The following is a 115,343-nucleotide window of genomic DNA, read 5'->3' on the forward strand; positions in this document are numbered from 1 at the left end:
ATGGTTAAGCTGATCGTATCTGCGGCGGATTGTTCTTTTTCAACAATTTTCCCCAAAGCTTGTTGAACTGACCACAATGGATTAATTTTCTGTAGCCAAAAATTAGTCGTATGAGTACCTAACACCATATCAAATATAGCGTTTACGGGAGATTTTTGCTTTTCAATAGCGTGCATACTAGGCTCACCATCTGAGTGATTTTTAATTATTATACACATGTATATATATTTGTATATACGTGTGTATTGTATCTAGACATTTCATTTATGTAATGACAAAGGCTATAATGAAAAAAATATTTTAACTATTTGATACTTTATGAATCCAACGTCCGTATTACCTCAGAACCCAGCTACCCTTCAAGATCAAATTCATGAGCTTGAAAAAGTTTCTGTACGTACTGTTGGACGCAAAGCGACAATTACCAAAGAAGAATTATTCCAAGCCGCCTTAAATTTGATTGGACCGCAAAAAAGTATTTCCTCTTTAAGTTTAAGAGAAGTTGCTCGTGAAGCTGGGATTGCGCCAAATAGTTTTTATCGTCACTTTAAAGATATTGATGAGTTGGCGATTGAACTGATTGATCGTTCAGGTGTGGTGCTTCGTCAAATTTTGCATGAAGCTCGAATCAAGGCAATCAGACAAAGCAGTATTATTCGCAGTTCAGTTGAAGTATTTATTGAACAACTAGATGCCGATGAAGGTAACCTCAGTTTACTACTGCGTGAAGGTTATACAGGATCAAAGCAATATAAACTTGCTGTAGACAAACAACTTAATTATTTCCAACAAGAACTCCAAGAAGATTTGATTCGAATAGAACGCATCAATCACAGTAAATTAACCCATCCTGATTTAGTCGCCAAAGCCATTACTCAGCTGGTATTTAATATGGGTGCCAAGGTGATTGATTTGCCGATTGCTGAACGTAAAGAAGTCGCTGAACAAACCATGGTGATGATTCGTATGTTACTCGAAGGTTCGCGTCATTTAGACGAAGCGCAAATTAAATAATAGCTATTCTTTCATAGCCTATTAAATACAAGTATCAAGACCCTATGATCAGTCACAATCAACAAAATATTCGTGTAGGCATACTGGGTGTGACTGGCCGCATGGGACAAATGCTGGTTCAGGCCTGTCTCAATGCGGGACTAAACATCACTGTTGCTACAGCAAGGATTGCAAGTGCCGCGATTGGTCATGAACTAGGACAGTATCTCAATCTAGCACCATTAAATGTGCTCATTTCAGATTGTTTGGAAGACGTCATTCAGCATTGTGATGTGGTGATTGATTTCACTACAGCAGAAGCATTATCGCAACATTTAAAAATTTGTCAGCACGCTAAAAAACCGATGATTATTGGTATCACTGGTTTATCTGAGCAATTAAATCAATACATTGCTCAAGCCGCGCAAGATATTGCTATCGTGCATTCAGGCAATTATTCCATTGGCGTCAATCTTAGTGTTGATCTGGTTCGAGTTGCTGCCCAATTATTAGGTACAGAATTTGAAGCTGAAATCATCGAAGCGCACCATCGACAAAAAATAGATGCGCCATCAGGTACTGCATTGATGTATGCAGAAGCGATTACTCAAGTCAGAACACAATTGCTCAGTGATTTAGCGGTCTATCAACGCCATGCTGTGGTAGCTGAGCGAACACCCCAACAGATCGGTTTACAAGCTATACGTGGTGGTGACATTGTTGGTGAACATAACACAATATTTTATGGTCATGGGGAACAGGTCGAAATCAAACATATTGCAAGCAATCGGATGAACTTTGCGACTGGTGCAATTCGTGCCGCAATGTGGTGTATGTCTCAACCCGCTGGCTTATATAACATGCATGACGTGATTCATTTGAATCACTCGCTTTAATAGCGCTCTATGTACTGCTCAATGTATGCAGCAGTAAAATTTTTCTGATCAATCCCACGATAGTGATCTTTTATCTTTCTATAACGTTTTTTAAAGACTTTTCACCCAGTATTCAGGCCAAATATTTTCACATTGAATTAAGCTTTGTATTTAAAAATAGCTATCTCGCCGCGAGTTAGAGTGATATAAATCTAACTTGGTATTTTTATATTCCCCTATACATCAATTGTATAATTGAGCTCTATTCACATGAAACTGTTAAATGATCGTCAAAGTATTATTGCAAGTTACTTACTCATGCTGATCTTTTTGTCTTTACTGATTCCCTTGCATCTCTTAGCGTCATTTTTTGCAGGTTTTGTTGTTTTTGAAATCATCAATAGTTTAGGTAGCATTACAGAAAGATATATTGATGGTCAAAGAGCGCGCTTGACCATTAGCATTATTCTTGCCATTTTTATTATTTCTTTGATTGTGCTCAGCATCACAGGGTTAATTAGCTTTGTTCAACACGATTTGCAAGGTGCGGGAATCAATGCCATCAGTGACCAAGTCGATCAGACCTTACAAAAACTACAACTTGAAGTGGCACAATATATTCCCGGATTTATTCCTTATTCACTCACTGAATTAAAAGATCAAACCTTTGATTTAATCAAAGATAATTTATCCACCTTAAAAAGTACTGGAACAGGCTTTTTACATAATTTAGCCACCATGTTGATTGGTATGATTGTGGGGATCCTTGTCTCATTAAACCAACTGCGCCCACAGCCGGATCAGCCAGAATTTAAGCGTGCCATGATCACACGTATTGAAAACCTTTCTTCATCTTTTAAAAATGTGGTGTTTGCTCAGTTTAAAATTTCGTTAATCAATACCTTTTTATTTTTGATTTTCTCTCACCTGATCCTCCCTGTTTTTGATATACATTTACCTTTTGCCAATACCTTAGTGATCCTGACTTTTATTTTTGGATTAATTCCAATTGTCGGAAACTTACTCTCCAATACCATTATTGTTATGGCAGGTTTAACCATTTCAGTATCTACAGCAGGTATCGCATTACTTTATCTGATTTTTATCCATAAACTGGAATACTTTATTAATGCCAAAATTATTGGCACAAAAATCCATGCAGCGTCATGGGAAGTGTTATTGGCAATGTTAGTCTTTGAGTCGTTCTTTGGCTTAGCGGGTTTAATTGTTGCACCCATTTTCTATGCCTATCTCAAGTTAGAACTTAAACAAGCCGAAATGATTTAAAGCCGAAATGATTTAAAGCATAGTTCACTTGAGTCATCAAGAAACCCTTCTTTTAAAGATGTGAAGTATTACTTTGTAAAAGAAGATAATTAAAAAAGCCTGAGTTGATCAACATTACAATTCAGGCTTTTTTGCTAATAATACGAATGTAGTTAAAAACTTTTATTCCCAGACCACTTCTCGTTTCTGTTGTGCCCAAGCGTCTAAGAATGGCTCATAGCGACTTTCAATTTTATTACGTTTAATTTTCATTGTTGGGGTAAGTAAATCATTTTCCATGGTCCATGGTTCATTGACTACGACAAAGAAGCTGATTTTTGCATGGGGCTCCAGTTCTTCATTGATCTTCACTCTTAATGCTTTTAAGGCGTTTTCAATTTCATCTCGCTTCGGGTTCTGCTTCAGACTGTTACGAATATCTTCAGCCAACATAATAAAGGCAACTGGTTGTGGTTGGCTTGAACCACCAATACATACAGATTCAATTAAGGCCTGATTTCCGATTTTTTGCTCAGTCGGAACTGGCATGATGTATTTGCCTTTACTTGTTTTAAAAATATCTTTAATTCGACCCGTAATTTTTAACCGCCCTTCTGCATCGATCTCGCCCAAATCCCCCGTACGTAAAAATCCATCTTCGGTCATATCTTCTGCAGTTTTTTCAGGATTTTTATAATAGCCCAACATGGTTCCCGGGCTTTTTACCAGAATTTCACCATTTTCATCAATTTTACACTCCACTTTAGGTTGGGCATGCCCCACATAACCACTGGCAAACTTCCCCACACGTGTCACATGCGAATAACCACAATTTTCAGTCATGCCATAGACTTCAAGTAACTCTAAACCTAAATTTCGATACCATAAAATAATATCTGTAGGTAGCGGTGCCGCAGCAGTAAATGCATAACGGACATGATTTAGCCCGAGTTTAGTGAGTAATTTCTTTTTAACCAACTTACCCAACACAGGTATTTTAAATAAAACCTTTTGTATATGGAGCGGTATTTTTTCATTAACGCCCAAATAGAACTTGGTCCATAAGCGTGGCACTGAAAAGAATAATGTAGGTTTGGCACGATTCAAATCTTCGACAAAGGTTTCAATTGAATTTGCAAAATACACGGTAAAACCGCAAACCATCAATGAAGATTGAATAAAAATACGTTCTGCAACATGTGCAAGTGGTAGATAAGATAAGGCCCGATCAGATGTTGTCACTTGATAAGTTAATCTGAGCTCACGAGCAGCCGATAAAAGTGTCGCAAAACTTTGCATAACTCCTTTAGGTACACCCGTACTACCAGATGTATAAACGATGGTCGCTAAATCATTTTTATTGGGTAATACCGGGTTTTCTAGTGGCGCAACAGATTGCACAATATCATTCCATTGCGGTGCATCGAATTCAGGTGATAATGCCAAACGCACGCAAGCTAAATCTTGTGGAATGATTGTTTTTACCTCATTCCAGCTATCCGCTTTACCATCCAATTTTCCAATAAATAAGAGTTTGGCTTCACTGTGGTTGAGTACATAAGCTGCACCTTCCGCATTGAGTGTTGGGTAGAGCGGGACTGAGATATGACCTGACATCCAGATCGCTAAATCTGCCATAAGCCAATGCGCACTATTTTTACCATAAATGGCGATCGCACTCTTTTCAGGCAAATTTAAAGACTGTAAATAACTTGCCATACTGCGAACTTGTTGTGCAACTTCCGACCATGTGTAATGCACTGCATTGCCATTGGCCAATGGTTGTACAAACACATCTTTTTGCGGTAATTGCTTTTCCCAATGAAGTAGATAGTGCACATGGGTGTCATGAAACTCAACAAAATCCTTGTTTTCCATATCATTTCTTCCATTATTTTAAGTTTTTATCTTGGCTATAGACCGTTGCTTTCGAACTTGTCTATTTGGATACACAATACTGAATGATCAAATTACATGGGTGGGTAAACTTTATCTCTAAAAGAAAAAATCGAGATCAAAGTACACTATTTTAATAGCATAAAAACGGTTGCAATGTATACAACAAACTCCCTGTAAATCGTTCATTGATTATTGTTGTAAAGTAGATCTCATTCAATGATATATGGGGTTTCTATGGTGTGGTGAAATTGATGAATGGTCTATAGCCCCCACACAAGACATGGTCATATAAATGGTTCAATGATAGGAATTAATTTTTATAAATTGATATAATTTTTACATTTAAAATCAAATAAATAAAAATGACCCAATAATTGACTATTTAAATATGCATAACATATACATCAAAAAAGCTCCCGAAGGAGCTTTTAGAATCTAGATAAAATTGCGCTAAATTAAGGTTTAACCACGACCAATACCTGAATCGCCTCTGGCGTTACAGAAACACCTTCCAATAGGCTTAAACCTTCTTTCTGGAATTTCTGTAAACGTTCAATTTCATCTGCACGAATACTTGGATTAAATTGCTTTAAGTAACTTAAACGATCAATTTCATATTGCCATTTGCTACCATAAATTTCTTTAGCTTGTTCTTTTAACTGCGGTAAAACACCTTTAGCAATATCTAAAGCTTGTGCATAGCGTTCTTCAATCACTTCACGACGTGCTTTCACCACTTGACGACAGCTGTTGCTATCTAAATGGTGTAAATACGGCTTAATAATTTCCGGATCAAGCTTGGCAGTAATATCCTGACCCGTTTCAGTCAATAACACTCGAATCAATTGTGTCGGCAAACTTGAAGGTAAATTTAATGCCTTAGGTGCAACCACATCCACTTTAAACCAAACTTCCAACAAGATCGTGCCTTGTTTAAGTGCATTGGTTTTTAGAATCGCAACATTGGTACTACCAAAAGATTGAGTACGGATAATTTCCATCACACTTTCAGTAAACGGATGTTCAAGTGTTAAATATTGCGCGTCTTCACGGATCTGTGCCTGATCACGATAGAAGGTTGCAGTCATGCCCTCTTCGTCGATATCCAAGCCTTGCACTTGCATTTGATCGGTTGGTTTAATAATCACCGTACCATTGCTTTGCTCATCAAAGTCAATGTTAGTCGATGCCATAAACCGCTTCATAAACATTGGCAACAAAGTATTGTCATCATAGTCTTCAAGCGCAGTAACAATTTCTTGTGCCACGATCGGACGACATGAATTGTATTCCAATAAACGGTCACGACCATCTTGCAATTCAACTTCAAGCGCTTGACGCTGTACATTAACCGCTTCAAGAAGCTCTTCAAAGGCTTGGCCTTTATCATCCAATAAGCAATCTTTTAAATCGACAATAAAGTTTTCTTGTAAGGTTTGTGCTGTAGGCGAAATATTACTGAAAATATTTAGCGCTTCATTGTACCAACGGAACATACGCTCTTGCGCTGTACCGACAAGATAAGGCACATGAATCTGAATACGATTTTCCTGACCAATACGGTCTAAACGACCAATACGCTGTTCAAGTACATCTGGATTTGCTGGCAAATCAAACAACACAAGATCAGAAGCAAACTGGAAATTACGCCCTTCTGAACCAATTTCAGAACACAGTAAAATCTGTGCACCATAAGAATCTTCAGCAAAATAAGCCGCTGCTTGGTCACGTTCCAATAAGCTCATGCCTTCATGGAACATTGCGGTGCGAATACCCGCGTGGATGCGTAAAGCATTTTCAAGTGCTTCAACAACTGGACCACTACGTGCGATCAGCAGTACTTTTTTATGTTTTAAATCAGAACGTAATCGCTCCATCAACCACATAACACGTGGGTCTGTTTCCATCCATGCGCCATCAAGTTGCAGTTCTTCTGGCCACATTTGCTCACGTAATTTTCCATCTTTAGACCAGTTTTCTGGTGCTGGCAATGGTGCAGGTTGGCAATCACGTCCAGGGAAACCTTGAATTGCTTCACGGGTATTACGGAACAAGATACGACCAGTACCATGACGGTCTAAAAGTTCATGAATTGCACGGAAACGATGTTCAGGCTGATCTTCAATCGGATGACCTAATAATTTTTCAACCGCTGCCAAATGTTCCGCTTCAAGTGGCAAATCTGACATCAACACTTCAGCAATTTTAGCAGTGTGATGATATTGCTCTTCTTCATCAAGGAAACGATCAAGCGAACTAAAACGTTGTGGATCAAGTAAACGTAAACGGGCAAAATGACTTTCTACACCTAACTGTTCAGGTGTTGCCGTTAAAAGCAGCACACCTTCAGTTTTTTCAGCAAGCTCTTCAACCAGATCATAACGGTCATTACCGCCTTCTTCTTCACTCCACATCAAATGATGCGCTTCATCGACCACTAACAGATCAAAACCAGCTTCAATGGCTTGCTCACGCAAATCATCATGGTCAATCATCAAATCTACTGAAGCAATGATACATTGTTCAGTCAGGAATGGATTGAGTTCAGGATCATGCTCTTTGATTGAAGCTGTACGAGTAAGATCAAACAATGAGAAATTCAAATTGAAACGACGACGCATTTCAATCATCCATTGATATTGTAATGAATCTGGCACAAGAATCAGAATTCGCTCAGAACGACCCGTTTTGAGTTGTTGATGGATAATGAGTCCCGCCTCGATTGTTTTACCTAAACCGACTTCATCTGCAAGTAATACACGAGGTGCAAATCGTTTACCCACTTCATGGGCAATATACAGCTGGTGTGGAATCAAACCTACACGCGCGCCAACCAAACCACGTAATGGTGACGTTTGCATATTGGCTTGCATTTGCATCGCTTCAATACGTAAGTCATACCATTCTTTATAGTCAATTTGGCTTGCCAATAAACGCTCTAAAGGCTTTGACAATTGAATTTGTGCGCCAATACGCGTTTCGTTTAATGCTTTCTTCTCTTGTTCACCACTATCCAATGTACGAATAACATTGTAACGAATCACACCACTGCGATCGTCTAAAGACTCGACAATCCACTTGATGCCTTCTTGGTCTTGAACTTCATCATTGATATTAAAAACAATACGAGATAATGGGGCATTATTACGTGCATAGACACGAGTTTCGTCACTTTTTGGAAAAAGAATACTGATTGAACGTTCATCGACGTCAATCAATACACCTAAACCTAACTCAGTTTCTGTGTCCGATAACCAACGTTGACCTATAGCAAATTGTTGCAATTTTTCCACCTTTATCTCATGTTAGGGCTAAAACACGGTTGCTCAAATCAGGAGAATATTTGAACAAAGTTTATACCCATTACGCAATACTTTTTGACATAAAGCTCATTAAATTTTGAGCGACTTAATTTCAACTTAAAAATCTAAACTAAAACGGAACTGGACAATCAAATTGTACAAGCTCCTCTGTTTTAGGATGATGAAAACTCAGTTGTTGTGCATGTAGACAAAGTCGTGGCATAAGCTGCTGTTGTTCTACAGTTGCATATAAAGTATCACCAATAATAGGATGTCCTAAATATTGCATATGCACGCGTAACTGATGTGACCGTCCTGTAATTGGAGTTAACTCAACACGGGATACAGCCTGTCCTTGAATTTGAAAATGTTGGATTGCTTTCCAATGTGTTAATGCAGGCTTATTATGTTCTGGATCAGCAATATGTAAGGGTGGATGTTCTGGATCATAAATCACAGGAACATCAACTGTGCCTTCACCATGTAAAGTGCCAGCAACAACAGCTTGATAGGTTTTAGAGGTTTGACGTTCTTGAAACTGTCTAGAAATACTTTTTTGTCCCCATTTACTCAGTCCGAATACCAAAATCCCAGAGGTATCGCGGTCTAAACGATGAATGAGTAAAGTCTTAGGCTCGATTTTTAATAATCTGTTGATAACACAATCTTGTAAATCTGCTGTTTTTCCTGGAACTGTGAGTATACCTGCTGGCTTATGGATCACCATAAAATCATCATCACGATGGATCAGGTGTTCGGTTAGAAAATTACTCAAAGTTCAGTTCCAATGATCACGCAAACAAGCAGGCAATTCTAAGAATCTTGGAATGAAATTACAATCAAAATTATCTGATTTATTCGATTATTCTAAAGAAAGAATAATAAATCGTACAATTGCTTTAAATTCATTGGCAATTTACAAGACAATCAAAAACTTTAGATACATTTTGCCAATCAATTGTAGAGAAATTGGATTAATTCATTGAAAAAATAAATTATTGTCTATTTTTTGGTAGGCTAAAAACTTAACACCCTATTTTTTTAATGGTATAAACAATACCTTAAGATTAAATGAGCAAAATATGAATAAATTAAATTATAAATCTACATTGTCCATTTGTATTATTTCCGCATTTGCCATGACCGGCTGTGCAACTTCAACCCTTTTAAAGAAAGACAACGGTGTCCGTACCCGTAATGTTCAAACCGTATTGGTCAATGATACGGTTTTAGCATTTGGCAAACCATCACAAGCAATTTCTGCACTACCTTCTGACAGCATTGTCATTGCAGGACAAAAAAATAGTTATGTTATCACTAGTGGTGGTGCTCGATTTGTCAAAGTGATCACAGGACTTGATCCAAAATTTATTCAAATTGATAAAGCGCTGACCTTCAATTCAGAAAAAAATGATGGGCATTTTTCAGGAATCCTACCACTCAAATATGTCAAACTTTCGGAAGATGTCACTAAACAAGATCGTGCATTCTTTATTGAAAATGGTGCAGAAGAATGTACCACTTCAAGTGATCAACGTCTAAAAGCACAACGTTTCTGTTTTAACATTGCCTTATCTGGTCTGGTTTACCCTTCTGCTTCTAATATTTCATCCCTAAAAGCACTGAGTAAACCCTATCAAATCAGTATCTATACCACTCAAGAGGTAAAAGATTACTCAAAGGCTGGCAGTAAAACTGCAGATAAACTGGTGTTATTCCCTTTTGCTGTCGCTTTTGATGTAGTGACTTTACCGTTCCAAGCGCTTCATAAGATTTTTGATTGATTGAAAATAATTCAGGATATTGCATACAATATCCTGAATCTTAGCAAATATAAAAATACGATTCTCAATAGCATGATTCCACTTTCTTTTAACTATCTTTGGATTTTCTTTGTCGCCGGCTTTGGGAACATTATTTTTAGTCTATTTGCGATTGGATTAATATTTAGCTCGAAATTCAGAAATGCCCTTAGGCATGGCAATATTTTTATTCAGTCTTTATTTGTTTGTAGTGTACTCTGCGTTTTTTTGAGCTTGGCACTTTATTTTCTTGTTCTATATACAAAAAATGAGATTGAAAAAGAGCATCATTCCCTACATAAAACATTAAGTTCGTCTGAGAAAATTTTAGGCATCCAAATGCCGCAAGGGACTGAACTTGAATTATTTACACCCAATCAATTGTCCTCATTGAGACAAGCCAAATTTCCCCAACCCGTATTATTTGGAAAGCTACAAATTAACAGCATGAAAATTCCTCGTGGTATTGATTTGGAACTTTTTGATGATCGTTCCACCACCTTAATGGGGACAGGTAAGGATACGATCGAAGGTTGGAATTGTCAGCTGATAAGCTATATTCAAGTCTATTTAGATGATGCTGGCAACATCATTGGTTTAGAGCACTGTAATCTTGCTCAAGATATGCAGCTAGAAAATATTACACTTATGGCACAGGCAGGTATCGAGCGTTCTAAATATCAAAAATATCCAGACAACTTTGTTTCTACAGATTACTGGCGGATTCACAATCCCCTCACCCAATACAAAGCTGTTTCCCTACAATGGGCAAATGTCTATTTGGATCAAAATAAACAACTCATCGGGATTGAAAATGGCACATTGACAGAAAAATTAACCTTAGGCGGTATTCAATATCCAGCAAATACTGAATTCAATTTACTGGTTCATCCTTTTACACAAGATGAAACATGGTTATTTACCCCGCCCAATGATCAAAATGCGATTGCTCGTAATGGCAAAGTCTATACGCATGATCAAACGATTCTTCAGCACCCTAATGGCAAAATTGAACAAATCCTCAATAGCAATGATCCTAGAATTTTAGCCCGAAGAATGAATCACTAATGCTTAAATATTGATATTCCAAACAGCATAAGCACTTTTCATGGTCTTTGACTTTTTATCTCTAATATTTATTTACAATTATTCATTTCAATTTTCAAATTCTTGACCACATGCTTGGCATATAACAATTTACTGCCATTTAAAGATCAATAGAAGTCTGCTAGCCTAATCTACAAGGTCAAGAACTGGCTTTTAAACTCGTTCAGCACTCATAAAATTAAACGCAAAGTACCAAAAATTAGATATTTTTTTTAATATTTAAGCCGATTGATAAAAAAACAAACAAATTCACAAAGATTCTGTTGTAAAAAACAACAAAATCTTTATAATCCAACTAAACAGACAAGTCTGTATAATTTGCTGAAAAAAACGAATGACATGTGCATTCAGAGGGTATAAGAATAAATATAAGAAGATGCTTCAAGCATCTCTTTACCTGATGATTTATTGTTATGACAATAAATCATCAGGTAAATAAAAAACTTATCAGCAAAGCGCGATTCACTTCAAGTGATCGCGCTTTTTTATTTTCAAGTTTTAAGGAGTAAATTAGGGTCTGTTGACAATTCGTCTATGTTTGCGACTACGTGTGTTTTTTAGGGGATACTAGGCGCGAAATACGAAATTTAGTTATTCTAAATAAGTACTTCGTAACGACGTAGCAACAAAAAACACGCTAGTCCCGAAGGGTTGTGGCTAAAATTATCTCAGCCTACGTTATGAAACTTGAAAATAGTCTCGCTATTCTCTTCGTTTCATGCCTTGCCTGCTCAATTTTAACCTACAACGCAAGCCATTTATGAAATCTCAACAGACCCTAAACAGATCAACAAGCGCAAATATTGATTACGCTTGCAATCTGCGATTATTCAACAAACTTAAAGGTTAAACTGAACTCGGTTGGGCTAGAGCCAATTCCATCTGAATCAGGGTCTCTACCCGTCTCCAATAATCATCCAAACACACTTGCTGAGGATCTATTTGCGCTTGAATCGTCATTCCGTCAAGAAGACTCGACAAGAAAGAAGCAAGTTGAATATCTTGTTTAACACCTAAATGACGCAACGCATTACTCAAATGCCCTTTTAACCACTCTTTATAGTCAGTTGCAGGTTGGAGTGATGATGGATAAACTTTTGAAATTTCTTCTACAGCTTTTTGGAACATACAACCATTAAAATCTTCACTATGAAACCATGCGTTGTACCATGTGAAGATGGCTTTAATATGAGATAAATAATCTTGTGGATCACATTTAGCGATTGCAGCATCTAATGATTCTTGCAAATTGAGATTTCTCGTGACCAAACATTCTTCAATCAATTTGGCTTTAGATGGAAAATATTTATAAAAAGTCATTTTTGCAACGCCAGACTCACTAATAATTCGGTCTATACCGATAGAATTATAACTATATGTATTAAAGAGATTCAACGCTGTATTAATGATGTCCTCTTTTTTTGACATTTGTTTTTACCTGATGTACAAAAATTTAAGATTAAAATTAAAGCATTAGCTTATAAGAACAGCACATAAATACGAATTACTTCAAGTGTATGCTAAGAATTATATCTTAAATTCATATGAATACTGAGTTTTTATAAAAAAACATCAAGACTACAAAGGCAAGTATATGAAATATAAAATATTAAACCTGTATAAATACTAGCAAAACAATTTGTTTTTTACTATTATAAAAACGGCAAAATTAAAATTTTAATGCAGCATATGAGCATATTATCTTTCACGCAATCTGAACATACTCGTTTCGAGTTGCTGCATTTCATTCAAAATTCCTTGCAACCTGAATTATGGCAGCAAAATACTCAAGCTATCGCAAATTTAAAGCGACAAACACACTGTCATGTTTTATTTAAGCACCCAATATTAGTCCAGTTGAATCAAAGCCAGCTGACGCTTGAACAACTTAAATTTATTCATATTAATTATTTTACGGCGATTGTTAAAAATTTTACAGATGCACTTAGCATGGTAATTTATCAAGCCGTTAGCCTCGAAAAAAACCATAATATTCATCCAGAAAATAGGATTGCAGCGAAAATATATGCACGCTACTTACTGTCGCTAAACTTAATTGATGAACTGGGTTTCAATACACACCAACTCGAAAAAAGCGCTGCATCCAAATCACATCTGGTTTATTTTTTAAAATTGATGCAGCAGTTGGAATTAGATCCATTGGATCAGCAACAGACTGAAATAGAAGCTTTCGCATTGGCCCAATTTATTCACCAACATATCAATTCTTATACAGAATTATTGCTCATTTTGGCTTGTACAGAGCTGCAAGTTATAAAGTTTAGTGAAGCACTCCGTAACAACATGTCGATTTACAACAGTAAATTTATTGAAGGTTATTATGCTTGCCATGGTCTGGCTGATCAAAATGACGCGACCCTTGCCAATGATGACAACCATCAAGATGACATTTGGACCCTACTGATACAATGTTATGATCAAAACGACCAACAGTATTTGGACCAAGTCCAGTCTGAGTATTTAGCACTCTGGAATAATTTCTGGAGCAAAATGGCAATGCGTATAACTGAAATTTAAACGCTTACTTCATGATGGTTTTTTGATCCCATTGCTGAGATCAAAAATACTTTATTGTGGAGTCGTTGAGCGTCATTGTAAGACGTGTTGAGTTGGCATATTTTGTTTACGTTCTTGTAGTGCTCTCTTCATCACCTGATAACCGCCAGTTAAGCCTAAAGTCGCCATAATCACAGCCACGATAATATCTGGCAACATGCTTCCTGTACCAAAAACCCCAATAGCTGCAAAGATTACGGCGACATTTCCAATCGCATCATTACGACTACACAGCCAAACAGATTGCATATTGGAGTCGCCATCTCTAAAAGCATAAAGCACAAGGGCTGAAATCACATTGGCGATTAAAGCCAGTATACCAATCGCTCCCATGGTAATCGCTTCTGGCGGAATCCCTTTCGTATAGGCATAGATCGTTTTGCCGATCACGACAAAACCAAAAATTGCCATGATTGCCCCTTTAAACAAGGCAACAGTCGCTCGCCAATACAGCGTTGCGCCTAATACCGCTAAAGAAACGGCATAATTGATGGAATCACCAAAGAAATCCAGAGAATCGGCCCACAGTGCAGAAGAATGTGCATACGCCCCACCAATCAATTCAACAAAGAACATGGCAAGGTTAATAAACAGTGCAATCCACAAAGCCGTTCTAAACTTGCTATTCGGTTTCTGTGGTGCAGGTTCATGACTACATGTACACGCCATGACACTTCTCCTTGATTCAATATAAATGGGCTTCTCTGCTTATTTTTTTCAGTCAAGTTGGTGCTTTAAAGAAAATCAGCACATGCTTCAACAATGATGAAAAATTCAGCTATACTGCTATTTAAAACTATGGAGTTAGTCCAAGGTCAAGTTGATTCAGGAAAATAAACCATGCAGCAATACTTAATTAGTGATCTCGCTAAAAAAACTCAGCTGTCGACGGATACTGTGCGGTTTTATGAGAAAAAAAATCTGATCAGATCCAGTTATCGTGCAGATAATAATTATAAATATTATGATGATGAAACATTAAAGCGGCTTATTTTTATTAAACGTTGCCGCGCATTAGATATGACCTTACATGAAATTACTCAACTTTTAGAGCATCTACAACATCCTGAACAAGGCTGTAAAATCATTGACCAGTTGATTGAAGAACATATTCGACATGTAGAAACTCGAATATATGAATTACAACATTTTAAATCGCAACTGCATGAATTACGTCAATCCTGCTCCTCGAACACCACCATTGATCATTGTCAGATTGTCAAAAAACTTGAAGCATCGGAATAATTTATATTGTGTTAAATGAGTCTCTCGGCTATTCCCTCTGCTGGTTGAATCCATCTGCTGATTTAAAAACAGATCTGCGTAGCCATAGCGAAACACTAACCAACGCAATCAATACTGGAACTTCTACCAAAGGACCAATAATCGTGGTAAATGCGACAGGTGAAGCTAATCCAAATGTTGCAATCGCAACAGCAAGTGCCAATTCAAAGTTATTTCCCGCTGCGGTAAAAGAAATCGCTGTAGTTTTAGAATAATCATTGCCCATCCACTTGCTCATAAAAAAGCTCAGGAAAAACATCACCACAAAATACAGAGTTAATGGGATGGCAATTCGCAATACATCGAATGGTAGGCTAACTACATCCGCCCCTTTTAAACTAAACATCGCCACAATGGTAAATAACAATGCCAATAAACTCAGCGGGCTGACTTTAGCGATAAACGTTTGTTGATACCAGTCTAATCCTTTGCGTTTAACCAGAATGATCCGACTTAGAAAGCCCAATAAAAATGGGATACCTAAATAGATTAAAACCGCATGTGTAATCGTCCAAAAGCTAACATCAATAACTTTTCCTGCTACACCAAAATACGGTGGTAGAACTGTTAAAAACAACCAAGCATAAGTACTAAAAAAGACAATTTGGAAAATACTATTAAAAGCGACTAAAGCTGCGACATATTGATTGTCACCACCTGCTAAGTTATTCCATACCAAGACCATCGCGATACAACGCGCTAAACCAATAAGAATTAAACCCGTCATATATTCAGGATAAGCATGTAAAAACACGATCGCTAAAGCAAACATCAGGCACGGCGCGATTAACCAGTTTTGTAGCAAAGACAAAGTCAACGTTCGTTTGTCTTTGAAGACTACAGCTAAGGTCGCATAATCCACTTTGGCAAGTGGCGGATACATCATCAAAATTAAACCTATCGCAATGGGTATATTGACTGAATCTAGGCTTAAACGATTTAAAGCCACAGAAGCCTGCGGGAAATATACGCTGATGCAGATCCCCATTACCATCGCAATAAAGATCCATAAAGTTAAATTGCGATCTAAGAAAGAAAGCCGCGAAGTTGGCTGATTTGAGTTCATAACAGCTTACTCACAACAGCTGTTGATTTGGATCAAGTCTGAACGCCCCACAACTGAGTTCGCAGTTTGCGCTGCAATTATGTTTAATACTGCATTGGCCCATTCTGGTAATTCAGGATTTAAACGGTAATACACCCATTGGCCTTTGCGTTGATCAAGTAAAATGGACAAATTTCTCAACAAAGCCAAGTGTCTAGAAATCTTTGGCTGGCTTAAATTTAAGGCTTCAGTGATTTCACAAACACAAACGTTCCCCTGTGCCAACACAATTTTTAAAATATCCAAACGAGTTGGGTCAGATAAGCACTTAAAGAAATCGGGTTGATCCATCGCAATTACTCAATTTTATGGTTTAGCATATTCACTATTGCGAATATACGCATATCCATATATAAATGCAATATTGCTTTTTAACAGAGAGTCGATCGATGTCATCTCAAATTAAGATTTATCATAATCCTGCCTGTGGGACTTCACGCAATACCCTTGCACTCATTCGAAATACTGGTATCGAACCAGAAGTGATCGAATATTTACAGTATCCGCCAAGCAAAGCACAACTCATCGATTTGATTCAGCAATCTGCTTTGTCGGTACGAGATGCAATACGTAAAAATGTTGATGCTTATAAAACCTTAAAACTAGATCAAACAGAATGGACTGACGATCAGCTGCTTAATTTCATGTTGCAATACCCGATTTTAATCAACCGCCCCTTTGTCGTGACTGAATTGGGTGTTCGTTTATGTCGACCCTCTGAATTGGTTTTAGATCTCTTATCTGCGCCACAACGTGCAGCTTTTAGTAAAGAAGATGGTGAAATTATTATCGATCAGCAATTAAAAAGGCTTAAATAATTTTTTAGGGTTTTTCAAAAACCCGAATAATTAAACATAAGATATTGAATATTAAGTTTTTTAATAAAAATTCATCCAATTAATCCTGAGTGTTTTACTAGGTTGAATCTTATTTTCAAACCCTTACAATAAAACCATATTTTTAGTATGCCTTTTAAATTTATATGAGCATCTCACACATTACTGAACTCCTATCACCAGCTGGATCATTGAAGAATATGCATTATGCATTTGCTTACGGTGCCGATGCGGTATATGCAGGTCAACCTCGCTATAGCTTGCGAGTTCGTAATAATGAGTTTGATCATGATCATTTAAAAATAGGGATTGCTGAAGCGCATGCTTTAGGCAAAAAATTTTATGTGGTGGTGAATATTCAACCGCATAATGCTAAATTAAAAAATTTTATTCGTGATCTTGAACCTGTGGTCGCCATGCAACCTGATGCACTGATCATGTCAGATCCTGGCTTGATCATGCTGGTTCGAGAAAACTTCCCACAAATATCCATTCATCTGTCTGTACAGGCAAATGCGGTCAATTGGGCAACCGTGAAATTTTGGAAAAATATGGGACTCACCCGTGTCATTTTGTCACGTGAGTTATCTATCGAGGAAATTGAAGAAATTAAACAGAATGTACCCGATATGGAAATCGAAGTTTTCGTCCACGGTGCACTCTGTATGGCTTATTCCGGTCGTTGCTTACTTTCAGGCTATATGAATAAACGTGATGCTAATCAAGGCGCTTGCACCAATGCATGTCGCTGGGAATACAATATTCACGAAGCAGCAGAAGATGCATCTGGGGATGTCATTCCAGTCCAACAACTGGAGACAGCATCAGACTGTTGCAACAATAAAGATGCCGACGAGCAACACGCCATACAACAACATCAATTTGGCGAACCGGTTTTATTACAACGTCATAAAGAAGACATGTTTGCTGCTGAAGAAGACCAACATGGCACTTACTTTATGAACTCTAAAGACTTACGTGCAGTTCAGCACGTAGACCGTTTAACCAAGATGGGCATCCATTCCTTAAAAATCGAAGGACGCACCAAATCTTACTTTTATTGCGCCAGAACAGCACAAATTTATCGCAAAGCGATTGATGATGCGCTACAAGGAAAACCGTTTGATCGGGCGTTAATGTCACAACTCGAAGGTTTAGCCAATCGAGGTTATACCGAAGGTTTCTTACGCCGTCATGTCCATGCTGAATATCAAAACTATGCAACGGGATCTTCTCAGTTTGATCATCAGCAATTTGTTGGTGAAGTGCTTGAACGCAACGATGATTACATCAAGATTGAGGTAAAGAATCGTTTTGTTGTGGGTGACTCTATGGAACTCATGACCACATCTGGCAACATCACATTTATTCTTCATGAAATTTTAGATAAAAACAGACAACCGATCATAGATGCAAAAGGCTCAGGATATATTGTAGAAATTCCAATTCCTGCCGATATTGATATGCAATATGCCTTATTAATTAGAAACTTACCAAATTCGACTGCTGATATTTCAGCATCATCATTGGCTTACCAAGCAGTTTAGGATATCGAAATGGCTTTAATGATTACAGACCAGTGCATCAATTGTGATATGTGTGTACCAGAATGCCCCAATCAGGCAATTTTTGAGGGCGAAAAGTTCTATGAAATTGATACACAGCGTTGTACTGAATGTGTCGGATTTTATGAGCATCAAACCTGTGTGGATGTCTGTCCGATTGAATGTATTGTTCAAAATCCACAACATATAGAAAGCAAAGCACAATTATTAAATCGCTTTCATTATCTAAGTTTGTTTGGTTAAGACAAAATGCGACACCAATTCTAATCTTGGAACGTATTTTGCTTAGTTAATGCATAGGTTCAGATAATAATAACAATAAAGAAAATGGAGCTGAGCTGTATGGCAACACAGCTCATGAAAAGGGGAAAACAACAACATTAGGGAAAAGCCAAGGTGTATTTGGGGAACACTTTGGCTTTTTTCTTATTTAAAAAAATCACCTTTGATTTTAATTTCAAGATAGGCAATATAAGCAAAAAGCTAAGCGACGAAAAAAATTCATAGATCTTTATTCATGGGCAAAATTTTGCGAAAACTTCTCCTTACACCACTGTTTGACTTCATTTACAATAAAATCAGCATCTGGCAAAGTTAAAAAATAGTAATTCCATGCCGTTTCAACACATGGCGATACAATTTTCAGTCGCCCATGTTGTAAATCATTGGCAATCGAAATGCGGCTTAATAATGCAATACCCTGTCCAGACAATACAGCCTGAATTGCATGACTTTCTTGCGTATAAAATACCTGCGCTTGCCCTGCTTGAATATGTAAGCCTTGTTTTTCAAACCATTTCTGCCAATTGACTCGATTTGGACAGTATTCGTCTCCCCAGGTAAAGTGAATCAATGGCACAGTCGTCCAGTTCATAGTTGCAATATCCAAAGAGGGATGCCCGACAGCTACATATTCATCAACTGCAAATAATTCTGCATCAACATCTTGATAGCCCCCTGAACCATACCGAATCGCCAAATCATAGAGACCAGACGTCATATTGATGAGGTCATAACTCGCATGTACCCGAAACATAATATTGGGAAAGCGACTTTGTAACTCTGGCAAATAGGGAATAATCCACTCACTTGCAAAGGATGGTGTTGTCGTAATGGTAAATAATCTTTGTTTATTTTGCTCAAGTTGAAACAAAGCAGTTTGAATCTGTCCAAAACCTGACTGTACATGCTTAAGCAAATACTCTCCTTCTGGCGTTAGGCTAATCGAGCGTGTACGTCGTTCGAATAACTGTATATTCAATTGCTGTTCCAGCTTCTTGATACGATGGCTTAAGGCGGTAGGTGTTAAAAACAATTGGTCTGCTGCTTTTTTAAAGCTGAGTTGTTCAGCGACATGCTGAAAGGCCAACAATTGCTCCAAGGAATTATGCAAAACCACCGAAGATCACCGTGTAAAATATAAATGAATTAGATTCAGTTATAACATGTATTTTTATCGTTTGTTGTTTTTTTCATATTCTATAAAAATCAATTTGAACAAACAACAAATTGAGTAATGATCATGGCAAATATACTAAAAATAGATACTAGTTTAAGAACAGGTATTTCAGGTACGCACCCACATGGTTCTTTAAGCCGACGCTTAACCGAATTATTTATTGATCAATGGAATGAAATTGATTCATCTGTGCAAGTTAAACATCGTGATTTAGGTCGAAATCCACCCCCTTATATTGATGAAGAGTGGATCATTTCTGAATTTGGCTATGCAGAATCTGAAGAAAAGGCACAACAACGCCTACAACTGAGCAATGAGTTTATCGAAGAATTACATTGGGCAGATATTATTGTGCTTGGCGTACCGATGTATAACTTTGGCACACCTGCTCATCTAAAAGCCTATATTGATCACATCGTGAGAATGAATAAAACCTACTCATTTGATCTTAGCAAAGAGCAACCGTACTCAGGGCTTTTGGATCATCAAAAAACCATGATTATCCTTTCTGCCCGTGGTGGGCATGACTTTGATTCAGCTGATGCGCCATTTCCCAATCATGCTGAACCCGCAATAAAAACAGCATTCAATTTTATAGGTATCGAAAAATTTCATGAAATCGCAATTGAGTATCAGGAATTTGGTGGCGAGTTGTTAGCGCAATCGATCCAAGCCGCAGAACAAAAAACCATTGCGCTTGTTCAAGATTTGCAACATTAACAAAGCTTATTTTCGCAAGCTCTCTTCAATAGTATTCAATCTCCAACACAAAAAAAGGAATTGAGCTGTTAGCAACTCAATTCCTATTAAGGGTAAAACATGAGATAAATGTTAAGACAAGCCAAAGTTATCATTGCGACACTTTGGCTTGCTTTTCAACGTGCAATCATTGAAAGATTATTGACCTGAACGAATGATGTAATCGAATGCAGATAAAGAGGCTTTTGCACCCTCACCAGCTGCAATGATGATTTGTTTATAAGGCACTGTTGTACAGTCACCCGCAGCAAATACACCTTTTACATTGGTTTCATTACGATCATTCACCACAATTTCATTACGGTTTGAAAGTTCTACAGCAGTTGCTTTTAAGAAATCTGTGTTTGGTAATAAACCAATTTGTACAAAGATTCCCGCAAGTTCAATAGTATGCAATTCATCAGTTGCACGGTCTTTATATTTCAACCCTGTCACAATCGAACCATCACCAATCACTTCTGTAGAGAGTGCATTCAAAATCACCGTGGTATTGGGCAAACTATTCAATTTATCTTGAAGCACTTGGTCAGCACGAAGTTGAGTATCAAACTCGATCAATGTGACATGTTCAACAATACCTGCAAGATCAATTGCGGCCTCTACACCTGAGTTACCCCCACCAATCACGGCAACCTTTTTGCCTTTAAATAATGGACCATCACAGTGTGGGCAATACGCAACACCACGTGTTTTGTACTCTTTCTCACCTGGTACATTCATCTCTCTCCAACGTGCACCTGTAGATAAGATGACCGTTTTTGATTCAAGTTTTGCACCATTTTCCAGTTCAACTTCAACTAAACCATTAGTTGTTTGATCCGCACCAACAATGTTTTTCACTTTTTGTAAGTTCATAATGTCCACACCGTACTCACGTACATGCGCTTCCATATCTGAACCAAACTTAGGACCTTGTGTTTTTTGTACTGAGATAAAGTTTTCAATATCCATGGTGTCCATAACCTGACCACCGAAGCGCTCAGAAACAATACCTGTGCGAATCCCTTTACGTGCAGCATATACCGCAGATGTTGCACCAGCAGGTCCACCACCAATCACCAATACATCAAACGCTTCTTTAGCATTCAGCTTTTCAGCATCTTTAGCCGCAGCACCACTGTCCAATTTCGCAACGATTTCTTCCAAAGTCATACGACCTTGACCAATATGTTCGCCATTTTGGAAAACCATAGGTACAGCCAAGATTTTGCGCTCTTCAACTTCATCTTGGAAGAATGCACCATCGATCATGGTCGCTGTAGTGCCAGGATTATTAATTGCAATCAAGTTAAGTGCTTGAACAACATCTGGGCAGTTGTGACAGCTTAAAGAAACAAATACATCAAAATTTGCAGTCAGGTTTAAACCTTTAACTTGAGCCAAGATTTCATCAGAAACTTTTGGCGCATAACCTGATACTTGTAATAAAGCTAAAATTAACGAGGTAAACTCATGACCCATCGGTAAACCAGCAAAGAATACACGAGGTTGTTCACCTACTTTTGCAATACCAAAGCTCGGTTTACGATCATTCTGACCATCGAAACGTGCAGTCACTTGATCTGACAGCGCAGCAATTTCAGTCACCAATTCTTTAATTTTATCTGACTTATCAGAACCATTTAAAGAAGCAACAATTTCAATTGGGCTCTCAAGACGCTCTAACAATGTTTTTAATTGAGCAGAAGTATTTGTATCTAACATGCTAACAATCTCCAAGGGAGTAAATTTCTTTCGTTGAATGTATATTACGTCTATTTAAAAAATAGATAAAACAGTTTGTTTTTATTAAATCAATCGGTTTTTTAGTTTAACAAAAATCAGCCACGTTCTCATCAGCATATCCCCCTGTTCTCAAATTTAAATTCTTTAATGCTGGTATATATATGGGCATTAGCTAGAAAATCAATAGACATCCCCCGACTTCCTCGAAACTTAAAATTAGATTAATTTTCAACAAAAATAATATTTCTTCGACCATCTCTCTACAAAAAATCATGCGCAGCCAAGCCACAAAGTTTTAAGCTAAATTTATGTTGTGGTTTCTCCAATTAAGTACAACAAGGTGTACTTATTCACAATTCCTGTATAAATAAGTGAAGAGGTAAAACAATGAAAATAGAGTTCGTATTCGATATCGTCTATCCAATGAGTTATGTGGCGTTTGAAAAACTCAAACAACATTGGAATCAACCCATGGCGAAAAAAATCGAATTATTACCTGTGCAAGTTTTACCAGAAATTCCAGAACAAGGCTTAGATGTTTATCAATACCTGACTGAAAGATATGGAACCAAAGAAGCCAATCGCAAACTTGATATGGCAAAATTTGCTGCTTATAGTCAAGATTTAACCGTAGATATTGAGCATATGAAGCGTATGCCCAATAGCCGTTTAGCCCATCAAGCGATATTGGCTTTAGACAATATCTTTGACCAATTCGCGTTAACGCAGGCTTTATTCCACGCCATATTCGCCCATGGTAAAGACATTGCCAACCCTGAAGTACTGAAACAAATCATCGAAGGTATGGGCTTGGATGGCACGAAAGTTCTACGTTCTATTCAACATAAGGAAATCGCAGACAAACAAACTGAGATTACTCATTATGTACAAGGTTTCGGTAAACACCCAACGCCTTACTATATTGTAGATGGTGAAATTTGGGATAAAACCTTTGATACCTTAGAACTGAAAGACCTGATTACCAACCGAGCGAAAGATGTCGCTTAGGACAACGAGATTTAATTTTACAGCAATAAAAAAGCACTTTTGCTCATCACAAAAGTGCTTTTTTATCAGAATTTTTACAAAGTATAAGCTTTGTAGCGTTGCACTAACCGATACGATGACCAATTCGATGTAAACGTTTCGCAATTCGACTTGCTACCCAATAAATCATCAAGCTAAAAAATAAACTGAGTGCTGAAATTCCCCATAAAACCTTTTCAACAATGTTCGACCAAAAGCTTGCACGACTCACTTGCGCTTCAACACCTTGCGCAATCGGGGAAAGCGCTCGATTAAATACCTGATGTTGAATTGTCCATAATTGCTCAGGTTTAAAGCCGTATTCTAAAAAGCGCGAATCAGATTGCTCCGCTTTAATCAATTTTTCTGCGTAAATCGTAGCCACGACCTTATCAACTGGTTTATGCATCAACGCGGTTTGTGCCAATAAATAGCTTTGTACTGTTTCAGGCGCATCCGATCTTTGCAGATATTGATAAATAGCGCTTTGCTGAATGTTTTGATCATATTTTATAAATGATTTTAACTCTTTGTCTTCATCATCTTTCAGATCATATTGCACATAAGTCAAACCAGACCAGAGCACAATCAAGGATAAAAGCCATGCAACAAATTTAAGGATAAAAGACTGAAAGCGGACTTTAAAAAAGCGAATTTTTTTTAATACAGCAACAATAATAAATGCGCCAATAAAAGACACTATTAATTTTAAGATCAACCAGCCCAACCATGACAATGCATTCATCAGGTAGTCTGGTTGATGAATATATTCTCTTAACTGCTGATCTAGAATATATGGCAAGTGTAATTGATGAACCTGTTGTGCCACACCAAACAAGTTAAAAACCAATTCCTGTTGAAAAAAAACAGAAACTAAACTTGCGATACCCACAGAGGATAAAACCACAGCCGAAACCATCAAATTCCGTTTTCGATGCTGAAGTATTTTTAATCCATGCTCGATCTGTTGAATATCTACAGGATATTGAGTTTTTTCAGTCAACCTTTACACCTTTAGATGAGATTGTGCCAAGATTTAAGCTTTGGCTTAGGATTGATGTGTACTGGTTTCTAATACCAACTGTTGCAAATTCGATTGAAGCGCTTTAATCCGAGTCGAAGCCTCTTCACGTTTTTGTATGCCCTCTTTCTGAATTTGAATGACATCATTTACAGTTTTAATCAGGGTATTTTGAACATGTTCAAGCGTTTCAATATCAATCACTGAACGTTGATTGGCTTTGGCAGTATCCACAGAATTTTGATGAAGTAAATCTGCATTGCGTTTTAATAGCTCATTGGTTGCATCATCAATCGTGTTGGCAAGTTGTACACTATTACGTTGCTCATTTAGAGAAATCGCCAAGCTGATCTGGTTTTTCCATGCAGGTAACGTAATATTTTTAATCGCATAAAACTTATCAACCAACATCATATTATTGGATTGAATAATACGAATCATCGGTAAGGTTTGCATTGCAGATTGTTGCAAGACTTGTAAATCACTAACCCGCTTTTCTAGATTGTTGGCTAAATGGTTAAGGTCATAAACACGCTGATTGGTTTTAGGATCTTGCTCATGCTGAGATAAAGTGGCAATTTCTTGCTGTACTTCAACTTGCTTGATTCGACCTGCGGCAATATAAATACCCAACTGTCGATATTCTTCTTGTACCCCATTAAACATTCTATCTAATGTATCTACCCGCGCTTTTAAACCTGTTTGTGATGTTTCAATTTCTTTGACCAATGAATCTATTTGCTCTTTGGTGGTATTAAAATGTTGATCAAAACTTTGCTTAGCACCTTTAAATTTACTGAGTATGCTTCCAATAAATCCTGAGTTTTTTGATTGATTCAAAATGCTGGATGTATTCAATTGCTGAGCAACTTGCACAACTTCATTTAATTTTTGCCCAGTCACATCTAAGTCTTTATTTTTGACCAAGTTGAGTAATTCATCTGTATATGAGGATGTTTTGGTCGCAATATTTTTACCATATTCAGCAACGGATGCATGATTAATATTGGCTAGGTCTTTATGCGCATTAACAACCTCATTAAAATCTTCGGTGTTTAAACCTATTTCTTTCAAATTCAATTGTTCAAACTTTTGTAATTCCAACGACGTATTGGATTGTTCAGTTAATGCTTGATGATTCGAATCACTCATACTTCTATCCTATTTATTTTCTAATGATTTCTTTAATGATTGAATTAATTTATCACGACTTTTATCCAATTCTTCAGTCGTTGTAAAAGAATTCTGCGCACTACTCTGTTTGACATGATATTGCCATGCAGGAATCAGGACATGCTGAGCTTCATTAAAGCGATCAAGTAAGCTCAATGAAAGTTGTTGTGTTAACTGCATTTGTGCTAACGCAATATCATTACTGGCTTGTAGCGTTTGTAGCGTATTGACTTTCTTAGACAGCCGATCTGCAAAATTATCCAAGGGATGACGATGTTGTACAAAAGCAGGATATTCATGTAAAAATTCCTGCGCTGCACGAATATATTTCGCCATTTGCTCTCTTAAGCCATTGGCTTGTTGGAATCTTGCTTCCGACTTTTGAATTTCGATTTGTAATCTTTGACTCAAATGTTTGGCTTCATCAATTAAACTTTCTAAATCATTTAAATATTTGACTTGTCCAACACTAAACTCCAAATCCAAACCCAACCATTTTTGTATCGCATTGAATTTACGTTGATTTAGCTTTTTCTTGGATGCAGATAATTGCTGAATAATATGTGCAATAATTTGACTCAGCTTTTGCGTCAAACTTGGATCAATGGCTTTTAACAGTACCGATTGTGCTTGAATCAACTGATCAGCATACAAATTCAGTCGTGTTTGATTATCGAGTAGTGGAACCAAATCATTTCTTTTAATCGAAAGTAATTCATCAGAACTACATGGGATCTGTTCAAGCGGTGTAAGTACAGTAAATTGCTTCATATCAATTCAAAATGAATAACTTTTCAATGATTTAAGGGAAATCAATCAACAAACCCTTTCTATTTAAAACTTATAATACAAATTAGGAAGAAAGCCCATACAAATAGCAAAAAACATACAGATAGCAAAAAGCCAGTTTATAAAAACTGGCTTTTTGCTATAACACAATGCGCTAAAACGATTATTTTAGGTATATTGAGTTTCCTGTTATTGCTTTGACTGTCTATTCGCTTGATAACGACGATAACCTGTCAGCCCTAATAGCCCAAGAAGACTCAACCAACCCAATGAACCACCGCCACTAACCCGTGGGCTTCCTGGCGCAGTACCTGAGTTTTTCAAAGTAACGGTAGCCGCTTCAACACTACTATTTTCAGGAGTAGAAATTTTTCCATCCGCATCATACACATAATAGGTAAATTTATAACTAAATGGATCAAGTGTATTTCTAAGTTGGATATGGATTTTGCCACCATAGCAGGTATATTTATTATCGCTACCAGGACAAGGCCCACTACGATCCGCGGTAATGACCACAGGATCGATATTTGTTCCAATTCGGATTGGCAATTCAACCCCATCTGTATTGACATAAAATTTTGGTTTATTTGGCTTCTCTGTTAACGCAGCTGCATTACCATCACCATCATCATTTGCATATTGCAGTAGATCTACATCAATCGCTTTGGTTGAGCCTTGTTCAATATTAAATGTTGCATCTTTAGCAATAGGTGCAATATTGGTAAAGCTTCCAATGATATAGGCTGAAGAGCTAATGCTTTGATCTGTCTTTAACTCTAGTTTATAGCTACAGAATTCATTGTCACCTGATGGTGTAACATTGTCATCTATACGCCATAACATAATTCTCTTTAAGTCTTTATTCCATACACAATCGAATTTTGGCTCTTTTTTACCTACAAATTGTTTCTTATCATTTAATACTCCGACACCAAGTGGTTCTACAATCACATTATAATTGTCCGCACTTAAATGTTTTACCACCCGAACATCTTTACCAGTAGCATCTTTGGTTATAATTTCCGCAGGCAAGTTGGCTACAAAAGGATCGACAAAGATCGTGCGATATTTCTGGTCTGATTTGGTGTATTTGATTAAATTACTATACAACTCTGATTGGATTTTATAAAAAGGAATATATTCTTGTTTGGTCGCTGGATCTGCAATCAACTTATTATAATTATCCAATATGTTTTGATAAGAATTAAGTGCCACAACAACCGAAGTATTACTTGCACTCAGGTTATTGGCAGTGAGACGTAAAACCTCTGTCGAGCCAATATCACATGAGTTTGCCACATCATTGGGACCATTTGAGTTCTCCGCAATCACGCGTGTAACACCACGCTGATCAACGCCACTACAGCCCGTATAACCAACATCAACCAAGTCTTTGTCTGTGCCTAAGTTTATAGGGAAATACATCGGCATAAAGCCTGTAGATTCACTTGGTGGTTCTATCTTATTTAAAATAGTTGTGAATGCAATATTACTCACATCAAATGTATGATCTTTATCCTCTTTCCTTACTTCATCTGCAACCTCACATTGATCATTACCCGCAGTCAGCTTTAAGGCGTTATAAGTAAGCACAACACCCGAACCTTCAACTTTGCTTACATCACCATTTGCATAACGACAAGATTTTCCATCATTATTATAAGCCAATATATTATTGCTTAATACTTTTATCCCATTGTATCCATACAATAATGTTGCCCAAGCATTATTATTGACAATGGTATTACTGATCAGTGATAAAGAAGAAATATCACTAAAATTAACTTTTCCTTGTGGTGTCAATTGGCTAAATTGAATGATACGACCTTGACTTGCACTTGCGATATTGTCAGTAATCGTATTTGCAGTAAAGGTCACTGCAGGTTGCCCACAAAAATTAAGCATACTTAAACTATCTGCAGCACCATTGCCAATAAATGTTACCCCACTCACGGCGATATTACGTTTGGTAAACTCTAAATTATCAGCACAGGTCATTCCAAGTACACTGCCCAGTTCCGCTTTATTGGTCTGGAATACACCATAATTTATGGTCAGAGAACTTGAAACATCATTTAAATAAATTGCCCCACCTGCTTTCGCATTGGAATCTATAATATTTACATTATTTAAGGTGAGTGCACCGCCAGCATAAATTGCTCCACCCACATTATTATTGCTGTCATTTAAACTCGAGCCATTTTTTAAAATTACATCATTCAGCGTTAGACTCGGCTTATTTTCATAAATGGTATTGAAAATACGTGAATTTCCTTGACCTGAAATTGTAGTTTTTAATGGGGTTGCAGCAGGGAAATTATTGGTCAATACATCTGGGCGACTATAATCACCTGGTTCTTTACCAATGATAGAAACATCTGAGTTGGGTCTTAATTCTTTAGTCAGCTTATATTCACCTGCTTCCAACTGAATTACATTGGGTACTGTTGAATAAACCTGTCCTGCACTACAGCCACCATAAGCTTTATGTGTGGCAGCGGCGTGTAATGCTTCTCTTAATGAACACTTGTCAGGATTTGTCCCATCCTCATCATCAAAGGTGGTTACATAAATCGTTTTATCTTCTGCCGCCATCAAAGACATGGTCGACAATACAACAAGTGTCAGAAATCCTTTTTTATAATTTTTCATGTGCAATCCTTTACTTATACTTGATCCGTCGATAGCCAGCTAAACCAATCAGTCCAATGATTGAAAGAAATCCTAAACTTCCACCAGAGGTCTTTACTTTATAGTTTTTAAAATCATCTGGCTTTCTTTGTACAATTCGTGCAGGAATCGTAATATAAGGATTATCCGATTTATTAAAACTTGTGGTCGATGTCACCACATTAATTTTAAATTCATCAGAACCTTGCCATTGACCGTTCGGTGTATACACAATATCACCTGCCTGATTTATCGTCATGGTGCCTTTAGATGGTGTATTGGTTTGAATAATCTTTAAACAACCTATTTGCCAAGGCTTACCATTATCATCCAATTCGCGATTAAAAATTTGTTTACACTTTTCAGCACTAACAAGTTCACCATCTTGTAATTGATCAGAAATTGAAAATTTAGCTGTTTCACCATATAAAATATCTTGCCCTACGGTCGAAATGTTTCCAAGATCAATCACCAGTTCAATCGCACCACGATCACATAATTCTGAATTGGAATTTCTCTGTTTACTTCGCTGATCAAGAGTCGAACAAGCTGTTATTTTATCTTGAGGTTCTGGACCGTGATTAATAATCACAGAATCTTCAGCCGAGTTATAACTTGGTAAAATTCTTGGTAAAAAATAACCTAAGGCTACACTCGGTGACTCAGCAAATGGGCATAAAATCCCATTAGTACTAAAGTCACATTTTCCTTCTGTGGTACTTCCAGCAATCAGTTGCGCATTACCCAATGCTGTCGCTTTAAAACCATTGCATCCTGAAGAATAGAGGTTATTGCTGATCTGTTCTGCTTCACCACCAGACACAATCGTACAATCTTGTGTACCATTTTTGGCAATAATACTATTTGCGACAAAACCTTTCTTTTGAGGGGCGTCTACAATAAGGCCCATACTATTGAGGATCATGGTGATATTGTTGAGCTGCATAGCATCGTAGACTTTAACCACATAGCCTTTATTGTTAAAAATCGTACTATTTTCAATCCCATAGGGCGCAGTAGAGCCAAAGGCTTTTAATGCATCTTCAGAAAATTGATTTTTTGTTTCAAAATTTGAACTTGTAGCATCAGTAACCTCATTATCTCGAATCAATGATTGTGTGATAACAAATGCAGGTAATTCGGTATAAATTACACCACCTTTTTCTGCTTTATTGCCTTTGATTAAGGTCTTGTTAATACCAACGATACTTAATGAAGTATTCGCTGCATAAATACCTGCGTTATAGATTGCACCACCTTCTTCAGCATGACCATCTAAAAGCTGGCTATTACTTATCCCCAATGCTTCTTTGTTATAGATCAGACCGCCTTGCTTAGCACATACATCTTGGCCACAGCCTTTCAGGGTAATTTCATCAAATGAAACTTTCAGCATTGCAGGTGGTGTCTCTGCTTTCTCATCTATATCTTTTTCGATCTGAAATAAACGTTCTTTTCCAACCATTTTAATAATGGCATTGTTTTTACCTACAAGCGTTTGTGTATTATTTACGTTACTTTCATAGGTCGAACCAAATGCGACATCCTTTAATATTCGGATTTGCTTATTCAGTGAATACTCTTTATTGCCTTGTAATATAATTTTTGCAGTCACCTCTTTGCCGCCACCACAACCATTATAGCCAGCTTCAGGCATTCCCTGATTGACGTATTCAACTGCTTCTCTTAATGAACACTGATTATCAGCTTTTACAATATCGTCTGTGGTAGTCACAGTAATATTTGCACTAAATGCCTGACCAGTAATACATAATAATCCTAAGCCTATGCCCCGTTTGAGCATTATAGTCTCCTTGATTTCTTTTAATTATTTCTTATTAGCCAGCATTACGCTTTGCTATCAGTCCTTTTTGCGTACTTTGTCACACACAATAAAAATTCTCAAGAATTTTCATCGGCCGATCTATTGACTTCACTTCTTGTGTTACGCGCACTCAACAATAGTAAAAATCAACTATTGTCGATATTCATCAATCAATGCATAGAGCTGTCTTAAAGTTGCATGAGATAATTTCGTCTTCTCACCCTTTAATAACTTTTCTAGCTGTTCAACAGACTGAAGTAGTGTACTCGTTTGATGTGGCCCATGTAATAGCAAATATTCCGTTATTTGTGGGTCAAAATGTACACCCCGACGTTCCAACACAGAATGCAATAAAGCATGTCGATCTGCATAGGACTGTCCACTCGGTACTTTTACACTGACTGCCTGAGTAAGGCGAGATTGTAGGTCTGGTAATTCTAGCTTTAATTCTATCGGCGCAAATCGTGATGAAAACACCAACTGTCCGCCATCTTCGTTATTGTTATTAATCAGATGAAATACTGCTTTTTGCCAATGTGGTACACCACTAATGGCCTCGATATCATCCAAGGCAACCAAATCATAGCTTTCTAATGAGGTAATTGCCTCGATGGGCGCATCAAGTAATTCTAACAACGATACTTTAATCGCAGATTTGCCAATCTCTAAATAAGAATCGCAAATCGCCGTGAGTAAATGACTTTTTCCAGTTCCAGCACCACCATAGATGTAGAAACGATTCATCAGCCCTGCATGAAGCTGACGCACAGCATCAATTACAGGTCCCCAACCTGGCCCAGAAAAATCACTAATTCTGGCATCCAGTTGTGGTTCTATATCCAACTGTAATTGACGCATATATTCAAATCATTCCTAAAGTGGATTTTGATCATTTTTAATCGATTGATCAGTATCTTGCGTGTTTTTAACTTCAATATCAAGATCAACTTTGTCGCTTTCGACTGAAATTGTTTCAGTAGTGCCATTATTTTGTATGGTCACTAAAGTATCTTCTGCTTTAAAGAACTGACTTTCTTGATATAAATCTTTGAGATGCTTGAGTAAAACCACGATAACAGCTGCAACTGGCAGTGCGATCAACATCCCGACAAAGCCACCCAACTGAGCCCCCGCAAGTACTGCAAATACCACAGCTACAGGAGATAAACCAATTTTATCGCCCAATAAGAACGGTTGAAGAATATATCCTTCGATGAGCTGCCCTACACCAAATACAGCCAGAACCATTAATAAATGTTTTGGATCTAAGCCGAACTGGAAAAAACAGGCAATCACTGCCGCAATAATTCCGACACCAAAGCCAAGATATGGAATGATACTGCACAGCCCCGCAATCATACCAATAATTAATCCGACCTCTAAACCCACCAACTGCAAGCCTACGGCATAGACGATTCCCAATAAAATCATCACAAGGAACTGTCCTTTGACAAAAGCTCCCAAAACACTATGACATTCACCAACAATTTTAAGTACATTGCTTTCATATTGACGAGGAATAAAACTTTTTAAGTGTTCCAACATCCGCTTCCAATCAAGCAAGAAATAGAATGCAATAATTGGAATTAAAACAATTGTTCCGCCGATCGAAATAAAACTCAGTCCAGATTGGGCAATTTTTAAAGCCATCGCTTGGATACTGTCCGCACTATAGTTGGTCTGAACATACTCCATTACTACTTTAGAAATTTGGTCTGTATCCAATTCCATATGTTCAACATTGAAATTGTTGGATAACCACGGTAGGAAAGTAGAATTCACCCAATGGATTCCCGCAGGAATACTGTCACGGGCATAAATTAATTGTTTCCAAACCAAGGGCACAACAAACCATATTGCCCAAGTCAGTAACACGCCTATTCCAATAAAGACCACCGAAATAGAGAGCCACCTTGGTAAAACTTTTGACAGCTTATCCACCACTGGACTAAATAAATAGGCAACCAGAAAAGCCGCAACAAAAGGAATCACTACAGGTTTTAATAAATATAAAATCCATAAAACTAAAGCAATTCCAGCAAGGATAAAAATTCGTTTTAAAGTCCGATCGTGCATCGAATCACGCCTTTTTCAAATTTATTCGTTATGGAGGGGAAAATATTTTCATAAAGATAGCATTTTAGTGCAGAAATAACATAAGAGTTTCGTATATTCGGGTATAATCCCCGCGCGAATGCGGAGACTTCAATTATGAGCAACTCAACTTCTACCCCAAACACTGGTTTAAGCTATAAAGACGCTGGTGTCGATATTGAAGCGGGCGACGCACTTGTCGATCGAATCAAATCTGTCGCTAAACGTACAACACGCCCTGAAGTAATGGGTGGTTTAGGCGGCTTCGGCGCACTTTGCAGAATCCCTAAAGGTTATGAAGAACCTGTTCTTGTATCTGGTACAGATGGTGTCGGTACAAAATTACGTTTAGCATTGAACTTAAATCGTCATGACACGATTGGTCAAGACTTGGTTGCAATGTGTGTAAACGATCTTCTTGTATGTGGTGCTGAACCTCTATTCTTCCTCGATTATTACGCAACTGGACATTTAAATGTTGATGTTGCTGCAAATGTTGTGACGGGTATTGGTAAAGGTTGTGAGCTTGCAGGCTGCGCATTGGTCGGTGGTGAAACTGCTGAAATGCCTGGAATGTATGAAGGTGAAGACTATGACCTCGCAGGCTTCTCTGTGGGTGTGGTTGAAGCAAGCAAAATCATTGATGGTACCAAAGTAAAAGCAGGTGATGTTCTTATCGGCTTAGCCTCATCTGGTGCACACTCAAACGGTTACTCTTTACTTCGTAAAATCTTAGACGTGAAAAACGTCGATTTAACTCAAATTGTAGATGGTCGTCCGCTTGCAGATGTTGCAATGGAACCAACACGTATCTATGTAAAACCAGTACTTGAACTGTGCAAACAAGTTGATGTCCATGCAATGGCACACATCACAGGCGGCGGTTTACCTGGTAATTTACCTCGCGTACTTCCAAATGGTGCTCAAGCGGTGATTAATGAATCGTCTTGGCAATGGCCTGAATTGTTCAAACTTTTACAACGTGAAGGTGCTGTAGAACAATTTGAAATGTACCGTACATTTAACTGTGGTGTGGGTATGGTCATCGCAGTTGATGCTGCTGATGCTGACAAAACTATTGAAGTTTTGACTGCTCAAGGCGAAAAAGCATGGACAATTGGTCATATTCAAGAAAATGCGGCTTCTATTGAAGGCGCAGATGAAAAAATTCGTGTGATTTTTGCATAAGTCTCTCACATGATTAAAATTGCTGTACTTGTCTCAGGCAGTGGAAGTAACCTTCAAGCCTTGATTGATGCCAATCTTTCAGGGCAAATCGTGGGGGTCATTTCCAATAAACCTGAAGCGTTTGCCTTAGAACGCGCTGCAAAAGCAGGCATTGCAACCACGGTGATTGAGCATAAACACTATCCTGATCGTGAAACTTTTGATGCTGTCATGCATCAACAATTACTGGATTGGGATGTTGATTTAGTCATTCTCGCTGGTTTTATGCGTATTCTCAGTGCCAAATTTGTCCAAGCATGGGAAGGGAAAATGGTCAACATCCACCCTTCACTATTGCCCTATTACAAAGGCATGCATACACATCAACGTGTTTTAAATACCGGTGATGTTTTACACGGGTGTACTGTGCATTATGTCACTGCTGAGTTAGATGCTGGACAAGCGTTGACTCAGGGTGTTTTAACAGTCGATCTACATGATAATGTGCAATCCCTTGCAGCACGTGTACATGTACTTGAGCATTTAATTTATCCTCAAGCAGTTGAGTGGATCTGTAATGGCACCATTCAACACTTGGCAAATGGTCAGGTCTTATATAAGGGACAAGCACTTAAACAGCCAATTCAATTTTGCCAGCTTTAAGTATTGCTTGATTTAAAATACTGTCGAAAAAAATGCATCCTCGGATGCATTTTTTATGGCTAAACGAAATTTTTTTGTGCAGTAACCTTATATAACAATAGGTTTATAGCAGCACAGTCGCTTGAACTGCTACGTTTGACATAAAAAGATTTGAATCAATTTATGGGAAAAACAGCTGACTTTTTAGCGCTAGGCCGTAATAAAAAACCTTTATTTAGCGAGAGGTACAACCTGCCACTCATTCAACGACTGATTAATGGGTATTAGATAAATTTTGTTGAATCAGCTTTTTAATTAATTCAACAGTTTCAACTGGATGCTCCAAAGGAAACATATGTCCTCCAGCCGTCAGGGTAAAAGGAATATTAAATTTCTTTTTGGCTATTTGTGGAAATTTACGTTTTAAAAAAGGACTCTCTGAACCAATCACCAAATTTACAGGAACTTGCGGTTGTGGATGCGGTAACCACCAATAAGAAGGACCTGTTCTAAAAATTGCAACTTCAACATCTTTAGGAATAGTCAAAGTTACGCCTCCACGAACATGGTCTTCTGTTAGCGCATAATCGATATAAGCCTGAAAACAATCTGCATCAAAATGTTGATAAAACCCCTTTGGACGTAACAACTCTGCGGCTTGTTGACGTGATTCCCAATGATCTCGACGGCGTATGCTGAGATGCGCTGGTGTCATTGCATCGATTTTTTGAGGATAAAATTTCTTTGCAAGATTAAAAATAAAGGAGGCGGTCCCCATAATCAAAGGAGGATCCAATAAAATCGCTTGTTCAAATAAATCTGGACGCTTAAATGAGGCTAAAAAAGTTGCCACAGCGCCTAATGAATGACCTAAACCAATTACTTTACGTCCATTAGACTGTTGCACAATACTATCAATCACTTGATCTGCAAAATTCGACCAATTGTTATCAATAGGATACCGTTGATCTGTACCCAATAAAGAAACATAAATCACATCATATTGATCTTTCAGTAAATCAAACAGTTTGGTATAGACTTGAGATGGCACACCATTGGCATGGGCAAAATGAATAACAGGTTTCATGTGAGATAGGCTAACCATGTCTTGCTTTACACTCTAAATATGATGAATTGAAAATACTGTAGCTGATAAATAGGATTCAGTTAAACATTTTAAGTGAACTCCGTGCTCTTGTTTTGCACTTAGCGATGCCACTCAAATGAATTAAACAGGTTTAAAGCAGTTATAAAGGCTTAAGGTAACAAGAAAATAGAGCTTTAAGATTGTGTTTGGCTTAATTTTTCTTTTTTTCATACACTTTGTTTTACTTCATAGAGGTTGGATCAGTAAACAGCAATGCTACCGCTATATTACTGTTTACTGATCCATAAAACCTAGACTATTGCATTTTCACATCTTGGTTCATACCCAGTTTTTGGCTCACAGCTTCACCTAAGCCATTCCCCATTTCTGAACCTAAACGGCCTAGAACGGAGTCAAATGGGCTACGCTCAACTGTATAATTGACTGTCTTTTTCACTTTTAATTCGCGTTTCAATGTTTCGATATTTCCTGCTTTATCTGCGATACCCAATTTAATGGCTTGGTCACCTGTCCAGAATAAGCCAGAGAAGATCGCTGGATCTTTCGATTTCAGCTTTTCACCACGGCCTTTTTTCACAGCATCGATAAAGTGATCATGAACATTGTCCAATAAAGCTTGAATATGCGCACGTTGTTCTGGATTAATCGGCTTGGTCATACTGAGTATGTCTTTATTACTTCCCGAAGTCATGGTACGGTCTTCAACACCTAATTTTTGGGCTAAACCATTTACACCATAGTTCGGCATAATTACACCGATTGACCCCACCAAACTCGATGGATTTACCCAAATTTCATCTGCTGCTGATGCAATATAGTACGCACCTGAAGCACCCATATCACCAATCACAGCATAGACTTTTTTCTCTGGATTCTGTTTTTTAAGATACTGAATCTCTTGCCAAATATCATCAGACTGAACTGGTGATCCACCAGGTGAATTCACATTCAATACAACAGCTTTGGCAGACTTTGCTTCAAAGGCTTTCTTTAATGATTTAATCGTATCAGTACTATTTACGCCTTGACTGCTTGAATCAATCGTACCAACAATATTGACGACGCCTAAATGATTCTCTGAGGTTATTGTTGCATCGTCTGAACCAGATAATGAACAACTCTTACCCAGTGCAACTAAGACAAACAGAATATAAAGAAAAGTGAGTATTTTAAAGAAGATCCCCCAACGACGAGTACGACGTTGCTCTTCAACTGAAGCAAGAACAGCTTTCTCTAAGATCTTCCATTCCTGTCCTGTAGGCTGTTGACCCGCAGAGGAATTCAAATTTGTATTGTCATTTTGAGGTTTCGGCGGCCAATCTGACATTTATACCATCCAAATTAATTATTCATGCTTCATTATATACACGGAATCCGTATAATCTATTTAATCATTACGATTTAACTTATAATAATTTGCTAAATCTCACCATTACTTAACTTCTGCATTAATTTTAGATCCAGATGACTGATAAACATAAGACTACAACTTCGCGACTCCTCAATTTTTTCAGCCGACTGCCGATCCCAATCGCGCGTTTTATCGCGCGTATTTTGGCAGGACTGGTCAATTTATTACATATCACAAAAACATCTGAAACCATTCGTCTAAATATTGAAATTTGTTTTCCAGATCTTGATAAACCTAAACGCGAGAAAATTACAGAACAGGCGATTCGTAACGAACTCCAATCTTATATGGAGTTCTTTACGGTTTGGGGGAGTTCCAATCAAAAAAATATCGATTGTATTCATCATGTTGAAGGTGAACACTATTTTCATGAGGCCATTGCTGAAAAAAAAGGGCTGGTATTGATCGTGCCTCATTTCGGTACATGGGAAATTATGAATGCATGGTTTGCCCAATATACCCAAATGACCATTATGTATGAACCGATTAAGGATGAAAGTGCGGATCATTTTGTACGTGCAGCACGAAGTCGTGAAAATGCCACATTGGTTCCAACAGATGAGTCTGGGGTACGACAAATATTTAGGGCGTTAAAACAAGGTGGTACAACCGTGATTTTGCCTGACCATTCACCTCACCAAGGTGGAGAACTGATTAAATATTTTGGGATTCCACTCTCTTCGAGTAATTTAAGTGCCAAACTGATCCAAAAGACCAAATCCAAAGCACTTTTCTTATATGCGATCAGAAATGACCATCAGGGTTTTGATATGGTGGTTCAGCCGATTGATGAAAAGATCTATCAGGTCGATGCCAATCAAGGTACGCATATCATTTACACTGCGCTGGAAAAATTAATCTGCCAATATCCAGAACACTACCACTGGAGTTATAAACGCTTTAAAGCTCATCCAAAACTCAAACAAATTTATAATGTACCCAATAAAGAAGCGATGGAAATGGTCACTTCAGTCCGCAATGATGCGATCACTGAAAGTGAGCCACTTTAAAGTTTGGCGATAACCAGTCACCTCCATCTGCCCTTGCGGATTTAGCTTAAATTGAATAGAACCTTGTTCAATCGTGGTTTTGACTGGAATGTTCAACACGTCTAACCGTTTCAATACAATTGGATGTGGATGGCCATAACGGTTGGCATATCCAGCCGATACAATCGCAAGTTTAGGTTGTAACTGCTTTAAAAAGGCATAAGAAGAACTATTTTTACTGCCATGATGACCCAGTACTAAGACATCGACCTTTAAATCGGGATATTGTGTTAACAGATTAAATTCTGTTTCCCATCCTGCATCCCCCATCAATAAAAAGTTTTGATATGACTTTGACTGAGGGACTTGGATATAGATCACACAAGACAGTTCATTTCGATCATAGGCAGCTTTACTTAGGCTATTTTTATCAGGTGCCAAGACGGAAATTCGAACATCTTCATATTGCCAATATTGTCCTTGATGGCAATAGTCAAAGTCATGCAGGTTAAAACGTGCATCTGTTTCATTTGAATAGACTTTGTTCATTTTGATCACTTTCTCTATTTCTGCAAATGCACCACTATGGTCTTGATCTAAATGCGTCAAAACCACCTGATCCAATTGGGCAATCCCTTGTCGCATCAGATATGGAATGATGACATTTTTGCCGATACTAAATCTTGCTTCATCAAATGAACCGCCTGTATCAATCAGCATTTTATGTTGGGGTAGGTTTAAAAAAATGGCCTGCCCTTGCCCAACATCTATGATATCTAGTTGAAATATTGCAGAACTCTTATGCGAGATCACTAAGGGGATTAAACAGAGTATTGCCCAAAATTTTGGCAGCACACCTTTGGGCAAAAATAAAATAAACACAGCCAAAGCAATGCAAACAATTTCTAGAGAAGTAAACGCCCACCAATTCAATTTAAAATTGAGTAGCTGATCTAATCTTTCCAGTAGGTACAGCAACATAGACAATAAAAGATCAGAAATCGTGAAAAGCCATAATCCCAAAGGTTCAAACAGCATACTTATACATGCGGCTAAAACTTCAATGGGAACAATCAGTGCACCGATCATTGGAATTGCAAGCAAATTGCTCAAGGGTGTAATCCACGAAAATTGTTGAAAAATCCACAGCACCATTGGCAGTAATGCAATAAATATTTTCCATTGTGAATCAATCAATACCCGTATAAATAGCTTAGTCTTGGTCTTCCATGTCTCTACAGTTGGGAGAGCATGTTGTTGAACCGTTTGATAGACGCGAATCAAAATAAAACATGAACCAAAGGACAGCCAGAAAGCAGAAGATAAGATACTAAAAGGATCAAGCAGTAATAAAATACTGGCCGTCAATAATAAATGTTTAAGTGGTTGAATTTTTTGCTTGAATAAAATAATAACGCTTAGAATTGAGACTGTTAGCATGGTTCTTAATGCAGGAATTTCAAAACCAACAAAAGCACTATAAAACACCACACAGGCTAAAAATGGATAAACCAATAAATAAGGTTGTGGAATATTCAAAAAAATCTGTGGATAAACTTTTTTAATGCTTGAGTTAAATAAAAAGCAAAACAATATTGCAAAAATTAATACGTGCGGCCCAGAGATTGCAAGTAAATGGGAAATACCCATGGTCTTAAACAGGTCTTGAGTTTCATTTGCCAAGAGACTTTCATCCCCTGTCAATAATGCGAGGACTAAGCCCTTATTTTTTAATGAAGAAGCGGCAATTAAATCGCGAAACTTTAAACGTAATTTCTCGATACTAAGTTGAATTCTATATCGCACGCTATTTTGTTGCTCAACAAAGCTGCTATAGCCCAATTGCTTCACTTGATCTTCATCGATATGTTCAACTGACTGGGGCTTGAATACAGCCAGAATATTTTCTTGTAGAAACCATTTTTCTTTATCAAACACCCCTGCTACAGCATAACCATGAATCGGTTTGATGTGCCCTGTGACCCGATAATATTGCCCCAGCAGGATCATTTCAGACTGTGAGCCATCCAGATACATCAACATTTGTCTGACTTTGTTGGGTTCGAGTAGCAATACTTTTTGTTGGATACGCTGTTGAGCTTTTGACAATTGAGTATTGGAGGATGAGTCTGTTTGCTTAATGCTATTTATGTTAGAAATATAAATAATTTTTTCAATTTGATGAGGTGGTGTATCACGTAAACTTAATCTTTTTTCGAGTGCGGAATCTGCATAATAAAAACCAAAGAGACCACTTGATATCCCCACTACACTAAGAGAAACCAACTTAAATACAACAGAATTGATCAAGCTATAGTTTAAGCATCGACATACACATAACACTAGGCTTAATGCTAAGCTGATCCAAATCAAGAGATTTAAATAAGCGGGTGAATAATATCCCATAAACGAGATACCCAATATCCATCCGATTAAAGCAATGTACATATACATAGTTTTTCTATTTATTGTTTTCAGTGTTTATTTATTGATTAAGCCCAATCAGATTGGGCTTAAGTCTAAAAATTATACATCAATTCAGCATGATATCATCAAAATAAATGCTGAATTAACCATCGATCCAGATACCATCTTGCATATGTAGGATTCTATCTGCTGATTTTGCCAGTTGCTCATCATGCGTCACAATCAACATAGCCATATTAAATTCCTCACGCAAATCACGCAGTAATTCAAAAATAGATTTTGCTGTTTTGCGATCCAAATTCCCTGTCGGTTCATCGGCTAACATCAACTTCGGTTGTGTGACCAAGGCACGTGCTAAAGCCACACGTTGACGTTCCCCCCCCGATAGCTCACCAGGTTGATGCGTTAAACGATGTGATAATCCAACCCGTTCAAGCAAATATTCAGCACGTTCTTTAACCTTTTTATACTCGGCATCTTTTCTTAACATCAACGGCATCGCGACATTTTCAAGCGCAGTAAATTCAGGCAATAAATGATGAAACTGATAAACAAAACCTAAATGTTCATTGCGTAAAAAGCCGCGTTCAGCTTCACCTAAGTTATCAAAACGTCTGCCATTTAAATTGACAAGACCTTGGGTCGGACGATCAAGTCCCCCCAAAATATGTAAGAGTGTGCTTTTACCTGAACCACTTGAACCTACAATAGAGACAAACTCACCTTGCCCGACTTGTAAAGATAAACCTGTAATCACGTCTACATGCGATTTACCATCTGTAAACGATTTATAGATATTTTGTGCCTCTAAAACCAATGGACTTTGTGTAGCACTATTCATAACGAAGCGCCTCCGCAGGTTGAATTTTAGCTGCTCGCAATGCAGGATAAATGGTTGCAATAAAACTTAGCCCCAAGGACAAGCTTACAATCACCACCACATCTTGCCATCTTAAATAAGAAGGTAAGTAATTGATAAAATAAGCATCGAATAAATGTAATCCAAATGCAGTATTCAACCAGCCAATAAAGTTACTGATTCCTAATGCAGAGATAATCCCCAAAATTGCACCAGCAACCGTTCCAACCACACCAATCACAGTCCCTTGCACCATAAAAATGCGGGTAATTGTTGCTGGTGACGCGCCTAATGTTCTTAGAATCGCGATGTCTGATTTTTTATCCGTCACAACCATGACCAATGAAGAGACAATATTAAACGCAGCAACAAGCACGATGAGGAATAACAATAGACTGACCATTGCCTTTTCCATTTGGATTGCGCTGAATAAATTACCATGCGTATAGGTCCAATCTGAGGCATAGAAACCGCTCGGTAACTCACGAACAATTTCATTGGCAACCTGTGGCGCTTGGAAAATATCATCCAGTTTCATACGCACACCTTGCGCACCGTCAGGTAGACGTAATAGTGTAGATGCATCATTGAGTGCGATGTAACCTAAACTCGAATCAACTTCTGCGCCTATACTAAAAATACCAACAATTTTGAAACGTTTAAAACGTGGTACAACGCCTGCTGGCGAAGGGGTTGCTTCAGGTAAAACCAAGGTAACATTGTCATTTAGACCAAGGCCTAACGCATCAGTCATTTGTTTGCCTAGAACAATGCCATATTCACCTTTTTTTAGTTGATCTATGCTACCTTCCACCATATGATTTTGGATAATTGAAACCTTCTTTTCATATTGAGGTTCAATACCGGTCACCATGATCCCAGCGACTTGTCCTTGTGCGGTAAGCATACCTTGTAGTTGTGTAAATGGAGCAACACCAGTTACATGCTTATGTTGTTCAATTTTCTTTGCAAGCACAGGCCAGTCTGTTAGAATTTGTGTTGAAGAAACAGTGGCTTGAGGTATCATACCTAAAACACGGTTCTTTAACTCTCGGTCAAAACCATTCATAACAGATAAAACTGTAATCAGTACAGCAACCCCTAAGGTTAGACCGATCATGGAAACCAAAGCGATAAAAGAAATAAAGTGATTACTACGCCGTGCGCGAGTGTATCTCAACCCTATATACAGCGAGATTGGTTTAAACATACCATTCTAGTCCGAGGTGTTTTATGGAAGCGTTACAGCATCAAAATGAAGCAAATGAACGTCGTGTCATGTCACGAATCGATGCTGCGTTAAGGATCAACTATCAAATCATTTCTGAAGAAGTTGCGCTGAACGATCCATATGATGCTAATTTTGTATTACCGCGCTATTTTCTACTACTTGCAGAATTAGATCAATTTGATCATGCACTTCACTACGAATTAGAACAATTAAATGAAAAAGATCAACAAATTGCTCGAATCTTATCCTTATTCAACCAAAAGTTAAACCTTATTACTGGTTCTCTTTACGATTCTATTGTACAAACCATGTTACCAACACCACAAAAAGTCAATTTTTCTGAAAGTGGCTTCAGTTTTACCAGTCAACAATACATGAAACAAGGTAGCTTTATTCATGTCACCCTGAGTCATCCTGAAAATTTCTTCCATATCGCAGCAACGGCACAAATTGCGTACTCAGAACCTGCTGATAATGAGCAATATCGTGTAGGTGCTTACTTCATTACCTTACATCCACAAGATAAAGTCAAACTGGCTGAATGTATTCAACAAAACATCACCCTACAGAATAATTGATATTACACATATGGACTCTACTTTATTCGCTTTTGCCTTGATTGCCTTAGGTATGGCACTCACCCCTGGCCCAAATATGATTTACCTGATCTCAAGGTCCTTGTGTCAGGGCAAAACTGCGGGAATGGTTTCATTGGGCGGCACAGCGCTCGGTTTTGTATTTTATATGCTGTGTGCTGCTTTTGGGATCACCGCTTTATTAATGACGATTCCAGTTGCATACGATGTTTTAAAAATTGCTGGTGCGCTCTACTTGATTTATCTTGGCTGGAAAGCAATTCGCTCTCCTCACTCGCCTTTTGAGATTGCCAGTCAACAGTCTTATTCTAATTCAAAACTATTTTTGATGGGCTTTTTGACCAATCTACTCAATCCTAAAATTGCGATGATGTATTTAGCTTTGTTGCCACAATTTATCAAACCACACCAAGGCGATGTTTTAGTGCAAACGCTGAGTTTGGGTTTTGTGCAAATTGTGATTAGCCTACTCGTCAACATGCTGTTGATTTTTACTGCCAGTTCATTTACCCAATTTTTAAATCGTCACGCACTTTGGTTAAAAGTACAAAAATGGTTTATGGGTACGGTGTTTTTTGGCTTAGCAACACAAATCATGCTGAGCTCCAAAAGATAAAACCAAGCAACCTAATATAAATTTAAAATTTTTCAATAAGATGTAGCCGAACCAGCTATATAGTAATACGCATCAACGTATATCCAATGATATCCAATGATATCCATCTTAGCCACACCCATAAAAAACGACTCAAAGTGGAGTATTTACTTTGAGTCAAATGCACTAATTTAAAAAGTTTCTTTTTGATAAGCAATTATTCTGCCAACTTATGAATTCGCTTGGCATAACTTGAATGGGCAGAATGATCAAGCTTAGTCAAAATACCATCATCCCCCAAGATACGACGGGCACCTGTTTGCGCCCATTGCGGCAATAAAGCATAAGCACTATGTACTGTTTGCAAGTAATCAGGTACCGCAATAAATAACCGTGGTTTAATCAATGCACTCACAACTGCATCGGCAACCTGTTGTGGTGTCACCGCCGGAATCGTTTTTGCCGCATTTTCAGTTCCAGTGGTGAGCTCTGTTAGCACTTTACTGGGTAAAATTGCAGTGAACTGAATAGCAGAATCACGAAACTCACCTGCAACTGCTTCGGTGAGACCAATCACAGCAAATTTAGTCCCTGAATAAACCGCTGAACCCGGTAAGGCAAAGCGCCCTGCAAGTGATGCGATATTAACAATATGGCCTTGTTTATATTTAAGCAATTCAGGAAGTGCCAATTGCATTCCAATGATGACACCACGAAAGTTAATATCAATCTGTGCATCTGCTAAAGCGGGATCTTCATCCAGAAAAGCCCCCATCGGCATAATCCCAGCATTATTCACTAAAGCATAAAGACTGCCATAATGTTGAATGGTGTTTTGAATAAATTGGGCAAATGATTCACGATCACGCACATCCACTTTAAAAGCTTTGGCACCAATACGTTGTGCTTCTTTTTCAGCAAGTGCTAAATCGAGATCACCGATACTGACTTTTGCACCTTGTGCAATTAAAGCTTCCGCGGTAGCTAAACCAATACCACGTGCGGCACCAGTAATCGCAATCACTTTGTCTTTTAATTTTTGTTTTTTAAACATTGCGTTATCCTTTATTTAAAATCTTGTTAAATTTCATATCCATCCTCTTTATTTAGGTTTGAATATGATGAAAGTTAAAATCTCTTTTTCATACAACATCTTCTTGCTTTAAGCATGTGCTTGGTTCAGGTTGATGATCAATCAGATACTCAGCTAAATTAAAATGTTTCATCTTTTCTCGGAGTTTATAGGTTGACCATGGCCAAACTGTACTGTTACGTCCATTGCGATCAATAAAATAGCTTTGACATCCACCCTTATTCCATACTGTGGTTTGCAAAGCTGCTTGGACTTTTTCATTAAAAACTTTGGTGATTTTGGGATTTGGTTCAATGGTCTTGATGCCCAATTGAATTGCCTGTTTCAAAGCATCGATAATGTAATCGAGCTGAGCTTCAATGATAATAAATGCTGAGGAACTCACAGCGACATTTGGGCCAAACATCAGAAAGCCGTTTGGACAATTTTCTATCATTGTCCCCATATAGCCTTCAGGACTCCCCTGCCAAACATCTGACATACGCTGCCCAAAACGGTTATAGACACGATTGGCAATGGGTGGTTCTGCAATCTCAAACCCTGTACCCAGAATAATCACATCCGCTTCACAATGTTCACCATTACTTGCAATTAAGGTATTCCCTTTAATTTCAGATAAACCACTGGCAATCACCTCCACATTGTCTTGTGCTAAAGCGGGATACCAATTGTTGGATTGTAAAATACGTTTACAACCAATAATAAAATTGGGGGTTAATTTTTCTCGTAGACGCGGATTTTTAATATGGTAAGTTAAATGCCATTTGGCTAATTTTTGGAATTGCTTCATTGCCGCAGGACTTTGAATTCCACCATTTATCGTTTCAAAAATTCCATAGACTGAGCCTCGCATCAGCTGTTGAGTCAGCGGTAACAGCTTAAACATGGCACGAACAGGTGCAAGTAATGGCATGTCAGACTTTGGCAAAATCCATTGAGCAGTACGTTGAAAGATCATCAGTTGTTTAACTTGGGGTTGAATCTGCGGAACAAACTGGATGGCCGAAGCACCTGTACCAATCACCGCAACTCGTTGAGCTGTTAAGTCCAAATCATGCCGCCATTGTGAAGAATGGAAAATTTCTCCTTTAAAGCTTTCAATACCTTTAACATTAGGCAATACAGGTTCATGCATAGGACCACAAGCAAGAATTGCAAATTGAGAGCGCAACTCGCCCTGTTCGGTTTGGATAATCCAGCAATGTTCCACATCGGACCACTGTGCTTGTAAAACTTCACGATTCAAATGCACATGTGGCATGACCTTGTACTTATCGACCACATCAAATAAATATTGTTTAATTTCTTTTTGCTGTGCAAAGACCCGTGACCATGCAGGGTTTTGTTCAAAAGAGTATGAATAGAGCGCCGATGGTACATCACAGGCACAACCCGGATAGGTATTTTCACGCCAGACCCCGCCCATTTCAGCAGCCTTTTCCAGCAATATAAAATCTTCAATCCCTGCTTGTTTTAATTTGATTGCTGCACCAAGACCAGCAAAACCACCACCCACGATAATCACTTTATAAAAGTTTTTATCTTTGGTACTTTTTTTCATTTGTTCCATGTTGAAAATCGCTTAGAATATAAACAATAGGAATACAATGTCAAAAACGGAATGACTTGTCAATTTCCATTGTTTAACAATTTTGAATATTTATTTGGTATTCTTTGCCTATGAATGAACCAACTTTAACTCGTGCAGAACGCCAACGTATCCAATTACAAGCTGATATTTTAGAAGCTGCGTTTTTAGAATTTTCTGAGCGTGGATACCATCAAACAGCGATTTCAGATATAGCCAAACGCTTAGGCATTGGTCATGGTACTTTTTATCGCCACTTTGAAAATAAACGCGATATCTTGCAGCATGTTATTTCTGATACCATGCAAAAAATCATGGCATTGCTTACCGGTGAAAATGCACCTCAAGCAGTGAATAATATTGAAGAGTACCGTGAACAATGTCAGCGAATTTCTGAACGCTTCCGACTTTTTGCACAAGAGAATCCTCTAACTCTAAAATTATTATTACTTGAAGCAACCTCAATAGATGCTGAAATGACCCGATTTATTCAAAACTTGATGCAAATGGCGGGTATTTTTACTGCCAACTATTTAAAGCATGGGGTAGATTCTGGCTTTTTTCGTGAGAATTTAGATTGTGAAAATACGGGGCATAATATCATTGGGATGATTACCAATGGGGCTTTACGCTTTTTAGCCAACCCTGAAGATCTGAAAGGTTTAAAAAATTATGGCGATTCGATTATTGAATTAATCATAGGCGGAGTTGCTAAGCCATCAGCCTGATTTATAGCAATCAACAGAATATAAATTAAACTATTTTCTTTATCTCATTCAATCCTACGGGTTATGGTTATCTTGTGAAGACATGAATGTCACCCTTGGACGGAAATATAGCCTCAACAGAGTTTTTTACTTTTATCCTAAGATTGAAATAGTGCTTAAATTTACTCAAAAACTGTCCATAACATAGATTATGGGCAGTTTTTAATGAGATAAAATATTAGACTTTTTTCATAAGTCCTTTTTAAAACCATAAATCAATATAAAATCCCCCTCATCCTAGCCTTCTCCCAGAGGGAGAATGAACTTTCAATACCAATATGATTCACTCCACATGATCATTTTTTGATTTATGAAAGATCTTTATTGAAGATAAGTTTGCATTTTTAAATGCTATTTTTTATAACGAATACAATTACGCCCATCTTTTTTTGCCAGATATAAATATTCATCAGCAGCTTTAAACACCTTATGGATGTCGGTAGAAATTTCAGGCCAATGTGCTATTCCTATCGAAACGGTAATCGCAGGTATTTCTCCAATTGGTGTTACTTCTAATGCCTGCCGAATCCGTTCTGCAATATTAATGGTTAAATTTTGGCTATCGATAGGGCTTAGAATCACAAATTCCTCCCCACCAATCCGACAACAAACATCAATACTTCTCACACAATCTTTAATATTTTGTGCAGTCTTGGTCAGCACCAAGTCACCTTTTTCATGTCCATATTGATCATTAATTTTTTTAAAATAATCGATATCCACAGCAATAATTGCAAATGGTGCGTCATTTTTCATTAAGCGTTCAATATGTAACTCCATCCCTCTACGGTTATAAAATCCTGTTAATGGGTCTGTATTTACATAATGATTGAGCGTAGATATTTTTTTCTTAAAATTTGAAGAGCTCTGTAACAGTGAACGTTTAAAATTTCTTACCTCATAATATAAGGCATCTACATTTTTAATTTGAGTTGCGGTCTCAGGATTATTGAGATGGCTCGCCATGGTTGCTAAGCGGTTTAATGGTGCTGAGATATAATATGATATCTTCCAAATAATCAAAAAGATTAAAATATAAAAACCAAGCATATAAGCAATAATTTTATAAATCAGATATGGAACTTTTTCTAAAAGCTTATGGGTTGGTTGTTGCGAAACAATGATCCAGTTGGTATGACTTACTCGGGCAAAACCCGCTAAATTATCTACCCCTTTACTATTAATCAGTCTTATTTTTCCAATCATATGAGTGGACATATAGTTAAGGCCAGTATTGTCTGTTGCAAGGGTACCGATTCGACTCGCATCAGGATGAAAAATAATTTTTCTATTGCTATCCAATACATACATATAGCTGTCTTTATAGTTAAAGCTCAGTGTTAATAATTCATTAATGATATTTTTTTCTTTTAAATAAATTGCCCCACCAATAAAGCCCAGATACTTTTTGTTTTTATCAAAAATAGGCTGTGAAATAAAAACAATTAAATTGTTTTTGATTGAGTAATATGGGCTTGTGATCACCGTGTTTTGCGTTTCAATTGATTGTTTAAAGCCAAGTGTTGTATTCACCACATTTTTATTAATCGCAATTTTTGACGGTGAATAATTCAGTACATGCCCGTATTTATCTGAAATAATCACACTGTCAAAGTAATTCGATTGAAATTTAAGCCGGTCTACTTCTGACTGTTTAAATTGCTCGTCATTAAATGAGTCCCCCAGCAAAGTGGCACTATAATTTAACTGCTTTAATACAGTCTGAATTTGAGAATCCGTTTTTTGGGCAATCTTAGTGGCATATTCCATATTTACTGAAAGAGAAGTATCTAATAGTTCTTTTTTTTGAATAGAATAATTCACGAAAAGTGAAGCAATAAATAGAATGGCGATGCTGAATATTGCTAAAAAAAGAATAAGTTTTCTCAGATTTAACTTTAAACAAAATATGAGTTTTTTCAGTTTCATGAGGTCATTTGCAAAACAGCATTTGATTGAATTTTATTCTTTTTTACTTAGTATTACTACAATATTTTTACCATTGTTTAATTTATTTTCATGATTTTTAAATGGTTTCCCTTCACATAATTTTTAAGAAAATTTCTTGAAGATAATCATTTGGCTTTGGTCAATGGTGTTTTAGCGACTTTAAATCAGTATATAAACCATGCGAAAATGAGCAAATGACGAATATATTGCCTCATAAAAATAAACTGAATAAGCTGTAAATTAAACCAGAAAAATACCTGTATTATTTTATTTCCCCATGGCTATATGCCTTTACTATAGGCACTACAGATATCATGAGGCTAACTAAGAATTGCTTGAAGTTGCACATCATTTTAGTGTATTTCGAAAGTCATATGTTCTATTGAGTGAAATGCTTAAAATGATTTAAATCACACCATTATCTTTGTTTATTTTAACTGTTCCACCCTAGAAAAATTTAGGGAAAAATAAATAGAAAAGACACATGAATAAGAATTATTTTGCTCAATAGATGTATGCGCCTTTGAACAGAATATTTTGATCATCGTTGCCTTCTAAAAATGATACTCTCGCCAACCGTATCTGACAGTTATCCATTTTATCGTATATCTGTCAGATTAAAGCTATATTTGGCTTTTAAGGATCACAAACCATCTTTGCTCTGTTTACATCCGATCACCATAATACTCGTAATAATATCACCTGGACCCGTCAGTGCTGTGATATTACAAAGGTATTGAGCATGCTCTTGTACGGCATTTTGATAGTACCCTGTTGGACGATATTGATTTTCATAAATAGCGCCAACAACCCCTTGTCCGCCGGTTTGGCCAACGACACGCTGACCTGCATATTCAGTCCCCGTTTGTACAAATTGCTGTACGACACGTTGTGAAACAATCGAATTTTCCCACATTGCAGAGCCACCTAATTTACTCGCGGGGACGCGATAAGTTGGTGAGCCAAAGATTCCGATTGCTTTATTTACATGTTGCCCAACCAATTTATCAGCAGCCTGTTGTACAGGATTAGGTGTTGAAACACAGCCCGTGAGTAACAAGCCGAAAGTAAATACAGTCCAAATAGCTGCGGCTCTATGTTTACCCCCTCTATTCTGGTGTTGTCGGCTATTGCTTGTACTGGTAGTCAATTGTTGTTTACTGATCATAAGAAAGTTTCCTTTTGCTTACGCTGGTGATTTATCTACACTAAAACCAATAAATTTTTTTTATAAAACACTTCGATACTTTAGACATCATGAGCAATCATAAATTATGGATCAAGATAATACTCAGCCCGCACATTGCCTTGTTCCAATTCATAAGCGCGTTCAGCCACACGTTCAAGCGACTGTCGGTCACAATCCAATACGATCAAGTTTTTACCCGAAGGTTTAACTGCATTTTCATCATCAAATGCAGCTTGATCACCTTGATCATCTTTAAAATTTTGCAAAGATCACCACTCTGCTTGAGCATCAGTTAATCTGTTTTGTTGATATGCTGAGAGCTTAGGTGCTAGTTTTTTTACGGCCTGATTTAATCTTTCATTCTGACCTAAATGCTCTGCACTGATACACAGTTGCTTGTTCTCTGTGGTTTTTGCTGTATTTATACAGCTTTGGTAGGTTTTTGAGTATTGCAATGTCGGTGCAGCTGATGACAAAGTCGCAAAGCTACATAAGCTAGCAATGCTCAAAATATAGATGTATTTTGAGTATCTTTTATTCATATTCTTAACTACTTTCTAAAAAGGTTTATTGCAAAAGTGTCTATAATTTATTCAAATACTAGCTATACTTTATAGTTTAATTCATGTGAAATTAAAACCATAAAAAAGCAAATACTTTACAAAATTTAAGCCATTTTATTCAGACTATATTTAGATTTATCCATACAATTCGACCTTGCTAAAATTAAGCCTATGAATTTTTATTACATTGCATACTGAGCTAAAACAAAGCGCTGCTTGGCCTGTAGTGCTAGATATCGCGTGAGATCAGCGTGTTGCTACTATCTAATTAACAGCACAAATCTATATGCAAAATAAGGCAGTACAAAGTTGATGCTAAGATGAACTCAGATCGTTGAGATGTTATTACTGTGCAATACAAGACGCTATATAAGATAATTATTATTCAATAGATTGTGTAAATTCGCTATTTAAATAGACCGTTAAAATACATTTTAAACAGATAAAAAAATGACCTTAGCGAAGATACGCTAAGGTCACGTTTAAAACAAATAAATTAGCCTGGGAAAATACCGCGTTCCATACGTGCTTTTAAGATACGCTCACAACCTAAAATAAAGGCAGCCGTTCTTAAACTACATACTTTGTCATTTGAGGTCTGCCATACGTCATTAATCGCTTGAACCATTAATTTATCGAGTCTTTGGTTGATTTCTTCTTCCGACCAAAAGTAGCTCGACATATCTTGAACCCATTCAAAATAACTGACCGTTACACCACCCGCATTACAAATCACATCAGGTACAACCGTAATACCACGTTGGATTAAGATATCATCTGCTTCTGGATAAGTTGGACCGTTTGCACCTTCAAGTACCAATTTCGCTGTTAATTTCTGTGCGCGTTCAACCGTGATTTGACCTTCCAATGCGGCAGGAATCAAGATATCCATTTCAACATCCCAGAAATCCTCATCGCTAATCGCTTGAGCACCAGCAAAGCCACCCACACCTTGATTGCTTTCTAGATAGGTTTTTAAAGCTGCTAAATCAATACCTTGAGGGTTGTAAATCGTCCCTGTATGGTCTTGAATCGTTACAATAATAGATTTTGAATCAGCAAATAGATATGCAGCTTCACTACCAACGTTACCAAAACCTTGGACAGCAACTCGTGCACCCTCTAAAGGAAGTTTAATTTTTGCAGCAACTTGTTGACCAGTAATAAATACACCACGGCCTGTTGCTTTAATACGCCCTAAAGAACCACCTAAATGAATTGGCTTACCTGTAACAACACCTGTTACGGTATGGCCTTGACCCGAAGAATATGTATCCATAATCCAGCCCATAACGTTGGGATTGGTACCAACATCCGGCGCTGGAATATCTTTTTGTGGGCCAATGATATGGCTAATTTCACTGGTATAACGACGAGTTAAGCGCTCTAACTCACGAGGAGAAAGCTGACGAGGATCAACACGAACACCACCTTTTGCACCGCCAAAAGGTAGATTTAAAACCGCAGTTTTAATGGTCATCCATGCAGAAAGTGCCATCACTTCATTGAGATCTACATCTGGATGGTAACGAATACCGCCCTTACCTGGACCACGCGATAAGTTATGTTGAACGCGATAGCCTTCGAAATGACGGATTGTGCCATCATCCATCACAATCGGCACATCGACAATCAAAGCACGTTTTGGTCGCTTTAACGTGTCGACATAATCTTTCAGATGTTCTAAATATGGTGTAACTCGCTCGATTTGTTCGAGGTAGGTAGACCATGGACCGTTATTTTGAGAGATATAAGATAAATTAGACATACTTTGCTTATCCTTTTGATGAAGTCACTTGAATCATCAATCAAATATGTAGTTAAAAATGATATAAGCGGCTAATTTGGCAGTTCTGTTGTCCAAATCAAACCGCGGATTACATTCAGCCACATCAAAAACTTTGATCTTGCCAGTTTTTTTAATGGCTTCTAATAATGGGTCAAAAATAGATAAATCGATTCCTTTCACCGCAGGTGCGCTGACACCCGGCGCAATGCTAGCGTTAAATACATCAAGGTCAACCGTAATATACAAATAGTCTACTTTTTTAATAAAATTATTTATTCTTAAGATTAAATTTTCAACATTTTGCAGTTTTAATTCATAATCGTAAATATAATTACAGTTTAAACGCTCTGCTGTGTCAAACAAAATTTTAGTATTTGAATGCTTGGCAACGCCGATACACATGTAGTTAAATTCTTGATGAAACTGTTCTGATAGTTTAGCTGCATTTAAAAAAGGTGTGCCTGAAGTGACCTGTTCAGCTTCACGCAAATCAAAGTGTGCATCGAAGTTAATAATGCCGATTTTCTTATTCAAATGATTATTTTGAATGTATTGAAATAAGCCAGAAAAACTGCCAAAGGCAACTTCATGCCCACCGCCTAACACAATCGGCTTCATATCGGAATTTAAACTACGTTCGACTTGATGCGCCAATTCTGCCTGTGCTATTTCAAGTTCAGCATGATCACAAAGCACTGTGCCTAAATCGATAATGGTCACAGGTTGATGTACAGGTAAATTTGCCAATTGCGCACGAATCATATCTGGTGCATCAGCTGCACCTAAGCGTCCATGATTGCGTTTAACACCTTCATCTGAGCTAAAGCCAATAAAAGCAAAAGATGCCTGATGACTGGTATTGATCACTTGATGGAGACGAAGATGAGCATCACCTTCCCCATCTTGTCGTCCTTGCCACTTAAATGAATGATTCATTATTAATATCACTCTATAAAAATTAATCTCAAGCTGAGATCAAGATTTCTTTTCCATGTTGGATGATTCGTTTTGATAAATCACCGCCAAGCCAATACACAATCTCAGAAGGATGCTCAATATCCCAAGCAATAAAATCCGCCACTTTGCCCTGTTCTAATGTGCCATGCGTGTCTTGTAAGCCAAGGGCATAAGCGGCATGGGTTGTGACACCTGCGAGTGCTTGTTCTGGTGTTAAACGGAATAATGTACTGCCCATATTCAGCATTAAACGTAATGACAAGGCTGGTGATGTTCCTGGATTTAAATCACTGGATAATGCGATACGCACACCATGTTGCTGCAAACTGTCTAAAGGTGGGTACTTGGTTTCTCTTAGAAAATAGAATGCTCCTGGCAATAACACAGCAACTGTGCCAGAAGCAGCCATGGCTTTGGCATCAGCTTCGGTCATGTATTCCAAATGATCTGCGGATAAAGCATGGTAACGCGCAGCAAGTGTTGAACCACCGAGAGATGAAAGTTGTTCTGCATGTAATTTAACCGGTAAGTTTAATGCTTGAGCTGCTTTAAAAACACGTTCAACTTGTGCAGGAGAAAATGCCAAATGTTCACAGAAAGCATCCACTGCATCGACTAAACCTTCTTGATGCAGTTTGGGTAACATCTCGGTACAGATATGCTCAATATAAGCATCACTTTGATCTTGATACTCAGGTGGCAAAGCATGCGCTGCCAAACACGTACTTTTTACGGTCATCGGTAAAGTTTGAGCGACTTGACGAATCACACGGAGCATTTTACGTTCATTGCTATAGTCCAGACCATATCCCGACTTGATTTCAATGGTGGTTACACCATCTTTAAGCATACAACGAATACGTTTGAGTGCCGAAGCAAGGAGCTGTTCCTCACTTGCTTCACGTGTTGCTCGTACAGTGCTTGCAATACCACCGCCACTCGCTGCGATTTCCGCATAACTGACACCTTGCAAACGTTTTTCAAACTCAACACTACGATTTCCACCAAATACACTATGCGTATGACAATCAATTAAACCGGGAGTCACCCACGCGCCATTGAGGTCAATGATCTCAGCATAGTCATCTACAGGAACATCTTTTTCTGCGCCAATCCAGTGAATATGTTGCGCTAAAGTAACGATTGCAGCAGATTCAATACTGGAATATTGCCCATCTTGCATAGTGGCAATATGACAATTTGTCCAAAGTTTTTTCATTGACATTTCCTCTTGCTGCCCATGCGTTAATCACGTTTGGGCAGCTTCAGTATCAGCTTTCCATTTCGACGTTTTGTTGAAGATCTGGTTTATCTTTTACTGAGTTTTGCTTGGGCTTCACCCATATCGTATAAGCAATCCAAAGTAGAACTAACCATGTTATACCGACATAAAGTGCAGGTCGTGAGTCTGGGAAATATCCCATCATGGCTAAAATAAACAGCATAAATACAATGGCAAATGCAGGTGCATAAGGCCAGCCAATCACGGGGAAATCTAATGCTTTAATTTCTGATTTAGACAATTTACGACGCATACCCACTTGAGAAAGTAAGATCATCAACCACACCCAAACTGTTGCAAATGTTGCAATTGAGGCGATGATAATAAATACATTTTCAGGGATCAGATAGTTAAGCACGACGCCGACAAGTAACACACCAGCCATCACTACAACAGTCATCCAAGGAACACCATTACGTGAGAGTTTCTGGAACACTTGAGGTGCTTGTTTATGCTTAGACATACCATACAGCATACGCCCTGCACCAAATACATCACTATTGATCGCGGAAATTGCAGCTGTAATCACCACAATATTTAAAACAGTTGCTGCAGATTTGATGCCTAAATTTTCAAAAATTTGTACAAATGGACTGCCTTGGCTACCAATTTGATTCCATGGGAAAATCGACATCAATACAAAAATTGTCAGAATATAAAAAAGTAAGATACGTACAGGAACCGCATTAATCGCACGCGGAATCGACGTTTTCGGATCTTGTGACTCACCCGCTGTGATCCCAATGATTTCGATGCCACCGAATGCAAATACCACAACAGATAAACAGGCAACTAAACCCATAATCCCATTGGGCATAAAACCCTCATGAATCCATAAGTTTTGAATACCAGGTACAAAGCCGGTGTGATCTGCATTAAAGCCATAGATCATTAGACCAAAACCACCCAAAATCATGGCAACAATAGCGCTGACCTTGACGATGGATAGCCAGAACTCGACTTCACCAAAGACTTTAACGTGGATCAGGTTAATTGCACCTAAGAACATAATCAGCGATAAAATCCAGATCCATCGTGGCACATCGGGGTACCAAAACCCCATATAGATACCAAAAGCAGTCACGTCAGCCAAGGCGACAATGATCATTTCAAAGACGTAGGTCCAGCCTGTAGTAAAACCAGCTAAAGGGCCAAGATAATTCGAGGCATATTCACTAAAAGAACCTGATACGGGGTTATGAACAGCCATTTCCCCTAATGCTCGCATCACAATATAAATTGCAATCCCTGCAACCATATAAGCAATTAAAACAGACGGACCTGCCATTTTAATTGCCGTTGCTGATCCATAGAAAAGCCCCGTGCCAATCGCTGAACCCAATGCCAAAAAGCGGATATGACGGGTGTTTAACCCCCGCTGTAATGTGGAGTGTTGTGACATTATAATCTCCAATCCTTGAGGAAATTTAGTTAGATTCGGTCACTCCATGTGACCGTTTTATTGATCACACTTCAGACAAGCTCGGTAGTAGCTTCGCAATCAGCAGTTCGTTCAGACAACCACTTGCGAGCAATTCACTTGCTTGTTCGATATCTGGCGCGAAGAAACGATCTTCACTGTAATACGCCACTTGATCACGCAGAATTTTACGGGCACGTTCAAGTTTAGGAGAGCTTTTCAATCCTTCACGGAAATCAAGTCCTTGACATGCACCTAACCACTCAACTGCGAGAATGCCGCGAACGTTATCAGCCATATACCACAAGCGTTTTCCTGCATTAGGCGCCATGGAAACATGGTCTTCCTGATTTGCAGAGGTCGGTAAACTATCAACACTGGCAGGATGTGCAAGTGCTTTATTGTCACTGGCTAACGCAGCGGCTGTTACTTGAGCAATCATAAAGCCCGAATTCACCCCACCATTGGCAACCAAAAATGGAGGAAGCTGTGACATATGGCGATCCATCATCATCGAAACACGACGTTCAGACAGTGAGCCAATCTCAGCAATCGCTAAGGCCAAATTATCAGCAGCCATTGCCACGGGTTCAGCATGGAAGTTACCTGCTGAGATTACGTCACCTTCTGCTGCAAACACCAATGGGTTATCTGAAACTGCATTCGACTCAATCGCTAATACTTCTGCTGCTTGACGAATTTGCGTTAAACAAGCCCCCATTACTTGAGGTTGGCAACGCAGTGAATACGGGTCTTGAACCTTGCTACAATCTTCATGTGAATGTGCGATTTCACTTGATTCAGTCAATAAGTCACGATATGCAGCGGCAACATCAATTTGACCACGCTGACCACGAACTTCATGGACACGTGCATCAAATGGTGCACGTGAACCGAGCATAGCTTCAACGCTTAATCCACCACAAACGGTCGCAGCAGCAAATAAATCTTCTGCTTCAAATAGACCACGTAATGCGTATGCTGTTGAAACCTGTGTACCATTTAAAAGTGCCAAACCTTCTTTGGCCGCCAAAGTAATGGGTTCTAATCCTGCAATTTTAAGTGCTTCAACTGCTGGTAACCATTCCCCTTTATAACGTGCTTTACTTTCACCGAGTAAAACCAGAGACATATGTGCAAGGGGTGCCAAGTCACCTGAAGCGCCGACTGAACCTTTTAATGGAATATGCGGATAAACTTCTGCATTGATCAAGGCAAGGATTGCATCAATCACTTTAGGACGGATACCAGAAAAACCACGCGCCAAACTATTGGCCTTTAACAACATAATTAAGCGAACCATCGCATCATCTAAAGGTACACCCACACCAGCGGCATGAGAAAGTACCAATGAGCGTTGTAACTGTTCTAAGTCTTCAGGGGCAATTTTAGATGAAGCGAGTAAGCCAAAGCCAGTATTGATACCGTATGCTGTACGTCCTTCATTCACAATTTTTTCGACACATGCAACACTTGCATTGATGCCAGCATAAGCACTGTCATCCAGTTTAACTTTGATTGGATTTAAATACACTTGGCGAAGATCTGCGAGTGTGAGCTTGCCTGGTTGAATTAAGAGTTCCATTTTGACGTCCTGTTTTGCGCTATATTGTTCTCTTACGATGCTGTTTACACAATTGCAAAAAGCATCGTAATGTCCTTGTCTTTTATTTGGTGATCATCGGCAAGTTCAAACCTTGCGCTTTGGCACATTCAACAGCGATATCATAACCAGCATCTGCATGACGCATTACGCCTGTTGCTGGGTCATTGGTCAACACACGAGCAATACGTGCTGCTGCTTCATCTGTACCATCACAAACAATCACGACACCTGAGTGTTGAGAGAAGCCCATTCCTACACCACCACCGTGATGTAATGAAACCCAAGTCGCACCACCTGCTGTATTAAGTAAAGCATTCAGCAATGGCCAATCAGATACAGCATCAGAACCATCTTGCATTGCTTCAGTTTCACGGTTTGGACTGGAAACTGAACCTGAGTCTAAATGATCACGACCTATTACGATTGGCGCTGAAAGCTCACCACTACGTACCATTTCGTTAAATGCCAGACCTAATTTTGCACGCAAGCCTAAACCAACCCAGCAAATACGTGCTGGTAAGCCTTGGAAGCTAATCCGTTCTCTTGCCATGTCTAACCAACGATGTAAATGTTCATCGTCTGGAATCAATTCTTTAACTTTTGCATCTGTTTTATAGATATCTTCTGGATCACCTGAAAGTGCAACCCAACGGAATGGTCCAATACCACGACAGAATAATGGACGGATATAGGCAGGTACAAAACCGGGGAAATCAAATGCGTTTTCTACGCCTTCTTCCTGCGCCATTTGACGAATATTATTGCCATAGTCAAAGGTTGGAACACCCATTTTTTGGAAATCCAACATCGCTTGTACATGCTTTGCCATAGATTGTTTTGCAGCTTTTACCACTGCTTCTGGCTCAGTTTTGGCACGTTGGCGATATTCTTCCCATGTCCAACCAATTGGTAAATAGCCATTGAGTGGATCATGTGCACTGGTTTGATCCGTCACCATGTCCGGATGAACGCCACGGCGAACCAATTCAGGTAAAATCTCAGCGGCATTGCCATGTAACGCAATCGAAATCACCTTGCCTTCTTTGGTATAACGGTCGATACGCGCCAAAGCATCATCTAAATCTGTAGCTTGTTCATCGACATAACGTGTACGTAAACGGAAATCAATACTGGCTTGCTGGCATTCAATATTAAGCGAGCAAGCGCCTGCCAATGTCGCGGCTAAAGGCTGAGCCCCTCCCATCCCACCTAAACCAGCAGTCAACACCCAACGACCTGTTAAGTCACCGTTGTAGTGCTGGCGACCAGCTTCAACAAAAGTTTCATAGGTGCCTTGTACAATGCCTTGGCTGCCGATATAGATCCAAGAACCTGCGGTCATTTGACCATACATTGCCAAGCCTTTAGCATCTAGCTCGTTGAAATGTTGCCAATTTGCCCAATGTGGAACTAAGTTTGAATTGGCAATAAGAACACGTGGTGCATCTTTATGTGTTTTGAACACACCGACGGGTTTACCTGATTGAACCAATAAAGTTTCGTCATTTTCTAAAGTTTTAAGTGTTTCAACAATCTTGTCATAACATTCCCAATTACGTGCAGCACGACCAATACCACCATAAACAACAAGCTCTTTTGGATTCTCTGCGACATCAGGATCAAGATTATTCATCAACATACGCAGTGGAGCTTCAGTCAACCAACTTTTTGCATTGAGCTTAGTACCACGAGGTGCGCGAATTTCTACATCACGAAATTTTGTTGTCGTTGTTGTCACAATAGGACTCCTTCCTTTGAGTTTAAACCAGCAAATTAAACTGCATTCACTGTATAGCAATGTACTAACTTGTATATACATCTATATACTACACAAATCTTTAATATTGAAAAGATGCTTTTTAAATTATTTTTAAAAAAAATTATAAACATATAAAATAAATAGATTTATTTTTCATAAAAACAAAAAAACGCAGACAACTTAAGCTTGTATGCGTTTAAGTAGAATCAATAAAATTTAGATTTTTGTGAGTTGTATTAGACAAGTTTGCTTTAAAAATTGCTGATTTAAAATGATTGTCTTTAATGATTTTTCATCTTCGAGTTTAAGACTGTCCTGATGTTCCAAATGAAAAATCTGTTGACCAATTTCGACAACTAAAGCTTCAACACTCTGATTAAAAATAAACATCACGTCAGATAATATGGGTATTTCTAAGGCTTCTGGAGAGAAAATCCACTGATACTGTGCATCAAACTTTTTTGGATTATAAATCAAATTAAAATCGCGAATGTGCCCTGCCAACAATTCACAACTGACCACACTGTCTCCACCAAACTCGACGGACTGCAATGTTTTTAAATGCTTAAAATCATCATCTATACGCAGTGAAAGACCTTGACCTTCCAATACCGTCAAAAAGCGATTCATCCCCTTAAACTTGGAAAAATCACCCGATGTTTTCACATCGGCCATCGAAATCCGCCAATCAAACTCAACTAAGCTTTCACCGACACTACGGGCGATTTCAAGCGTATAACCTTCGCCATTTTTCCATCGCATTTTTTTGTAATGGCTGGCTTTTAAAAGCTCAATCATTGGGTAAATTTACCTTCCAAATAATAGCGACTGCCAGGATAAATCAGTCTTGCACTGGAGATCAGTTGTTTATTGGACCATGTTCTACGACGGATCAATAAACAAGGCTCTGTTTTATTGATTTTTAGCCATTTACATTCTTGTGCTGAAGCAAGAATCGCAGTAACCACATGCTCACCTTCAGTAACAGGTGCTTTTGACATTAAATAAGCATTAGGCGTGATAGTTTTAAAATCTTGTGCCAAATAATCTGGAATCAGTACGGGATCAACTAAACGATCTTCGATCTGCACAGGCACATCATTTTCATAATGCACAATGATCGAGTGAAATAGTCGTTGTCCTTCTCGAATTTGCATTAATCGGCTTTGTTCTTCATTGGCTTGAATTTGTTCAAGTACCAATACTTCAGCATGATGTTTATGATTTCTCGCAATAATTTCTTCTGCAATATTATTCACATGAAATAATGCTGTACGACCTTGCCCTTCAGCGACAAAAGAGCCAACACCTTGTATACGCACCAATAAACCTTCACTGGTCAGTTCGCGCAATGCCCGATTGACCGTCATACGACTACAACCCAGTAAATTCACCAACTCACTTTCTGAAGGAATTTTTTTATTTACAGTCCATGTTCCTTCATAAATTTTTTGTGAAATCATTTGCTTCACGCGCAAATACAAAGGAACAGGACTATCTTCTTCTAGAGATAAGTCTAGATCATTGTGCTTTGACGCTCTTGACATTGGCTAAAACTCATACAAAATATTCTAACTCATTGTATCTTGAGTCGATGTTATTTGTATATACAAGCCTATACAAATAATCATGATAAAAATATCCATTACTCATCAATGGCATTCCAACTTATATCAATTTACTCATTTTGCTTTTGCATCATTTAATCATAGATGGTGTAGCGGTCAGCCAACGAATATTAATCGGCTTTGTTTGCAGCACAAGGTTTGACTTCATCTACGCAAAAGAATTTAAACTTTAAATGTAAAGTATGGCTGTGTAAGTTTTATTCTCATCAGCTAGCTTTTTAAATCCCTTTTGCTAAGTTTTTACTCAGATTGTAAATCCGCTCCCTTATGAAGTTTCGACACAGGTTGTTCAAATCCTCCCCAACCCTCCTTTCCCAAAGGAGGGGGTTTTCCCTTACTCAAATTAGAAAGTCTTTCTTAAACTCAACCAGTACTGGTGATTATCGCGGTCTTGCAACTGCTCTGGCGTATTTCCAATTGGAAAGGCAACTTCTGCATTGGCTTGAATATTCCACGCACTCGTCCAGTTCAAACCTAAACCTGCACTACTGATTTGAACTTGATTATCGCCTGTCACACCTGCCCAACGCTTAGCATTTAACGTGACTTCTGCTGTATCGATAAATACTTTCGCTGTTAGCTGATGCTTTGCATCGGCAAATAAACTTTGTCTCAGTTCTGCCGTGGCCAAATAACCTGTAGAGCCTGCAAATTGACTCGATTCATAACCACGAACATTAAATGGACCACCACCTAGATATTGCTCTGCACTGTCTAGATTATAAGGACTGTATTGTCCATAAATTCCCAAATAGCCTTGCGTGCCCTTATTGCTTAGGTTTTGTAAGCGTGACAGATTCAATGTAGCACTATAGTAGTCTCCAGCTGTCTTCGCTGTTTGCGCATCTAAAGCAGCGGCATCATCATTTTTAAATTTCACGCGACCATAACTGGTTGAGGCACCATATTGGGTTAAGCCGCCACCCAAGAATTGATCAAACTGCGAGCCATCCAGTCGGGCAGTCACCACGTCAATATTTCGATGTTTGTAATATTGATTGAGCTGAATATCATCTTTCAGTTGTTTATGATCGTATTGTAAGCTGATAAGGACTTCTGCATTATTGGTCAGTAAGGCAGGTTGGCTAATGAATACGCTACTTTGTGCAGCACTCCCTTCTGCGCCAATGTTTTTTAGCTCTTTCCCAAGTTCATAATCTAGATAAGAATAACTTGCGCCTGCCCGAGTACCTATTCCTGTAAAGGTAAAGGCATAACCCACGCGCCCGTAGTTCATGCGTTTGCCAGCAGTCATTACATCTAAACTCAGTTCATCACCTAAGCCTGCAAGGTTGTTAGCAGAAATTCCAGCGGTTCCACGCACTTGACTGGTATAACGATTACCAAAGTTATCTGCGCCAATATAACCATTCAACATGGCTGCATTTTGTACTTCAACATTGAGTTGGCTACTTCCGACTGTTGCACCAGGGGTCAAAACATTTCGGGTATTGACTCCATTTAAACGATTGAGCAGTTTAAGTTGTTGTTGCATCTGGTCACTGTTGATCCGCTCACCTTGTTTAAGTGGTGCAACGGTTTGTTCAATTAGCCAGTTTTGCGTTCGACTTTGATTATCAATCTGGGTTTGATCATAATACGCTTCGAGTACATTGATACGTACTACGCCCTGACTTAGATTCTGCTGAGGCAGATAAGCCCGACTATAGGCATAGCCCTGTTGCTGGTAGTAAGTGGTAATCTTTTGGGCTATTTGCCAAAGTTGCTGAAGACTCAATTGTTTACCTTCGGCATCCGCCACTAAGTGATGCAATTGCGCTGTGCTAAAACGACTATTTCCAGTGATTTCAATTTTGCGTACAGAGATTTGGATATCAGGTGAATTAGGTACGTTATTACTTGCTGAACTTTCTACCTGAACAGCAGCCTGTGGTTCAAGGCTTTGTCCTTGTTGCTGTTGTTGTAGCAGTTGACCCGCATTAGGTGCTGGCGCTGCATGGTTACTGCTGGTCAAAAGCATCAGACAAGCAGCCACAGATGTTGCCAATATATTGTGTTGTTGTTTCATCAATTAGTGCTCCCCTGCCAAAATTTGAATACCTGCAGTGTTAACTCCACCTTGGCGTACATCTAAATCAACTGTATTTAAGACGTTATTGGTTTCAGGCAAATAACGAGGTCGTTTGAATTGTATGGCTTGTAAATACGCTGCAGGGGTTAACAGATAAATATCAGCTGTGGTCACAGCAGTCGTATCCACAAGTTTGTAGTTTTGAGCATCTAAGCCACCTAGACTTAAACCTGTAATCGATACATTTTTTGCTTGCCCTGTGGTCGCACTGTCAAATTGTCCTGTTGCTGTTGCAACGTTTAAATTATCCCCAGCGTAGATGCCGTTGAATTGTGCGTTGCTGAGATTAAGCTCAGCGGCAGTTAATCCATTATAAGTACGATTGTTGGCCGTAATTCCAGCAATGTTTTGAATATTGGCTTGGCGAATATCTGCCGTAGTTTGTGCAGTGTTATTCACCAACTCGTAGTTGTGTGCATCTGCACCACTTAAACTGACACCCTGAATCGAGACTTGTTTTGCTATACCCACATTTTTATCACTGAATTGTCCAGTTGCTGAAGCAACTTTCAATTCATCGCCTGCAACCATACCAGTGAATTGTGCTGATCCAGTATTTAATGTTGCGTTGGTGGTTGCATCATAAATACGATTATTGGCGCTAATGCCTGTCACTTGGTTAATTTTAGCTTTCGCAATATCCAATGCACCATCAACAAAAGTTAGCTCATAGTTTTTGTCTACACCCGTTGCGCTATTGGTGTATTTGCCAGCATCTTTGCCGGTAACCGTTGCACTGACACCAGATAATACAGATTCTGTCTCTCCATTGACTAAACCAGAAGCACTAAAACCAGCAGCAGTTTGATCTTTACCGTTATAGACTGTATTTAAACCATTGGCGGTCACAGTGGCTTTGGCTTTAGCGATATCTAAAGAGCCATCAACAAAACTTAACTCATAGTTTTTATCTAGACCTGTTGCAGTATTGGTGTATTTGCCAGCATCTTTAGCAGTCACCGTTGCACTGACACCTGATAAGACCGATTCGGTTTCACCATTGACCAAACCTGTCGCAGTAAAGCCAGCAGCTGTTTGATCTTTACCGTTATAAACCGTATTTAAACTATTGGCGGTTACAGTGGCTTTGGCTTTAGCAATATCCAATGAGCCATCAACAAAACTTAACTCGTAGTTCTTGTCTAGACCCGTTGCAGTGTTGGTGTATTGACCTGCATCTTTAGCAGTCACCGTGGCACTGACACCAGAGAGTACTGATTCATTTTCACCACTCACCAAACCTGTTGCAGTAAAGCCAGCAGCAGTTTGATTTTTACCATTATAGGTGGTTGATACGCTTTTGGCGGTTACGGTGGCTTTGGCTTTAGCAATATCCAATGCACCATCAACAAAACTTAGCTCATAGTTTTTATCTATACCCGTTGCAGTGTTGGTGTATTGACCTGCATCTTTAGCAGTCACCGTGGCAGTTACGCCTGATAATACTGATTCAGTTTCACCATTGACCAAACCAGTTGCAGTAAAGCCAGATGCGTTTTGGTTTTTGCCGTTATAAGTAGTTGATATGCTATTGGCTGTTACGGTGGCTTTCGCTTTAGCAATATCTAATGAGCCATCGACAAAACTTAACTCGTAGTTTTTATCTATGCCTGTTGCAGTATTGGTGTATTGGCCTGCATCTTTAGCAGTCACCGTCGCGCTTACACCTGAGAGTACTGATTCAGTTTCACCATTGACCAAACCTGTTGCAGTAAAGCCAGCAGCCGTTTGGTCTTTACCGTTATAGACTGTATTTAAACTATTGGCGGTCACAGTGGCTTTAGCTTTAGCAATATCTAATGAGCCATCAATAAAACTAAGATCATAGTTCTTGTCTAGACCCGTTGCACTATTGGTATATTGACCTGCATCTTTAGCGGTCACCGTTGCACTGACACCTGAGAGTACGGATTCAGTTTCACCATTGACTAAACCTGTTGCACTAAAGCCAGCAGCTGTTTGATCTTTACCGTTATAGACTGTATTTAAACTATTGGCGGTCACAGTGGCTTTCGCTTTAGCAATGTCTAAAGAGCCATCAACAAAACTTAGCTCATAGTTTTTATCTAGCCCTGTTGCCGTGTTGGTGTATTGACCTGCATCTTTAGCAGTCACCGTTGCACTGACACCTGACAATACCGATTCAGTTTCACCATTGACTAAGCCTGTTGCAGTAAAGCCCGCAGCCGTTTGGACTTTACCGTTATAGACTGTATTTAAACTATTGGCGGTCACAGTGGCTTTAGCCTTAGCAATATCCAATGCACCATCAATAAAACTTAAATCGTAATTTTTGTCTAGACCCGTTGCAGTATTGGTGTATTTGCCCGCATCTTTAGCGGTAACCGTTGCAGTTACACCTGAGAGTACTGATTCAGTTTCACCATTGACCAAACCTGTTGCAGTAAAGCCAGCAGCAGTTTGATCTTTACCGTTATAGGTGGTTGATATGCTATTGGCAGTTACGGTGGCTTTAGCTTTAGCAATATCCAAAGAGCCATCAACAAAACTTAACTCGTAGTTTTTATCTAGACCTGTTGCAGTATTGGTGTATTGGCCTGCATCTTTAGCAGTCACCGTTGCATTTACACCTGAGAGTACAGATTCAGTTTCACCATTGACCAAACCTGTTGCAGTAAAGCCAGCAGCCGTTTGGTCTTTACCGTTATAGACTGTATTTAAACTATTGGCGGTCACAGTGGCTTTAGCTTTAGCAATATCTAATGAGCCATCGACAAAGCTTAGCTCGTAATTCTTGTCTAGCCCTGTTGCCGTGTTGGTGTATTGGCCTGCATCTTTTGCGGTAACCGTTGCACTGACACCTGAGAGTACTGATTCAGTTTCACCATTGACCAAACCTGTTGCAGTAAAGCCAGCAGCCGTTTGATCTTTACCATTATAAGTAGTTGATACACTATTGGCGGTCACCGTGGCTTTAGCTTTAGCAATATCCAACGACCCATCAACAAAACTTAACTCATAGTTCTTGTCTATACCTGTTGCAGTGTTGGTGTATTGACCTGCATCTTTAGCAGTCACAGTGGCTGAAACACCTGATAAGACTGATTCAGTTTCACCATTCACTAAACCAGCCGCAGTAAAGCCAGCAGCCGTTTGATCTTTGCCATTATAAATAGTTGATACACTATTAGCCGTAACAGTGGCTTTAGCTTTCGCGATATCTAAGGAACCATCAACAAAACTTAGCTCATAGTTTTTATCTATACCTGTTGCGGTATTGATATATTGACCTGCATCTTTAGCAGTCACCGTTGCTGAAACACCTGACAATACCGATTCAGTTTCACCATTGACCAAACCAATCGCAGTAAAGCCAGCAGTTGTTTGATCTTTACCGTTATAAGTAGTTGATACACTATTAGCCATAACAGTGGCTTTAGCCTTAGCAATACCTAAGGAACCATCAACAAAGCTTAAATCGTAATTTTTGTCTAGACCCGTTGCGGTATTTGTGTATTGACCTGCGTCTTTAGCAGTCACCGTTGCAGTTACACCTGAGAGTACAGATTCAGTTTCACCATTGACTAAACCTGTTGCAGTAAAGCCAGCAGCCGTTTGATCTTTACCGTTATAGGTGGTTGATACACTATTGGCGGTGACAGTGGCTTTAGCCTTCGCGATATCTAAAGAGCCATCAACAAAGCTTAGCTCATAATTTTTGTCTAGACCTGTTGCGGTATTGGTGTATTTGCCTGCATCTTTAGCAGTCGCCGTTGCAGTTACACCTGATAATACAGATTCAGTTTCACCATTGACTAAACCTGTTGCACTAAAGCCAGCAGCCGTTTGATCTTTACCGTTATAAGTAGTCGATACACTATTAGCCGTAACAGTGACTTTAGCTTTGGCGATATCCAATGAACCATCAACAAAACTTAACTCATAGTTTTTATCTAGACCTGTTGCACTATTGGTATATTTGCCAGCATCTTTAGCAATAACCGTTGCACTGACACCTGATAATACAGATTCAGTTTCACCATTCACTAAACCTGTTGCAGTAAAGCCAGCAGCCGTTTGATCTTTACCGTTATAAGTAGTTGATACACTATTAGCCGTAACAGTGGCTTTGGCTTTGGCGATATCCAATGAACCATCAACAAAACTTAACTCATAGTTTTTATCTAGACCTGTTGCACTATTGGTATATTTGCCAGCATCTTTAGCAGTAACCGTTGCACTGACACCTGATAATACAGATTCCGTTTCACCATTCACTAAACCAGAAGCGCTAAAGCCTGACGCTGTCTGATCTTTACCGTTATAAACCGTATTTAAACTATTGGCGGTGACGGTGGCTTTAGCTTTCGCAATATCCAAAGAGCCATCAATAAGCGTCAGATCATAGTTCTTGTCTACACCTGTTACTGTGTTGTTGTATTTGCCTGCATCTTTAGCAGTCACTGTTGCGCTTACACCTGAGAGTACTGATTCTGTTTCACCATTGACTAAGCCTTTCGCACTAAAGCCAGCAGCTGTTTGATCTTTACCGTTATAGGTGGTTGATACGCTATTGGCAGTTACTGTCGCTTTAGCTTTAGCAATATCTAATGAGCCATCAATAAGCGTCAGATCATAGTTCTTGTCTACACCTGTTACTGTGTTGTTGTATTTGCCTGCATCTTTAGCAGTCACCGTTGCGCTTACGCCTGATAATACTGATTCTGTTTCACCATTGACTAAGCCTTTCGCACTAAAGCCAGTAGCCGTTTGGTCTTTACCGTTATAAATGGTTGATACGCTATTGGCTGTTACTGTCGCTTTAGCTTTAGCGATATCCAAAGAGCCATTAACAAAACTGAGCTCATAGTTCTTGTCTATACCTGTGGCGGTATTGGTGTACTGACCTGCATCTTTACCTGTGACAGTTGCAGAAACATCTGACAATACAGTTGTAGTTTCGCCATTGACCAAGCCTATTGCACTAAAGCCAGCAGCTGTTTGATCTTTACCGTTATAGGTGGTTGATACACTATTGGCTGTTACTGTCGCTTTAGCTTTGGCGATATCCAAAGAGCCATTAACAAAACTGAGCTCATAGTTCTTATCTGTACCTGTGGCTGTATTGGCATAACTACCAGCATCTTTACCTGTGACAGTTGCCGAAACACCTGACAATACACTTGTAGTTTCGCCATTGACCAAGCCTGTTGCACTAAAGCCAACAGCCGTTTGATCTTTACCGTTATAGGTGGTTGATACGCTATTGGCGGTTACGGTGGCTTTAGCTTTGGCAATATCTAATGAGCCATCAATAAGTGTCAGATCATAGTTCTTGTCTACACCTGTTACTGTGTTGGTGTATTTGCCTGCATCTTTGCCTGTGACAGTTGCAGAAACACCTGACAATACACTTGTAGTTTCGCCATTGACCAAACCTGTCGCAGTAAAGCCAGCAGCCGTTTGATCTTTACCGTTATAGACGGTATTTAAACTATTGGCCTTTACAATGGCTTGCGCTTTGTGAATTGTGGCACTTAAACCTATAGGCTGACTAAAAATATAATTTCCAGCATCCGCACCTGTTAAGTTATAGCCTGTTACGATCACAGACCGGATTCCTGCATTCTTATCTGTAAATGTGCCTATACCACTACCAGTCAATCCAACAAAGTCTCCAGCAAACGGATTGATTGAAGCAGTGCCATTTAAGGTCGCAATAGCCAAACCATCATACGTTTTATCTGCAACACTTATTCCATTAATGGTTAAAACTGCAGGCGTTATACTGGCTTTAAGATTTGTCAGCTGTAGCAAGGTGTAATTTAAAGCATCTGTTCCAGTCAGCGTATAACCCGACACAATCACATTTTTATTATTGCCCACATTTTTATCAGTAAATGATCCAAATCCAATACCCGAAAGTGTCACTGAATCACCTGACAGCACTGTCACTCCCGCAGTACCCGATAAGGTTGCTACTTTTGATGTATCATAGACCTTGTCAGCAGCGCTCAAGCCATTAATATTTAAATCTCTTTTCGCGATTGTTAATGAACCTGAACCACCATTTTCTTTATAAATTACATCATCGCCAAACTGTGTTGTATTTGCCGCGATTGGAACACCACTAATCAGAATTGAGCCATCATTTAAACTATAAATCCCTGCATTTTTACTGGTTGTTTTATAATTCAGCCCTGAAGCCAGCGTTCCAGAAGCTATCGATCCATCATAAATTTTGTCAGAAAAATTAGCGACAATTTCTGTGACCAAGGGTTTTAGGAAATGACGTAGTAAGGGCGCAGATCGTCCTTCATAAATACGCCAAACTTTTCCTGTACCACCTGCATCATCAATATCCCAACCTGCAAAAGTAGAAATTTGCTGAAGTTCTGTTGTGGTTTTTCCTACACCACCCGCACTGCTTGTTCTCCCAGAAGTACTGGTGTTCCAGAAACTATTTGTGGTTGTACCATTACCACCACCAACAAGACCACCAACATACTGCCCCCCAGTTACACTTCCTGAAGAATAATTTTTGTCAACACTACCGCCATTGAACCCAACCAGCCCTCCAACATACTGACTTCCAATAACAGTACCTGTTGCATAAGAATTGTTAATTTGTCCTGATATACCACCAATTAAACCGCCAACATAATTATTTCCTGTCACCGCGCCTGTTGCAAAAGAAGAACTTACAACACCATCACTATAACCAACCAGACCGCCAATATAATTATTATTCGAATATTTTCCTTTTACAGTCACATTGGCATAAGAATTTAAGATATTTCCTGAATTATAGTTCCAACCCACCAATCCGCCATACTGCTCGGTATTACCTGTGACTAAGCCTGCATTGACATAAGCATTATTAATCGTGCCAAGATTAATCCCCACGATCCCGCCTGTTTTTCCATAACCTGAATAACTTATATTATTTAGTCCAACATTTTGTATAAGTGCATCCTGATGCGTAATCGCAAACAGTCCAATGCCCTGATACATAGAGTCAATACTTAATCCACTAATCGCATGTCCTAATCCATCAAACCGTCCACGAAAAGCCTGCTGTGAAAGATCCATTGGACTCAAATTTGCATTATAAAAGCCAATTGGGTCGAATCCTGTATAGCCATTCCACTGCCATGTACTGCTGGCATCTATGTCTGCACCCAACACATAATTACCACTCAGGTTACCGTTGATCCCTTGTAAATCTTGACTTGTAGTCGAACCCTGTGCGCCCAAAGCCGTAATCACTTGATAGTTAATAGTAGCAGCCGTACCTTTTTGCGTACTAAAGTTCTGCCCAGCCTTTAAGTTTATTTTTGCGCCATTGTTAATATAATAATTTGCGCTGGTATTGGCCGAGTTTTGTCCATATATCAAATTAAGTTTGCCACTGTTATTGGTCGCTGTGATGTTGGCATTAATGTTGATGTCATTTTGTGCATTTAAAGTCAGGCTGTTCGCACTTCCCCAAGTCACATCAGCATTAACATTGATATCACCCTTTTGGTTACCCGTAGTGATGGTTAGCAATATGATATTACTGGTTGCAAGACTGCTTGCTAAAGTGGTTGCGCCTATGCCGCTACTGCTTGCTGGCGCATTACCCGAATTAATACTGAAATCGGTAGGGTCGATCAACCAGTTTCCAGTTTTCCCTCCATCAGAATGAGAGGACACCACTGTACTATTCTCAATCTTTACTTGAGCTGCGGAGGTTTCAATAAACCCGCCATCTTGACCATTTTTCCCTTCAGCTTTAAGCAGACCACTGACATTTGTTTCACCATTTTGCATATCACCTAACAGAATGATTTCACCTTTGGCATTTTGGCTTAAGCGATTGGCTTCAATAATCCCACTATGATTTACCACGGCTTTACTTAAACTGTCTTTGGCTTTTGCAGTTAAATATACAGCCCCATTATCGGCAAGAATTGCACCACCATTGTCCACCAAGCCTTTTAATACCCCTTGATCAACTTGGTACTGGGTGAGTGAACCATCCTGTAAAGCAAGAGTGACTTGACTGGCAGCAGTGAGATGAGTAACGCCATTCGGTGTCACAATAGAGCCGGTATTTTTAACATTGGGCGCAATCAGCGCAACAGTTCCACCTGATAAAGTTTGAATAGTACCGTTATTTTCTATCGTTGCTGTGCTATTGGCATTGGCTTTTAAAGTATATTTGCCATTTTGAATATCTGCATCGTTCAAACTTAAAGTTGAAGCAACCAAACCGCCAACATTCACTTGAGCTGTCTTAGAAAAAACCACACCATTTGGATTGAGTAAAAACACCTGCCCATTGGCATTTAAACGCCCCATAATCTGCGATGCATTGCTATCCAAAACCCGATTAATGGCTATAGATGACTGGTTTTGCTGATTAAAATTAACCGTTGCATCTTTACCAATATTAAAAGTATTCCAGTTGGTCGAAAGGTTTTGACTATTTTGATGAATATTTAAAACGTTGCCATTTTGGGAAATGTTGGCTGAACCTTGAGTGATATTGGCACCTGTAGGCAGTTCAGTATTAGAAATTGCGGCATAAATCGATAACGGCAATAAAGCCAGCCCCAAAAAAGCCAATCGGATTAAATTTATCCCTGATGCTTTGTGAACACCGCCCTTCAGTGCGTTTTTATGGTCTACAGTACTTTGTGAAGTGCTATGATTTTTCGCCAATTCTGAAACGGCTTGCCAACACCTAAGTTGTGAATTCCAAATAACTTTATAAATTTTATTCATGATAATCCCCAAATCTACTTTTTAATCAAATATCAATCATTAGATCAAATGGGGGAATAGAGAGATATACCTGAAATTGGGTATTTTGCACGTATTAATTCACGTTATAGATAACCCAATAAACGCTGAATGAAATTATTCAGCGTTTATTGGAAAGAAAGCCCTATGCATCAGTTTTAAGCTAAACAAGCACTATAAAACCATGTTTCAATAAAAAAGCACCCGTAGGTGCTTATCTGCTTATTTTCAATCAAAAGGTTAGTAATTGTGGATCAAACAAATCTTTGATCAGATCAGATTGCAATACAGGTATATCTTGCGCTGATAGATTTTCGGCTTTATTGAAAGCGAACAATTCAGTATTTTTAGCATCATCGACAACGGTTGTAGCACTTTGATCAATTGTTCGAGCAAGCACATCATCAATCTGATTTGTAGTTAAATCATTGACTGAAGTCTTTGCCAATAATTCATCGACTGAAATGGCCGTGCTGTCATAAGAATTGGTATTGGCTAGCTTGATATTGTCAACCTTGATATCGTCAACTTTGGTATTCTCAAGCCCATCTTGCAGTACAGTCGCTATGCTTGTACTGAGAATAGCTGAACTGCCAGCTATAGCGGTATGATCTACATCTGAAACATTTGAATGGAGCTGCGAGAATTGATTTTCTATTGGTGTCGATTGATCGAATACTTGAGCGCTACTTTCTGGCTCAGAATGTAAAACACCTGATCCAATCGCATCAGCACTTTTAGCTGAGTTAATATTTGAATCAGCTAAATCAGCATGAAAAGCTGACGCTTCATCAAAAACTGCCATTTTTGCAGCGATTTCGACTACAGTAAATGTTCGTGCATCACTCACTAAACTGGTATTCCCTGCTTTATCCGTTTGTACAGTGGTAATACTGTGACTCCCCAGAGTTAAATCATAAGCAAAACTATATGACCATTTACTATCTGCACCGACTGTGACCGTTCCAATCGCCTGATTATTGTCATAAATAATCAAAGTTGCCCCAGCTTCTCCGGTTCCCGAAATCACAGGCCGCTTGTCATCTGTCGTCCCATTTGCAGCAACAGAACCTACAGTTGCCCCCACATCATCAACCACATCTGTGATTTTCGGACTAGCAGGTGCGGTTACATCTTTGGTACCTGTTACAGAGCTAAGCGCTGACTGATTTCCAGCTGCATCTGTTGCATATACACTGCCGACTTTTGCTTCAGTCAACGCTGTTGAAAGTGTGACAGAATAATTTCCGTTTGCATCCGTTGTTGCTGTGCCTAATAATTTATTGGCACTGTCATAGACTGAAATTTTGGAGTTTGCTTCAGCGGTACCCGTGATCACAGTGCCTTCAGCATTTAAATTGGCCACGGGTTTATCTGGCGCTAAAACATCTTGTCCAGCTTTAATTTCTACAGCACTCGACTTATTTCCAGCAGCATCTTCAATAATAATTTTGCCAGTCTTGCTTGCATCTAAAGCAGGAGAAATGGTGATATTGAATTTACCATTGGCGTCTACCGTACCCGTTGCAATCACCACACCTGTTGAATCTTGAATAATCACTTTAGCATTTGCTTCTGCGGTTCCGTGTATTGAATTCCCTTCTTTAGATACCTCAAACTTGGGTTGATCAGGTGCGATAGTATCTTTACCCACTTCAATATTATGTTTTTCTGATTTATTTCCAGATGCATCAATCGCTTCGACTGTACCAATCTGGCCTGTGGTTAAAGCAGGAGAAATGGCAACAGAAAATTGTCCCTGTGCATTGGCTTTAGCAGTACCAATCAGTTGACCTGCTGGGTCATATACATTAATTGTGGCATTCGCTTCTGCTTTACCAGTAACAATATTTCCTTGCTCATTTAACTGCCCTTGAGGCTCATTGGGTGCAATGGTATCTTTCGTGCCAACAACCGAGGTATAGGTTGAGGCATTTCCAGCTTTGTCTTTTGCATTGATATAATAAGTATTGTTGTTTAGCAAAGCCTCTGGCAATGTCAAAGAATAATTTCCATCTTTATCGACCACTGCTGTAGCAATCACTTTCTGGTTTTTATCAATCACATAAATAGTCGCACCCGCTTCAGCGGTACCCTTAATTTCAGTCCCCTCTGCATTCAATGTTGCTGTCGGCGTTTTCGGTGCAATAATGTCGGTAATACCCTTTGATTGATTACTGCCCCCATTATCAATCAATGCCAAACCTAAACCAATTGCAGAAACAAGACCAACACCTGCTTTCACTGCACTTGAAGAAAATAGATTTGAAAATGAAAACTCAGGGGTTGAATCTTCGTAGGCAGAGACTTGTTGAACAGCCGCGGTATTGGCGCCTTCATAGAGTAAAGTGTCGAGTTTTTGCAAACCGCTATAGTCTGTAAATTTTCCATTGGCATCAAAGTGAGCAAGTGAGAAACTTCCATCTGCTTTGGGGAACGTTAAAGAATGCGTTGTGGTTGAATTGGCTTGAAAAAACCCCTCTAAAACAATTTGCTCACCATTGTTTAAACTAATAATCAGCTTATCGCCTAATCGCTCAAGTGTTTTCACATCTTGTTGTGTGACACCAATTTGAATAATAGCAGGTTGATCTAAACTGACCGTTTTTGCTTGAGAATCCTGTAGTAATATTTTGTCTTGTTTTGCAGCGACGACTATTCTTGTCATTTATACCTTCTATTGATTTAAAGTGTATTTTTTGAAAATTATACAGAAGGTATTTATATATACAAACGACTTAAACTGATTTCTGAATTATTTATAAAAATATAAAATTCAGATACTTAAAAATAAGTAAGATAGCGCACAAAATCTTATTTAAACAATAAATATCCAGCATTCTTGTTGTTCACATATAACTTCACTCTTTAACAAAGCGCTTGAGCAAATTGTGGGGCATCATCCAAAATTTCAAACCAAGCAGCTTTGTTGTCAGTAAATGCATGTGAAACAATCTTGCCTTGAACAGGCTCATTTACAATGCCTACACGTAATCTCACAATCTCAGGTAGGTCTAAACGTGCACTAAATAATGGGGATGCACATCTTTTACAAAACGTTCGCTTTTTATTTTCAGTGGCATAATATTCTTGAAACAATGCCTGTCCTTGAACAATCTCTAAATCTTTAGTCTGAATAGGAGCAATCGCCACAAATGCTGAACCTTGGGCTTTTTGACATTGCTGACAATGACAGACAAATATTTGAGGGATTTCACTATGAATTCTCAGTTGAATACCACCACAAAGGCATGAAGCTGTATACATTTTTATTCCTCTATATTGTGAGCAAACTCATTTTATCGATCAATTGTAACGCTTATAACTTATCAATAATCAAATGGATAACGTAAAAAAGTTCAGGATGGATGCGATTCACGGTATCTTGAAATTGCTCCAACTCCATCGTAGACATATACGATCTCAAAGATTGTTTTTTGTTCTAGGTTTTTTGTTCTAAGCTTTTTGTTCCAAGTCATGTGCTCGATAGGACTTTAACGCCTCAATTTCAGTATAAATGCTCGCTTGCAATTGATCACGAAATTCAATCATATCATCCATGTTTTCTATCTGGTCAATAGATAATCGTGGCATAAATTTAAAATAAAAAGAGATTCGCTTTGGAATAATATGCTTTGGAATCGAAGGAATAACTTCACCTTGTCTAAGCAATGAACCTATTTTGGGATTTGATAATATTTTATTAAACCACTTTTGTTTAAGCAGTACGTTTACATCAAAAGCTAAATCAAAAACTTCATCACCACCTAAAGCCACAAAAGGAGCAATTTCATAACCAAATTCCTGAGCCAACTTTAAGAAACCAAAGCGTTGCTTCCAGATCAGTTGATAGGCTTCACCTTTACGTTTAATGACTTCTCGACCGCCGCCTGGAAAAACCAGAATCGAATAACCTTGTCGCATCGCTTCTTTGGCATATTCTTGTACACCATCAACCCCACCAACACGTTTAACCACTTCTTTCCAAATCGGAATATGAAAATGCATATGATCAGCTAAACTGACCACTGCGATTTTATGTTCTGTAAATAAATAATCAATCAGAATCGGAGAATCTAAAACACCATAGATGGTGTGATTACCGACATACATGGCTGGTTTATTCGGCACTAAATTTTCAGTACCTAAAAATGTTGGACGAAAGTAAAAGCGCTGTAAGCTGCTTATTAATCGAATCAATTTAGCGTTGTGTCGTATTTTCAAGGTTTTTTCAGTCATGCTGTATCTCTACAAAATACTTTTCAACATTATTTGATCTTAGCCTTAAGCGTATGACTCCCCCTTTTTCAGGGAAGAGCTTTACACAAATAAAATAACTTAAATTCTCGACAATCCCCCCCTCTTTTTCAACGTAGCTGAACTGCGCTTTTCGCGGCGCAAGGGGGGATTTTTATAAAATTATAATTTAAGCAACATGCTTTTGCACAAGGATTGAACCCACAGAATAACCTGCACCAAATGAACACAGTACACCATATTCACCATCATTCACCTGATCCGCACTACGATGTAATGCAATGATCACACCTGCTGAAGACGTATTGGCAAACTCATCTAAAATGATTGGTACCAAATCAGGATCCGCTTCTGCAACTTCTTTACCGACAATGAGTTTTAAAATTAATTCATTCATATTGGCATTGGCTTGATGCAACCAAAAACGTTTTACGTTTTCAGGTTGAATACTGTTCTTTTCCAATTGTGTAGAAATAATTTTCGCAACCAATGGACACACTTCTTTAAATACTTTGCGACCATCTTGACGGAATTGCTTATCATCACGAGAAGTTAATTCTGAACCATTTAAGAAACCAAAATTATTTCGGATGTTATTGGAGAATTGGGTAAACAAATGGGTATCTACGATTTCAAACCCTGTTTTGCTGTCCGTTTCTTCAATAATTGAAGCTGTTGCAACATCACCAAAAATAAAGTGACAGTCACGTGAACGATAGTCAGTATGGCCTGAGGTAATTTCCACATTAACCAATAACACACGACGTGCACCCGTTTTTACAGCATCATAGGCTTGTTTTAAACCAAATGTAGCAGCTGAACACGCCACATTCATGTCATAAGCATAGCCTTGAATACCCAATGCAGTTTGAATTTCAATTGCAACAGCAGGATAAGCACGTTGTAAATTTGAACAAGCCAAAATCACCACATCAATGTCTGCTGCAGTTACGCCTGCATTTTCCATCGCTTGTTTTGCTGCAATTACGCCCCACTCTGCTTGGATTGAAAGCTCTTCATCTGAACGTTCTTCTAAACGTGGACGCAAGCGATTAATGTCTAGGACACCTGATTTTTCAATTACATAACGACGCTTTACGCCTGAGGCTTTTTCAATAAATTCTGCACTAGAACCACGACGGGCAACAACTTCACCCGCTTCAATTTTTTCAGCATTTTCACTGTTAAATTGTTCCACATAAGCATTTAAACAATCCACCAATTCTTCATTGGTAATCACTTCTTCAGGATGGTACAAACCTGTACCTGTAATACGGATGCCCATGTAAAACTCCTTTTTTAAATTCACAAATATTTCAAATTATTTCTATTCTAACCGATTCCAAGCTTTTCCCATACTTTTTGTATTCTGGTTGACGAAATCGGCATCTTGGTTTTCATCGGTTGAGAAAATAATGAAATACGTAGTTCCTCAACCATGAAGTAGACTTCTTTAACACGAACATCCGACTTAAACTTAAACAGTTTATCCATCCAAGGATCTACTTCTTTAATTGCAGCATCATCACGATTTAGATTATTCGGCAATCGATCTAAACGCAATAACAATGCTTTTAAATAACGTGGATATTCCTGCCAAATATCGGAAGATTTTGAATAAACAAAATTGGATAAGTTCATTAAATCCAGTTGATCTTCAATATCATTCATATTTTTAGCAAATACGTCTTGATCCAACATCAGCAATTGCTGACGTATTTCCTGCCATTGAATATAAATTTCACTGATCAGCTTTAATGCTTCCTGACCATGACTTAAAAATGACTTTTTCACATCAGCCATGACTATCGCAAATTCTTCAGCATTAATGGGTAAATCTTGAATTGCCATTTGTAATGTTGCGTACACCAACATTTGCTCAAGTTGTGCTTTATCGCCCAAAGGTGAATATGCCAATGCCAGTGGCTTGGAAATTTGCTTTTTCAATTGACGGATCAAATCCCCCAATTGCATATGAATCAAACGAATTACGCCTTCACGATGCTGCTTAATCGCTTCACTTTGATCATTAAAAGTCTGAATCACAATACCAGAGTCATCTTTCAACTCTAACTTAGCAAAGTCTTTGCTTGGGACCAGTGCCTGATATTGTTTAACCACAACCCCTGTCACCTTCTGAGAGGCCTCAAATACAAAGCTTTCAGGGAAAGTAGTAAACTCACCTTTTAACTGTTTGACCGGACTGTGTGTTTCAGTACGACAACGTGCTTTAAGTTCGGCAAGATCACGACCTTTTTCAATCACGCGGCCTTTTTCATCAATTACTTTGATAAATGGAATTAAGTACTGATCAATACGTTCAAAAGAAAAATCTTTACTGGTAATTTGTTCACCACGTAATTGAAATGCCAAAAACTCAAAAATATGCTGATGCAAATGTTGCGCATCGACTGCTTTGATCAATTTATTGGCTGTATCTGGGATCGGCACCAAATTACGACGTTTATCTTTTGGTAAGGCTTTTAATAACGCTTCGATTAAATCCAAACGCCAGCCCGGAATCCCCCAAGACCAAATATTTTCATCAACTTGCGCTAAGGCCTGTACCGGAATTTTTACTGTTGCGCCATCTTCATCATGACTTGGATCAAAACGATAGCTGGCAGCTAAACGTAATTGTCCATTATGTAAATAATCTGGAAATTGTTGCGTGGTCGGACGGTCATTCATCCATAAATCATCATCATCAACAAACAGATAACGAGGATTCTGCGGTTCTACTGTTGCTCGCCAATCTTCAAAACTACGACGACTGGCAATTTCAGTAGGCACTTTTGCGGCATAAAACTGATAAATGGTTTCTTCATCGACAACCAAATCACGACGACGCAGTTTGTCTTCCACACGCTCGACTTCTTCAAGCTTCAATAGGTTGTGTTTTAAGAATGGTGGCGTTGTTCCCAAGTTTCCTGTGGTTAGTGCATCTCTTAAGAAAATTTCATGCGCAGCCAACTGATCCACTTTTTCATAATTGGTGGCGCGTTTCGGTTCAATGATCAGCCCAAATAATGAAATCTGATCATAAGCATTGACCACACCCGGTTTTTTCGCCCAATGTGGCTCAAAATAATGATGTTTTAATAAGTTAGGTGCAGCTAAAAGAATCCACTCAGGCTCAATTTTTGCTAGTGTGCGTAAATACACCTGTGAGGTTTCGACCATTTCAAATGCCATTACCCATGGGGTATTGGTTTTATGTAAGGTCGATGCAGGAAAAATTCGGGCTTTTTGCTGACGAACTGCCATGAAAATATTACGTTCGTCAGTTTTATTGGCAATAAAGGACAATAATCCTGTCAATAAAGCACGATGTAAATTTTCATAACTGGCTGTCTTTTCATTGAATGAAAGTTTTAAGCCCTGTGCTAAATCCAGTAATTGTTCATGCGTTTTCTTCCACTCACGTAAACGTAACCAGCTAAGAAAATGCTGTTTAGCAAAATTACGTCTTTTGCTTTCACTTAAAGTTTCACGATTTTCAGTCAGTGTATTCCACAGTTTAATATAAAATAGAAAATCTGAATCCGCTTCTTTAAATAATGCATGTTTTTGATCCGCCTGCATTTGCTTATCAGCAGGACGCTCGCGTGGATCTTGTACTGCAAGCGCCGCAACAATAATCAAAACTTCATTCAGCACCCCAAAATGAGCACCACCGAGAATCATCCGTGCAAGGCGTGGGTCTATTGGCATTTTTGCCATTTGTAGACCGATTTTGGTTAAACTGTTGTTTTGAAGTTCGGCTTTTTTAGTAGCAGGTTGAGCAAGTTTTTTTGCTTTAGCACCATCTACTACTCCCTGTTGGGAAACCTCACTTTCACTTTGTGCAACCGCTTGAGGGAGATTATTTGAATTTTGCACTTCATGGATAGCACCTAATTCAATCAGTAACTTACGCCCATCATTGACCAAACGATGGTCTGGCGGCTCAATAAAATCAAAATCTTCTACAGCACCTAAACCCAGACTTTGCATCTGTAAAATAACTGATGCTAAATTGGTCCGTTTAATTTCGGGTTCAGTAAAATCTGGACGACTTTGAAAATCATCTTCACTGTATAAGCGAATGCAAACACCTGGTGCAATACGACCACATCGGCCTTTACGCTGATTTGCAGCAGCTTGAGAAATCGCTTCAATCGGTAAACGCTGTACCCGTGAACGATAGTTATAGCGAGAAATACGCGCAAAACCACTGTCGATCACATAACGAATATTCGGTACAGTCAACGCTGTTTCAGCGACGTTGGTTGCGATGATAATACGTCGCCCACCACCAGAGGGATTAAAGATTTTCTGCTGTTCGGCTAAAGCTAAACGTGCATATAAAGGTAAAATTTGCGTGTGTTTAGGACCAAATTTTTGTAAGGTCTCTTGTAGTTCTCGAATTTCTTGTTCAGTGCTTGAAAAAATAAGAATATCCGCATGTTCAGGATGCCCCTTAGATTCAGCATCCTTAAAACATTCTTCTACAGCTTGTACCACCGCACGTGGTAAATTTTCTTCAAAATCATCAAAGTCATCATCATCACTGCCTCCGATCGTCATCTCAGAAATCGGACGATAACGCAGTTCTACTGGAAAGCTACGTCCTTCCACTTCAAAAATCGGTGCGCCATTAAAATATTCGCTAAAGCGATTCACATCTAATGTTGCTGAAGTAATAATGATTTTTAAATCAGGACGTTTTTTTACCAGTTGCTTCAGGTAACCCATGATGAAATCAATGTTTAATGAACGTTCATGCGCTTCATCAATAATAATCGTGTCATATTTATTTAAATAACGATCATTAGAAAGTTCAGCAAGAAGAATACCGTCCGTCATTAAGCGAACGATTGAATCGTTTGATCCTTGTTCATTAAAACGCACTTTAAAACTGATGCTTTCACCCAGCTTCTCACCAACTTCTTCAGCAATACGTTGCGATACACTTCGTGCTGCCAGACGTCGAGGCTGAGTATGACCAATAATCCCAGTTAAACCACGACCTGCAAGCATTGCTATCTGTGGTAATTGCGTGGTTTTACCAGAACCCGTTTCCCCTGCAACAATAATAATCTGATGCTTTTGAATCGCTTCAATCAGTTTATCTGCATACTGGGTAACCGGTAGATCCTGATTGAGTTTGATTGTCGGTAGACTGGCTAATCTTTTTTTGACTTGATGGTTTGATTTCTCAAACAGTTCTTGGAATTTTTCAGGATGAGCATCTTTTCCTTTTTTCAGTCGATTTAAACGATGGCGATCTCGTACCATAACCCATTGATCGACATTTAACTGATTTGGCACAGACGCATTATCCTAATACTTAAAATTGAACGGAATATTTTACGCTGTAAAGCACAGGAGAGATAGTCCAATCAAAGTGAATTCATGTTTACGTTATATATGTATTATAAAAATAATATTTTAAAGCTGCTAAAGCTCACTCAACTAAGCAACTGTCTGTGGCTGCAAATATTCATATAGACCTAAATCTATTGCTGTATGATCTACATCAACCAGGTAGCTTGAAGTGATGCTTAAGTACAAAACAGCAGCCACCCATATCATTTCCACGCTATACAACATTGAAATGTGATGTAGTTAAAATTCAATTTATCTTATATGAACAAATTCTATACATTGAAATAAATTTTATATCTTTTTTAGAAATCGCCCTTGAAATATAGCCCCAGAAGCATCATGTTTGTAACAGATTAAAAAAGGATGCTTTGTCATTCAAACATCATCTTTATTTGCTTTAGTTGATGAAATACTGACAAAACAACGGTTTTTGGTGAAATGTATCTGGAGCACGCTAATTTGATTTTCCGATCTTAGCGATAAAAAAATACTATTTCCCCAATAATCTAAAATTCATTATTCTAGTTAAATATTAGATAAACACCTCAATCATGGAGATAATGATGAGCTTAATTAATACTGAAGTTAAACCTTTTAAAGCACAAGCTTTCCAAAACGGCCAATTCATCGAAGTTACAGAAGCCGATCTTAAAGGTAAATGGTCTGTAGTTTTCTTCTATCCAGCTGACTTCACTTTTGTTTGCCCAACAGAACTTGGTGACCTTGCTGACAACTATGCTGAATTCAAAAAATTAGGCGTTGAAATCTACTCTGTTTCTACAGATACACACTTCACGCACAAAGCTTGGCACGATTCTTCTGAAGAAATCAAAAAAATTGAATATGTAATGGTTGGCGACCCAACTTGGGTTCTTGCTAAAAACTTCGAAGTTTTAATCGAATCTGCTGGTCTTGCTGACCGTGGTACTTTCGTTATCGATCCTGAAGGTAAAATCCAAATCATCGAAATCAATGCTGGTGGTATTGGTCGTGATGCTTCTGAACTTCTTCGTAAAGTTAAAGCAGCTCAATACGTTCACGGTCATCCTGGAGAAGTTTGCCCAGCTAAATGGAAAGAAGGCGATGCAACTCTTGCACCTTCAATCGACTTAGTGGGTAAAATCTAATTCTTGAATTAGATTAAACACATAAAAAAACCACGCTTTTTAGCGTGGTTTTTTTTGGATTAGATTTTATGTATAGGTTTTTGTGTTTGTAGATTTTTATTTAATGCGACCAAATTGCAATTTCATATCCATCTAAATCTTTAAAATGAAAACGACGTCCACCAGGAAAACTAAAAATCTCTTGTACGATGGTTGCACCCGCCTCTTTCACACACACTAAGCTTTGTTCTAACTGAGCACTAAACAAAACAATTAATGCCCCACCAGAACTTTGCACATCATCAGATTGGGCAAAGCCACCTTTTATCTCCCCTGAATCAAACTCACAATATTCAGGACCAAAGTCGGTAAAAGTCCAGCCTAAGTTTTGATAAAACCTTTTGCTTTGTACGACGTCTTTCACCTTAAATTCAATATAGTTAATGGAAATTTTTTGACGAGCCGCTGACTGATCCATCGATGTTTCTCCTTAAATTTATAAAATATTGTTCTATAGAAAATAAAATATGAGTCAATTGATAATACATTTAAACCACTAAATATAGGATAACAAAAAATTATTTTTGCGTTGTTCTGCTCAAATGATCAACTTGCTTGAGTAGCTCAGGAATACGGTATTTCCCGTACATGGACTGTACATTATGTTTCGCTTGCACTAATTCTATGCCGATGGCAGAGACGTATAATGGCTTAACACTTTGTCCACGTAAAATTTCAAATTCCTTTGGTGTTCCTCTAAATTCATTTTTAGCCACCCCAATCACAGGGGTTTTATCAGCTAAGGCAGCATATAAGTGCTGTCCTAAACCTGCTGTTTGTTCAGTGCCTAAATAGACATAGCCATCAATCACAATCATATCGATGGGTTCTTTCACCAAATCCAATAACGTTAAAATACACGGTAATTCACGTTTATAAAATTGACCTGATTCATAGTCAGCAATTGGTTTGATGGTGATAAGGTAATGATTCAATACAACTGAACTCCCCCAAGACTCAAATACTACACCAGCAACTTGTGCAGAGTTATCTGTATAGGCAACGTCTATTGCAAGAATCATGATCCACCTCTTAATGACTAAAATAAAATAGCAATTTTCTCATTTACTGATGATTTTTTAAGTGTTTATCTTGCCCAAAATCTGTAATGTCAAAATATGAATATCTTTAGCAAAATATAAACAGCTTTATTTACAAAACCACTATACATTTCTTCAAGTGAATAGACTAATTTCAAAAGATACAGAATATATTTTTCTGTAAAACAATCAAAAGTTTAAGGGGTTGCTTATGGGATCAATGATTACCGTGACTTCTTGGAAGTACAATGCTTCTTCACGGTATTTAAAAATTTTTTATAACAATGGTTCTGGTGAACTTTACCATCCTGTCCCAGAATTTATATACAATAATTTACTACGATGTAGTGATAAAACAGCATTCGTGCATAAATACCTAGAATACGATTTACATTTTAAGCGACTTTCAATTTTATAGTTTTTAGAACTGTGTCTTTAGAGCAAAGTCAGGGAGATTTCTCCCTGATGTAAAAACTCGATTAGTTTTTAAATGTCACCACAAACAGACCAGACCCAATCGACAAGGTTGTGGTCATAAACCTTTCATCTCGTTTAACTTCCATGATAAAGCTCTTTACTTCAGCAGCATGTGATATCACATTATCTACAATCAATACCCCACCATGCTCTACAAGCATCTTCTGTAAATATATCCAGTAATTTAAATAAGCATTGCGCTCAGCGTCCAGTAGAATAAAGTCATATTGTTCCTGACATTGTTCCAAGTATTTTTGTGCATCCCCTACCCAAAAATCAATCACGTCATCAACCTGTAACTCTTGAGCATGCAGTTGCGCTTGCTGAGTTCTTTTTTCATCGATCTCTAGCGTTGTCACCTTGGCACCTGTGACTTTGGCTGCATCTGCAAGCCACAATGTAGAGTAACCTGTTGATGTCCCGATCTCTAAAATTTTCTTAGACTGCTGGATTCTCACTTGCATGGCTAAAAACAATGCTGATTCAGGTTCGATATTTCGATAGCGTTTAATACGATCACACTGTGTAGCATCAAACTTAATAAAGGATTGATATAGTTCATTCAATCGTTGCAAAAATGGGTTACTTAAACTCATGTTTAGATCTTCCTTTTCACTATCATTGTTATTATTTCAATCATTTACGTCATTGCTATGACAATACATAGCTTTTGACAAGTTACATCGTTACGGTTTATTTCGTGACTTTATCATTCGGTAAAATCTAGCAAGTACAACTCAAACCTCATGTAAAAATTCAAATCTCGCTTGGACTTGACCATCTTCTAATGTGACCTGCTCACAAAACATTTCATAAGGTCGAACCCAGATTGAATAATCATCATATAAACATTGGTAAACCACAACTTTTTCACGGGTTTCACTGTGTGTTGCGACATGAAAGACTTGGTATAAATTACCTTTATAATGTTTATAAATTCCAGCTTTTAACATCTACACTCAACACTCTAAATACGATATCTATGTTATACAGGATAGCCAAAGAAAAAACTCGTCCGTAGACGAGTTTTTTATGCTTTTCAATTTTTAAATTAAGAAAAGTCTAAGCCTTTTTCAAATGCTTTTAACTCGTGGCGAGCCATTGCTAAGTTTGATTTAGAACGATCTAAAACAAGATAAAGGAATAAGTTTTCATTTGAATCAAGTGGGCGAATCAAATGATACTGTTTACCTAATGTAATTAAAATATCTTCAATTACATCATCTAATTTCAGTGCTTTTGCTACTTTACGCTTAGCACGAACAACTTCAGTATTACCTGCAGCTGCTAATTCTAAGTCTAAACCTGCACCTGCAGTCGCTAAAGATAAACCACTTTCGCTATCTACTAATGCAGCACAAACGAAACCATCGATATCAGTTAATTGATCTAGTGTAATACGAGCCATGAGCATCCCCGTTTCTTTCAACATTGTTGTTCGCTTTAGTAATTCAATTTTTATTTTGCTTTACTAAAACACTTTACTATTTAGCTAAAAATATTCATTTCTAACTAACATGGATAAATTAGTATTCTTTTTTTGAATACCCATTTAATTTTATTTGATAATCAATTTTAATTAATTATTTCCCACACTCATTTTAATAGCATAAAAAATATTAACTATTCAATAGAAATTTAAAAAATAAATGACTAATTTGACTATTTAAAACTTTTGAAAAAACCCAACAAATACCAGATACAAAAAACCCAGTACAAATCTCATTTTTCAAAAAAAATGCAACTGAAGTTACATTTTTCACAATGGCTTATCTATATATTTCTCATCAGTAATTCTGAAGTAGATTTAAGCTCATAGAGCATCTGTCCCAATAAAATATCTTTGTTGGTCATCGCCACTAAAACCAGTGGATGCTTTGGATGAGGAATGGCTGTCAAAAGTGCTTTTCCGTTCTCGGCATCCAAGGTAATTGTTTGACATCCAACGAGATTGATTTCTGAAACAAATGCGGTCACTAGGGCTAAAATCGAACTACTCACTGCGGCAATCTTTCCAGAATTGCTAATATTTTTCTTGTTGACTAAAGCAATTTCAAACCCATCAGAAGTACACAACATGATGAACTCTACACCACTGACAGAGTTCAAAAGCTGCCTGATTTGTTTTTCAGCATATGCTACAAAATCATCAGGTACTTTTCGAGATGTGTTTAGGTCAAGCATATTCAAGAAAACCCCATAAATTAATTTGTAAATTCAGCATTTTCAAAAGCCGAAAACACAGGTTTTTCAGACTTTTTCCAGCAACAGAATTATTTGATATACTTCACATTTTACACTCAATTCTATCTGTTTTTATTGGCTTGTAAACATGTTTTTTCACTTTTAATTTAATTTTTTGAGCACTAATATTGCGCCACAAAGCTTCAAATTGTCAGATTTTTTTCAACAAGGTCACTTTCAAATAACTAATATCATAAATTGAGTGGATCTTAAACCTTATCTTGATTTAATTTTAACGATACAGCATTAAAACAAACTTAAATTTTACCATTGTTTATTTTATTGATATTGGCAGTTAAACTATAAAAGCAGTGTATTGATATTATATTAAGCTTTTATTAAAAGCAGATTTGTGCGCTATTATTCGATATAAGATAAATTGATCTTATAAAAACTTTACATTTTATTTTTTGATTTGGTTATTTTTTGTGTTTATATTTATTTCATCCAACTGCTGGATGCCAAAAATTAATTTAAAAAAGGTACAAGACAATGAATAAACTTCTACTCTCTCTTGGTCTGATTGCAACGATTGCACTTGTTGGTTGTAATAAAGATAAAGCGCCAGAAACAGGGGCGACCACAGGTGAACATGCTGAAAATGCCGTAGAACAAGCAAAACATGATGCAGAACATGCCGCTCAAAATGCAGCTGATGCGACGGCGAAAGCTGCGGATAATGCAGCAAATGCAACTGCGACTGCTGTCGATCATGCCGCTGATGCAACTGCACATGCTGCCGATGCAACTGTTGATGCTGCTAAAGATGCCACTGCAACTGCCGCTGGTGCTGTTGAAAAAGGTGCTGCGGACGTTAAAGAAAAAGCAAGCCAATAGTTTTAATCTGAAAAAAAGCTCCTAAATATAGGAGCTTTTTTATATTTGTCATATATTTAGATTATCAATGAATCAACTTTCAGTTACTTGGAGTTTTGTTTATGCCACATTCTCATCACCTAGAGCAGCATTTTATACAACGTACAGGCTGGTTAAGAGCAGCGGTTTTGGGTGCAAATGATGGCATCATTTCTGTGACCAGTTTAGTGATGGGAATGGCAGCGAGTGGTGCGTCTAGTCACACGCTATTGATTACCTGTATTGCGGGATTGATTTCAGGTGCAACCTCAATGGCTGCCGGTGAATATATTTCCGTCAAATCTCAATCAGATATTGAAGCGGCGGATTTAAAAATCGAAGCTCGCGAATTAGAAAAAAACCCGCACTTAGAGCTTAAAGAACTGACTCACATTTATATTCAACGCGGTTTAGATCCCGAATTGGCACATCAAGTTGCTGTTCAACTCACAGAAAAAGATGCCTTAGAAGCGCATGCACGGGATGAAATTGGGATCAATGAAGCAACTGCGGCAAGACCATTACAAGCTGCTGGTTCTTCAGCGTTATCGTTTTCAATAGGTGCCTTATTTCCAACATTGTCGATTTTGTTTAGCCCCGAAGCATATTTAGAAAAAATTGTTTTAGTAGTCGGTATCTTATCTCTGGTCATACTCGGTGCCTTATCCAGCTATTTTGCGGGTACATCAATACTCAAGGGTAGTTTCCGTGTGGCGGTATGGGGAATTATCGCAATGGCGTTCTCAAGCTGGATTGGTTCTCTGTTCCAAGTCACTCCGATGTGATCTAAGCCTCTATAAAATAAGCTACACTCTAAAGGTGTATTTGAATTATATTTTTATAATAAATACCGAACATAATTTGCTTATTGCAATTGGCTTGGGCAAAGTAACTTAAAACTCAAGGAGCTTAAATATGTCTTTATTAGAACAATTAGGGATAAAACATCCCATCTTACTTGCACCAATGGCAGGCGTTTCTACCCCACTATTGGCAGCGGAAGTATCAAATCAAGGGGCTTTAGGCGCTCTAGGACTCGGTGCAAATACCATAGATTCTGCACTTCAACAAATTCAAGAAACCCAAGCGTTAACACCACATCCTTTTCAATTAAATTTTTTCTGTCATGAATCAACAGCATTAAACACTGAATCTAATACGCTGTGGAGTCAACATTTAGCAGCTGAATTTAAAAAATTTGGCGCAAATCCTCCCACAGAATTAAAATGCATCTACCCGAGCTTTAAAGACAATGATGATTTTTTAAACCTGTGTTTAGACACTCAACCCAAAGCGGTAAGTTTTCATTTTGGTATCCCGCATCAATATCAAATTCAAAAATTAAAACAGGCCGGTATTATCACTCTAGTTTCTGCAACCAATCTGACTGAAGCGCTGGCTATTGAAGAAGCTGGGATTGATATTATTGTGGCTCAAGGTATTGAAGCAGGTGGGCATCGCGGTATTTTTAACGCTCAAATTGATGGTGCAATTAAAACCTCAGATCTAGTCACGCTTATCAAAAAGCATAGCTCACTGCCTGTCGTTGCAGCAGGCGGTATTATGAATGGGCAACAAGCCAAAGCCATGTTAAATCTTGGTGCTGATGCCGTGCAATTGGGAACGGCTTTTGTGCAATGTAAAACATCAAACGCCAATGCAGCATATCGCAAGGCCTTATTTGATCATCCACTCACTCAAATTACCTCAAGCATTTCAGGTCGTCCAGCACGCGGCATCATCAATCATTGGCAAGCGAGGATTGATCAGCCCGACCGTCCACATGTAGCCGCCTACCCTTATGCCTATGATTTGGCAAAACAGCTAAATGCTTTCGCGGTGCAACATGGTGATACTGGCTTTGGTGCATTTTGGGCTGGAAGTAATGTTGGACAGATTCGTGAATTAGAGGCTCAGGATCTGGTTAATCAATTGGTTGTGGAAATGAACCATTCTTAATACTCAACTCAGCTGTCAATAGAAGCTGAACTGTAACAGCTTCTATTTATATTGATTAGGCTTAGCTTTGTTCAACCAACATATACACCAAATCTAGTTCAGGACATGCATACCCCAATCCTGTCATTGCAGCAGTAATTTGCCCACGATGATGTGTGCCATGATTAAATACATGCATAAGTGCCGCAGCATAAGGCAAAGTCAGTTCTTGTCCAGAAACGCGTTTATAGGTTAAATCTGCATTTAAGGTTTTTTCATCTAACTGCTCTAGAAACTCAATCCAATTTTTTGACTTCTCTTGTAATTCATCCAGTAATCCTGTCTTTTTAGTTTGGATCATTGTATTTAATGCAATTGCAGGTGATATCCCCTGCTTAAAGCGTGAATACCAGAGATAATGTTCACCCAACAATAGATGATTCAAGGTGCCAACAATGCTTTTAAAGTAAAGACCAACATCTTTGTTAAAATCATCATCGGATACAGCTTTTAAACTTTCACAAAGACGCTGGGTTGCCCAGATATTGTATTGTGCCAGTATTCTGAAAGAGTCTTTATTCATCACTTAAATAAACCATCATTGTGGGTATATGAAATATAATCAGCTTGATAAAAATGCCATTTTGACTAGAATAGCGACAAAATCAATAAAGCTAGCTTGATGCTCATGTTAAATCAAATTTTTTGCCAATCGGTGAATCATTTTCCACTTATTTGATTAAGTTTTAAATTTTTTAACAACTTATTCAAAATACAAGTGAGATTTATCATGTCTGCATATCATCAAATACGTGCGCTATATGACCGCGACACGATTACAGTTTATCAAGCCTATAACCAACAAATTGCACAATTGGCGGTACAACAACAAAAGTTTGTTTCGCCCTTTTCCTTTCACAGAATGACATGGATAAAACCTTCATTTTTATGGCTAATGGAAAGAAGTCATTGGGCAACAAAATCCAACCAAAATCATATTTTGGCAATCCGTATCAAACGTGATTTTTGGGAATATTTACTACAGCAAAGTATCCATACCGACCCGACACTTTCAGCGCATAAAAATGGCGAACACTGGTTTGAGTCTTTTGAAAATGCCAAAGTTCATATTCAGTGGGATCCTGAACGGAATTTAAAAGGAACTAAGCTTGAACAGCGTAGTATTCAAATTGGGATTAGTCGTTTTTTAATTCAAGCGTTTAACAACACGGCGATTCACTCAATCCAAGATATCACGCCTCTTGTAAATAAGATGGCGCAATTTCGACGTCTAGGACAGTATAAACACGCTGAAAAGCTCTTGCCTAAACAACGTATTTATCCTTTAAACGATGCATTAAAAAAACATTTGCTGATTGGTTGATTCAGTATGGGAGTTCGCTTCCATACTAATTACACCTTATTGATTACACATCCAATAAATTTAGCGACTCAACCTGTACATCACTCATCGTATTGCCTTGTTCAAGCAAGTGATTAAAGTAAGCCTCAACAACTTTTGCTTGTTCTATCGTGCTTTCCACTTTGTACATATTTTGACGGAATTCATTACTAGAATGTAAGCCTTTGGTGTACCAAGCAATATGCTTACGTGCAATTCGGCAACCCGAGTATTCACCATAGAACTGATAAAGTTCAGACAAATGGCCCAGTAATACGTGTTTTACTTCTTGAATATCTGGTGCTGCTAAATATTCACCGGTTTTTAAATAATGGGCAATTTCACGAAAAATCCATGGACGCCCTTGGGCCGCGCGCCCAATCATAACCGCGTCAGCACCAGTATAATCCAATACATATTTGGCTTTTTCTGGACTGTCGATATCTCCATTGGCAATCACAGGAATAGAGAGCATCTGTTTGACTTCTTTAATCAAACTATAACGTGCCGTATTTAAATACATATCCTCACGGGTCCGACCATGTAAAGCTAAGGCTGCAATTCCTGCTTCTTCTGCTCTTTTCGCCACACGGATAATATTCTCATGGCCATTTAAAAAACCTAACCGCGTTTTTAACGTCACAGGCACATCAACCGCTTTTACCACTGCATCTAAAATTCGGGCAACCAAATCTTCATCTTTCAGCAATGCCGAACCTGCCAGTTTATTACAAACTTTTTTTGCTGGGCATCCCATATTGATATCAACAATTTGCGCACCATTTGCAACTTGATAACGTGCTGCCTCAGCCAACTGATCTGGTTCAGATCCTGCAATTTGCGCTGAAATCGGCGCTAATTCACCATCAAAATTTGCCCGATATAAACTCTTTTTGGTCATACGTAAAGTCTGATCAGAGGTCATCATTTCACTTACCGCATGCCCAGCACCAAAGTATTTGCACAGTGTCCTAAACGGACGGTCTGTGACTCCAGCCATAGGTGCAACGATTAAATTATTTGACAGTTGATAAGGACCAATATACATATATATTCATACATTTTTAGACCTTCATAGTATACTGCATCTGCCATAGTGGCTCATCATTTTCTGAGTATGTTTTCTTCGACATGAAAAAATTAGTTCGACATCACGCATTTCTTAAATCTTTCAGCGTGTTAGCTCTTTCTTTAAGCCTAGTCGCTTGTGGTAAAGGTTCGTGGTTTGCCAATGAAGATGATGAACAATTAAAACAAGAGCAAATCAGAAAACTGATTCCAAATCGTGTCAATCAACGTGACTCGTGGGCAAAAGACATCTACGATATTTCCAATGAATTAAAAATCCCAACCAACAAAGAAAATATCTGTACCATCATTGCAGTGGTTGATCAGGAATCTAACTTTGTTGCCAATCCTGTCGTGCCAGGTTTGGGGGATAAAGCGGTAAAAGAAGTCACCACACGTTTAAATGAGAAATTTGAAGATAAACTTGGAACCACAATTGGTGGCACGGTTGCTGCATATTTTGAGAATGTTTTAAAAAATCAGCCCTCACCTGATGATAACTATTTAAAACAAATGAGTCGTGTCCGCACTGAAAAAGATTTAGACGTACTTTACCGTGAAATCTTTGATTATATGGCAAAGCATTATCATGTGAGTGCGCTGACAGGTGCGGCCAAATTTGTTGGACAAGATATTGCTGAAAAAATGAACCCAATCACCACATTAGGTTCCATGCAGGTTCATATCAATTATGCCAAAGAGCATAAACGCACCAGTATGAACATCAATGAATTACGTGATGATCTATATACTCAATTTGGAGGTTTATACTATGGAATCCATCGTTTAATGATGTATCCAGCAGATTATGATAAACCGATTTATCGTTTTGCTGACTATAACTCAGGCATGTATTCTAGCCGAAATGCCGCTTTTCAAAAAATGATTGATAAGCTCACTGAAGCTAATCTGGCACTCGATGGTGATTTACTCTCGTATGATAAAAATGGCGCGCCGCGTCCGGCAATTACAGATACAGAAAAAGCCCTCACTGCCTTATTTTCAAAAAATAATATTTTAGTCACACCGAGACAACTACGTAGTGATTTAAAAGACGAGAAGCAGCAAGATTTTGAAAAAACTCAAACCTATATTGCAGTGACTAAACTTTATAAGAATAAAACAGGCAAAGATCCAATGTATGCGATAATGCCTGAAGTTGTCATTTCTGGGCCTAAATTGAGTCGTGATTATAATACTAACTGGTACGCAAGCCGCGTAAACGGACGATATGAAACATGTATGCACCGAGCAAAACGTTTAAAAATTTAGCATTATTTGATTTTGACGGAACCTTGTGTAAAAAAGACAGTTTCACAGGGTTTATTTTCTATGCTTTATCAAAAAGACATATCGTAAAGCAAGGCATCAAAATTTTACCGTGGATTCAGGCCTATTATTTAAATATCTACCCTGCCAACTCCATGCGTATCAAATTATTTAATGCAATGTTTAAACAAGCCGATGCCAATGAAATTCAAGATATTGCAAACGAATACGCTCAACGCTTAGTTCGACAACTGGATCAAAATCTTTATCAGCAGTTATTAAAACATCAGATGAATGGCGATGATGTTGTTTTGGTTTCAGCATCTGTAGATATTTACCTCAAAATCATTTGCCAAATCTTAGATATCGATTTGATCTGTACAGGAACTGAAGTCATAGATGGCAAATTTACTGGCAACTATTCCACGCCAGATTGCAGTTGTGAACAAAAACGACTTCGTATCTTAGAAAGATATGATTTAGATCAATATAATAAAATATTCGCCTATGGGAACAGTGAAGAAGATTTAGATATGCTTCATTTGGCCGACTATCAATATATGGTTGGTAAGGATCAGGTTTTACCCTATTTAGAAGATGAAAAAAAATTTGCGTAATTCAGCACTGAGATTTTTCAATGTCCTATATCAATATCATCATGCCACTCTCTGAATTCTATCCCTATATTCAACACGAATTAGAGAAATATCAAATTGAAATGGCAATAGAATATTTTGATTCAAATCATAAAATTCAAATGAAAATTACCACGCCTGATAATTTACAAAAACAACTTAGCCAATATCATCATAAAAATCTTGCCTTCTATTTTTTTGATCAAGCTCAAAACATCAGTAAAGATAAAATCTACAAAGATGAATACTGTATATATGCGATTGCAGGTGAAGGTGGTCGAGAAACAGAGGATACGTTAGAAAAAATAAGTTTAAGAATGATCTCAAAAACACCTGATAAAAATATTAAAAGCTTTTTTAATGCGATCAAACGTAAATTAAATAACGATGAAAATTTTGGCAAAGGCGTACAAGGAGGCTCTCGCTTCCATGACCAACACTTTTACTTAAAGTCATGGGTCGGCCATAAATTTTTTAAATCCGATCTATACAACGAAAAAGTACCATTAATCATACCCAAATAAAAACCCCGCCAAAGCGGGGTTATATTTCTTAGAAATCTTAAAGCTAATCAATAAATCGACATGTGATTACGATGAATCATTTCTAAAGAACGTGCTTCACCTAGCACCTGATACACTTTATCCGAAGCCAAACCTTTGACAGTTTCAGCAGAACGCGAACTAAAGTTCACCCGTCCAACCGCGACTCGATGACCATACTGATCAACACATTCCACAACATCACCACGATCAAAATGCCCTTCAACAGCTTTTACCCCTACAGGCAATAAACTACGATGGTTTTCTTTAATGGCTTTGACAGCACCATCATCTAAAACCAAACGCCCTGCAGTTTGAAGGTGTGCAGCTAACCACTGTTGATGTGCTGTAACACGATCATCATCAGTAATAAATAAAGTACCCAATAATTCACCCGCCATTAAACGAGCCAATACATTGTCACTTTCACCACTGGCAATTAGCGTTGGACAACCTGACTTGGCAGCCAGACGAGCAGCGCGAACTTTGGTCAACATACCACCACGACCAAACTTACCACCACCACCGGCCATATCAAACAAGGTTTCATCCATTGCACGAACAGTATGGAACAATTTTGCATTTGGATTAGAACGCGGGTCTGAATCAAACATCCCTTGCTGATCAGTCAAAATGATCAGTAAGTCTGCATGAACTTGCCCTGCAACCATTGCTGCAAGCGTATCATTATCACCAAAGCGAATTTCATCAGTAGACACTGTGTCATTTTCATTGATTACAGGAATCACTTTCCAATCAATTAAATTCTGCAGTGCATCACATGAGTTAAGGTAACGGCGGCGATCCGCAAGATCATCATGAGTTAACAAGACTTGCGCCGTTTGGATAGAATGCTTTTCCAACACGCTTGACCACGTATGAATTAGCCCCATCTGACCAATGGCAGCACAAGCTTGTAGACTGGGTAAATCGGTGGGTCGATTCTCTAGCTTCATACGAACCATTCCTTCAGCCACAGCACCTGAAGACACAAGAATAATCTCGTGCCCTGCATTGTGTAGATCTGCAATTTGTTTCGCCCAATGCGAAATTGCATCCAAATCTAAACCTTGCCCATTTGCTGTGAGTAAAGATGATCCGATTTTAACAACGATACGTTTTAAAGCCTTGAGCTGACGTTGCCCATCTACCACTTCTATCATCTTGTCCTCGGTCTTTCTTTTCTAAATGGGTATCTTTGGAAATGATAGATACTCTTAGAAATTAGCGTACGTAGTACACTTCCATTTCGCCATCATCCTCGCCATCGTCATCCTCATCCTCATCATCTTCTTCCTCTGCCAAAATACCAGCAAGACGTTGTTGACGACGCATTTCACGATAAGCTTCTTTTGCAGCAATCGTTTGCTCACGTGTTTCAGCTTCAAGCTGATCACGGAATGCTTTCATTTTCGCTGCATACTCTGGATCTTCGTCTTCCAACTCACGTTGTTGCTCGATTTGATCCATGAGGTAATACACAACAGGTTTGGTACCTTCTTCAAGCAAGCCTGAAGTTTTAAATACAGGACCATCCCATTGTAATTCTTCAAGAATATGATTACACCATTCTTCTTGAGTATCATCAGTTAATTGATCAAGTTTGTTTAAAACAAGAACAATCGGTAATTGAGCCAATGTTGGTGAGAATTTTTTCAATTCTTCCACAATCGCTTTGGCATTGTAGGCAGGATCTGAACCATCAATCGGTTGTACATCGACAATATGCAAAAGAATACGTGTACGTGCCAAATGCTTAAGGAAGCGAATCCCTAAACCTGCACCTTCTGCTGCACCTTCAATCAATCCTGGAATATCCGCCATAACGAATGAACGATGACGATCCGCATCGACCACACCTAAGTTCGGTACCATTGTTGTAAATGGATAATCTGCAACTTTTGGTTTAGCTGCTGATACTGCACGGATAAAGGTAGATTTACCTACATTCGGCATCCCCAATAAACCTACATCCGCAAGAACTTTTAACTCTAAACGAATTTCACGGTATTCACCTTTGATACCATGTGTACATTTACGCGGAGAACGGTTAGTCGATGATTTAAAATGAGTATTCCCCAAACCACCATCGCCACCATGTGCAACTAAAACCTTTTGGCCATCTTCAACCAAATCACCAATAATATCGCCAGACTCTGTATCTACAATGGTTGTTCCTACTGGAACTTTCAGAATAACTGATTCACCACCACGACCAGCACAGTTTGCGCCAGCACCGTTTTTACCACGTTCAGCGCGAAATTTACGGGTATAACGATAATCTACTAAGGTACTGGTATCGTCGTCAGCTTGAATATATACGCTGCCGCCACGACCACCATCACCACCATCTGGGCCACCAAATGGTACAAATTTTTCACGGCGAAAACTGGCTACGCCATTGCCACCGTCGCCAGCCTCTACGGTAATGACTGCTTCATCAACAAAGCGCATGCTGCCAATCCTCTAAAATCTTTAAAACCCCATATTCTGCCATATTTTCAAAAATTTCTCGAATAGTATTATTCAGCTAAGCATGAATTTTCTTAAACATTTATTCTGAGAGGCTTGATAATGCATATTTTTATTCGATTTCGATTGTTTTTTGTTCACATATTTTTCTATAATCAGTTCGCTGAAAATCAATAATTCAAAATTAAATCACGCTTATTTTAATGAATCTCACAATTTCTGTTTATTCGCATGCATTTTTTTGATTTTCGAACTTATACATTAATTTTAAGGAACACTCATATTGTCTATCGTCCAACTCAGTACTGCGCTTGGACCCGCAGAATGTGAACTCGCTGTAAAATATACGCTTGAAGAAATGCACAAAGAAGCCAAAACAAAAAAGATCCATCTCCAAACAATTGAAAGCCATACGACTCAATATGGTTATTCCTCGGTACTGCTCAGTGTCAATGAGGATGCCCGAACATGGCTTAATACTTGGCTCGGTACAATTCAATGGACTTTTCAAAGTCCAATTCGTCCACAACATAAACGTAAAAACTGGTTTGTAGGTATTGCGCTTTTCGATACACCGTTGCAACTCCCTGCAGATGACACCATCACTTTTCAGGCCTGCCGTGCTTCAGGTGCTGGTGGCCAGCATGTCAACACAACCGACTCTGCTGTCCATGCAACGCATGTTGCATCTGGAATAAGTGTAAAGGTCATGTCTGAACGGAGCCAACATGCCAATAAACGTGTGGCAAAAGAGTTGATTGCACTCAAACTACAACAACAGATGAAGAGCCAGCAAGCCCATCAGAGACACGCTCAACATTTACAACACGCGTTGATCGAGCGAGGCAATGCCGTCCGAGCATTTAAAAAGTGATGTTTTTACATCACTTCAATTAAACGATATGCAAATTGAAACGTTCTATTTTCTTTTTCAATTAGCTCAGCACTTAATGTTAAATCTGCCCATTTTCCTGTTTCATCATTTAACGTGGTTTCTAATTTGGCCTCTATTCCATAACCACCTTGATAATATTGAAAAACTTCAAAATTCTCATTTGAAATTGTTAGTTCAGGAATGTTTTGATCAAAATAGTAATGTAAAACGTCTTCTTGAATTTCATCCCAAACGGCTTGAGATATTCCAAATTTTAAATGAAGTTGTTTAAAATTTTTCTGACAAACTGCTTGTATAAATTCCGCACATAATTGATATGCAATATCTTGAATATTTTTATCCATTGAATACCTAATTAAAGATAGTTTTGATTATAGAAATTGATTTCTAATCGAAACACGATTTTATCACAACAATAAAAAAGGAAGCCTGAGCTTCCTTGATTTACAACACAATAAAATTAAGACTTCTGCAAATCCAATTGAGGTTGATTTGATTCTTCAAGCATTTTACGATCCACTTCAGCAGGGTTATTTAAAGCATCATTGAGCTTTTCAACATCCAGCTTTCCGACCCACTTGGCAACAACAATCGTTGCCAAAGAGTTACCGACCAAGTTAGTCAATGCACGCGCTTCAGACATAAAACGGTCAATACCTAAAATCAAAGCCAAACCAGCGACTGGGATATTGCCTACAGCAGCCAAAGTTGCTGCCATGACAATAAAGCCTGAACCAGTTACACCTGCTGCGCCTTTTGATGAAATCAACAAGACTGCAAGCAAGGTAATTTCATGCCAAATATCCAGTTGAGTATTGGTTGCTTGTGCAATAAAGATCGCCGCCATAGTCAAATAAATAGAGGTACCATCAAGGTTAAATGAATAACCTGTTGGAATTACCAAACCAACCACAGACTTTTCGCAGCCAGCAATTTCAAGCTTTTTCAGCATACGTGGTAATACAGATTCTGAAGACGATGTACCCAATACAATCAACAATTCTTCACGGATCATACGAATCATTTTTAAAATGCTAAATCCGCAGAAACGACTGATCGAACCTAAAATAATAAAGATAAACAACAAACACGTGATATAGAAACAAAGAATTAACTGTGCAAGTTGCGCTAAGCTACCAATCCCATACTTACCAATGGTAAATGCCATCGCACCAAAGGCACCGATTGGCGCAAGTTTCATGATCATATTCACGATGTTAAAGAACACATGCGAAATTTGATCAATCAATCTTAATACTGGTTTTCCAGCATCGCCCAGTTTATGTAATGCAAAACCAAACAATAAGGCAAATAAAAGAACTTGTAGAATTTCACCTTCTGCAAATGCACCCACAACGGTATTTGGAATGATATGCAAAAAGAAATCAACAGTAGACTGTGATGCACCTGATTCCACATACTTACTGATACCTGTGGTATCTAAAGTCGCAGGATCAACATTCATACCAACGCCCGGTTTGGCGATATTGATAACAACCAAACCAATAATCAGGGCAATGGTAGATACGACTTCAAAATATAAAAGTGCAATACCACCGGTCTTACCCACTGATTTCATGCTTTCCATACCCGCAATCCCGCTGACCACGGTACAGAAAATCACAGGGGCAATAATCATTTTAATGAGCTTAATAAAAGCATCACCTAAAGGTTTGAGTTGTTCGCCTAAACCAGGAACACTTTTCTCTACACCATTGATCAATTGAGTACCACTTGGAAAGTAGTGCCCTACTATCACACCCAAAATAATGGCAACAATCACTTGAAAATAGAGTGACTTATACAGCGGTTTCTTAGCCATGATAATTACTTCTTTCTATATTTCTGTTTGAAGAAATATCCAATGTTAATGCTACCATTTGCTGACACAGCCCAAAATCCCGATAAAAACTTCTGGGAAGTCGGTTTTTAGCAAATAAAAATCCCTTCAGAAAACGACAGTTTTCCAAAACAATGACAACGAATGACGATGTTTAAGATTTATTCTCGCTGGCACCTTGGCCAAAAGAATAAATACAGAACAGGAGATAAAAAATAAAACGCTCTTCAAGGCTATTTTAATTAATTTTTGATGATCAATCTCTATGCAAATGTTAATTTCGCCTAACATCTGTGCAATTTATGCTTAGACCTTAGTCTAATATCGTCTATATCTATACGATTCAGATCCATTTATGGCATAGTGTATTCCACTGTCTCCTCTCCCTTGATCCATTTGACATGAATACAAAACGCAATCTTTATAAAGACTTTGAACATCCTTTTGCGCAGTTTGTGCGAATTGTCGGTAAAGGGAAAAATGGTGCACGATCATTAACTTATGATGAAGCTTATCAAGCTTTTTCAATGATTTTGAAAAATGAAGTCTTAGACGTACAACTTGGCGCATTTTTAATGTTGCTTCGGGTCAAAGAAGAGTCTGTAGATGAACTGACAGGTTTTGTCCAAGCGACCAAAGACCAATTGAATTTTCAACCACTTGCTGTGGATTTAGATTGGTCATCTTATGCGGGTAAACGCAAACATTACCCGTGGTTTTTATTGGCAGCATTAACACTTTCAAAGCATGGTTATAAAATCGTGATGCATGGTGCATCAGGCCATACCATGAACCGTGTGTATACTGAACAAGTCTTAGAATACTTAGGCTTTCCAATTTGCCAAAATGAAGCACAAGTCAAACAGCAACTAGACACCCAAAATTTTGCCTATTTGCCTTTAAATGTGATCTCTCCGATCTTGGCAGATTTGATCAATCTTAGAAATGTGATGGGTTTACGCTCCCCGATTCACACACTAGCTCGTTTGATTAATCCATTCAATGCCAAAGCAACCTTACAGGCAATTTTCCACCCTGCTTATCGTAGTTCACACCAACAAGCTGCCTTTCAATTAGGTTATAAAAATAGTGCTGTGATTAAAGGTGAAGGTGGCGAGTTTGAGCGTAATCCTGATGCCAAAACTCTTATCTGTGGTATTCAAGATGGTGAACTTTATGAACATGAATTGCCTAAATTAACCGATAACCGTAGCCCAACAGAAGAGCAGCTTGATCTCGCTGTTTTTAAATCGGTTTGGGAAGGCCAACAAGCACATGAGTATGGAGAAATTGCCATCACTGAAACAATGGGCATTGCTTTATATACCATGGGTATTGTAAATAACTATCCAGAAGCCATGAGTAAAGCAAAGTATCTTTGGAACACACGTTTCTAATTTCATCTTCAAACACAAGCGTGAACGTTATTGATCACGCTTTTGGATAAAATAAAAATCAGCCCAATAGGGATAACTTTTCCCAGAAGAATGAATATTGATGAGTTGCAACTGATCACCCACTTTGACATCGATATTATTGGGCTGATAAGGACCAGATAAATAAGCATCTTTTTGCTTACCAATCAGACTTAAACAATACAGATAATGGGTTTTTATCTTTTTTGATACGTCGGCTGTATAAGCATTACGGATCTTGATACCAATTAACAGCATGGGATAACCATCATTTTTAATTGATGTATATTGTGTGACTGGCGTTTGGAAATTTTGACTTGCGGTTACGGTAACATCTAATAAACATTGAATACTTCTTGCATCACTTGTTCGCTCAGCGAATGCACTGGTCGAAATTGCAGTGATACAGAATAAACTGAGTCGAGTTAGCGTTATTGTTTTTAGTCGCGTTATTGTTTTGAGCAACTTGAGCATTTTAGCCTCTTTATCGTTTTTAAGATTTTTATCATGCTGAATATCTTTATCACCTTATTACGCACTTCTCGTTTTAACATATTTATCGTTTTAACATAGTTATCGTTTTAATAGCATCATGATTGAAACAGTTTAAATATTATTGTTTTTTAAATTGAGTGTTTGAATCACAAAGTGAAACTACTCTGTGATTCAAGGGATCTTTTGCGCCGTTAGATAAAACGAATCGGTTTAAATTCTGGCTCAGGCACGTGCGAATCACATTCCTCACCTTCTTCTTTATGCCCTTTATCGATATAACCTGTACGTTCTTTTTCAGGTATATTCTGATGTTCCCAAGCAATCACTGCTTGCATACAGGTTTGACGTTGCTCAGCAGTCAACGCCACACCATTTGGCCATTTACCAATTTCTACCGCAGTTTTTAAACGCTCAACAATGTCAGCATCTAAAATAGAAAGCATCTGTTCAATATTCATGGTCAATCCCGCTGAAAAGAATCAAAATCTTGATTCCAGCCAAGTTTAGTACGACAAGCCATATAGAAGTCATAACCTGGTGGATGTAAAAGTATTAGTTTGAAGGGATGTTTACGAATATGCAAACTATCACCGACATTTAATGAAACGCTATGCTGACCATCGGCACTGACCATCGGCAACACTCGGTTTTCACGAATCAATATCTTAATTTCGCTTTGCCCCCCCACCACAATCGGTCTTGATGACAACGTATGTGGGTGCATTGGAACCAAAGCAATCGCATCCATACTTGGATGTAAAATCGGTCCACCACCAGATAAGGCATATGCCGTTGAACCTGTCGGGGTCGATACAATTAAACCATCGCTGTGCTGACGATAAACATATTGCCCATCAATGTTCAGCTCAAAATCAATCATATGTACAGATTTACCAGAATGAAGTACCACATCATTCAAAGCAATTGCATCATAAATTATTTCATTTTTACTGCGAATTTCAATTTCCAATAAAAAGCGACGATCAAGCTGAAACTCACCTTTTAAAACTTGATCTAACTTAAACAGCACTTCAGTGGGTTTAATATCTGTTAAAAACCCTAAGCGACCGCGGTTCACCCCAAGTACAGGAATATTGTATTTTACCAATGCACGTGCAGCATGTAATAAAGAACCATCACCACCCACGACAATAACCAAATCAACCACTTCACCGAGCAGATTCTTACTGACAGTTTGTGTATTGGTATAAGGTACAAGTTGTGCTGTAGCTGTATCAAAAACTGGATGCAGACCCAAACTTAATAAATGATCGTGTATAAGACAAAGCGTATCAACCACAGATGATTTATCTGGTCTTCCAATTAAACCGATATTACGAAAGGTCTTTGGTGAAATTTGCACAGATGCGGTAGCTCCACTGAAATTCTGAGATATAATAGCACTCTCAGTATATGTTTATAAAATCATTCATATACGAAAAATAACGAGAATGTTTAAAAAGCCTTTAAATTTGTGTATTTCACAGATTTATTATTGCAAAATTAAGAAAAGCTTCGCATGATTAGCGAAAATAAATTTGGGTATTATTATCTGTATATGAAGACCGAACGTGGTATAGGCTTAATTGCACTGATTTTTTGTGTATTAATTATTGCAGTATTTCTCGCATTTAGCGTCTACTTAATTCGCCTCGACAATGTTATTCGAGATAAGTTTGAAGGCAATCGTTGGGATATTCCTGCGAAAGTATTCGCTCGCCCGTTAGAAATCTATGCAACTGCGCCAATTGCCCAAATAGAGTTTGAACAAGAGCTCAAATTACTCGGTTATAAAAACAGTGATAGCTATACCAAATCAGGAACCTATATTACCCAACCGAATACAATTTACGTGCATACACGTGGCTTTGACTTTGGTGACAGTGTAGATCCAGAACAAGTCCTACAAGTGACCTTTGCTGGCGATACAGTTACAGATGTAAAAGCCACCAAACCGACCAATACTGGAATCGCACGTTTAGAACCGATGTTGATTGGTGGTATCTACCCGCAACACAATGAAGACCGTGTCCTGATCAAATTAAATAAAGTTCCTAAACCTTTGATTGAAGCTTTAATTGCTACAGAGGATAGAAACTTTTATCGCCATCACGGTATTTCATTCCGTGGTACAGCGCGCGCATTACTCAGTAACGTGACTGGTGGTAAACGTCAAGGTGGTTCAACACTGACGCAACAGTTGGTTAAGAACTTTTTCTTAACCCCTGAAAAGACCTTAAAACGTAAAGTGAATGAAGCCCTGATGTCGCTGTTATTAGAGCTTCATTACAGCAAAGACGAAATTTTAGAAGCCTATTTGAATGAAGTGAATTTAGGTCAAAGTGGTAATTATTCTGTCAATGGCTATGGCTTGGCTTCACAATTCTATTTTGGTTTACCGCTCAGTGAATTAAATATTTCACAACAAGCATTTTTGGTTGGTTTAGTTCAAGGGCCTACCCTATTTAACCCTTGGAAAAATCCTGAAGGCGCAAAAAAACGTCGCGATATTGTGCTGAACAATATGTTGGTGATGGGATACTTAGACCAAGCGCAATATGAAAAAGAAATTGCACGTCCGCTCAATGTGGTGCGTAAACCAACATTAGGTACAGCAAGCTTCCCAGACTTCTTAGATATTGTACGTCGTCAACTTAAAACCGAATACCAAGAATCAGATTTAACCAATCAAGGTTTAAGAATTTTTACGACACTTGATCCAATTGCACAAACTAGAGTGCAAAAGAGCTTTAGAGAAACGGTGAGCCGTTTAGCCAATGCGAACCCCGCAAGATTAAAAGACCTACAAGGTGCTGTTTTAGTTACCCGTCCTGAAAATGGCGAATTGATTGCCGCTGTTGGTTCAACCCAAGACTTTACTGGCTTTAACCGTACTGTAGATGCTAAACGTCAAGTGGGTTCTTTACTTAAACCTGTGATTTATTTAAGTGCGTTGGAATCAGGTCGTTATAACTGGGCATCACAAATTGAAGATGCGCCAATTAGTTTACCTGTCAGTGGTAATCAAACCTGGACACCAAAGAACTATAGTGGAACAGGTCATGGCTATGTTCCGATGTCTCAAGCCTTAGCAAACTCATATAACTTGTCTGCTGTGCGTTTAGGGAATGAATTTGGGATCTCTACATTTAGCAATAACTTGTCTAAATTTGGGGTGACCTCAAAGATTCCAAACTACCCGTCTATTTTCCTTGGTGCGGTTGATATGTCACCCATGGAAGTAATGAGTATTTATGGTAACTTTGCAACAGGTGGATTTAAATATCCAACCAAAGCGATTCGTACTGTTGTAGATTCTAATGGGCGTTTATTAGAACGTTTTGGTTTAAATGTACAACAAACCATAGACCCTTCTGCTGCCTTCTTATTGAACTTTGGCTTACAACAAGTCATGTCTGCGGGTACAGGTAAAGCGGCTTACAACACATTACCTGCTGATCTCAAACTTGCGGGCAAATCTGGTACAACCAACGATACCCGTGATTCTTGGTTTGCTGGATATTCTGGCAATAATTTAGCAGTGGTGTGGTTAGGCTTAGACAACAATAAAATCACTGGGCTTACAGGTTCATCAGGTGCATTACCTGTCTGGATCAATGTCATGAAGCAATTACGCCAAAAACCAGTGAATTTACGTCAAACAGATGATATTTCATGGCAATGGATAGACTCTCGAACTGGGGAGCTTTCAGCACAAGGCTGTGAAGGCGCACTATATATTCCATTATTACGCCACACTGTCCCTAATCGTGCGACAGAGTGCGGCATGCCATATTATCAAGTTGATCCTCAATCCACACCTGATACGCAACAAAACACTTCACAGCCGCATTCAAGTGATAGTATAGAAAACTATATTCGCGAAAGTGAAGACAGTTTAGATCAGGACTCAAGAGGTCATGTGATCTCAAGTGGTAGTTATAACAACTAATCTAAACATGTTGGATATACGGGTAAATTGGCTTTTAAATAGGAATTTGTGATGAAACGAAATGTAAGCACAATCGCTTATATTCTAAGTTTAAGTGGAATATTAACTTTGGCCGGGTGTCAAACAACACCCCAACAAAATTCTAAACCAAGCAAATCTGTTGAAAAGCCAAAATCTGAACAGCCTGACCATCGGGTTACGACACCAGATGGGGTAAAAATTACCCCTTATGAACGCCCTGAAATTAAACGTGAAAAAGTTCCTGTCGTGATTGCTCCGCAATCCAAGCCTCAAACGCAAAAATTTGAAGATGGGGAAAATATCCCAGCATTTAAACAGCTCATCCAACAAACTCAAACTGCGTATCAAAAGGGCCAGTGGGATGAAGCTGAACGTTATGCAATCCATGCACAACGTATAGCACCACAATCAGCACAAGTGTTCTCTTATTTGGCTCAAATTGCCAATCAGAAGAAACAATATGCGAATGCGGAATCTCTAGCGCGACGTGGTTTAAGTTATGCGCAAAGCCCATCCCAAAAGAAAACCTTTTGGAATGTTATCTTGCAGGCTGCTCAACAATTAAAAAATCAACAGACCATCGCAGAAGCGCAAAAACAGTTACAACGTTTATAACTGTTTAAGCCAATATCTCTGCTCGATTAAAAATTTCGAATCCCAGCAATCCCGTATGCATAATGCTGTTGTGCAATCGCTAAATCAGCTTGGCTTAATCCCCCCAATGCAAAGACGGGTAAATCACAGGTCTTGGCATATTCAGCAAATTTTTCCCATCCAAGTGCATTGGCTTCAGGATGGGTCTGGGTTGCAAATACTGGACTTAACATCACAGCATCAAAGCCTAAGCTCTGTGCTCGCTGTAAAGATACCAAATCATGACATGCTGCTATACAACGTAGACCGATTGGTAACTGCCCGATGTGTAAATCCATCAATTGATGCTGTTTATAATGTACAGCAGCTATACTTTTTTGAAGATGCTCAGGCAGCTGTTGCCATAGCTCTATATTGACGATCAAGCGAGATAAGGCATTTGGATCTAACTGCGAAATTTGTGTTACAGCGATCTGATCTGTAGTCGTTCTAAAATAAAAAAATTGCGCGTTGTCATCTCGTTTTCTTTCTATGCTCAATGCTGAAAGACTATCGGAGATTTTAATTTGATGCGCCCAGTACAAGCGTTGAATAATCGCTTGATTGGCTTTAGGGAAATTCAGCGCGAATAGTTGATCACGCCCATACCATGTCCAAGGTTTCTGAATATCATGCAAATATTGTTCAGGAACCGTGGCATGAAAAAGATGGAGAAACACTTCAACATCATCATAAACATGATGGATCACGTCAAAAGCATGCCATTGCTGGATGCCAATTCCCACTTCCTCAAAGATCTCTCGACGGCATGCTTCAACAGGCGTTTCCCCTGCTTCAATTTTGCCGCCAGGAAATTCATATTTATTGCCCTGATGCTGATCTGCATTGCGCCAACCGACCAACACTTTCCCACGATAAAGTAATAAAGCGATAGCCACATGAATACTGGGTTTAGACATAAAAATCGACACCTGAATTTTTAATGAATTGTAAGCAATTATAGAAATTTTATAAATGATAAAAATTATCGTTGACAGACCTATTCGATAATGATTATCATTTAAATCACTTAGACAGCACCCCACACGGAGTAACAATAATGAACGCACCTTTTAGCCTATTCACACGTAACACTGAAGCTCACCAATCTCTTCCGATGTTACATTCAAATAACTTATTTGCATTAGGGCGCGAAATTCGCATCATGCATGCTGGAGAGGAATATCGCTTACGTTTAACACGTAACAATCGTCTAATTTTGACCAAATAACTATAAAAAGATTAAGTTAAAACAAAAAACGTGGGAACAAGCAGTATGAATCAGCGCATACTGCTTTTTAATTTTGTCAGCTGATTTTTAATGCTTGTCTGTTGATTTTTATGCAACAACCTATCTCTATAAATCGATCCAATGAAATGCTAAACACTCAATAAAAATAACCGATTCAATCGTACAGCTTTAACGTAAATAAACACAAACGCTCAAACCGCCATATTCGGAAGCAGCAAACTGAATCTGTCCATGATGCAGATCGATCACCTTTTTACAAATTGACAAACCTAAGCCTGAACCTTGTGTTTTGGTCCCCAACGCTCGGTAAAAACGTTCACCTAAACGATCTAAGATATCTTGAGGAATACCCTCACCATCATTTTGAATTTCAAAGCTATTGCTATTGTTTAAAGGTCCAATCTGAATATAAATATTGCCCTGTACTGGCGTATAACGAATCGCATTATCGACAAGATTGCGAATACAAATAAACAGTAATTCTTCATTTACATAGACTTGAACATCTTCACTTTGGATATGAATCTGAACCTGCTTTTCATCTATAAATGGATCTAAGCTACTTAACACATGCTGAGTCATTTGCTCTAGACTTATCCAAGTCTTCGGTAATTCACTGGCATCCGCTGGATCTAATCGTGCCAAAAGCAAAAGATTTTCAAGAACCAGCGTTCCTCGATTCACATCATTTTGAATACTATTGAGTTGCTGATAAATCTCAGGAACCTCTGCATATTTGCGTTGTAATAACTGCAAACGCATTTGTATCGCAGAAAGCGGCGAGCGCAATTCATGTGATGCATCTGCGGTAAAGCGTTGTTCAGCAATTAAAGCTTGATCCAGTCGAGCAAGCATTTGATTGAGCTGATTGACCATTGGCTCAAGTTCTTTAAATGCAGGCTGCTGCTGAATTAAGCTGAGATCATTGGCATTTTTCTCTGCAATTTCTGTTGAAAGCAGTTGAATGGATTTAAATTGTTTTTTAACTGAGAAATGTAAAATCAGCCATTGCAGCAACCAGAGACTCAATAAAACCAATAAATAGCTGATAAAACTGTGCAATAAGTCTTTAAAACGGACACTTAAGGGCTGTATAACATAGACGCTTAACTGGGAATCCTGATCAATCGCTCGGTAGCTACGTAACAACTTATTCTCTGCCCAAATAAATGCATATCCATTGTCTTCACTCTTCGCCAGAAGATTGTCATGCCCCTGTTGTAAATCAAATTCAGGGGATTGGGTCAACATCACCTGACCATTCATCAATCGATATTGAATATCAAATTCATCACTTAACTCATCCAATTGAAAACCAGACGTCGCACTTAAATCTGAGATCAGAAGCATATCTGCAACTTCATCCATGATTTCATCTTGTACCTTCATGTTGTGATAAATCGAAAGACTGACCAAAAGTATCAGCGCAAAAACACCTGCCACAATTGAACTGAGCATGGAGGTCTTAATCAGCTTGGTTTGTAGTGATACTGCTTGGGTCATATTCATCCTATTGAAATCATTCAAAATGCTCGGTGAAATAATCAATCTTGCTCTTTATTCATACGATAGCCCAAGCCACGGATTGTTTTAATCAAATGTCCACCGATCTTCTTACGCAATTGATAGATATAAACTTCAATCGCATTACTTTCAATTTCATCTCCCCAAGCATAAAGAGATTCTTCCAATTGCTCTCGTGTCACAATATGTTCAGGCTTTTGCATCAATTTATATAAAATTTGAAATTCTTTTGCAGTGAGATGAACAACTTGCTGATCCTGAAATACCGTTTTCGCTTGAGTATCTAACACTAAATTTTCATATTTTATTTCATGTAAATTTGTGACTTGGGTTTGTCTGAGCTGTGCCCGTACTCGGGCAGATAATTCTTCTAAACTAAAAGGCTTTACCAAATAATCATTTGCGCCGAGATCCAAACCTTGCACACGATCTTGAATACTGTCTCTCGCTGTAAGAAAAATCACAGGAATTTCTGGAAATTGACGTTTTAACAGTTTAAGAATTTCATCGCCAGTGGCTTTGGGCAAACCACGATCTAGCAAGATGCAATCATATTGATGCTGTTCTATGGCTAAAATTGCATGATCACCACGTTCAACCCAATCTATATTGTAGCCATCCATTTCCAACCAAGATTTAATACTTTCAGCTTGTGAACTATCATCTTCAGCGAGCAAAATTCGCATAGACCATCTCTCTTTTAGGCAGATAAAGCCTTGATCAAAATAAAATCTGCAGTTTGTTGCTGTTCATACTTGTTGAACATAGGTAAAGACCACATGCATACACATGTAGTCTTAGCGAATATAACGAGAATCTGCTGTGATTTATTTTAATGGATAAAATAATTAAAAATTCACCGCATCCACATCAATTTCTACACGTTTCGTCGGTTTATAGTCGATATCGACCTCACCAAACAATGTCACTGTAGCATTTGCCGCGATCGGTTTACCTTGCCATAATTCATCATCAATATCGACAGTAATGCTACCTGTGCTATCACGGAATTGATATTTTTCATCACCGATTGCTTTAACCACGTTGCCACGAAGCTGCACTTTAGTATCGTCTTTTAATGTTAACGCTTGTTTTACTGTGGTTAAACTTGGTGTAAGCGCTGATTGATTTATCGCTGTGTTTGCAGTGGCAAAACTTGTTAAACCAATCAAGCTTGTGGTTAAAATTGTTTTCGCAATGACGTTCATTGTTGTATCCTCATATCGGTTCATCGTTTCGATAGAAGCATTAAAACAAACCAACATGAGGTGAATCTTAGGATTTCTTCATTTGCTCTTTTAAGTCAAAATTAATTTAAAGGCACAACTCTAAGGACTTCTTCCAGCGTAGTTACGCCTTCCAATACTTTCCGTGCACCAGCAATTCTTAATGGTTCAATACCCTCTTTTTTTGCCTGCATTTTTAAATCATCTAAAGTCACGCCCGCACTAATTCTCTGCTTTGCGTCAAGGCTAATCGGCATAAACTCGTAAATCCCGACACGACCTTTATAACCTGTTTGACGGCATTCCTCACATCCAACTGCTTTATATACAAAACTAGGCATTTTGGTCTGATAGCCAAATGTCAAATGCTTCCACTCTTGTTCATTGATAAAGGTTTCTTGTTTGCAATGTGGACAAAGCTTACGCACTAAACGCTGAGCCAATACTCCCAAAATCGTTGCAGCGGTTAAAAAAGGCTGCACGCCTAAATCATGCAAACGTGTCAAACTTGATGGTGCATCATTGGTATGCAGAGTTGAAAGTACTAAATGACCTGTTAATGCTGCCTGAATCGCCATGTTGGCAGTATCTTGGTCACGAATTTCCCCAACCATAATAATATCTGGATCTTGACGCATCAATGCACGGATACCATCGGCAAAACCGAGCTCAATCCCTTGATTGACCTGCATCTGGTTAAAACTTGGCTCCAACATCTCAATCGGATCTTCAATGGTACAGACATTCACTTGTTCGGTAGCCAATTGTTTTAACGAAGAATAAAGCGTGGTGGTTTTACCTGAACCTGTGGGGCCAGTCACCAAAATAATGCCATGACTATGTTGCGTTAAAGCATGCCACTGTGCCAATAAATGTTCATCAAAACCCAATTGTTGAAAACTTCGTACCAAAACTTCTGGGTCGAAAATACGCATTACCAACTTTTCACCAAAAGCAGTCGGCAATGTTGAAAGACGTAACTCGGTTTCTTGTCCTTTCGGTGTCCGTGTTTTTAAACGCCCATCCTGCGGTTTACGTTTTTCTGCAACATTCATACGACCTAAAATTTTAATCCGTGAAATAACCGCGGTTAAGGTATTGGCTGGCATATTATAAATTGTATGCAGTACCCCATCGATACGAAAACGAATTTTGCCTTTTTCCTTACGCGGTTCTAAGTGAATATCACTTGCGCCTTGCTCAAAAGCAAACTGTAAAACCCAATCGACCAGTTTCACAATATGCTGATCATTGGCATCAGGATTCTGGGTGTCACCCAATTGTAAAAGTGCTTCTACACCTTTATTTTCTTTATCATAGGCACTGGATTTTTGCGAATTGCTGACCGCTTTACTGACTTGATAGTACTCAGTTAAATAACGTTGTAATAACTCAGGATTTAACACCACTTTTTCAATTTTTTTGGGGCTTAAACTACGCTCTAAATTATGTACCCAATCCGTCATAAAAGGCTGTGCTGTACCAATCAGAATTTTATCGGCACTGACCTCAACTGCTAAAATTTTATTTCTTATTGCAAACTCTTGCGACATGACATTGGTTAGTGAAGTCACATCGGCCTTTAACGGATCAATCGTAAATGAATTGAGTTCGGCTTTTTCAGCTAACCATTCTGTCAGCGTGGTCAATGTCAGTCTTTTAACTGGATTTTTAGCATCGACGAGCTTAAAGCTGGCTATCCATTGTAAAGGATGCCACTTCAACTGATCGCGTTGTCGATGCGTGGTTTGTACCAATAGTTTTTCACGTTCTGTAATACGACCATCTTTTAATAATTGTTCTAAACACCAAGCTGTATCGATTTCAAAATTAAATTGCATTGTTATATCCCCGAAACTCAATCTACTATAACAAAATTAATTGTTGTATTTCTTGGATTTTCTAAATTCAACAATGTATTTAACGTAAGGCTAAAAAATAAACTTTTATTTTTCTAAAACTTTGCGATACATTGAAATCATTCTATTAATTCATGGTCTTATTTGGAGAGCACTATGAATTTTATATCGCTATATCCATTTTCATTTGGTTCTTATACCGATTTCCTCACCATCATTGCGGCTGCATTGGGTTGTGGTCTACTTATCGGTCTTGAACGTGAACGAAGTCAGCAACGTGAAAATCAAAATAGTTTTGCGGGTCTAAGGTCATTTGCCATCTGCGCTTTACTTGGCGCTGTTTGCTTTTTGTTTGGTCCCTATTTTGGCATTGCAGGTGCATTCATTACAGGTGGTATCGTCATTTATTCTTTAAAGAATCAAACTGATGATCCCGGTGTAACCACTGAAATTGCATTTATCCTCACTTATTTTATCGGTGGAATGTGCGTTTGGAATATTTCTTTTGCTGCAGGTTTATCGGTCATCCTCACCGTCTTGTTGATGACTAAACGTTCTATGCATGGCATTGCAGGGAAATGGATTACAGAATCTGAATTTAAAGATGGAATTTTCTTACTGGCATTGTTATTAATTGCATTGCCACTGACACCAAACAAAGCTTTATGGGGTGCTGTGCTTAACCCCTATGTTATTTTAAAATTACTCACCTTAATCTTGGCGGTACAAGCACTTGCACATATTGCCAAACGATTATTGTCATCAAAAAATGCCATGCTGTTGTCTTCGCTTGCTTCAGGTTTTGTTTCCAGTACCGCTACCATTGCCAGCTTAGGCTTAGAAGTCAGAAATGGACGTGCAGATGCCAAAGCCAATGCTGGGGCAGCATTAATGTCTTGCGTGGCAACTCTAATACAACTCATGATTATTGTAATTGGTGTCAGTATTACATGGTTCAAGCTCATTGTACTGCCCAGTCTAATCGCTATCGCGATCCTGACCATTTTTGCCTTATGGTTTATGCGTCACACACAACCGATTGAAAATAATCAGCTTACAGATAGTCGTATGTTTAGTCTAAAAGAAGCAGCCATTATTGCAGCGTCGTTAACCTTGATTCAGGCGGGTGTATATGGGCTAAATCTTTTATTGGGTGATGCGGGTTTAATTGCCGGTACGCTTTTGGCCTCATTATTTGAAATTCATGGCGCTTTGGCCACAATTGTCATTCAGGGAGAACCGAGTAAGCACATCTTATCTCTCGCCTTTGTTTTGGGTTTAGCAGCACATGCCATTGCGAAATCGATCAATGCATTTTTAAGTGGTGGCAGTCGCTATGCATTGATCTTTGCTCCAATTCAAATTTTGCATATGACGATGTTTATCATCGTTTTTGTTTGGGCTCTTCAATATTAAAAGCACTTTTTTTTGCAAGGATGAAATTGAAAAGCAGCAAAATCATTTTAAGCTTTCGATCAATATATAATTATAAAAATTAACAGAATTTTAAAATTTCATCAAAAAAACATTGAAAAAATAAAATGTTTAAATATGATGACAGCGAGAATTTTTATACTCATAAATTTTAATATCTTATAATTTGGAATAATTCATGAAAATTAAATTACTGTCTTTTACCATCATTTCTTCATTATTTTTAAGCGCATGTGGAGGTGATTCAGATGCTGGGGATTATACAACGAACAACGAATCTGAATGGTTTGGGTATGAAACTGGCGCTTCAACCCAAGACATTAACCTCTTTACTAAAGTAAAGTTTAGCTTTAACAATAAGCAGATGTACATCAATGGTGAATATAACGTTGATGGTTCAACACAGTTCCTTTCATCAGATCTTTTAAGTGATTATCTAGCAACAGATGGGCTCTATGATGCACCTAAAAGTAAAACTGATTTGGGCTATCAATATGCAACGTTGAAATCGAAAACAGCGACAGTTTGGACATTTACACCCTATTCATCTCGTAACTATAACCAATTGGAATTAACTGAAAAATTTGAAACAGTGAACTTAACAGGCAAAGCAATTAGTCCATACATCAATGGATTTGAGCATTATGCTGGTTCAAACATAGCACTTAGCTCAGTAGTTGGCGCTTATTCTTCATATTATGTGCAAAAACTAAAAGGCAAAACATTCCCGTCTGGATCAACGTGTTTACGATCAATTTCCTCTTCAACAAATACAAACTTTGCTGATTTTTATTCAGGCTATCGTCTGAATAATTATGACCCATCAAAATATTTTAAAGATGGTTATATTTCAACGGCGCTAGGAAAGTTCAACTTAGATTTATCCAGAGATATGCAACTGAATACATCAGTTGATGCCGTAGCTAAAATCGGCTCTGACTATTACCCAGCAAGTTATTATACTGCGGGTGAATATGACATACTTGCAAACCAAATTAAGCAATATGAACGAGATTATCAAGATGCTGTTGCTGAGTCTGGTAAAAACAGTATAAATGCGCAGTTAGCAGAAGCTTATCTAAATGGCTTAAAGTCAGAATGTACGCTGTTTAACAAAACAGCAAGTGTTGCAATTGATGCTGTAAAATAAAAGATATTCTTTTATATAGCACTGACTAAATCTTATTTTTAGTCAGTGCTTAAAATAATTTACTCGTTTCATTTTGTAGCTAGAAAAACAACAAAGTTAAAAATCACAGCCTATTTAACAAAATCTACAACCATCTATTTCACAACCGCCTAACGATATTTACCAAATACTTTCCAGAGATTGTTATCCGCTAAAGGATCAGCATAGCTATCATTACGTGGCTTGCGCGGTTTATCGCGAGCATCGACCAATTCAAAATCTTTTTCAGTGCTCAGCACTAAACCATTCACATAAAATC

Annotated in this window: 98 protein-coding genes (2 of these 98 running past the window's edge); 34 read left to right on the forward strand and 64 right to left on the reverse strand. The window is 38.3% G+C overall.

Annotated features, from left to right (window positions below; genetic code table 11):
• On the reverse strand, positions 1–176 hold the beginning of the coding sequence (locus ACQ7EO_RS14325) for a ferredoxin reductase (RefSeq protein WP_434277785.1). 892 nt of this gene lie to the left of the window's left edge; 176 of the gene's 1,068 nt are visible here — the first part of the coding sequence; its start codon is at positions 174–176; its stop codon lies beyond the left edge, outside the window.
• 142 nt (positions 177–318) lie between these two features.
• Between ACQ7EO_RS14325 and fabR the strand changes: the two genes are divergently transcribed.
• From fabR to ACQ7EO_RS14340, 3 genes are all read left to right on the forward strand, one after another.
• The gene (fabR, locus tag ACQ7EO_RS14330) at positions 319–1,014 is read left to right on the forward strand and encodes an HTH-type transcriptional repressor FabR (protein WP_004721706.1); all 696 of its coding nucleotides are present in this window, start codon (positions 319–321) and stop codon (positions 1,012–1,014) included.
• A gap of 44 nt (positions 1,015–1,058) precedes the next feature.
• On the forward strand, positions 1,059–1,889 hold the full coding sequence (gene dapB, locus ACQ7EO_RS14335) for a 4-hydroxy-tetrahydrodipicolinate reductase (RefSeq protein WP_434277786.1): 831 nt from the start codon (positions 1,059–1,061) through the stop codon (positions 1,887–1,889).
• A gap of 249 nt (positions 1,890–2,138) precedes the next feature.
• Positions 2,139–3,155, forward strand: a complete 1,017-nt coding sequence (locus ACQ7EO_RS14340; RefSeq protein WP_004820310.1) for an AI-2E family transporter — start codon at positions 2,139–2,141, stop codon at positions 3,153–3,155.
• Positions 3,156–3,317: 162 nt separating this feature from the next.
• On the opposite strand, the gene ACQ7EO_RS14345 is transcribed toward ACQ7EO_RS14340, so the two are convergent.
• The 3 genes from ACQ7EO_RS14345 to ACQ7EO_RS14355 all read right to left on the reverse strand — a co-directional run bounded on the left by ACQ7EO_RS14345 (position 3,318) and on the right by ACQ7EO_RS14355 (position 9,110).
• Complete coding sequence (locus ACQ7EO_RS14345) at positions 3,318–5,012, reverse strand: AMP-binding protein (protein WP_434277788.1); 1,695 nt, start codon at positions 5,010–5,012, stop codon at positions 3,318–3,320.
• 476 nt (positions 5,013–5,488) lie between these two features.
• Complete coding sequence (gene rapA, locus ACQ7EO_RS14350) at positions 5,489–8,326, reverse strand: RNA polymerase-associated protein RapA (RefSeq protein WP_034617785.1); 2,838 nt, start codon at positions 8,324–8,326, stop codon at positions 5,489–5,491.
• A 139-nt stretch (positions 8,327–8,465) separates the two neighbouring features.
• A complete protein-coding gene (locus tag ACQ7EO_RS14355; RefSeq protein WP_434277789.1) occupies positions 8,466–9,110 on the reverse strand; it encodes an RluA family pseudouridine synthase in 645 nt (214 codons plus the stop codon).
• 307 nt (positions 9,111–9,417) lie between these two features.
• On the opposite strand from ACQ7EO_RS14355, the gene ACQ7EO_RS14360 reads away from it, so the two are divergent.
• Together ACQ7EO_RS14360 and ACQ7EO_RS14365 are read left to right on the forward strand one after the other, a co-directional pair.
• Complete coding sequence (locus ACQ7EO_RS14360) at positions 9,418–10,119, forward strand: hypothetical protein (protein ID WP_419314889.1); 702 nt, start codon at positions 9,418–9,420, stop codon at positions 10,117–10,119.
• A 357-nt stretch (positions 10,120–10,476) separates the two neighbouring features.
• Complete coding sequence (locus ACQ7EO_RS14365) at positions 10,477–11,205, forward strand: hypothetical protein (RefSeq protein ID WP_434277791.1); 729 nt, start codon at positions 10,477–10,479, stop codon at positions 11,203–11,205.
• Between the two features lie 885 nt (positions 11,206–12,090).
• Here the strand turns inward: ACQ7EO_RS14365 and ACQ7EO_RS14370 are convergent.
• Positions 12,091–12,672 (reverse strand): TetR/AcrR family transcriptional regulator, encoded by a 582-nt coding sequence (locus ACQ7EO_RS14370; RefSeq protein WP_004721722.1) that lies wholly within the window; start codon positions 12,670–12,672, stop codon positions 12,091–12,093.
• A gap of 261 nt (positions 12,673–12,933) precedes the next feature.
• Here ACQ7EO_RS14370 and ACQ7EO_RS14375 point away from each other — a divergent pair, with 261 nt between their 5' ends.
• On the forward strand, positions 12,934–13,782 hold the full coding sequence (locus tag ACQ7EO_RS14375) for a hypothetical protein (RefSeq protein WP_034613234.1): 849 nt from the start codon (positions 12,934–12,936) through the stop codon (positions 13,780–13,782).
• A 72-nt stretch (positions 13,783–13,854) separates the two neighbouring features.
• On the opposite strand, the gene ACQ7EO_RS14380 is transcribed toward ACQ7EO_RS14375, so the two are convergent.
• Complete coding sequence (locus ACQ7EO_RS14380) at positions 13,855–14,490, reverse strand: cation transporter (protein ID WP_004820297.1); 636 nt, start codon at positions 14,488–14,490, stop codon at positions 13,855–13,857.
• Between the two features lie 171 nt (positions 14,491–14,661).
• On the opposite strand from ACQ7EO_RS14380, the gene ACQ7EO_RS14385 reads away from it, so the two are divergent.
• Entirely contained in the window at positions 14,662–15,066 is a 405-nt protein-coding gene (locus tag ACQ7EO_RS14385; RefSeq protein WP_004721728.1) for a Cd(II)/Pb(II)-responsive transcriptional regulator, read from the forward strand.
• A gap of 28 nt (positions 15,067–15,094) precedes the next feature.
• Here the strand turns inward: ACQ7EO_RS14385 and arsB are convergent, their stop codons facing one another.
• Both arsB and ACQ7EO_RS14395 read right to left on the reverse strand, forming a co-directional pair.
• Entirely contained in the window at positions 15,095–16,171 is a 1,077-nt protein-coding gene (gene arsB / locus ACQ7EO_RS14390) for an ACR3 family arsenite efflux transporter (RefSeq protein ID WP_434277793.1), read from the reverse strand.
• 6 nt (positions 16,172–16,177) lie between these two features.
• Positions 16,178–16,501, reverse strand: a complete 324-nt coding sequence (locus ACQ7EO_RS14395; protein WP_004721732.1) for an ArsR/SmtB family transcription factor — start codon at positions 16,499–16,501, stop codon at positions 16,178–16,180.
• 98 nt (positions 16,502–16,599) lie between these two features.
• Here ACQ7EO_RS14395 and arsC point away from each other — a divergent pair, with 98 nt between their 5' ends.
• From arsC to ACQ7EO_RS14410, 3 genes are all read left to right on the forward strand, one after another.
• Positions 16,600–17,028, forward strand: coding sequence for an arsenate reductase (glutaredoxin) (gene arsC, locus ACQ7EO_RS14400; RefSeq protein ID WP_434277795.1), 429 nt, complete (start codon positions 16,600–16,602; stop codon positions 17,026–17,028).
• A 164-nt stretch (positions 17,029–17,192) separates the two neighbouring features.
• A complete protein-coding gene (gene yegQ, locus ACQ7EO_RS14405; protein WP_434277796.1) occupies positions 17,193–18,593 on the forward strand; it encodes a tRNA 5-hydroxyuridine modification protein YegQ in 1,401 nt (466 codons plus the stop codon).
• Between the two features lie 9 nt (positions 18,594–18,602).
• Positions 18,603–18,854 carry a YfhL family 4Fe-4S dicluster ferredoxin gene (locus tag ACQ7EO_RS14410; RefSeq protein WP_004721738.1) on the forward strand — a complete coding sequence of 84 codons (252 nt, stop codon included), beginning with the start codon at positions 18,603–18,605 and terminating at the stop codon, positions 18,852–18,854.
• A gap of 268 nt (positions 18,855–19,122) precedes the next feature.
• Here the strand turns inward: ACQ7EO_RS14410 and ACQ7EO_RS14415 are convergent, their stop codons facing one another.
• A complete protein-coding gene (locus ACQ7EO_RS14415) occupies positions 19,123–19,980 on the reverse strand; it encodes a LysR substrate-binding domain-containing protein (RefSeq protein WP_434277797.1) in 858 nt (285 codons plus the stop codon).
• A 153-nt stretch (positions 19,981–20,133) separates the two neighbouring features.
• Here ACQ7EO_RS14415 and ACQ7EO_RS14420 point away from each other — a divergent pair, with 153 nt between their 5' ends.
• On the forward strand, positions 20,134–20,790 hold the full coding sequence (locus ACQ7EO_RS14420; RefSeq protein ID WP_004820284.1) for an FMN-dependent NADH-azoreductase: 657 nt from the start codon (positions 20,134–20,136) through the stop codon (positions 20,788–20,790).
• A 177-nt stretch (positions 20,791–20,967) separates the two neighbouring features.
• Here the strand turns inward: ACQ7EO_RS14420 and ahpF are convergent, their stop codons facing one another.
• Positions 20,968–22,533 (reverse strand): alkyl hydroperoxide reductase subunit F, encoded by a 1,566-nt coding sequence (ahpF, locus tag ACQ7EO_RS14425; protein ID WP_434277798.1) that lies wholly within the window; start codon positions 22,531–22,533, stop codon positions 20,968–20,970.
• 408 nt (positions 22,534–22,941) lie between these two features.
• Between ahpF and ACQ7EO_RS14430 the strand changes: the two genes are divergently transcribed.
• The gene (locus ACQ7EO_RS14430) at positions 22,942–23,562 is read left to right on the forward strand and encodes a DsbA family oxidoreductase (protein WP_004721747.1); all 621 of its coding nucleotides are present in this window, start codon (positions 22,942–22,944) and stop codon (positions 23,560–23,562) included.
• Positions 23,563–23,665: 103 nt separating this feature from the next.
• Here ACQ7EO_RS14430 and ACQ7EO_RS14435 read toward each other — a convergent pair whose 3' ends face one another.
• The 7 genes from ACQ7EO_RS14435 to cxpE all read right to left on the reverse strand — a co-directional run bounded on the left by ACQ7EO_RS14435 (position 23,666) and on the right by cxpE (position 33,137).
• Positions 23,666–24,583: a hypothetical protein gene (locus ACQ7EO_RS14435; protein WP_434277800.1), complete on the reverse strand. Its 918-nt coding sequence runs from the start codon at positions 24,581–24,583 to the stop codon at positions 23,666–23,668.
• 45 nt (positions 24,584–24,628) lie between these two features.
• On the reverse strand, positions 24,629–25,753 hold the full coding sequence (locus ACQ7EO_RS14440; RefSeq protein ID WP_434277801.1) for a toxic anion resistance protein: 1,125 nt from the start codon (positions 25,751–25,753) through the stop codon (positions 24,629–24,631).
• A 9-nt stretch (positions 25,754–25,762) separates the two neighbouring features.
• Entirely contained in the window at positions 25,763–26,545 is a 783-nt protein-coding gene (locus ACQ7EO_RS14445) for a tellurium resistance protein (RefSeq protein WP_262085571.1), read from the reverse strand.
• Between the two features lie 207 nt (positions 26,546–26,752).
• Entirely contained in the window at positions 26,753–29,218 is a 2,466-nt protein-coding gene (locus ACQ7EO_RS14450; RefSeq protein ID WP_434277802.1) for a CSLREA domain-containing protein, read from the reverse strand.
• Positions 29,219–29,228: 10 nt separating this feature from the next.
• The gene (rbtA, locus tag ACQ7EO_RS14455) at positions 29,229–31,040 is read right to left on the reverse strand and encodes a rhombotarget A (RefSeq protein WP_239046034.1); all 1,812 of its coding nucleotides are present in this window, start codon (positions 31,038–31,040) and stop codon (positions 29,229–29,231) included.
• Between the two features lie 171 nt (positions 31,041–31,211).
• Positions 31,212–31,919: a DnaA regulatory inactivator Hda gene (gene hda, locus ACQ7EO_RS14460; protein ID WP_004721759.1), complete on the reverse strand. Its 708-nt coding sequence runs from the start codon at positions 31,917–31,919 to the stop codon at positions 31,212–31,214.
• Between the two features lie 15 nt (positions 31,920–31,934).
• Positions 31,935–33,137, reverse strand: coding sequence for a chloramphenicol efflux transporter CxpE (cxpE, locus tag ACQ7EO_RS14465; RefSeq protein ID WP_004721760.1), 1,203 nt, complete (start codon positions 33,135–33,137; stop codon positions 31,935–31,937).
• Positions 33,138–33,272: 135 nt separating this feature from the next.
• Here cxpE and purM point away from each other — a divergent pair, with 135 nt between their 5' ends.
• The gene (gene purM / locus ACQ7EO_RS14470) at positions 33,273–34,343 is read left to right on the forward strand and encodes a phosphoribosylformylglycinamidine cyclo-ligase (protein WP_004721761.1); all 1,071 of its coding nucleotides are present in this window, start codon (positions 33,273–33,275) and stop codon (positions 34,341–34,343) included.
• Between the two features lie 9 nt (positions 34,344–34,352).
• Positions 34,353–34,985 (forward strand): phosphoribosylglycinamide formyltransferase, encoded by a 633-nt coding sequence (purN, locus tag ACQ7EO_RS14475; protein WP_434277803.1) that lies wholly within the window; start codon positions 34,353–34,355, stop codon positions 34,983–34,985.
• Positions 34,986–35,238: 253 nt separating this feature from the next.
• Here purN and ACQ7EO_RS14480 read toward each other — a convergent pair whose 3' ends face one another.
• Entirely contained in the window at positions 35,239–36,051 is an 813-nt protein-coding gene (locus ACQ7EO_RS14480; RefSeq protein ID WP_016539044.1) for an alpha/beta fold hydrolase, read from the reverse strand.
• A gap of 316 nt (positions 36,052–36,367) precedes the next feature.
• A complete protein-coding gene (gene sppA, locus ACQ7EO_RS14485) occupies positions 36,368–37,399 on the reverse strand; it encodes a signal peptide peptidase SppA (RefSeq protein ID WP_034613188.1) in 1,032 nt (343 codons plus the stop codon).
• 137 nt (positions 37,400–37,536) lie between these two features.
• Here sppA and ACQ7EO_RS14490 point away from each other — a divergent pair, with 137 nt between their 5' ends.
• Entirely contained in the window at positions 37,537–38,493 is a 957-nt protein-coding gene (locus ACQ7EO_RS14490) for a lysophospholipid acyltransferase family protein (RefSeq protein WP_434277806.1), read from the forward strand.
• Here ACQ7EO_RS14490 and ACQ7EO_RS14495 read toward each other — a convergent pair.
• The 3 genes from ACQ7EO_RS14495 to ACQ7EO_RS14505 form a co-directional block, all read right to left on the reverse strand.
• On the reverse strand, positions 38,452–40,926 hold the full coding sequence (locus tag ACQ7EO_RS14495) for a DNA internalization-related competence protein ComEC/Rec2 (protein ID WP_434277808.1): 2,475 nt from the start codon (positions 40,924–40,926) through the stop codon (positions 38,452–38,454). The two genes, ACQ7EO_RS14490 and ACQ7EO_RS14495, sit on opposite strands and share 42 nt — an antisense overlap.
• A gap of 115 nt (positions 40,927–41,041) precedes the next feature.
• Positions 41,042–41,740: a lipoprotein-releasing ABC transporter ATP-binding protein LolD gene (gene lolD / locus ACQ7EO_RS14500; protein ID WP_244015564.1), complete on the reverse strand. Its 699-nt coding sequence runs from the start codon at positions 41,738–41,740 to the stop codon at positions 41,042–41,044.
• Positions 41,733–42,968 carry a lipoprotein-releasing ABC transporter permease subunit gene (locus ACQ7EO_RS14505; protein ID WP_004721775.1) on the reverse strand — a complete coding sequence of 412 codons (1,236 nt, stop codon included), beginning with the start codon at positions 42,966–42,968 and terminating at the stop codon, positions 41,733–41,735. Before ACQ7EO_RS14505 ends, lolD begins: the two co-directional genes overlap by 8 nt.
• Before the next feature lie 23 nt (positions 42,969–42,991).
• Here ACQ7EO_RS14505 and ACQ7EO_RS14510 point away from each other — a divergent pair, with 23 nt between their 5' ends.
• Both ACQ7EO_RS14510 and ACQ7EO_RS14515 read left to right on the forward strand, forming a co-directional pair.
• Positions 42,992–43,567: a PilZ domain-containing protein gene (locus ACQ7EO_RS14510; RefSeq protein WP_004820257.1), complete on the forward strand. Its 576-nt coding sequence runs from the start codon at positions 42,992–42,994 to the stop codon at positions 43,565–43,567.
• A gap of 10 nt (positions 43,568–43,577) precedes the next feature.
• The gene (locus ACQ7EO_RS14515; protein WP_244015563.1) at positions 43,578–44,201 is read left to right on the forward strand and encodes a LysE family translocator; all 624 of its coding nucleotides are present in this window, start codon (positions 43,578–43,580) and stop codon (positions 44,199–44,201) included.
• A 196-nt stretch (positions 44,202–44,397) separates the two neighbouring features.
• On the opposite strand, the gene ACQ7EO_RS14520 is transcribed toward ACQ7EO_RS14515, so the two are convergent.
• Together ACQ7EO_RS14520 and ACQ7EO_RS14525 are read right to left on the reverse strand one after the other, a co-directional pair.
• Positions 44,398–45,234 carry an SDR family oxidoreductase gene (locus ACQ7EO_RS14520; RefSeq protein ID WP_244015562.1) on the reverse strand — a complete coding sequence of 279 codons (837 nt, stop codon included), beginning with the start codon at positions 45,232–45,234 and terminating at the stop codon, positions 44,398–44,400.
• 88 nt (positions 45,235–45,322) lie between these two features.
• A complete protein-coding gene (locus tag ACQ7EO_RS14525; RefSeq protein ID WP_244015561.1) occupies positions 45,323–46,843 on the reverse strand; it encodes a flavin-containing monooxygenase in 1,521 nt (506 codons plus the stop codon).
• 110 nt (positions 46,844–46,953) lie between these two features.
• Between ACQ7EO_RS14525 and ACQ7EO_RS14530 the strand changes: the two genes are divergently transcribed.
• On the forward strand, positions 46,954–47,589 hold the full coding sequence (locus tag ACQ7EO_RS14530) for a TetR/AcrR family transcriptional regulator (protein ID WP_004820248.1): 636 nt from the start codon (positions 46,954–46,956) through the stop codon (positions 47,587–47,589).
• 390 nt (positions 47,590–47,979) lie between these two features.
• Here the strand turns inward: ACQ7EO_RS14530 and ACQ7EO_RS14535 are convergent, their stop codons facing one another.
• The 19 genes from ACQ7EO_RS14535 to ACQ7EO_RS14625 form a co-directional block, all read right to left on the reverse strand.
• On the reverse strand, positions 47,980–49,557 hold the full coding sequence (locus ACQ7EO_RS14535; protein ID WP_034617569.1) for a sensor domain-containing diguanylate cyclase: 1,578 nt from the start codon (positions 49,555–49,557) through the stop codon (positions 47,980–47,982).
• Positions 49,558–50,221: 664 nt separating this feature from the next.
• Positions 50,222–50,746, reverse strand: a complete 525-nt coding sequence (locus ACQ7EO_RS14540; protein WP_096733653.1) for a hypothetical protein — start codon at positions 50,744–50,746, stop codon at positions 50,222–50,224.
• A 104-nt stretch (positions 50,747–50,850) separates the two neighbouring features.
• Positions 50,851–51,033, reverse strand: a complete 183-nt coding sequence (locus ACQ7EO_RS14545) for a hypothetical protein (RefSeq protein WP_434277810.1) — start codon at positions 51,031–51,033, stop codon at positions 50,851–50,853.
• Positions 51,034–51,036: 3 nt separating this feature from the next.
• A complete protein-coding gene (locus tag ACQ7EO_RS14550; RefSeq protein ID WP_434277811.1) occupies positions 51,037–51,309 on the reverse strand; it encodes a lysozyme inhibitor LprI family protein in 273 nt (90 codons plus the stop codon).
• Positions 51,310–51,826: 517 nt separating this feature from the next.
• Positions 51,827–53,098, reverse strand: coding sequence for a Glu/Leu/Phe/Val family dehydrogenase (locus tag ACQ7EO_RS14555; protein WP_004721791.1), 1,272 nt, complete (start codon positions 53,096–53,098; stop codon positions 51,827–51,829).
• Positions 53,099–53,134: 36 nt separating this feature from the next.
• Complete coding sequence (hutG, locus tag ACQ7EO_RS14560) at positions 53,135–54,055, reverse strand: formimidoylglutamase (RefSeq protein WP_244015557.1); 921 nt, start codon at positions 54,053–54,055, stop codon at positions 53,135–53,137.
• A 28-nt stretch (positions 54,056–54,083) separates the two neighbouring features.
• Complete coding sequence (hutI, locus tag ACQ7EO_RS14565) at positions 54,084–55,295, reverse strand: imidazolonepropionase (RefSeq protein WP_434277812.1); 1,212 nt, start codon at positions 55,293–55,295, stop codon at positions 54,084–54,086.
• Positions 55,296–55,347: 52 nt separating this feature from the next.
• Positions 55,348–56,760, reverse strand: coding sequence for an amino acid permease (locus ACQ7EO_RS14570; protein ID WP_239046046.1), 1,413 nt, complete (start codon positions 56,758–56,760; stop codon positions 55,348–55,350).
• Between the two features lie 64 nt (positions 56,761–56,824).
• Positions 56,825–58,363, reverse strand: a complete 1,539-nt coding sequence (gene hutH / locus ACQ7EO_RS14575; RefSeq protein ID WP_434277813.1) for a histidine ammonia-lyase — start codon at positions 58,361–58,363, stop codon at positions 56,825–56,827.
• A gap of 82 nt (positions 58,364–58,445) precedes the next feature.
• A complete protein-coding gene (gene hutU / locus ACQ7EO_RS14580) occupies positions 58,446–60,122 on the reverse strand; it encodes a urocanate hydratase (RefSeq protein ID WP_004820229.1) in 1,677 nt (558 codons plus the stop codon).
• 237 nt (positions 60,123–60,359) lie between these two features.
• The gene (locus tag ACQ7EO_RS14585) at positions 60,360–60,941 is read right to left on the reverse strand and encodes a HutD/Ves family protein (RefSeq protein ID WP_434277815.1); all 582 of its coding nucleotides are present in this window, start codon (positions 60,939–60,941) and stop codon (positions 60,360–60,362) included.
• Complete coding sequence (gene hutC / locus ACQ7EO_RS14590; RefSeq protein ID WP_004721807.1) at positions 60,938–61,690, reverse strand: histidine utilization repressor; 753 nt, start codon at positions 61,688–61,690, stop codon at positions 60,938–60,940. Before hutC ends, ACQ7EO_RS14585 begins: the two co-directional genes overlap by 4 nt.
• Before the next feature lie 424 nt (positions 61,691–62,114).
• The gene (locus ACQ7EO_RS14595; RefSeq protein ID WP_434277816.1) at positions 62,115–63,800 is read right to left on the reverse strand and encodes a ShlB/FhaC/HecB family hemolysin secretion/activation protein; all 1,686 of its coding nucleotides are present in this window, start codon (positions 63,798–63,800) and stop codon (positions 62,115–62,117) included.
• A gap of 3 nt (positions 63,801–63,803) precedes the next feature.
• A complete protein-coding gene (locus ACQ7EO_RS14600) occupies positions 63,804–72,596 on the reverse strand; it encodes an MBG domain-containing protein (RefSeq protein WP_434277817.1) in 8,793 nt (2,930 codons plus the stop codon).
• A gap of 250 nt (positions 72,597–72,846) precedes the next feature.
• On the reverse strand, positions 72,847–75,282 hold the full coding sequence (gene blp2 / locus ACQ7EO_RS14605) for an Ig-like repeat protein Blp2 (RefSeq protein ID WP_434277818.1): 2,436 nt from the start codon (positions 75,280–75,282) through the stop codon (positions 72,847–72,849).
• 200 nt (positions 75,283–75,482) lie between these two features.
• Positions 75,483–75,881, reverse strand: a complete 399-nt coding sequence (locus ACQ7EO_RS14610; RefSeq protein WP_434277819.1) for a GFA family protein — start codon at positions 75,879–75,881, stop codon at positions 75,483–75,485.
• 189 nt (positions 75,882–76,070) lie between these two features.
• The gene (locus ACQ7EO_RS14615) at positions 76,071–76,853 is read right to left on the reverse strand and encodes a 1-acyl-sn-glycerol-3-phosphate acyltransferase (protein ID WP_434277821.1); all 783 of its coding nucleotides are present in this window, start codon (positions 76,851–76,853) and stop codon (positions 76,071–76,073) included.
• Between the two features lie 187 nt (positions 76,854–77,040).
• The gene (locus ACQ7EO_RS14620) at positions 77,041–78,156 is read right to left on the reverse strand and encodes a beta-ketoacyl-ACP synthase III (RefSeq protein WP_239046054.1); all 1,116 of its coding nucleotides are present in this window, start codon (positions 78,154–78,156) and stop codon (positions 77,041–77,043) included.
• Positions 78,157–78,203: 47 nt separating this feature from the next.
• A complete protein-coding gene (locus ACQ7EO_RS14625) occupies positions 78,204–82,184 on the reverse strand; it encodes a DUF3418 domain-containing protein (RefSeq protein WP_434277822.1) in 3,981 nt (1,326 codons plus the stop codon).
• 620 nt (positions 82,185–82,804) lie between these two features.
• Here ACQ7EO_RS14625 and ahpC point away from each other — a divergent pair.
• Positions 82,805–83,368, forward strand: coding sequence for an alkyl hydroperoxide reductase subunit C (gene ahpC, locus ACQ7EO_RS14630; protein ID WP_004721823.1), 564 nt, complete (start codon positions 82,805–82,807; stop codon positions 83,366–83,368).
• 100 nt (positions 83,369–83,468) lie between these two features.
• Here the strand turns inward: ahpC and ACQ7EO_RS14635 are convergent, their stop codons facing one another.
• On the reverse strand, positions 83,469–83,825 hold the full coding sequence (locus ACQ7EO_RS14635; RefSeq protein ID WP_056515960.1) for a VOC family protein: 357 nt from the start codon (positions 83,823–83,825) through the stop codon (positions 83,469–83,471).
• A gap of 100 nt (positions 83,826–83,925) precedes the next feature.
• Entirely contained in the window at positions 83,926–84,429 is a 504-nt protein-coding gene (locus ACQ7EO_RS14640; RefSeq protein ID WP_004721827.1) for an endonuclease V, read from the reverse strand.
• A gap of 229 nt (positions 84,430–84,658) precedes the next feature.
• Here ACQ7EO_RS14640 and ACQ7EO_RS14645 point away from each other — a divergent pair, with 229 nt between their 5' ends.
• Positions 84,659–84,865 (forward strand): KTSC domain-containing protein, encoded by a 207-nt coding sequence (locus ACQ7EO_RS14645; protein WP_004721830.1) that lies wholly within the window; start codon positions 84,659–84,661, stop codon positions 84,863–84,865.
• 61 nt (positions 84,866–84,926) lie between these two features.
• On the opposite strand, the gene ACQ7EO_RS14650 is transcribed toward ACQ7EO_RS14645, so the two are convergent.
• The 4 genes from ACQ7EO_RS14650 to ACQ7EO_RS14665 form a co-directional block, all read right to left on the reverse strand.
• Positions 84,927–85,520, reverse strand: a complete 594-nt coding sequence (locus tag ACQ7EO_RS14650) for an O-methyltransferase (RefSeq protein WP_034612124.1) — start codon at positions 85,518–85,520, stop codon at positions 84,927–84,929.
• 141 nt (positions 85,521–85,661) lie between these two features.
• The gene (locus tag ACQ7EO_RS14655; protein ID WP_004721833.1) at positions 85,662–85,877 is read right to left on the reverse strand and encodes a DUF1653 domain-containing protein; all 216 of its coding nucleotides are present in this window, start codon (positions 85,875–85,877) and stop codon (positions 85,662–85,664) included.
• Positions 85,878–85,975: 98 nt separating this feature from the next.
• Positions 85,976–86,332, reverse strand: a complete 357-nt coding sequence (locus ACQ7EO_RS14660) for a hypothetical protein (RefSeq protein ID WP_004721834.1) — start codon at positions 86,330–86,332, stop codon at positions 85,976–85,978.
• A gap of 365 nt (positions 86,333–86,697) precedes the next feature.
• Positions 86,698–87,108 (reverse strand): roadblock/LC7 domain-containing protein, encoded by a 411-nt coding sequence (locus ACQ7EO_RS14665; RefSeq protein WP_004721835.1) that lies wholly within the window; start codon positions 87,106–87,108, stop codon positions 86,698–86,700.
• Between the two features lie 552 nt (positions 87,109–87,660).
• Between ACQ7EO_RS14665 and ACQ7EO_RS14670 the strand changes: the two genes are divergently transcribed.
• The 3 genes from ACQ7EO_RS14670 (at position 87,661) to ACQ7EO_RS14680 (ending at position 89,982) form a co-directional block, all read left to right on the forward strand.
• Positions 87,661–88,005 carry a hypothetical protein gene (locus ACQ7EO_RS14670; protein ID WP_004820201.1) on the forward strand — a complete coding sequence of 115 codons (345 nt, stop codon included), beginning with the start codon at positions 87,661–87,663 and terminating at the stop codon, positions 88,003–88,005.
• Between the two features lie 101 nt (positions 88,006–88,106).
• On the forward strand, positions 88,107–88,808 hold the full coding sequence (locus ACQ7EO_RS14675) for a VIT1/CCC1 transporter family protein (RefSeq protein ID WP_004820198.1): 702 nt from the start codon (positions 88,107–88,109) through the stop codon (positions 88,806–88,808).
• A gap of 130 nt (positions 88,809–88,938) precedes the next feature.
• Positions 88,939–89,982 carry an NAD(P)H-dependent flavin oxidoreductase gene (locus ACQ7EO_RS14680; RefSeq protein ID WP_434277825.1) on the forward strand — a complete coding sequence of 348 codons (1,044 nt, stop codon included), beginning with the start codon at positions 88,939–88,941 and terminating at the stop codon, positions 89,980–89,982.
• A 61-nt stretch (positions 89,983–90,043) separates the two neighbouring features.
• Here ACQ7EO_RS14680 and ACQ7EO_RS14685 read toward each other — a convergent pair whose 3' ends face one another.
• On the reverse strand, positions 90,044–90,544 hold the full coding sequence (locus ACQ7EO_RS14685) for a DinB family protein (protein ID WP_434277826.1): 501 nt from the start codon (positions 90,542–90,544) through the stop codon (positions 90,044–90,046).
• 207 nt (positions 90,545–90,751) lie between these two features.
• On the opposite strand from ACQ7EO_RS14685, the gene ACQ7EO_RS14690 reads away from it, so the two are divergent.
• Positions 90,752–91,345, forward strand: a complete 594-nt coding sequence (locus tag ACQ7EO_RS14690; RefSeq protein ID WP_303576482.1) for a DUF4291 domain-containing protein — start codon at positions 90,752–90,754, stop codon at positions 91,343–91,345.
• A gap of 43 nt (positions 91,346–91,388) precedes the next feature.
• Here ACQ7EO_RS14690 and dusB read toward each other — a convergent pair whose 3' ends face one another.
• Complete coding sequence (dusB, locus tag ACQ7EO_RS14695; RefSeq protein WP_096733638.1) at positions 91,389–92,411, reverse strand: tRNA dihydrouridine synthase DusB; 1,023 nt, start codon at positions 92,409–92,411, stop codon at positions 91,389–91,391.
• Between the two features lie 83 nt (positions 92,412–92,494).
• Between dusB and ACQ7EO_RS14700 the strand changes: the two genes are divergently transcribed.
• The 3 genes from ACQ7EO_RS14700 (at position 92,495) to ACQ7EO_RS14710 (ending at position 94,859) form a co-directional block, all read left to right on the forward strand.
• Positions 92,495–93,703, forward strand: coding sequence for a DUF1615 domain-containing protein (locus ACQ7EO_RS14700; protein WP_270385390.1), 1,209 nt, complete (start codon positions 92,495–92,497; stop codon positions 93,701–93,703).
• Positions 93,670–94,317, forward strand: a complete 648-nt coding sequence (locus tag ACQ7EO_RS14705) for an HAD-IB family hydrolase (RefSeq protein WP_434277827.1) — start codon at positions 93,670–93,672, stop codon at positions 94,315–94,317. The genes ACQ7EO_RS14700 and ACQ7EO_RS14705 overlap by 34 nt, the downstream gene beginning before the upstream one ends.
• A 101-nt stretch (positions 94,318–94,418) precedes the next feature.
• Complete coding sequence (locus tag ACQ7EO_RS14710) at positions 94,419–94,859, forward strand: hypothetical protein (RefSeq protein ID WP_434277828.1); 441 nt, start codon at positions 94,419–94,421, stop codon at positions 94,857–94,859.
• 47 nt (positions 94,860–94,906) lie between these two features.
• Here the strand turns inward: ACQ7EO_RS14710 and proB are convergent, their stop codons facing one another.
• A complete protein-coding gene (gene proB / locus ACQ7EO_RS14715) occupies positions 94,907–96,040 on the reverse strand; it encodes a glutamate 5-kinase (protein ID WP_004721861.1) in 1,134 nt (377 codons plus the stop codon).
• A gap of 61 nt (positions 96,041–96,101) precedes the next feature.
• Complete coding sequence (gene cgtA / locus ACQ7EO_RS14720) at positions 96,102–97,331, reverse strand: Obg family GTPase CgtA (RefSeq protein ID WP_434277829.1); 1,230 nt, start codon at positions 97,329–97,331, stop codon at positions 96,102–96,104.
• A 301-nt stretch (positions 97,332–97,632) separates the two neighbouring features.
• Here cgtA and prfH point away from each other — a divergent pair, with 301 nt between their 5' ends.
• Positions 97,633–98,223 carry a peptide chain release factor H gene (gene prfH, locus ACQ7EO_RS14725; RefSeq protein WP_434277830.1) on the forward strand — a complete coding sequence of 197 codons (591 nt, stop codon included), beginning with the start codon at positions 97,633–97,635 and terminating at the stop codon, positions 98,221–98,223.
• Positions 98,224–98,228: 5 nt separating this feature from the next.
• Here the strand turns inward: prfH and ACQ7EO_RS14730 are convergent, their stop codons facing one another.
• Positions 98,229–98,588 carry a hypothetical protein gene (locus ACQ7EO_RS14730; protein ID WP_034612168.1) on the reverse strand — a complete coding sequence of 120 codons (360 nt, stop codon included), beginning with the start codon at positions 98,586–98,588 and terminating at the stop codon, positions 98,229–98,231.
• Between the two features lie 116 nt (positions 98,589–98,704).
• Entirely contained in the window at positions 98,705–100,066 is a 1,362-nt protein-coding gene (locus ACQ7EO_RS14735) for a dicarboxylate/amino acid:cation symporter (protein WP_004721869.1), read from the reverse strand.
• A gap of 419 nt (positions 100,067–100,485) precedes the next feature.
• Here ACQ7EO_RS14735 and ACQ7EO_RS14740 point away from each other — a divergent pair, with 419 nt between their 5' ends.
• Entirely contained in the window at positions 100,486–101,481 is a 996-nt protein-coding gene (locus ACQ7EO_RS14740) for a glycosyl transferase family protein (protein WP_234622824.1), read from the forward strand.
• Positions 101,482–101,508: 27 nt separating this feature from the next.
• Here the strand turns inward: ACQ7EO_RS14740 and ACQ7EO_RS14745 are convergent, their stop codons facing one another.
• The 3 genes from ACQ7EO_RS14745 to ACQ7EO_RS14755 form a co-directional block, all read right to left on the reverse strand.
• Positions 101,509–101,973: a hypothetical protein gene (locus ACQ7EO_RS14745; RefSeq protein WP_434277832.1), complete on the reverse strand. Its 465-nt coding sequence runs from the start codon at positions 101,971–101,973 to the stop codon at positions 101,509–101,511.
• Between the two features lie 212 nt (positions 101,974–102,185).
• A complete protein-coding gene (locus tag ACQ7EO_RS14750) occupies positions 102,186–102,452 on the reverse strand; it encodes a YeaC family protein (RefSeq protein ID WP_004721875.1) in 267 nt (88 codons plus the stop codon).
• Between the two features lie 2 nt (positions 102,453–102,454).
• Positions 102,455–103,357 (reverse strand): NAD(+) kinase, encoded by a 903-nt coding sequence (locus ACQ7EO_RS14755; RefSeq protein WP_004721877.1) that lies wholly within the window; start codon positions 103,355–103,357, stop codon positions 102,455–102,457.
• A 195-nt stretch (positions 103,358–103,552) separates the two neighbouring features.
• Here ACQ7EO_RS14755 and mrcB point away from each other — a divergent pair, with 195 nt between their 5' ends.
• Together mrcB and ACQ7EO_RS14765 are read left to right on the forward strand one after the other, a co-directional pair.
• Positions 103,553–105,946: a penicillin-binding protein 1B gene (gene mrcB / locus ACQ7EO_RS14760; RefSeq protein WP_035371136.1), complete on the forward strand. Its 2,394-nt coding sequence runs from the start codon at positions 103,553–103,555 to the stop codon at positions 105,944–105,946.
• Between the two features lie 51 nt (positions 105,947–105,997).
• Positions 105,998–106,582, forward strand: coding sequence for a tetratricopeptide repeat protein (locus ACQ7EO_RS14765; protein ID WP_434277834.1), 585 nt, complete (start codon positions 105,998–106,000; stop codon positions 106,580–106,582).
• A 26-nt stretch (positions 106,583–106,608) separates the two neighbouring features.
• Here ACQ7EO_RS14765 and ACQ7EO_RS14770 read toward each other — a convergent pair whose 3' ends face one another.
• Complete coding sequence (locus ACQ7EO_RS14770; protein WP_434277836.1) at positions 106,609–107,520, reverse strand: NUDIX domain-containing protein; 912 nt, start codon at positions 107,518–107,520, stop codon at positions 106,609–106,611.
• Between the two features lie 140 nt (positions 107,521–107,660).
• Between ACQ7EO_RS14770 and hemP the strand changes: the two genes are divergently transcribed.
• On the forward strand, positions 107,661–107,831 hold the full coding sequence (hemP, locus tag ACQ7EO_RS14775) for a hemin uptake protein HemP (protein ID WP_004721884.1): 171 nt from the start codon (positions 107,661–107,663) through the stop codon (positions 107,829–107,831).
• A gap of 189 nt (positions 107,832–108,020) precedes the next feature.
• Here hemP and ACQ7EO_RS14780 read toward each other — a convergent pair whose 3' ends face one another.
• The 4 genes from ACQ7EO_RS14780 to ACQ7EO_RS14795 form a co-directional block, all read right to left on the reverse strand.
• Positions 108,021–109,355: a sensor histidine kinase gene (locus ACQ7EO_RS14780; protein WP_434277837.1), complete on the reverse strand. Its 1,335-nt coding sequence runs from the start codon at positions 109,353–109,355 to the stop codon at positions 108,021–108,023.
• 41 nt (positions 109,356–109,396) lie between these two features.
• Positions 109,397–110,062, reverse strand: coding sequence for a response regulator transcription factor (locus ACQ7EO_RS14785; RefSeq protein ID WP_004721888.1), 666 nt, complete (start codon positions 110,060–110,062; stop codon positions 109,397–109,399).
• 162 nt (positions 110,063–110,224) lie between these two features.
• Positions 110,225–110,584 carry a NirD/YgiW/YdeI family stress tolerance protein gene (locus ACQ7EO_RS14790; RefSeq protein ID WP_004820153.1) on the reverse strand — a complete coding sequence of 120 codons (360 nt, stop codon included), beginning with the start codon at positions 110,582–110,584 and terminating at the stop codon, positions 110,225–110,227.
• A gap of 101 nt (positions 110,585–110,685) precedes the next feature.
• Positions 110,686–112,443, reverse strand: coding sequence for a GspE/PulE family protein (locus tag ACQ7EO_RS14795; RefSeq protein ID WP_434277838.1), 1,758 nt, complete (start codon positions 112,441–112,443; stop codon positions 110,686–110,688).
• Positions 112,444–112,617: 174 nt separating this feature from the next.
• Here ACQ7EO_RS14795 and ACQ7EO_RS14800 point away from each other — a divergent pair, with 174 nt between their 5' ends.
• Together ACQ7EO_RS14800 and ACQ7EO_RS14805 are read left to right on the forward strand one after the other, a co-directional pair.
• Positions 112,618–113,877, forward strand: a complete 1,260-nt coding sequence (locus tag ACQ7EO_RS14800) for an MgtC/SapB family protein (RefSeq protein ID WP_434277839.1) — start codon at positions 112,618–112,620, stop codon at positions 113,875–113,877.
• A gap of 196 nt (positions 113,878–114,073) precedes the next feature.
• The gene (locus ACQ7EO_RS14805) at positions 114,074–115,045 is read left to right on the forward strand and encodes a hypothetical protein (RefSeq protein ID WP_434277841.1); all 972 of its coding nucleotides are present in this window, start codon (positions 114,074–114,076) and stop codon (positions 115,043–115,045) included.
• Positions 115,046–115,194: 149 nt separating this feature from the next.
• Here the strand turns inward: ACQ7EO_RS14805 and ACQ7EO_RS14810 are convergent, their stop codons facing one another.
• Positions 115,195–115,343, reverse strand: the 3' portion of a protein-coding gene (locus ACQ7EO_RS14810; RefSeq protein WP_004721894.1) for a hypothetical protein. The gene runs 484 nt beyond the window's last position; 149 of the gene's 633 nt are visible here — the last part of the coding sequence; its start codon lies beyond the right edge, outside the window — the gene reads right to left on this strand; it ends in the stop codon at positions 115,195–115,197.

Origin of the sequence: Acinetobacter sp. CE-15, from assembly GCF_051059255.1 — a bacterium.
Lineage (GTDB): Bacteria > Pseudomonadota > Gammaproteobacteria > Pseudomonadales > Moraxellaceae > Acinetobacter > Acinetobacter guillouiae.

Coding starts and splice junctions, on each gene's coding strand:
- ACQ7EO_RS14550 (WP_434277811.1), bottom strand. CDS start 51,309: ATGAATAAAAGATACTCAAAATACATCTATATTTTGAGCATTGCTAGC.
- ACQ7EO_RS14615 (WP_434277821.1), bottom strand. CDS start 76,853: ATGACTGAAAAAACCTTGAAAATACGACACAACGCTAAATTGATTCGA.
- ACQ7EO_RS14685 (WP_434277826.1), bottom strand. CDS start 90,544: ATGAATAAAGACTCTTTCAGAATACTGGCACAATACAATATCTGGGCA.
- ACQ7EO_RS14525 (WP_244015561.1), bottom strand. CDS start 46,843: ATGGAACAAATGAAAAAAAGTACCAAAGATAAAAACTTTTATAAAGTG.
- ACQ7EO_RS14595 (WP_434277816.1), bottom strand. CDS start 63,800: ATGAAACAACAACACAATATATTGGCAACATCTGTGGCTGCTTGTCTG.
- ACQ7EO_RS14505 (WP_004721775.1), bottom strand. CDS start 42,968: ATGTTTAAACCAATCTCGCTGTATATAGGGTTGAGATACACTCGCGCA.
- dapB (WP_434277786.1), top strand. CDS start 1,059: ATGATCAGTCACAATCAACAAAATATTCGTGTAGGCATACTGGGTGTG.
- ACQ7EO_RS14430 (WP_004721747.1), top strand. CDS start 22,942: ATGAAAATAGAGTTCGTATTCGATATCGTCTATCCAATGAGTTATGTG.
- ACQ7EO_RS14530 (WP_004820248.1), top strand. CDS start 46,954: ATGAATGAACCAACTTTAACTCGTGCAGAACGCCAACGTATCCAATTA.
- arsB (WP_434277793.1), bottom strand. CDS start 16,171: ATGAACTCAAATCAGCCAACTTCGCGGCTTTCTTTCTTAGATCGCAAT.
- ACQ7EO_RS14650 (WP_034612124.1), bottom strand. CDS start 85,520: ATGAGTTTAAGTAACCCATTTTTGCAACGATTGAATGAACTATATCAA.
- fabR (WP_004721706.1), top strand. CDS start 319: ATGAATCCAACGTCCGTATTACCTCAGAACCCAGCTACCCTTCAAGAT.
- rbtA (WP_239046034.1), bottom strand. CDS start 31,040: ATGCTCAAACGGGGCATAGGCTTAGGATTATTATGTATTACTGGTCAG.
- lolD (WP_244015564.1), bottom strand. CDS start 41,740: ATGAATAGTGCTACACAAAGTCCATTGGTTTTAGAGGCACAAAATATC.
- ACQ7EO_RS14340 (WP_004820310.1), top strand. CDS start 2,139: ATGAAACTGTTAAATGATCGTCAAAGTATTATTGCAAGTTACTTACTC.
- ACQ7EO_RS14395 (WP_004721732.1), bottom strand. CDS start 16,501: ATGGATCAACCCGATTTCTTTAAGTGCTTATCTGACCCAACTCGTTTG.
- ACQ7EO_RS14570 (WP_239046046.1), bottom strand. CDS start 56,760: ATGTCACAACACTCCACATTACAGCGGGGGTTAAACACCCGTCATATC.
- ACQ7EO_RS14555 (WP_004721791.1), bottom strand. CDS start 53,098: ATGTCTAATTTATCTTATATCTCTCAAAATAACGGTCCATGGTCTACC.
- ACQ7EO_RS14740 (WP_234622824.1), top strand. CDS start 100,486: ATGAATACAAAACGCAATCTTTATAAAGACTTTGAACATCCTTTTGCG.
- ACQ7EO_RS14750 (WP_004721875.1), bottom strand. CDS start 102,452: ATGAATATTGAACAGATGCTTTCTATTTTAGATGCTGACATTGTTGAG.
- ACQ7EO_RS14690 (WP_303576482.1), top strand. CDS start 90,752: ATGTCTGCATATCATCAAATACGTGCGCTATATGACCGCGACACGATT.
- ACQ7EO_RS14515 (WP_244015563.1), top strand. CDS start 43,578: ATGGACTCTACTTTATTCGCTTTTGCCTTGATTGCCTTAGGTATGGCA.
- ACQ7EO_RS14640 (WP_004721827.1), bottom strand. CDS start 84,429: ATGATTCTTGCAATAGACGTTGCCTATACAGATAACTCTGCACAAGTT.
- sppA (WP_034613188.1), bottom strand. CDS start 37,399: ATGTCAGATTGGCCGCCGAAACCTCAAAATGACAATACAAATTTGAAT.
- ACQ7EO_RS14445 (WP_262085571.1), bottom strand. CDS start 26,545: ATGAAGCAATTTACTGTACTTACACCGCTTGAACAGATCCCATGTAGT.
- ACQ7EO_RS14420 (WP_004820284.1), top strand. CDS start 20,134: ATGGCAAATATACTAAAAATAGATACTAGTTTAAGAACAGGTATTTCA.
- ACQ7EO_RS14675 (WP_004820198.1), top strand. CDS start 88,107: ATGCCACATTCTCATCACCTAGAGCAGCATTTTATACAACGTACAGGC.
- ACQ7EO_RS14660 (WP_004721834.1), bottom strand. CDS start 86,332: ATGGCTCGTATTACACTAGATCAATTAACTGATATCGATGGTTTCGTT.
- ahpF (WP_434277798.1), bottom strand. CDS start 22,533: ATGTTAGATACAAATACTTCTGCTCAATTAAAAACATTGTTAGAGCGT.
- yegQ (WP_434277796.1), top strand. CDS start 17,193: ATGAGCATCTCACACATTACTGAACTCCTATCACCAGCTGGATCATTG.
- ACQ7EO_RS14450 (WP_434277802.1), bottom strand. CDS start 29,218: ATGAAAAATTATAAAAAAGGATTTCTGACACTTGTTGTATTGTCGACC.
- ACQ7EO_RS14645 (WP_004721830.1), top strand. CDS start 84,659: ATGGGATCAATGATTACCGTGACTTCTTGGAAGTACAATGCTTCTTCA.
- ACQ7EO_RS14600 (WP_434277817.1), bottom strand. CDS start 72,596: ATGAATAAAATTTATAAAGTTATTTGGAATTCACAACTTAGGTGTTGG.
- ACQ7EO_RS14495 (WP_434277808.1), bottom strand. CDS start 40,926: ATGTATATGTACATTGCTTTAATCGGATGGATATTGGGTATCTCGTTT.
- ACQ7EO_RS14795 (WP_434277838.1), bottom strand. CDS start 112,443: ATGCAATTTAATTTTGAAATCGATACAGCTTGGTGTTTAGAACAATTA.
- blp2 (WP_434277818.1), bottom strand. CDS start 75,282: ATGACAAGAATAGTCGTCGCTGCAAAACAAGACAAAATATTACTACAG.
- ACQ7EO_RS14385 (WP_004721728.1), top strand. CDS start 14,662: ATGCAGCAATACTTAATTAGTGATCTCGCTAAAAAAACTCAGCTGTCG.
- ACQ7EO_RS14535 (WP_034617569.1), bottom strand. CDS start 49,557: ATGAAACTGAAAAAACTCATATTTTGTTTAAAGTTAAATCTGAGAAAA.
- ACQ7EO_RS14375 (WP_034613234.1), top strand. CDS start 12,934: ATGAGCATATTATCTTTCACGCAATCTGAACATACTCGTTTCGAGTTG.
- ACQ7EO_RS14745 (WP_434277832.1), bottom strand. CDS start 101,973: ATGCTCAAGTTGCTCAAAACAATAACGCGACTAAAAACAATAACGCTA.
- ACQ7EO_RS14735 (WP_004721869.1), bottom strand. CDS start 100,066: ATGGCTAAGAAACCGCTGTATAAGTCACTCTATTTTCAAGTGATTGTT.
- ahpC (WP_004721823.1), top strand. CDS start 82,805: ATGAGCTTAATTAATACTGAAGTTAAACCTTTTAAAGCACAAGCTTTC.
- ACQ7EO_RS14665 (WP_004721835.1), bottom strand. CDS start 87,108: ATGCTTGACCTAAACACATCTCGAAAAGTACCTGATGATTTTGTAGCA.
- ACQ7EO_RS14785 (WP_004721888.1), bottom strand. CDS start 110,062: ATGCGAATTTTGCTCGCTGAAGATGATAGTTCACAAGCTGAAAGTATT.
- hutC (WP_004721807.1), bottom strand. CDS start 61,690: ATGTCAAGAGCGTCAAAGCACAATGATCTAGACTTATCTCTAGAAGAA.
- purN (WP_434277803.1), top strand. CDS start 34,353: ATGATTAAAATTGCTGTACTTGTCTCAGGCAGTGGAAGTAACCTTCAA.
- ACQ7EO_RS14410 (WP_004721738.1), top strand. CDS start 18,603: ATGGCTTTAATGATTACAGACCAGTGCATCAATTGTGATATGTGTGTA.
- ACQ7EO_RS14360 (WP_419314889.1), top strand. CDS start 9,418: ATGAATAAATTAAATTATAAATCTACATTGTCCATTTGTATTATTTCC.
- cxpE (WP_004721760.1), bottom strand. CDS start 33,137: ATGCACGATCGGACTTTAAAACGAATTTTTATCCTTGCTGGAATTGCT.
- ACQ7EO_RS14510 (WP_004820257.1), top strand. CDS start 42,992: ATGGAAGCGTTACAGCATCAAAATGAAGCAAATGAACGTCGTGTCATG.
- ACQ7EO_RS14705 (WP_434277827.1), top strand. CDS start 93,670: ATGTATGCACCGAGCAAAACGTTTAAAAATTTAGCATTATTTGATTTT.
- ACQ7EO_RS14585 (WP_434277815.1), bottom strand. CDS start 60,941: ATGATTGAGCTTTTAAAAGCCAGCCATTACAAAAAAATGCGATGGAAA.
- ACQ7EO_RS14780 (WP_434277837.1), bottom strand. CDS start 109,355: ATGACCCAAGCAGTATCACTACAAACCAAGCTGATTAAGACCTCCATG.
- ACQ7EO_RS14380 (WP_004820297.1), bottom strand. CDS start 14,490: ATGGCGTGTACATGTAGTCATGAACCTGCACCACAGAAACCGAATAGC.
- cgtA (WP_434277829.1), bottom strand. CDS start 97,331: ATGCGCTTTGTTGATGAAGCAGTCATTACCGTAGAGGCTGGCGACGGT.
- ACQ7EO_RS14800 (WP_434277839.1), top strand. CDS start 112,618: ATGAATTTTATATCGCTATATCCATTTTCATTTGGTTCTTATACCGAT.
- hda (WP_004721759.1), bottom strand. CDS start 31,919: ATGCGTCAATTACAGTTGGATATAGAACCACAACTGGATGCCAGAATT.
- ACQ7EO_RS14700 (WP_270385390.1), top strand. CDS start 92,495: ATGAAAAAATTAGTTCGACATCACGCATTTCTTAAATCTTTCAGCGTG.
- ACQ7EO_RS14620 (WP_239046054.1), bottom strand. CDS start 78,156: ATGGGCATCCGTATTACAGGTACAGGTTTGTACCATCCTGAAGAAGTG.
- ACQ7EO_RS14365 (WP_434277791.1), top strand. CDS start 10,477: ATGCCGCAAGGGACTGAACTTGAATTATTTACACCCAATCAATTGTCC.
- ACQ7EO_RS14345 (WP_434277788.1), bottom strand. CDS start 5,012: ATGGAAAACAAGGATTTTGTTGAGTTTCATGACACCCATGTGCACTAT.
- ACQ7EO_RS14540 (WP_096733653.1), bottom strand. CDS start 50,746: ATGATCAGTAAACAACAATTGACTACCAGTACAAGCAATAGCCGACAA.
- arsC (WP_434277795.1), top strand. CDS start 16,600: ATGTCATCTCAAATTAAGATTTATCATAATCCTGCCTGTGGGACTTCA.
- hutH (WP_434277813.1), bottom strand. CDS start 58,363: ATGGAACTCTTAATTCAACCAGGCAAGCTCACACTCGCAGATCTTCGC.
- ACQ7EO_RS14440 (WP_434277801.1), bottom strand. CDS start 25,753: ATGAGTGATTCGAATCATCAAGCATTAACTGAACAATCCAATACGTCG.
- ACQ7EO_RS14790 (WP_004820153.1), bottom strand. CDS start 110,584: ATGAACGTCATTGCGAAAACAATTTTAACCACAAGCTTGATTGGTTTA.
- purM (WP_004721761.1), top strand. CDS start 33,273: ATGAGCAACTCAACTTCTACCCCAAACACTGGTTTAAGCTATAAAGAC.
- ACQ7EO_RS14610 (WP_434277819.1), bottom strand. CDS start 75,881: ATGTATACAGCTTCATGCCTTTGTGGTGGTATTCAACTGAGAATTCAT.
- ACQ7EO_RS14805 (WP_434277841.1), top strand. CDS start 114,074: ATGAAAATTAAATTACTGTCTTTTACCATCATTTCTTCATTATTTTTA.
- dusB (WP_096733638.1), bottom strand. CDS start 92,411: ATGTATATTGGTCCTTATCAACTGTCAAATAATTTAATCGTTGCACCT.
- hemP (WP_004721884.1), top strand. CDS start 107,661: ATGAACGCACCTTTTAGCCTATTCACACGTAACACTGAAGCTCACCAA.
- ACQ7EO_RS14710 (WP_434277828.1), top strand. CDS start 94,419: ATGGCAATAGAATATTTTGATTCAAATCATAAAATTCAAATGAAAATT.
- ACQ7EO_RS14655 (WP_004721833.1), bottom strand. CDS start 85,877: ATGTTAAAAGCTGGAATTTATAAACATTATAAAGGTAATTTATACCAA.
- ACQ7EO_RS14770 (WP_434277836.1), bottom strand. CDS start 107,520: ATGTCTAAACCCAGTATTCATGTGGCTATCGCTTTATTACTTTATCGT.
- mrcB (WP_035371136.1), top strand. CDS start 103,553: ATGAAGACCGAACGTGGTATAGGCTTAATTGCACTGATTTTTTGTGTA.
- ACQ7EO_RS14370 (WP_004721722.1), bottom strand. CDS start 12,672: ATGTCAAAAAAAGAGGACATCATTAATACAGCGTTGAATCTCTTTAAT.
- ACQ7EO_RS14480 (WP_016539044.1), bottom strand. CDS start 36,051: ATGAAACCTGTTATTCATTTTGCCCATGCCAATGGTGTGCCATCTCAA.
- ACQ7EO_RS14670 (WP_004820201.1), top strand. CDS start 87,661: ATGAATAAACTTCTACTCTCTCTTGGTCTGATTGCAACGATTGCACTT.
- hutG (WP_244015557.1), bottom strand. CDS start 54,055: ATGAATCATTCATTTAAGTGGCAAGGACGACAAGATGGGGAAGGTGAT.
- ACQ7EO_RS14520 (WP_244015562.1), bottom strand. CDS start 45,234: ATGTTTAAAAAACAAAAATTAAAAGACAAAGTGATTGCGATTACTGGT.
- proB (WP_004721861.1), bottom strand. CDS start 96,040: ATGATAGAAGTGGTAGATGGGCAACGTCAGCTCAAGGCTTTAAAACGT.
- ACQ7EO_RS14490 (WP_434277806.1), top strand. CDS start 37,537: ATGACTGATAAACATAAGACTACAACTTCGCGACTCCTCAATTTTTTC.
- ACQ7EO_RS14635 (WP_056515960.1), bottom strand. CDS start 83,825: ATGGATCAGTCAGCGGCTCGTCAAAAAATTTCCATTAACTATATTGAA.
- ACQ7EO_RS14765 (WP_434277834.1), top strand. CDS start 105,998: ATGAAACGAAATGTAAGCACAATCGCTTATATTCTAAGTTTAAGTGGA.
- ACQ7EO_RS14680 (WP_434277825.1), top strand. CDS start 88,939: ATGTCTTTATTAGAACAATTAGGGATAAAACATCCCATCTTACTTGCA.
- ACQ7EO_RS14730 (WP_034612168.1), bottom strand. CDS start 98,588: ATGGATAAAAATATTCAAGATATTGCATATCAATTATGTGCGGAATTT.
- hutI (WP_434277812.1), bottom strand. CDS start 55,295: ATGAAAAAACTTTGGACAAATTGTCATATTGCCACTATGCAAGATGGG.